Below are 112767 nucleotides of genomic sequence, written 5' to 3'. Positions count from 1 at the left end.
TGCCGAATCCCTGCTACTGGGCATTGCCGCCAGCCAGTCCGCCCTCGGTTCCGCCCTGCATGACCGCCGTGGCCACGGCCTCTACCGGATTGCCGAGCACCGCCACCAGGCCCTTTGGGATCACTATCTGGCACTCGATCCGGAGCGTGCGAGCCTGGTTCGCGGCCTCGCCAGCCAACATGCTTTTTTGAGCGGCCCGCACCTGGAATTGACCGTCAACCTGCGTTACGCCACCGCCATCGCCTGGCTGCTGGTAGAAGAACAACACACCCCCCTCCCCGCCCCGGACGATCTGCTGGGCATGGCGCGAATCTGGCGTCAGACCTTCCAGCCGCAAGGTCGTCTGCGCGACTTCACCTACGCCTGGCAAACCTGTGTTTCACCGGTGAATCAGGTCGCGTGTTGACTGGCGAGTTTCAGAAGATCGCTCAACAGGTCGCGAATCTGGTCGGATTGTCCTACAAAACCGCTCTAACTCAAGCCATACGGACTATAGCGCTGGGACGAAAATGTTGGTAATTTTCGCCCCGGTGATCACCAGGAGTTCTAATAATGAAAAAAGTCATGCTCAAAACCACCCTTAGCCTCGCCGTTACCATGGCATCCACCCAGATCTTCGCAGCTGGCTTTGCCATCAACGAACACAGCATCAGCGGGATGGGCACTGGTTACGCTGGGCGATCCTCTTCTGCCGACGACGCAAGCACTGTTTATGGCAACCCTGCCGGCATGTCGCGCATCACGCGCGAACAAGTCACCGGCGGTGTTGCATTCCTCGATGCCAAGACCGATATCAGCGACGCCAGCTCCAGCCCTAACGGCGGCAGCAACAAAGGCGACATGGTGCCCTTCACCTCCGTACCTATGGGCTTCTACGTCAAACCGATCGACGAGCATTGGGCATTCGGCCTCGGCGTGTACGTGCCGTTCGGTCTGATTACCGACTACGAAAAAGGCTTTGGCGGCCGTTACTTCGGCAGCAAGTCGGAAGTACAAGTCATCACTTTCCAGCCAACTGTCAGCTACAAGTTCAACGACGTGGTGTCGATCGGTTTCGGTCCGACCATCAACCGCATCGACGGCACGCTGGAATCCAACCTGTCGATTACTCAGGCTGCGCCGGACGGCAAGGTCAAGATCAAGGGTGACGACACCGCGCTGGGCTACAACATCGGCGTGCTGGTACAGGCCACCGACACCACTCGTCTGGGTCTGACCTACCACTCGAAAGTCGATTACAAGCTCGAAGGCAACACCAAGGTCAACTACGGCGTATTGGGCGCCGTCGGCCTAAGCGCCCAGCAGAAGTACGACGCTTCGCTGAAGATCACCACCCCTGAATCCGTGGACTTCTCGGTCACTCAGGCGATCAACGATCGCTGGAACGTTTACGCCGGTTCGACCTGGACCCGCTGGAGCCAGTTGAAGAAGATCACCGTTGAAAACTCGGGCGTACAGCCGCTGCTGGCCGGTCAGTTCGGCGAAATCACCGAAGACCAGAACTGGCATGACTCCTGGGCTTACGCCGTGGGTACTTCGTATCAGTTGAACAAGGAATGGGTACTGCGTACCGGTCTGACCTTCGACCAGTCGCCGACCAACAACGTCGACCGTTCGCCACGCATTCCTACTGGCGACCGCACCATTTTCAGCATCGGTGCCGGCTGGAGCCCGACCGAAGACCTGACCATCGACGTCGCTTACTCGTACCTGAAGGAAGAGTCGGTCAAGATCCACAACCAGAACGATCGTGGCCAGACCTACGATGCCAAGTATGAAAACTCGGCAAACGGTTTCGGTGTTGGCGCAACTTACCGCTTCTGATGCTGCACGGCGAGGCTAAACCCTCGCCCACAGAAAAGCCCCGCTCTCTTTACAGAAAGCGGGGCTTTTTTATACCTGTTCAAACACCACAGAGTAAATGTGGGAGCGGGCTTGCTCGCGAATGCGGTCTGACATCCAGAACAAGTGCTGAATGATCCGCAGCCCTCGCGAGCAAGCCCGCCCCCACAAAAAGCGTGTGTTATCAGTTGAGCGGTTTTGAGGCGATGGCCTTTTCAACTGCCGCAATAAACTCCGGATCATCCGGCTTGGTCAGGCTGGAGAAATTGGCAATCACCTTGCCTTGCCGGTCGATCACGTACTTGTAGAAATTCCACTTCGGCGCACTGCTCTGTTCGGCCAGCACCTTGAACAGGTGAGTAGCATCGTCGCCACGGACCTTCTGCGGTTCGGTCATGGTGAACGTCACGCCGTAGTTGGCGTAGCAGACCTTGGCGGTTTCGGCGCTGTCCTTGGACTCCTGCTTGAAGTCATTGGACGGCACGCCGAGCATTTCCAGGCCTTGCGCCTTGTAATGCTGATTGAGCGCTTCGAGCCCTTCGAACTGTGGAGCGAAGCCACAGAAACTGGCGGTGTTGACCACCACCAGCGGCTTGCCGGCGTAACGCTGGCACAGGTCGATGGATTCCTTGGCGCGCAACTTGGGCAACGAACCTTGCAGCGCCTCCGGACAGTCAGCGGCCTGGGCCAGTCCGGTCAACGTCATCAGCAACGCGGGTACAGCACACCAGCGCATGAGCATGTCGGGGCATCCTTTGAGCAGTCATCAGACTCCCGACGTTACTCGCCATCAAAGCCTACAAGCAAGCGCCCAGGCCCAACTGCATCAATGCCAGGCCGCCTTGATGCCAGCCCCACCACACCAGCGCCAGCAACAGCGCGCCGAGTGCGGTGAAGGCGATTTGTGGCCAGGAGCGCTTCATACGGCGCCGACAGCCGGCTGCAGACGCGCCACCGGACGCTCGCGCACCGGCCAGTTCAGCGCGGCGGCCAGCAGGCTCAAAAGAATCGCCACTTGCCAGATCAAGTCATAACTCCCGGTACGGTCATACACCACCCCACCCAGCCAGCCGCCGAGGAACGAACCGAGCTGATGGAACAGGAACACGATACCGCCGAGCATGGACAGATTGCGCACGCCAAACAAGGTCGCCACCGTGCCGTTGGTCAATGGCACCGTTGACAGCCACAGGAAGCCCATGGCCATGCCGAACAGGTACGCCGAGGTCGTCGTCACCGGCAGCCACAGGAACAGCACGATCACCACCGCACGCAGCAGGTACAACGCCGTCAGCAGACGCGGCTTGGACATGCGCCCGCCGAGCCAGCCGGCGGTGTAAGTGCCGAAGATATTGAACAGACCGATCAGCGCCAGCACCGTGGTGCCGACCGTCGCCGGCAGATGCTGATCGACCAGATAAGCCGGCAGATGCACGCCAATGAAAACCACCTGGAAGCCGCAGACGAAAAAGCCGAACGCCAACAGCCAGAACCCCGAGTGCGAACAAGCTTCGCGCAATGCCTCGAACAAGCTCTGCTCGTGGCCCAGCACCGGCAGCGGTTTGTCCTTGAGCATGCTCACCAGCGGCACAATCATCGCCACCAGCAGGCCAAGCACCAGCAGCGCCGCCGACCAGCCGAGCCAGCCGATCAAACCCAGCGTGCCCGGCAACATCGCAAACTGGCCGAACGAACCGGCAGCACTGGCGATGCCCATGCCCATGCTGCGTTTTTCCGGCGGTACGGCACGGCCGACCACACCGAGAATCACCGAGAACGACGTACCGGACAGACCAATACCGATCAACAGGCCCGCACTCAGCGACAGGGTCAGCGCCGAATCGGACAGCCCCATGCACACCAGGCCCGCGGCATACAGCACGCCGCCGACCAGCACCACTTTCGCCGCCCCGAAACGGTCAGCCAGCGCGCCAGTGAACGGCTGCGCCAGACCCCAGATGAGGTTTTGCAAAGCGATGGCGAAGGCAAACACTTCGCGCCCCCAGCCGAACTGCGCACTCATCGGCGACAGGAACAGACCGAAGCCGTGCCGCACGCCCAATGACAACGCCAGAATCAGCGCACTTCCCAGCAACACCCAACCGCACGTACGCCACATCGATGTCATTGTTATTCTCCGTTCGCGGGTATATACCCGCTTAAATCCGGAAAAACCGGCCCTCAGGCCAGTTCATCCAACAGTCGCAGCAAGGTTTCACGCTTCTCGGCACCCAGACGATTGATCAATCGCTGCTGCGCCGCTTCCCAGGCCGGCAGTGCGGCCGCGAGGCGCTGCGCACCGGTTTCGGTGAGCCGGACGATGCGATTGCGCATGTCCTCGCCCTCGGCCAGCGCCACCAGGCCCTCGCCTTCGAGCACCCGCAGGTTGCGCCCCAGGGTGCTGCGATCCAGGCCCATGGCCTCGGCCAGTTCCGAGATGCTCGGTTGATCCAGACGCTGCAGGTTGCACAGCAAAGAATACTGGGCAACGTTGATCCCGAAGCCGTCGAGAGCGCCGTCGTAATGCCTGCTGACGCCACGAGCGGCGCGACGCAGGTTGGTGCACAAACACTGAGAAGGAAGCATGATGCGTGTATATACCCGCGACTGTGTTAAATCAAGTTACACATGAGTTTTACCACTACATTTGTAGCGCCTGACAGGCCGCTTTCGCGAGCAGGCTCGCTCCCACAGGGGAATGCATTCCAAATGTGGGAGCGAGCTTGCTCGCGAAGGGGCCAGCACGGTTACATATGGCTCAGACCAACACCACCCCAACCAACACCACCATCTCCAGCAATTCCAGCAACGCCCCCGCCGTATCGCCGGTGGTTCCGCCCAGCCGCCGCATCATCACCCGCCGCAGCCAGACAAACCCGACCAACGCGACAACCAGCGCAGCAATCGCTTTCATCCCGGCAATCAGCAAACACGCCAGCGCACTCGCCCCAAGCACCCACCAACCGATCCTGCGCGGCAGATGATCAGCCAACGCCTGCCCCAACCCTCCCGCCCGCACATACGGCGTAGTCAGAAACAGCCCCAGCAGCGCCGCCCGCCCCAGCAACGGCACGATGATCAACATCACCGCATCCCCCTGCTCGATCAGCGCCAGCAACGCGCAGAACTTCAGCAGCAACACCAACACCAGCGTCACCACGGCAATCGGCCCGCTGCGCGGATCCTTCATGATCGTCAGCGTGCGCTCGCGATCACCGAAACCACCGAGCCAGGCATCGGCGCTGTCGGCCAGTCCGTCGAGGTGCAGCGCGCCGCTGAGCAGCACCCACACCGTCAGCAACAGCGCCGCATGCAGGAGCAATGGCGCGCCGGTCAATGCCAGGTTCAATACCCAGAGGATCACTCCGAACAGCAGCCCCACCAGCGGATAAAACAACAGCGAACGCCCAAGCTGTTGCGGCTCCGGCATCCCCGGCAGACGAATCGGCAAGCTGCTGAGAAATTGCAGGGCGATCCACAGTGGCAGCATCTCAGTAACCTTCCTTGAGCACGCCATCGGCTTCGACGCTGAGCGCGAACAGCGCAGCATGCGCGACTTCGACATTGAGCAACTGTTCTCGCGGCAAACCTCGCGCCTTCGCCAGCAACAGACGCATCACGCCGCCATGACTGATCAACAAAACGCGTTCACCGGCATAGGCCTGATGCAACCGCGCAACCGCGCCCAGCACACGTTCAGCAAAATCGCTGACCGGCTCACCCTGCGGCGGCGTGAACGAATACGGATCGGCCCAGAACAACCCCAGTGCCTCGGCATCGGTCTCCATCAACACCGCAGCGCTCTGCCCTTCCCAGGCACCGAAGTGCAGTTCCTGCAGATCCGTTTCCAATTGCACCGGCAAATTCAGTTGCTCGCCCAGCTCTGCGGCAAACCGTGCACAACGCTGCAGCGGCGAACTGATCAAGCGATCCCACGGCCCGCCCGCGATCACCGCCGCACGCATCTGCGCCCAACCCTTTTCCGTGAGCGCATCATCGAGGCTACCGCGCAGCCCACCGCCCAGTTCAGTCTCACCGTGGCGCAGCAGGTCCAGACGCAAGGTCATGCCGGACGATCCGCCACCGCGGCTTCGGCGAACGTCGCCATCTGCCCATGCAGGTCACAGGCCAGACGCAACAGCGGCACGGCCAACGCCGCCCCGCTGCCCTCGCCCAGACGCAGGCCGAGCTCCAGCAACGGTTCGGCATTGAGGGTTTCCAGCACATGGCGATGGCCTGGCTCGGCCCCACGATGACCGAACAGCAGCCACTCGCGGCAGGCCGGGTTCAGCCGCACCGCGACCAACGCAGCGACCGTGCAGATAAAGCCGTCGACCAGCACCGCCACGCCTTCCTGTGCACAAGTCAGATAGGCCCCGACCAGTGCGGCAATTTCAAACCCGCCGAGGTTGAACAGGGTTTGCAGCGCATCGCCGCGCTGTGCTGCGTGCAGCGCCAGTGCGCGCTCGATCACCTGTGCTTTATGGCTGACCCCTTCGGCATTCAACCCGGTGCCAGGACCGGTCAGGTGCGCCACCGGGCAATCGAGCAAGGCACAGGCCAGCGCACTGGCGGCAGTGGTGTTGCCGATGCCCATTTCGCCGCCGATGAACAACTGTGTGCCGGCCGCTTTGGCTCGCAGCACGCTGTCACGACCGGCCTGCAACGCGAGTTCGCCCTGCGCCTGGGTCATCGCCGCGCCCTTGGCGAAATTCGCAGTGCCCGAGCCGATGTTCAGATGACGCACGCCCGGCAGATTCAACGTCGGTGTCACGGTGCCCAGATCGACCACTTCCAGCTGCGCATCGAGCTGCCGCGCCAGCACGCTGATTGCCGCACCGCCGCTGACGAAGTTGAGCAACATCTGCCCGGTGACTTCCTGCGGGAACGCGGAAACGCCTTCCGCGACCACCCCGTGATCACCGGCAAAAATCGCGATCCACACCTGTTCAATCGTCGGTTTGATCTGCCCCTGCAATCCGGCCAATTGCACCGCCACGCTTTCGAGGCGACCGAGGGAGCCGGCCGGTTTGGTCAGTTGCTGTTGGCGCGCCGCCGCCTGTTCAACGATCTCGGCATTCACGGATTGGCACGGGTTCAACCACCACGCTTGAGTCATAACGCAGGTCCTTTCAGGGTCAGGGGCAGGCCGGCGACGGTCAGGACGACTCGCTGACAACGCTCGGCCAGAGCTTGATGCAGCCAACCGGCTTCATCGACGTAGCGGCGAGTCAATTCGCCCAGCGGCACGACACCCATTCCGGTCTCGTTGCTGACAGAAATGATTTCCCCCGGCAATGACGCCAGGCAGTCCAGCAGGGCGTCGCGCTCGGCGGCGAGACGCGCGGCGTCATCAAGCATCAGTAGATTGGTCAGCCACAGGGTCAGGCAGTCGACCAGCAAGCAACGCTCGGCACTGGCGTTCTCGCGCAGGACGCGGGCCAGCTCCAGCGGTTCTTCGATCAGCGCCCATTCGGCCGGACGCCGGGCGCGGTGATGGGCGACCCGCTCGTTCATTTCGCCGTCCAGCGGCTGGCTGGTGGCGATGTAAGTGACGGCCAGACGGCTGTCGCTGGCGAGTTTTTCCGCCAGGCGACTTTTGCCGGAGCGGGCGCCGCCGAGGATCAGTTGGAGCATGGTTCATTCCTTCAAATTAGCGGTGTACCGACTTCAGTCATCGCGAGCAGGCTCACTCCTACAGGAGATCGCATTCCCCTGTAGGAGTGAGCCTGCTCGCGATGAATCCACCTCAAATCCCGCAGAGCTGACGCAACAATTCAGTATCCAGATGCTGCTCCACCAGATCCGCCAAGCGCTCGATATCGCGCTCGCGCAAGCCGTGGTAATCCACCTCCTGCACATCGCTCAACCCGGCCCAGCGCAGCAACGCGGCACTGGCTTGCGGTGATTCGAACAAGCCGTGCAGATAAGTGCCGAACACCTGCCCGTCCAGACTCTGCGCGCCATCGCAACGACCGTCATCCAGATGCACCGCCGCGTTCTCCAGCGCCGGCCCTACCGTCACGCCGGCATGGATTTCATAGCCACTGACCTTGGCGTTTTCCAGCGCCAGACACCCGCGTACATTGCGCAACTGCTTCTCGGCTTCAAGCGTGGTTTCGAACGCCAGCAAGCCCAGACCTGCACTGGAACCCCGCGCGCCTTCCAGGCCCAGCGGATCGTGCACCTGCTCTCCGAGCATTTGCAGACCGCCGCAGATCCCCAGCAACTTGCCGCCATAACGCAGGTGCCGATTGATCGCCGTGTCCCAGCCATTAGCACGCAAATACGCGAGGTCGCTGCGCACGCTTTTCGAGCCGGGCAGGATGATCAGGTCGGCGGCAGGGATAGCCTGCCCCGGGCCGATGAATTGCAGATCGACCTGCGGATGCAGACGCAGCGGATCGAAGTCCGTGTGGTTGCTGATGCGCGGCAGCACCGGTACCACCACTTTCAGCACTTGCTCGGCCTTGTCGGTCTGGCGCTGGTCGATGCCGTCCTCGGCCTCCAGATGCAGGTCCATCACGTATGGCAGCACGCCCACCACCGGTTTGCCAGTGCGCTGTTCCAGCCAGTCGAGGCCCGGTTGCAGCAAGGCAATGTCACCGCGAAAACGGTTGATGATGAAGCCCTTGACCCGCGCCTGCTCGCTCGGCGACAGCAGTTCAAGCGTGCCGACCAGATGAGCGAAAACCCCGCCGCGATTGATGTCGGCGATCAGCAGCACCGGGCAATCCACCGCTTCGGCAAAGCCCATGTTGGCGATGTCACCGGCACGCAGGTTGATCTCGGCCGGCGAGCCAGCGCCTTCGACCATCACCAGCGGATACGCTGCGCTGAGTCGCTGGTGCGACGCGAGCACCGCTTGCATGGCGATGGCTTTGTAGTCGTGATACGCCACCGCGTTCATGCTGGTGACCGCGCGGCCATGGATGATCACCTGCGCGCCGGTGTCGCTGTTGGGCTTGAGCAGCACCGGGTTCATGTCGGTGTGCGGTTCGAGATGCGCGGCTTGTGCCTGCACCGCTTGCGCCCGGCCGATCTCGCCGCCGTCGGCGGTCACCGCACTGTTGAGCGCCATGTTCTGCGGTTTGAACGGCACCACCGCCACACCCTGACGGGTGGCCCAGCGGCACAGCGCCGTCACCAGCGTACTTTTACCGGCATCGGACGTGGTGCCCTGAACCATCAAGGTTGTCATTGGGTTTCCTTGGCGAAAGCTTGCAGCGCCTGTTCGAGACGCGCTTCTTCAGCGGCGTTGGCAGGTAGGCCGAAACGCAGGCTGCTGTTGTGGGTGAAGATGCGCAGGAGGATGCCGCGTCGGGCCATGAACTCGTGCAGCGCAGGCGCGTGCTCGGTGATCAGCCACTGAAACAACGCGCAACCGCCCTGAGGTTTGAAGCCATAGCGCTCCAGCAACAACGCGAGGCGTTCACTGGCTTCATCGCTGCGAATGCGTTGCCGGGTGTGCGCTTCGGTGTCTTGCAGGCAAGCCTGACCGAGCACCCGCGTCGGCCCGCTGACCGCCCAGGGTCCGACCTGTTCCGCGAGCAATCTGAGCAACTTGCGCTCGGCCAGCACAAAGCCCAGACGCACACCGGCCAGACCGAAAAACTTGCCGAAGGAACGCAGCACAATCAATCCGATCTGGTTGGCATGCGGCGCCAGACTCAGCTGCGGCGTGTTATCCATGAACGCTTCATCGACCACCAGCCAGCCGCCACGCTGGGCCAGCCGCGCGTGCCAGTCGAGCAGCCGCGCCGGGGTCAGGCTCAGGCCAGTGGGGTTGTTCGGATTGACCACCACCAGCACGTCGAGGCTGTCGAGAAAGAATTCGACTTCCTGCTCCAGCACTTCGCGTACGATGTAACCGCTGCGGCGCCAGGCTTCGGCGTGCTCGGCATAACACGGCGACAATACGCCGACCTTGCCGGCGCGACGCAAACGCGGCAGCAACTGGATCGCCATTTGCGAACCGGCCACCGGCAGCACCTGCGAGGCGCCGTAGTAATCGCACGCGGCCTGCTCCAGTCCGTCATCGGTTTCCGGCAAGCGTGCCCAGGCGCGCAGCGGAATCTCCGGCACCGCAAACGGCCACGGCGCGAGGCCGCTGGAGAGGTCGAGCCAGTCAGCCTCGGCAATCCCGTAATCGAGTGCAGCCTTGCGCAGCCGGCCACCGTGCTCAAGCATAGAATTCAGCCCCCACGCAGAGAATCAGCAGCCATAACCATACCCCGCGCTGGACCAATTGCCAGCCGCGATCAATCGAATCGGCATCGGCCGGCGAACCTTCGCCCAGTTGCGGACGCTCATGCAGTTCGCCGTGATAGATCGCCGGGCCGCCCAGTTCGACATTCAATGCACCGGCACCGGCCGCCATCACCGGACCGGCATTCGGGCTGTCCCATTGCGGGCCCTGGCTGCGCCAGCATTTCCAGGCGAGCCGAGTGTTGCCCAGCAGCGCGTAGGTCAGCGCCACCAGCCGGGCCGGAATGTAGTTGAGCACGTCGTCGATTTTTGCCGCGCACCAGCCGAAGCGTTCGAAGCGTTCGTTGCGATAGCCCCACATAGCGTCGAGCGTATTGCTCAGGCGATAGAGCACCACGCCCGGCGCGCCGGCCACGACAAACCAGAACAGCGCGGCGAACACCGCGTCACTGCCGTTCTCCAGTACCGACTCAGTGGCCGCGCGCGCAACGGCGGTGCTGTCCAGTTCGCTGGTCTGGCGGCTGACCAGATAGCCGACGCGTTTGCGCGCCTCTTCCAGATCATCGGCGCGCAAGGCGGCGGCTACCGGCGCGACATGCTCACCGAGGCTGCGCATGCCGAGGGCGCAATACAGCGCCAGAATCTCGACGATCCAGCCCACGTACGGTGCCCAGGAAAACGCGGTGGCGAGCAAGGTCAGCGGCAGCACGGCGATCACCCACGCGGTGACCCCGTGACTGCGCCAGCCGCGCCCGCCCGCATTGAAACGGCGCTCGATGCGTCCGGCAAAATTGCCGAACGCCACCAGCGGATGCCAGCGTTTCGGTTCACCCAGCAGCGCATCCAGCGCGACCGCGGCGACACTCAACAACGCCACACTCATTGACTCACTCCCCAATAATTTTCGTACAGCAACTCATTGAGCGGCCGCGCCTGCGCCCACCCTTCGAGTACCAGCATCGGCGCCGGATAGAATTCCTTGACCGGCCCCAGACACAACACCGCCAACGGCTTGGCCCCGGCCGGCAACTGCAGCAGATCGGCCAGTGCCTGCGGTTCGAACAGCGACACCCAGCCCATGCCCAGCCCCTCGGCTCGGGACGCCAGCCACAGATTCTGAATCGCGCAGGACAGCGAGGCCATGTCCATTTCCGGCAGCGTACGACGGCCGAAAATATGTTTTTCGCGATCGTCCATCAGCGCCGCGACCAGGACTTCGGCGCAGTCGTTGATGCCTTCGACCTTGAGCTTCATGAACTCGTCACTGCGCTCGCCGAGGGCTTCAGCGGTACGCACGCGCTCTTCTTCGACAAGGTTCTGGATCTGCCCGCGCAAGGCGCGATCGCTGATGCGGATGAAACGCCATGGCTGCATCAGGCCGACGCTGGGCGCCTGATGCGCGGCTTCGAGTAGACGGCGCAGCAGCTCCGGTTCGACCGTGCCGCCGGTGAAGTGGCGCATGTCGCGGCGTTCGGCGATGGCTCGGTAGACGGCTTGACGCTCGGCTTCGGAGAATGTGTGGTCGGTCATGGACTCTTCGCGAGCAGGCTCGCTCCCACATTGGACGGGGTGCTTGCTCAAGAAACGCGATCCCCTGTGGGAGCGAGCCTGCTCGCGAAGGCGGCCTGACATTCTGGCGCAAACAATGCGGCCATCGCCTTCGGATTCGACGGAAAGTAGAAATGCACGTACGACGCCGTCATCCGCCCTTCCCGATAAACCGCCTCGGCCCCGCGCCCGCCATTCGGGCTGATGCCCCGGGCAATCGGCGTCAGTTCGGTGCTGGTCAGGGAATGGTGATAGGTGTGCCCACGCAGCGAGCCCTCCGGCAGATCCACCGCTTGCAGTGCCAGTGCCGCCAGACGTTTTTGCATCACCGCCTCACCGCGCAGCAGCCCCACCAGTTCGGCGCGGGTGCCGTCAACGTCGGTCAACGCGTCGAGCAGATAGAGCATGCCGCCGCACTCGGCGAGCAGTGGTTTGCCGGCGGCGTGGTGCGCACGGATTGCATCAAGCATTGCCACGTTTTGCGATAGCGCGACATGGTGCAATTCCGGATAACCGCCGGGCAGATACAGACTGTCGGCCTCGGGCAGTTGGGTATCGCGGATCGGCGAGAAGAAACTCAACTCGGCGCCCATCGCCCGTAGCAGGTCGAGACTGGCGCCGTAGGTGAAGGCAAAGGCCTCATCGCGAGCGACAGCAATGCGCACGCCGTCGAGCAGCGGTTCAGCGCTGATCATTTCAGGCGCGGCGAATTCCACGGCCGGTGGCAGCGCTACCTCGCAACTGCTGGCCAGTGCTTCAGCCGCCGCGTCGAGACGCAGATCCAGATCATTCAGTTCACTGGCCTGCACCAGACCGAGATGGCGGCTCGGCAACTCGATCCCGGTCTCGCGGGACAATGCGCCGTACCAGCGCAAACCTTCGGTGAGGCTGCCTTCGAGCAATTGCGCATGACGCAAGGTGCCGACACGGTTGGCCAGCACGCCGGCAAACGGCAGGTCCGGCTGGTAACGCGCCAGCCCCAACGCCAATGCGCCGAAGGTCTGGGCCATGGCGGTGCCGTCGATCACGCCGAGTACCGGCACGCCGAAATGCCGCGCCAGATCGGCGCTGGACGGCGTGCCGTCGAACAGGCCCATCACGCCTTCGATCAGGATCAGATCGGCTTCGGCGGCGGCTTCCCACAACAGGCGGCGGCTTTCCTGCTCGCCGACCATCCACATGTCCAGTTGATACACTGGCGCACCGCTGGCGCGCTCGAGAATCATCGGGTCGAGGAAATCCGGGCCGCACTTGAACACGCGCACCTTGCGCCCCTGATTGCGATGCAAGCGAGCGAGCGCGGCAGTGACGGTGGTCTTGCCCTGACCGGAGGCCGGCGCGGCGATGAGTACCGCCGGGCAGTGACGTGGTTGATTCAAAGTTCGACGCCTTTCTGCGCTTTGATACCGGCCTGGAAGGCGTGTTTGAGCATGCCCATTTCGGTGACGGTATCGCCCATCTCGATCATTTCCGGCTTGGCCGCGCGACCGGTGACGATTACGTGTTGCATCGGCGGACGCGCCTGCAGGTCGCTGAGCACTCGATCCAGATCGAGGTAACCGTGCTTGAGGGCGATGTTCAATTCGTCCAGCACCACCAGGCCGATCGACGGATCGCGCAGCAGCTCACGGGACACTTCCCACGCGGCTTCGGCAGCGGCGATGTCACGTTGGCGATCCTGGGTTTCCCAGGTGAAGCCCTCGCCCATCACGTGAAAACGCACTTGCTCGGGGAAGCGGCGGAAGAACAGTTCTTCGCCCGTGCTGTTGCGACCCTTGATGAACTGCACCACGCCGCACTGCATGCCATGGCCCATGGCGCGGGCGAGCATGCCGAACGCCGAGCTGCTTTTGCCTTTGCCATTGCCGGTCAGCACCAGCACCAGGCCGCACTCGTCAGGGGAATTGGCGATGCGTTCGTCGATCACGGCTTTTTTGCGCTGCATACGCGCCAGATGGCGTTCGTCGCGCTCGGGGGAATCGGTCATGAGGGAGCTCTCCGTTGAGGCTGGATAACGGCGGGCAGGCACAAGAATAGACGGCAAAAAGCCTGGCATCGCCCACCGTGATGCCGCTGGATGGATCAGGCCGGTCTCCGGGCTCATGAGCGGCGCATCGCCTGACTGCGCGCCTTCCCGCGTCGTCGACACAGTGGCTCAATGCACAGTTTTCACTCATTTACCGTTGCGGGGGCAGCGCCGGGATCGTGATCGTGCTTCGCCTGAAGACAACCCTCACCGGCTTCCCTGTTTCACTCTGTCGACACGCGTCACAGAGCACCTGAAACAAGCCGCGAAGGTTAGAGGGTTGGGGGTGGAGCGTCAATTAAAGAGGGGGCCGTCGGGCGAATAACTGCCGTCGATCAATTATCTGACGCCAATCTTGTGCCACACTGAGACAAGTGATATCAAAGAGCCATGCTTTTGTTTGAAAAAGCACACCACAACAATAAGGATGATGACGATGCAAGGCATGATCATCAGCAACCCGCGCCTGGAATTCCTGCGCCCGATGCTTGAACGCTGGTTTGACTGTATCGACCGCTACAACGCTGTACGCGGCGACAACGACACCCCTTACTGGCATGACGAGAAAGCCAATCTCGGCTTGCTCTCCGCGGCAGCCTGGATGGCCGAACTGGTGACCCTTTGCGATACCTCGACCCGAAAGCAGAACGAGGATGGCGAACGCAATGCCCGCGCCGATCTGTTCATCGCCGGCGCTGAAGACCGCGCCTACCTTCAGGCCACCCAGCGCTGGCCACGGGTCAACAATCTCAACCTGACCCAGGCCCTGCTGGACATCACCAGCGACGCCAAACGCATTAGTTTTGCCAGCGACCTCAAGCTCGGCTGCCTGTTCGTCGCCCCGCAAAAAGCCCAACACAGCGCCAGCCCCGAAGAGTTGCAGGACATGGTCGACGACCTGCAAAAGGAACACTGCTGCGCAGTGGCCTGGTATTTCCCCTACGCCTACCGCAAGTTGCGCAGCGAAGCGGGTAACTATCACCCAGGCATCGCCGTGCTGTTCAAAGAGGCCCGTGGTTGAGCGGTTGAACCATCGGGTGCGCGCACTCCTCTATGATTAGGCATGCATTCATAGGGAAGATCAGTAATGCGCAAAACCCAACTCGCTCTCGTCATCGCCCTCGCCGGAGGGCTCGCCGCCTGCGGTGAATCCTCCAGCCTGCAAGTTTCTGACGGCACCGGTCCGTCACCGAAGCTGCCTGAACCAAACAAAACCCTGATCCCGACGGTGAACATCGCCCCGGCGGTCGGCTGGCCCGCCGGCGGTAAACCGACCGCCGCAGCCGGCACGCAGGTCGCAGCATTCGCCGAAGGCCTCGATCATCCGCGCTGGCTCTACGTGCTGCCCAACGGTGACGTGCTGGTGGCGGAAACCAACGCTCCGCCCAAGCCTGACGACAGCAGCGGCATTCGTGGCTGGGTGATGAAGAAAGTCATGGGCAAGGCCGGCGCTGGTGTGCCGAGCCCGAACCGCATCACCCTGTTGCGCGACGCCGACCACGACGGCGTGGCCGAGACCCGCACGGTGTTTCTGCAAAACCTCAATTCGCCGTTTGGCATGACCCTGGTCGGTAACGATTTGTACGTCGCTGACACCGATCGCCTGCTGCGCTTCCACTACGAATCCGGCGCGACCGAGATCAAGACCCAGCCGATCAAAGTTACCGATCTGCCGGGCGGTACGCTGAACCATCACTGGACCAAAAACGTCATCGCCAGCAAGGACGGCAGCAAGTTGTACGTCACTGTCGGCTCGAACAGCAACGTCGGCGAGAATGGTCTGGATAAAGAAGAAGGTCGCGCGGCGATCTGGGAAGTTGATCGCGCCACCGGCAACCACCGGATCTTCGCTTCGGGCATCCGCAACCCCAACGGCCTCGCGTGGGAACCGACCACGGGCGCGCTGTGGACAGCGGTCAATGAGCGTGACGAGATCGGCAGCGACTTGGTGCCGGACTACATCACCTCGGTCAAGGACGGTGGCTTCTATGGCTGGCCCTTCAGCTATTACGGTCAGCACGTGGATGTGCGAGTTAAGCCGCAAAATCTGGATCTGGTGGCCAAAGCTATCGCCCCGGACTACGCCGTCGGCCCGCACACTGCTTCGCTGGGCCTGACCTTCGCCGAAGGCAACAGCCTGCCGGCGCAGTTCAAGGAAGGCGCCTTCATTGGTCAGCACGGCTCATGGAACCGCAAACCGCACAGTGGTTATAAAGTGATTTTCGTACCGTTCGCGGTCGGCAAGCCGAACGGAGCACCGGTGGATGTGCTGACCGGTTTCCTCGACAAGGACGAGAACGCTTTGGGTCGCCCGGTAGGCGTGGTGATCGACCAGCAAGGTGGTTTGCTGGTAGCAGATGATGTGGGGAATAAGATTTGGCGAGTGTCGTCCGCCAAATAATCTGACACACCCTAAAACAACTGTGGGAGCGGGCTTGCTCGCGAAAGCGTCAAGTCATTCAACATCGTAGTTGAATGACACAGCGCTTTCGCGAGCAAGCCCGCTCCCACATTTAAATCTTCAGCGGTTACGGGTTATGCGCCAGATGCTCCGGCTGCAACACCCGCTTGGCACTCAGGTACGCCTTCTGCCAGTACGCCTTCGACAGACTGTCCAGCTTCACCGTGCCGCCGGTGGCTGGCGCGTGCACGAAGCGCCCTTCGCCGACGTAGATTCCCGCATGGCTGACCTGCGAGCCGCCATTGGTGGCAAAGAAGATCAGGTCGCCAGTCTGCAAACCCTCTTTGCCGACATTTGGCGCCTGCATCACGATCATCTCGCGGGTGGAGCGCGGCAAGGAGATACCGGCGGCATCGCGGTAGACGAAACCGATCAGACCACTGCAATCAAACCCGGAATCCGGTGTGTTGCCGCCCCAGCGATAAGGCGTGCCAACCAGACCCAGCGCGCGAAACAGCACGTCTTCAGCAGCAGGCGAAAAAGCTTGGGAAGGCCCGAATACCACCGGAGCGCGTACCACTGGCGCAGGCGGCGGAGTGCGGCTGGCGCAGGCGCTGAGCAGCGCTGCGAAGAAAATCACTGTGAGGCGGGCCGACATCGTCATAAGCAGAACATCCTGATCTGGCTGCGGCTTTCTCTGCCGAATGGACAGAAACAAAACCGCCTGCGGAGCACGCAGGCGGTTTGCCATCAATATAGATACAGGATTCTAGCGGCTACGCGGCAAACTTCAAGTAAGACTTTAACTTCACCTTGTAAAGTCTAGGTCTACTCCCTTGCCGGGCACCGTTTTTGTCGCCACGGACGTGGCGACAACGGGGGAATTACTTGCGAGCGGTGACCACGGTCGGAGCCATCGCGAGGGCGCGCTTGGCTTCGATGAAGGTCTTGCTCCAGTAGCTGTCACCCAGGCTGTCGATGCGAACACCGCCGCTGCGACGACTGCTGGAGTGGATGAACTGATTGTCACCCAGGTAGATCCCGGCGTGGCTTACACGACCGCGACGACCATTGGTAGCGAAGAACAGCAGATCGCCCGGCTCAAGGTTGCCGCGCGAGACCAGAGGCGCATCCACGTTGATCATTTCACGGGTGGAGCGCGGCAGATTCATGCCGGCTTCTTCGCGGAACAGATAACCGATGAAACCGCTGCAGTCGAAGCCGGCTTCAGAGGTGCCGCCGAAACGGTAACGGGTACCGATCAGGGACATGCCGCGTTCAAGGATACTGTCGGCCAGAACCGGAAGCTCGTACGGCTTCTTGTTGAAGTCCGAGAGTTCTTTTTCGGTGTCCAGCTCTTCCTGGTAAATAACAGAAGACTGGGCAGTGGCAGAATTTTTAACCTGCTGAGGCTGCTCTTGAACTGGAGAATGAGCAGCGCAACCGAACAACAGGGTGACGAGTGCGAGAGGCACGAGGGGTGCGAAGCGATTTAGCATGGGCACGACCGTGGCTGAAGTTGTAAAGAAGCCGAGACTATGCCCGCTATCGGCCTCATTTGCAAATTCAATCGATCTTTTTGTGACTTCCCGGTTTCTCGTTTACATCTAAGCGCTTAAGCCCATTTGACTCGATACGCGGTCTGCATACGTTGCGGAAACGCGGATTTTCTGGCGCCTGAAATATGTCGAAACGTGCTGAAAGCCTCGTATTTCAAGGGCTGACTACCAACCGAGGGTCTCTTTCAGGAACGGAATCGTCAGCTTGCGTTGCGCCTGCAACGAGGCCTGATCCAGCTGTTCGAGCAGGTCGAACAATGCACTCATGCTGCGGGTGCCGCGAGTCAGAATAAAGTGTCCGACTTCATCGGTCAGATGCAGACCGCGACGCGACGCGCGCAATTGCAGAGCACGCAATTTGTCTTCATCGGAGAGCGGCCGCATCTGGAAGATCAGCGCCAGGGTCAGGCGCGATTTGAGGTCAGCCAGTTTCACCGGCAGCTCGCGCGGCGAGGTTGAAGCGGCAATCAGCAAACGTCGACCGCTGTCACGCAGGCGGTTGAACAGATGAAACATCGCCTCTTCCCAGTCCGGCTTGCCGGCAATCACCTGCAAGTCATCCAGGCAGACCAGTTCGTACTGCTCAAGGTTGTCGAGGATTTCGATACCACGATCCATCAGCTCGGCCAGCGGCAGATACACCGCCGGTTCACCCATCTGCTCGAAACGCAGACACGCCGCCTGCAACAGATGCGTACGCCCTACCCCATGCTTGCCCCACAGGTAGATGAGGCTTTCGGTCCAGCCGGCGTCGGCTTCGCATAGGCGCTCGACATAGCCGAGTGCAGCGGCATTGGCGCCTGGGTAGTAGTTGATGAAGGTGGCGTCGTCACGCAGACGCACACCTAGGGGCAGCTGAATCGGTTTCATGCTGACTGAACAGTTCTCAAGGAACCGTTAGTGGCCTCTGTGTAAAGTTTGCGAAGTTTATACCCGTGAAGCTGAGCGCACAATGCGACAGACCCCAAGCAAAATCAAAGGTTTGCGTTAACACGCTGGTTTTATGACAGTTTCTCTGACGCGGTATCGAACGAACCCGCCGCAAAACCCGGGCCAACCCGGCACAATGCCGGGCCGCCCGTGATCGGATTACAACTCGGGCTCATCTGCCCCGCTGTAAATATCCGAGTCCTTGTACAAATCGTGCACGTGACGCACCAGCACCATGATCACCGCCGCCACCGGCAATGCCAGCAGCACTCCGGTAAAGCCGAACAGCTCGCCGCCGGCCAGGATTGCGAAGATCACCGCCACCGGATGCAGGCCGATCCGGTCGCCGACCAGCAGCGGCGTCAGCACCATGCCTTCCAGCGCCTGCCCGACCATGAACACCGCAACGATGCCGATCATCGGGTACAGGTCGCCACCGAACTGGAACAGCCCGGCAATCAGCGCCGCGCCAATACCGATCACAAAACCCATGTACGGCACGATTGCCGCGAGGCCTGCGATCAGGCCGATCAACAGCCCCAATTCCAGACCAACAATCATCAGACCCGCTGCGTAGATCACGCCCAGCGCCAGCATCACCAGCAACTGTCCGCGCACGAACGCGCCGAGCACTTCGTGGCACTCACCGGCGAGCGAGACGATGGTTTCTTCACGATCACGCGGCAACAGGCTGCGGATCTTGGCCATCATCACGTCCCAGTCGCGCAGCAGATAAAAACTCACCACTGGAATCAGCACCAGATTCGCCAGCCAGCCGATCAGCGCCAGACTCGAGGCCGTCGCCTGACTCAGCACCACACCGACGATGTCAGTGGTCTGCCCCATGTGTTCGCTGATCGCCGCCTTGACCTTGTCGAACTTCCAGAAGCCGTCAGACAGGCCCAGCTTCGATTGCGCCCACGGCAGCGCCGTATGCTGCAGCCAGTCAAGCATTTGCGGCGCCAACTCATACAAACGCACCAACTGCTTGGCAAGCATCGGCACCAGCACCAACAGCAACGTGGTGACGATCAGAGTGAACAAGGCGAACACCGCGATCACACCCCAGGTTCGCGACAAACCGAGTTTCTCCAACCGATCCACCAGCGGATCGAACAGATACGCCAGCAGCAACGCCACCAGAAACGGCGTGAGGATCGGATGCAGCAACCAGACAAATGCGCAAAGCAGGACTACCCCACCGAGCCAGAACCAACGCCGCGTATCGGCCATTTACCACTCCCACTGCTTCTATATAAGGAAAGACTTACCAGCGAAACCGCAACGAAGGTGCTACCGGTGCAGGCGCTGGAGCCGCAACAGGCGCTGCACCTGCCACCGCTGGCTGCGGCGCTGCCACTGGCGTCGGTGCTTCGGCCGGCAACTCCTGCAACTTCGCCAACGACAACTGCGCGCGCAACTGATCGGCACTGCCGTTGACCCGATACACGATGCGATCACCATCGACACTTTGCAGACGCACACCGAACGGTTCGAGTAACCGCAGCAGCGTGGCGTAATGCTCAAGATTCATGCCCTGCACTTCGAGGGTCTGTTGGCTCGAAGCACCAGGCTTGGCGACAAAGCGCGGCGCCAGACGCTCGCCCACCGCCAGCATCACCGCATCCGCCAAGGCAGCCTGATCGGCACCCTGTACGCTGCCGGCCTCTTTCTGATCACCTAGCCACAGATGCCACTTGGCCTGCCACTGCCCGCCCTCTTCGTGCGCATGCACCGCCAGCAACGCATCCGCGCCGTAACGCTCCGAAGCGCCGCGCAATGGCGCGGGATCGGTGCCATCCAGCACTGGCGCGGAAGCCACCAGTTGCTCACTCAGATCCGCCAGCGGCAGACGCAGCGGCAAGCCGCGATGCTGAGCCGCAGAACGCAATGGTGCAGCCGCTGCCTGACCGTCGCCGACCAGGCTCGAACCTTCAGTCGAATCGTTCAGCCACCAGCTCAGAATCGACGGCCGACTCGCCCCCCACAATGACAGCCCGGCCCGGCGCAGCGCCTGCTCGGTGGTGGCCGGATCGAAATCGACCTTGAGCACCTCCGGCGGCCCGGCATCAAAACCGAACTGACTGATGATCTGCTGCGGATCCTTGCGAATCGCCGCCAGCCCGGGATTTTGCGGCGCCTTGGGGTCACCGGTCAGGCGCAACACCAGCGTATCCAGTGCCGCCTGAGTGGCGCGATCACGCTCTTCCGGCGCCTGGCTGCTGACTGGCTGGCGCACTTGATAGAGACCTTTGAGGTTTTCGGCATGACTCGCCAGGCTGACCAACGACAAACAACCCACAACCAACAATTTACAAAAACGCATGGAAAATTCCCGTCGACAGGAGCGGCTGGAACAGGCCGCGTGAACCGGTTAAGCAAGGCTGTGACAATCTGCAATCGCAAAACATTCACACGCTAGCGGTAAGTTTTTGCACAGTGATAACGATAGACGGTTAATCGGCACACCTTATACAGGCAGCCGTCCGGCACAATTGCAAAAAATTTCAGTCGATTATGCCCCTGCCCGTCGGCGCGAGGATGGCCGCTGCCCCTCAAGCCTGATAAAATCGCGCGCCTTCGCAGACCGGCAACAGCCGGGCACCCCGAAATTCGCGTAAGGCCATCGCCCTCTCGATTTCGATGTTCCCGCTGAACTCGGTCGTTACCCCTGAATCCCCTCCCCTAAAGGCCTGGATCATGAGCAAGCAACCCTCCCTGAGCTACAAGGACGCCGGTGTAGACATCGACGCCGGTGAAGCATTGGTCGAACGCATCAAGAGCGTCGCCAAGCGCACTGCGCGCCCGGAAGTCATGGGCGGCCTGGGCGGTTTCGGCGCCCTCTGCGAGATCCCGGCCGGTTACAAACAGCCGGTGCTGGTTTCCGGTACTGATGGCGTCGGCACCAAGCTGCGCCTGGCGCTGAACCTGAACAAGCACGACAGCATCGGCCAGGACCTGGTCGCCATGTGCGTCAACGATCTGGTGGTGTGCGGCGCAGAACCGCTGTTCTTCCTCGACTACTACGCCACGGGCAAGCTGAACGTCGACGTAGCTGCCACCGTGGTCACCGGTATCGGTGCAGGCTGCGAACTGGCTGGCTGCTCCCTGGTCGGCGGCGAAACCGCTGAAATGCCTGGCATGTACGAAGGCGAAGACTACGATCTGGCCGGCTTCTGCGTCGGCGTCGTGGAAAAAGCCGAAATCATCGACGGCTCGAAAGTCGCCACCGGTGACGCACTGATCGCCCTGCCATCGTCCGGCCCGCACTCCAACGGCTACTCGCTGATCCGCAAGATCATCGAAGTGTCGGGTGCCGACATTGAAACCGTTCAGCTCGACGGCAAGCCACTGACCGAACTGCTGATGGCCCCGACCCGCATCTACGTGAAGCCGCTGCTCAAGCTGATCAAAGACACCGGCGCGGTCAAAGCCATGGCCCACATCACCGGTGGCGGCCTGCTGGACAACATTCCGCGCGTTCTGCCAAAAGGCGCTCAGGCCGTGGTTGACGTGGCCAGCTGGACTCGCCCGGCGGTCTTCGACTGGCTGCAAGAGAAAGGCAACGTCGACGAGACCGAAATGCACCGCGTACTGAACTGCGGCGTCGGCATGGTGATCTGCGTGGCTCAGGAGCACGTTGAAGTGGCCCTGAACACCCTGCGTGATGCCGGCGAGCAGCCTTGGGTCATCGGCCAGATCGCTGCCGCTGCCGAAGGCGCTGCCCAGGTTGATCTGCAGAACCTTAAGGCTCATTAATGTCCGCAACCTGTGATGTCGTGGTGCTGTTGTCCGGCACCGGCAGTAACTTGCAGGCTCTGATCGACAGCACGCGGACCGGCGACAGCCCGGTCCGCATCGCTGCGGTGATTTCCAACCGCGCCGACGCCTACGGCCTGCAACGCGCCAGTGACGCGGGTATCGCCACCCGCTCGCTGGATCACAAGGCTTTCGAAGGTCGCGAGGCCTTCGATGCTGCCCTGATCGAACTGATCGACGAATTCAAACCGAAACTCGTGGTACTGGCCGGCTTCATGCGCATTCTCAGCGCTGATTTCGTGCGTCACTACCAGGGTCGCCTGCTCAATATCCACCCGTCGCTGCTGCCCAAATACAAAGGGTTACACACTCATCAGCGCGCGCTCGAGGCCGGCGATGCCGAGCACGGCTGCTCCGTGCACTTCGTCACCGAGGAACTCGATGGTGGACCACTGGTCGTACAGGCAGTAATACCGGTAGAGTTGCACGACACGCCGCAGACACTTGCGCAGCGAGTGCATGTCCAGGAACACCTGATCTACCCGATGGCTGTACGCTGGTTTGCCGAAGGCCGACTGGCACTCGGTGAGCAAGGTGCTTTACTGGATGGCCAGTTACTCGCGGCCAGCGGCCACTTGATTCGACACTAGGAGATTTTATGCGTCGCGCCCTGCTCTTCGCTTGCGCTCTGCTCGCCCTGCCTTTCGCGCAGGCGGCAGACCTTCAACCGTTCTCCGCCAGCTACACCGCCGACTGGAAACAGTTGCCCATGAGCGGCACCGCCGAACGCAGCCTGACCAAGGAAGCCAACGGCGTCTGGAAACTCAGCTTCAAGGCGTCGATGATGATCGCCAGCCTGACCGAAGAAAGCACGCTGACCCTGGACAAGGACACCCTGCTGCCACAGTCCTACCACTTCGAACGTGGTGGTCTGGGCAAAGCAAAAAAGGCTGATCTGGACTTCGACTGGAACAGCAAGATGGTCACCGGCACTGACCGGGGCGACGCGGTGAAGATCCCGCTGAACCGTGGCATGGTCGACAAGTCGACCTATCAACTGGCGCTGCAGCACGACGTCGCCTCCGGCAAAAAGACCATGAGCTATCAGGTGGTCGACGACGGTGAAGTCGACACCTATGACTTCCGTGTATTGGGTGCCGAGAAAGTCGACACCAAGGCCGGCAAGATCGATGCAATCAAGGTCGAGCGCGTGCGTGACCCGACACAAAGCAAGCGCATCACTGTGCTGTGGTTCGCCAAGGATTGGGATTACCTGCTGGTCCGCCTGCAACAGGTTGAAACCGACGGCAAGGAGTACAACATCATGCTCCAGGACGGCACGGTCAACGGCAAAACCGTTAAAGGCAGCTGATCCGCCGCTACAACGAAAAGCCCCGCAGATGCGGGGCTTTTTTGTGCCTGCGATTTCCGCGACGACACATATCCCCTGTGGGAGCGAGCCTGCTCGCGAAGGCGTCAGTTCAGCCGACTTGTATATGGCTGATACACCGCTTTCGCGAGCAGGCTCGCTCCCACAGGGTTCAGCTCGATCTTCGAGGGTCAGATCAGACCGAAAATCTGGCCACCATATTGTTCAAATCCACCGCCAGCCGCGACAGCTCCTGGCTCGCCGCACTGGTCTGATTTGCCCCCGCCGACGTCTGCATCGCCAGATCGCGGATGTTCATCAGGTTGCGGTCCACCTCCCGCGCCACCGCTGCCTGCTCCTCCGAGGCGCTGGCGATCACCAGGTTGCGCTCGTTGATCAAGGTGAACGCCGAGGCAATTTCCTCCAGCGCCAAACCCGCAGCCTTGGCCAGTTCCAGAGTCGAATTGGCGCGGACGCTGCTCTGTTGCATCGAACTGACCGCCGAATCGGTGCCCTGCTGGATGCCACCGATCATCTGCTCGATTTCCTGGGTCGATTGCTGGGTGCGATGGGCCAGCGCCCGCACCTCATCGGCCACCACCGCGAAGCCACGCCCGGCATCCCCGGCCCGCGCCGCCTCAATCGCTGCGTTCAGTGCCAGCAGATTGGTCTGCTCGGCAATTGAGCGGATCACGTCGAGCACTTTGCTGATGCCGTGAACCTTCTGCGCCAGATCCTCGACCTGCGTTGCATTGGACGTGACGTCGTCAGCCAGGGACTGGATCGAAGTCACCGTCTGGTTGACCTGCTCGCGCCCATGCTGGGCAATCCGGTCAGACTCGCGCGACGCCTCGGAAGTCGCCACGGCGTTGCTCGCGACCTCTTCCACGGCAGCGGTCATCTGATTGACCGCCGTGGCGGCCTGCTCGATCTCCAGGCTTTGCTGGTGCAGCCCGCGCGTGGCGTCCTCGGTGACGCAACTCAGTTCCTCCGAGGCGGACGCCAACTGGCTGGACGACTCGGAAATCTGCCGGATGGTGTCGCGCAGATTGTGCTGCATGCTTTTCAGCGCCTGCAGCAGCCGCGCCGGTTCGTCCTTGCCGGAGATACTGATATCGCCCGTCAGGTCACCGCCGGCCACCACTTCCGCCACGCCGAGTGATTGCGCCAGCGGCAGGACGATGCTGCGGGTCAGCAGCAGCGCCAGACCGATGGTGATCAGCGCGGTAATGCCGATCATCACCCCGACCCACACCCGCGAATTGATGAAAACCAGGCGCGCGGCTTCGGTGGCAAGATTGGCGTTGTGCTTGTTCAGCTCGACCAGCTCCTTCAGGGTGACCGCCATGTCGTCGGCCAACGGGCTCATTTCACCGTTGAGAATCGCCGCCGCCTCCTCCACCCGATTCTGTGCGGACAACTGCATGACCTGCGCCTGAAACTCCAGGTACTTGTGCTCGGCGACCTTGAAGCGGTCGAACAACTTGCGCTCTTCGGGCAGCACGATCAACACGTCATAGCGTTGTTGCGCTTCGCTCAAGACACCGCGCAGGTCATTGAGCTTGGCGACATTCTGCGCCAGCGCCTGCGGGTCGCGATTGAGCAGCAGGCGCATGGTCAGCGCACGCAGGCGCAACATGTCCTGACTCATCTCGCCGACCGCCATCACGCTCGGCAGCCAGTTGTTGTCGACCTCATCAGACTGGGCGCGCATGTTCGACATTTGCAGCAGGGCGAACGCCCCCAGGGCAAACACCATCAGCGCCAACACACCAAAACCCAGGCCGGCTCGCGGCGCGATATTGAGACTACGGATGCTCATGACTCTGGTTCCTTCCAAAAGCGCTGCATCAACCCTGCAGCTGGTTGCTTTAGAAGGTATCGGCCCGGCGAAAATTTGCGTAAGACCAAAAGGTGATATCAAAAGGCCTTGATACTTCGAACCCTCGGCATTAACGATTCAGCGCGGTTTCCCGGACTTTGCCGCTGTTCGCGGCAATATCGCCAAGAAGTTATCCCGGGCGACCTTACGCGCAATTTCTTCAGGCAAGGCATCAAGGAACGGCGTGAAGCTGCGCATTTCCTGACCGAGCTTGGTGAAACGGCCTACAACATCCGAGCCGATCATGAACCGATCAGGGTATTTCTCGACCAAGGCCAGCCATTCCGCACGCGGCTTGCCCTGCTCGTCCAACAGATACGGCGTGAGCATGCTCCACGACAGATCAATGAACAGATTCGGATAAGCCTCAAGCATCCGACTCACCGTCGGCAGGAGGAATTTCAGTTGCGTCTGGTGCCGATGAATTTCCGCGCTGGTGCCGGCGTGCGCCCAGATGAACCGGGTGTGCGGGTGATTACGCAGGGGTTCTTCGATTTCCTTCAAGTACAGCGGATTTTTCTCACGCTTGGAGGTGATGTTGGAATGCAGCATCACTGGCAGATCGTTTTCGGCAGCCAGGTGATAAATCCGCTTCATCGCCTCGTTATTGGCCCGTGGCGTGTCGCCGGCGGTCAACGCCGTCAAGTCATCATGGCGGGTGAACACTTCACCAATGCCCTGCCACAGCCCCGGATACAGATCGAGCATGCGCTGGATGTGCGCGGCGGAGTTCTTGTCATTGGGGTTGAAGCCCGACAGGAACGGATGAAAGTGCTGACGCTGCTCCGGAGTCAGCTTTTGCACGGCATCGGCAACGATCACGTCCGTGGCGCTGTACCAGTAGGCATCGGCATCATCGCCGGCGTAATAACGCGGACGCTTGGGTTCGTCCTCATGCCATTTCTTCGCCACGGGAATACCGGAAATCATCACATGGTCGATGGAATTGTCCTGCATGGCCGTGAGCAATTTCGCCATGCCGGCGGTTTCCTGGAAAAAATCCACGTAGTGCAAGTGCGCATCGCTGTAGGTGTAATCGCGGGCGCTGGCGCTACCGGCAAATGCCAGCAGGCAGGCAAGACTCAAACGAAACAAGGACACAAGTAATCTCCGGCAGGTAGGCATAGCCTAGACCCTGAGCCGATGACAAGGGTTCATCCTGCAGGAAAGTGGAACGCGGCTCTGTAGGAATGCTCTATAACTGCAAGGTCCTTTTTTGATCGCACGACTTTTTCCTACTGCCAGTGAGGTTGCCATGACTGTTACCGTCAATACCGTCTCCGCCGAAGGTTTTCGTCACACCGTACAGATCGATGACCACGAATTGTTTGCCGACGTGCCGAAGTCTGCCGGCGGCGAGGGCTCGGCCCCCGAGCCACACGACTACTTCGACGCCGCGCTCGGTGCCTGCAAGGCACTGACCCTGAAGATGTACGCAAAGAAGAAAGACATCCCGCTGACCGGCGTGGGTGTCGAGGTCAAACGCGACAACAGCGAAGAGCAAAAAGGCAAATACGCCCTGCACGTGACGCTTACCCTCAAGGGCGTCCTCACCGATGCCCAGCGTGAAGAACTGCTGCGCGTCGCCGATCGCTGCCCGATCCACAAACTGATGACCACCACCGACGTCAGCATCGAAACCCACGCCCCACAAGGCTTCGACAGCCAGTAATCACCCTCTTGCCAGCGGCGGGTTATGCTTCTGGCATCACCCGCTCAGCCTGGAATGCACCATGGATACGCAACCACTGATCATCCGCCCGCGCGCCGAAGACGTCGAAGGCCAGCCGATCCTGCGCCCGCTGCCGTCAGCCAAATGCCGTAGCGTCGGGCCTTTCGTGTTTTTCGACCACATGCTCGAAACGGTTTATCCGACGGGCAAAGGCATGAACATCCGACAGCATCCGCACATTGGTCTGTCGACCCTGACCTACCTCTTCGAAGGGCAGATCCAGCACAAGGACAGCCTTGGCTCCGATCAAGTGGTCAGCGCCGGCGATGTCAGCTGGATGACCGCCGGCAGTGCGATTGCCCATGTCGAGCGCACGCCCGAGCCGTTGTGGGCGCAAAGCTTCACGATGCACGGTTTGCAGATCTGGCTGGCCTCGCCCAAGGATCACGAGCAAGGTCCGGGACATTACAGCCATCACCCGGCGGCAACCTTGCCGGTCAGCGATAACCTTGGTGTGCAGATTCGGATGATCGCCGGGTCAGGCTTTTGCCTGGAATCGCCGGTGCCGGTGCTTTCTCCTACGCTGTACGCAGAAGTGAAGATGCAGACCGCGACCACTTTGCTGATCCCGACCGAGCACGAAGAACGCGCGATTTATGTGCTGAGTGGCGATGCGCAGTTGAATGGCGAGCCCCTCGAACCCCATGCGCTGGCGGTGTTGCCGGCCGGGGAACAGATGAGCCTGTTCGCCGAGAGTGAAGTGCACGCGGTGGTGTTTGGCGGCGCGCCGCTGGACGGGCCACGGCGGATCAACTGGAACTTCGTCGCGAGCGATCCGGCGGCGATTGATGAGGCGCGGCGCAAGTGGGCGGCCGGGGATTGGCCGACGGTGCCGGGGGAAGTTGAGCGGATCGAACTGCCCTGAGTGTTGTATCGCTAGAGGGTAAGCCTTCGCGAGCAAGCCCGCTCCCACAAGGGGAATTGTGGTGTGTATGAGTTCTGAGTACACATCACAATCCCCCCTGTGGGAGCGGGCTTGCTCGCGAAGAGGCCAGTAAAGGCGCCGAAAAATCAGCCTTTGAACACTTCATCCAGCAAATCATGCATCGACTTGAACGCACGCTTGGCGGTCTTCGCGTCGTACATCATCTTGCCCGGCACATTGGCGTGCGGATCGGTGAACGAATGCACCGCACCGCCGTAGCTGAGCAACTGCCAATCGACCTTCGCTGCGTTCATTTCATCCTCAAACGCTGGCAACTGCTCTTTCGGCACCAACGGGTCTGAAGCACCGTGCAGCACCAGCACCGAGCCTTTGATGTTCTGCGCATCAGCCGGGTTCGGCGAATCCAGCGTGCCGTGGAACGACACCGCCGCCTTCACCGGTGCACCGGTGCGCGCCAGATCCAGTGCGCAGCAACCGCCGAAGCAGAAACCGAACACCGCCAGTTTCGAGGTATCGACCGCTGCCTCGCCCTGCTTCTGCAATTGTTCGAACGCCGCCTGCATACGCTTGCGCAGCAGTGCCCGATCGTTCTTCAGCGGCATCATCGCCGCGCCGGCCTCGTCAGCGTTCTGCGGACGTACTGCCTGGCCATACACGTCAGCAATCAACACCACGTAGCCCTTGGCCGCAACCGACTTGGCGATCTCTTCAGCACCGGCGCTGACGCCCATCCAGTTCGGCGCCATCAGCAGGCCCGGGCGCGCGCCCTTGTGCTCGGCGTCGAACGCCAGACGACCTTCATAGGGCTGGCCATCCAGCTGATAGACCACGGAACGTACAGTAACTTGGCTCATTTCTGACTCCTGATTAGTTAAACACCAGAATGAAAAAACCCGCCGAAGCGGGTTTTTCTACATCGTGATTAGGCTGACAGCTCAACCAGCAGCTTGTTCAGACGGGTCACGTACGCGGCCGGGTCTTTCAAGCTTTCGCCAGCCGCCAGAGCGGCCTGATCGAAGAGGATGTGCGACAGGTCGCCAAAACGCCCTTCGTTCTGCTCGCCGTCGAGTTTCTCGATCAGCGGGTGGCTCGGGTTGAATTCGAAAATCGGCTTCGACTCCGGCACTTTCTGCCCGCTGGCTTCGAGGATCTGGCGCATTTGCAGGCCCAGGTCCTGTTCGCCGATCGCCAGAATGGCCGGCGAGTCGGTCAGACGATGGGAAACCCGGACTTCCGCCACGGAATCGCCCAGCGCGGTTTTCAGACGCTCGACCAGACCTTCTTTGGACTTGGCGACTTCTTCTGCAGCTTTCTTGTCCTCTTCCGAGTCCAGGTTGCCCAGATCAAGGTCACCGCGTGCCACGTCGACAAAGGTCTTGCCGTCGAATTCGCTGAGGTAGCTCATCAGCCACTCGTCGATACGGTCGGTCAGCAGCAGCACTTCGATGCCTTTCTTGCGGAAGACTTCCAGGTGCGGGCTGTTCTTGACCTGCGCGTAGGTTTCGCCGGTGAGGTAGTAGATCTTGTCCTGACCTTCCTTGGCGCGCGCCAGGTAGTCAGCCAGACCGACAACTTGCTCGCCGTCGTCGCCTCGGGTCGATGCGAAACGCAGCAGACCGGCAATTTTCTCTTTGTTGGCGAAATCTTCTGCCGGGCCTTCTTTCATGACCTGACCGAAGTTTTTCCAGAAGCCCTTGTATTGCTCAGGCTCGTTCTTCGCCAGTTTTTCCAGCATGTCCAGCACGCGCTTGGTCAGCGCCGACTTCATCGAGTCGATGATCGGGTCTTTCTGCAGGATTTCCCGCGACACGTTCAGCGACAGGTCGTTGGAATCGACCACGCCCTTGATGAAGCGCAGGTACAGCGGCAGGAACGACTCGGCCTGATCCATCACGAACACGCGCTGCACGTACAGCTTCAAGCCTTTCGGCGCTTCACGCTGGTACAGGTCGAACGGCGCGCGGGCCGGCACGTACAGCAGCGAGCTGTATTCGAGCTTGCCTTCGACCTTGTTGTGGCTCCAGGCCAGCGGGTTTTCGAAGTCGTGAGCGATGTGCTTGTAGAACTCCTGATATTCCTCGTCCTTCACTTCAGTGCGCGGACGGGTCCACAGGGCGCTGGCGCGGTTGACGGTTTCCCATTCAACGGCAGGCTGCTCTTCGCCTTCAGCGGCAGTGACTTCTTTCGGCAGCTCGATCGGCAGCGCGATATGGTCGGAGTATTTCTTGATGATGTTGCGCAGACGCCAGCCGTCGGCGAACTCGTCTTCAGCGGACTTCAGGTGCAGGACGATACGAGTGCCGCGCTCTGGCTTGTCGATGGTGGCGACTTCGAACTCGCCCTCGCCTTTCGACGACCAGTGCACGCCTTCGCTGGCAGGGGTGCCGGCGCGACGGGAATACACATCAACCTGGTCGGCAACGATGAACGCCGAATAGAAGCCGACACCGAATTGGCCGATCAGGTGCGAATCTTTCTTCTGATCGCCCGAGAGATTCTTCATGAAATCGGCGGTGCCCGACTTGGCGATGGTCCCCAGGTGGGTGATCACATCGTCACGGTTCATGCCGATACCGTTGTCTTCGAGGGTGACGGTCTTGGCGTCCTTGTCGAAGCTCACACGGATTTTCAGTTCAGCGCCACCTTCGAGCAACTCAGGCTTGGCCAGGGCTTCGAAGCGCAGCTTGTCGACAGCGTCAGAGGCGTTCGAGATCAATTCGCGAAGGAAGATTTCCTTGTTGGAATACAGCGAATGGATCATGAGGTGCAGCAGCTGCTTTACCTCGGTCTGGAAGCCCAGGGTTTCCTTTTGAGTTTCCACACTCATGGTCATCAAACTCCAATCAGATGGCAGTGGCCGCGATCCAGAGGGGTCGGCGGCGGGTTGTTCACTGAGTTGGGGGCAGCGTTCAGGATTTCAAGGGCTCATCAATTTTGAAATGTGCACGGGCGGTGGCAATCGGTTCGCTCTCGGTGCTTTGCCAGGCCGTGATGGCGACGTTGGCCACGCGCCGCCCCTGGCGACAGACCTGACATTTGGCCCAAGTATCGCGAAACTGCCCGGCGCGCAGATAATCCAGAGAAAAGTCGATGATCTTCGGCACCCCGGGCGAACCGGTGAAGATCAGCAAATGTAACGCGGCTGCCAGCTCCATGAACCCGGCAATCACCCCGCCATGGATCGCCGGCAATAAAGGGTTACCAATGTTGTCCTTGTTCGCCGGCAGCTTGAACAGCAATTCATCGCCGACCCGGGAACATTCGACGCCGATCAGCCCGGCGTAAGGAATTATCCGCAACAACGGCGCGTAATCGCCCTGAGCGTGAGCCTGCAGCAGCTGTTGCTTCCAGTCATCGCTCATCGATTCTCTCCTTTGACCTTGCCGCCAAATCCCTGGGTGCCTTTCAGGTTTTTGCCCATGCGCATGAAAGTGCCGACGACATGGGCGATCGGCTGATTCGGGTCATCCTGATAAGCAAAGCCGCGAGCGAAGATCACATCGGTGGTGACCCGGTAACACTGGGCAAAGCCATAGACGTCCTTGTTCGGCTCGGCGGCGTGCATGTAGTCGATACGCAGGTCCAGGGTCGGGCAGACTTCGAACTCCGCCAGCACGCACAACGTGGACATGCCGCACGCGGTGTCCATCAGCGAGGTAATGGCGCCGCCGTGGATGACCCCGGTCTGTGGATTGCCGACGATTTGCGCGTTGTACGGCAACCTCACCGTCAGCCCTTCGCTGCTGGCGCTGTGTACCGTCAAACCGAGCACCTGACAATGGCGCAGGGCCGAAAGAAATCGTGTCGCGCGCTCAAAAACGGGGTTTTCAGCCATTTGATAATTACTCTCGTTAGAGCCTTTTGCCAGTAGTAGGAAATGCCGCAAAAGTTCCACTAAAAAACAAACTTATATATCTGAACGAAATGAGGAACTTAACCTTTGGGCCAGTGCTCTTAAGGCCAGTAGTTATTTTCCATAAGGAGAAACACCCCATGCGTAAGACTTTAGCTATTGCCTTGATGTTGACCGCTTCCCTCGGTCTCGCTGCCTGCGATAAAAAATCCGAGGACAAAGCTCAAGATGCAAACCAACATGCTGAGCAAGCTCAGCAAGACATGAACAAAGCTCAGGATAAAGTGAACGACGCAGCAAAAGAAAACGCCGAAGCTGCCAAAGCTCAGGCCGAATCGAATCAAGCTGCTCAGGAAGAAGCTGCCAAGAAGCAATAATTGCGACTTGATGCAGAAAAAGAAAACCCGCCAAGTGCGGGTTTTCTTTTGCCTGTGATTTTTTGTCAGTCTTGGCTTAGAGGCTTTCTTAGAGCAATACGGTTCTAAAAGTCGGACTAATCATCAGCAACAAACTGCAGATCAGGCCGACCAGCCACACCAGGCTGCGCAGGGATGGTTTATCCGCCAGGTACAACCACACGTAAAGAATTCGCGCGATCACAAAGATGATTGCCAGGGCATCTATCAACCAGCCTTGGGTTTGCGTGGTGTGCGCCATCAGCACACCCACGGCGAACAGGATGAACGCTTCGATGCAGTTCTGGTGTGCCGCCAGCGCCCGCGCGCCATAGCCAGTGAGTTGCGCCTGCTGTTGGCGCGGTAGATGGTTGTTGTAGCCACCCTGCTCTTTCATGGCCTTGCCCACCGGCATGCGCGCGATGTAAATCAACAGTGCACTGATAAACACACACCAGAACGGAATACTCATCAAGCAGCCTCTTTATTGGTTTCGGGCAATGGTGCCTCTGTAGGGGTATAGACCATCACATCCAGCACGTCGGAATGAAACTCGCGGCGGTACAACACGATGACCACCCCGGCACTCATCAACATGAACAGCCACGGGCTGACAAACCACGCCAGCATGCTCATGCCGAAGTAATAAGAACGCAGACCGAAGTTGAACTGGTTCGCCGCCATCGAAATCACTCGCGCCGCCCGCAGTGCGAACGCCTTGCGCTCCTGCTCCGAGACCTGACGCTCACCGATCATCGGCGCGGAACCGACCAGCACCGCAGCAAAGTTGTACTGACGCATGCACCAGCTGAACGTGAAGAACGCATAGACGAACACCAGCGCCAGACAGAGCAACTTGATCTCCGACATGCCCTGCGATGCCTGCTGCACCATCGGGATATCCGCCAGCAACGACACGGCGCGCTCGGATGCACCGAGCACGGTGAGAATGCCGGCGAGGATGATCAGGGTGCTGGAGGCGAAGAACGAGGCGTTGCGCTCAAGATTGCCGATCACGCTGGCGTCGGCGATACGGTTGTCACGCAGCAGCATGCGGCGCATCCAGTCTTCGCGATACAGGTGCAGCACGCTGGCCAGACACGCGGTGTCGCGGGCCTTCCACGACGCATAACGGGTGTAGCCGCCCCAGCAGATGACAAACCAGAGCGCGGCCAGCAGGTGGATCAGATTGGCTTGGATGAACGACATGCAATTCCCTGTGGAGTATGGATGCTACCTGTGGGAGCGAGCCTGCTCGCTCCCACATTAAGACCTCGGCAGTGCTTCGACGTTAGCTCGCGGAAAAAGACACTGCCAGACGCCCATAAAAAATGCCCCGTATCGATTGATACGGGGCATTTCTGTTTAAGCGCTGAAGACCCGTTTGTGGCGGGTCAGACAACGTCAGGCAACGGCTTCGCTGCGCTTGCCCAGCAGGCGATCACAGACCACGGCGACCACCAGGGTCATCACGCATGGCACCAGCCACGCCAGACCCTGCTCGCTCAGCGGCAGGTGCGACAGCTGCGACGGCATCCAGTCAGCCAGACCGGCGCCCTTGAGCGCGTCGATGGTGCCGAACAGGAAAGATACTAGCATGACCGGGCCGAGGATCCGCCCGTGTTCATGCCAGAAGTCCTTGCAGAAGCTCAGAGCCACCAGAACGATGCACGGCGGGTAGATCGCCGTCAGCACCGGGATCGAGAACGCGATCAGCTTGGTCAGGCCCAGGTTGGACACCAGCAGCGAGAACGCGGCCAGGATGATCACCAGGGTCTTGTAGGACAGTGGCAGCACGCGGCTGAAGTATTCAGCGCAGGCGCAGGTCAGACCGACCGCCGTCACCAGGCACGCCAGCGAGATCAGCACCGCGAGGAAACCGCTGCCCAGCGAACCGAAGGTGTGTTGCACGTAAGCATGCAGCACCGCCGCACCGTTGGTGGCACCGACCGCGACTTCGTGGCTGCCGGAGCCGAGGCGGAACAGGCTGATGTACACCAGCGCCAGACCGACACCGGCGATGAGGCCGGCAATGATCGCGTAACGGGTGATCAGCGCAGGCGACTCGACGCCACGGGAGCGGATCGCGTTGACGATGACGATGCCGAACACCAGCGCGCCGAGGGTATCCATGGTCAGGTAACCATTGATGAAGCCCTGGGAGAACGGTGCCGCGACGTATTCCGGCGTGGCCTGACCGATATCCCCGGCCGGCAGGGCGAACGCGGCGATGCCGAGTACCGCCAGGGCGATGATTTTCAGCGGCGCGAGGAAACGCCCAACGGTATCGAGCAGACGGCCCGGATACAGCGAGATGAAGAACACCAGCAGGAAGTACACCGAGCTGTAGAGGAACAGCGCCAGAGGGCTTTCGCCGGTCAGCGGCGCCAGACCCACTTCGAACGACACGGTCGCGGTCCGCGGGGTGGCGAACAGCGGGCCGACCGCCAGGTAGCATGCCGCGGCGAGCACACCACCGGCGATCTTGCCGATCGGGCTGCTCAGCGCATCCATCGCACCACCGACCTTGGCCAGGGCGACGACGGTGACCACCGGCAGACCGACGGCCGTGATCAGAAAGCCCAGCGCCGCCATCCAGACATTAGGTCCGGACTGCAGGCCGACGATAGGCGGGAAAATGATGTTGCCGGCCCCGACGAACAGGGCAAATGTCATAAAGCCCAGTGCCAGGATGTCCTGACCTTTCAAAACTTTCATTAAGGAAATACCACACTACTGAATCGGAATTTAGAGGGGGATTTCCCTGTGGGGTTAGGGAAATGCTGTCAGTCCGTATAAGACTGACCCGTTTAGCGCGTTGCATGCCTTGTGGGCGGCAGACGCAAAAATGGCTGCTAGCCTAACGAATTTGTCTGACAAACGCACTGTTTGAGGGCGAACTATCCGATACACGACGTGTCTGTGTCGCGTTTACGCATTTAAATTTCATAAAAAAAGCAAAGATCAAAAGATCGCAGCCTTCGGCAGCTCCTACACAGGATCATCTGTAGGAGCTGCCGAAGGCTGCGATCTTTTGATCTTCAGAAACAACAAAGGCCACCCGAAGGTGGCCTTTGTCTGGTGAAGCGTCAGTCAAGCACGAGGCTTACTTGACCGCCCAACCGGTCAGCTCGGCCAGGGCCTTGCCGATGTCTGCCAGCGAACGCACGGTTTTTACGCCTGCGTCTTGCAGCGCAGCGAATTTCTCGTCTGCAGTGCCTTTGCCGCCAGAGATGATTGCGCCAGCATGGCCCATGCGCTTGCCCGGAGGAGCAGTCACACCAGCGATGTAGGAAACAACCGGCTTGGTCACGTGTGCCTTGATGTAGGCAGCCGCTTCTTCTTCAGCCGAACCGCCGATCTCGCCGATCATCACGATCGCTTCGGTCTTCGGGTCTTCCTGGAACAGCTTCAGGATGTCGATGAAGTTCGAACCCGGGATCGGGTCACCACCGATGCCGACGCAAGTCGACTGACCGAAACCGGCGTCAGTAGTCTGCTTCACAGCTTCGTAGGTCAGGGTGCCGGAACGCGAAACGATACCGACCTTGCCTGGCAAGTGAATGTGACCTGGCATGATGCCGATCTTGCATTCGCCTGGGGTGATCACGCCTGGGCAGTTAGGGCCGATCAGGGTAACACCCAGCTCGTCGCACTTAACTTTCGCGTCCAGCATGTCCAGGGTAGGAATGCCTTCGGTGATGCAGACGATCAGCTTGATGCCGCCGAACGCTGCTTCCAGGATCGAGTCCTTGCAGAAAGGAGCCGGAACGTAGATCACGCTGGCGGTAGCGCCAGTGGCAGCAACTGCGTCTTTGACGGTATTGAACACTGGCAGACCCAGGTGCTCGGTGCCGCCTTTGCCCGGAGTTACACCACCAACCATCTTGGTGCCGTATTCGATGGCTTGCTGGGTGTGGAAACTACCTTGCGAGCCGGTAATACCCTGGCAGATAACTTTGGTGTCTTTATTGATCAGGACGCTCATTATTTGCCCTCCGCAGCTTTGACAACTTGTTGAGCAGCGTCGGTCAGGCTGGTAGCAGCGATGATGTTCAAACCGCTTTCTGCCAGTACTTTAGCGCCCAGCTCAGCGTTGTTGCCTTCAAGGCGAACAACAACCGGGATTTTCACGCCGACTTCTTTCACTGCACCGATGATGCCTTCGGCAATCATGTCGCAACGAACGATGCCGCCGAAGATGTTAACCAGTACTGCAGCGACGTTGGTGTCGGACAGAATGATTTTGAATGCTTCGGTCACGCGCTCTTTGGTAGCACCACCACCTACGTCGAGGAAGTTGGCTGGCTTGCCGCCGTGCAGGTTGACGATGTCCATGGTACCCATGGCCAGGCCGGCACCGTTGACCATGCAGCCGATGTTGCCTTCCAGGGCTACGTAGTTCAGTTCGAACTTGGCAGCGTGCGCTTCGCGCGGATCGTCTTGCGACGGATCGTGGAAAGTCTTCAGCTTAGGCTGACGGTACATGGCGTTGGCGTCGATGTTGATCTTGGCGTCCAGGCAGTGCAGATCGCCGTCAGCCTTGATCACCAGCGGGTTCACTTCCAGCAGGGCCAGATCGTGATCCTGGAACAGTTTGGCCAGACCAACGAAGATCTTGGCGAACTGGGCAACTTGCTTGCCTTCCAGACCCAGTTGGAACGCCAGCTCGCGACCCTGGAATGGCTGAGCGCCAACCAGTGGATCGATAGTGGCCTTCAGAATTTTTTCTGGAGTGTCGTGAGCGATTTTCTCGATGTCCACGCCACCTTCGGTGGAAGCCATGAACACGATGCGACGGCTCGAACGGTCAACGACAGCGCCCAGGTACAGCTCTTTAGCGATATCAGTGCACGATTCAACCAGGATCTTGGTGACTGGCTGACCATTGGCGTCAGTCTGGTAAGTCACCAGACGCTTGCCCAGCCACTGCTGTGCGAAGGCCTTGGCGTCTTCTTTGTTGCGAACCAGCTTGACGCCGCCCGCTTTACCGCGACCACCGGCGTGGACCTGGGCTTTGACAACCCACTCGCTGCCGCCGATTTTGTCGCAAGCTTCTGCTGCTGCTTCCGGGGTGTCTACTGCGTAACCAGTGGAAACTGGCAGGCCGTATTCAGCGAACAGCTGCTTACCCTGATACTCGTGAAGATTCATGCTTTTTACCGTCTTCGTTAGGTACTGCGCATTCGGCGCTGCGCTCTTGATGAGTGCCGCGCCACCTGTGACTGCTGCTTGCGTAGCCTTTCCGGATACCCGGTGCAGCTACGCAAGACTGCGTCCAGCGGACATTCCGCGGTGAGACTTGCTCGCAAGGCTCACGACGGGCCGTTACCGCCGTGGTTTCTTATTGTGTGTCTTAACGCTTCTTGCGGTTGGCAATGTGGATGGCGCCGCCATTCACAGCCAGAGCAGCTTCGTGCAAGGCTTCAGACAGGGTCGGATGGGAGAAAACCATCATGCCCAGGTCTTCAGCGCTGGTACCGAATTCCATACCGATCGCGCCCTGCTGAACCAGTTCTGCAGCGCTCGGGCCAATCACGTGCACGCCCAATACGCGGTCAGTCTTGGCATCAGCGATGACCTTGACGAAACCACCGGTATCGTTGGCGGCCATGGCACGGCCGGAAGCGGCGAACGGGAAGGTGCCGACGTTAACTTCAACGCCTTCGGCTTTCAAGGCCTGCTCGGTTTTGCCAACCCACGCGATTTCCGGGTGAGTATAAATAACCGAAGGGATCAGGTCATAGTTCATCTGGGCTTTGTGGCCCTTGATGCGCTCGACAACCATGATGCCCTCTTCCGAGGCCTTGTGCGCCAGCATCATGCCGCGAACCACGTCACCGATGGCGTAAACGCCCGGTACGGTGGTGGCGCAGTGATCGTCAACGTGCACGAAACCGCGCTCGTCCAGGGTCACGCCGCTGTCGGCAGCCAGCAGATCAGTGGTCACCGGACGGCGACCAACGGCTACGATCAGCTTGTCGAAAGTGATGGACTGTTCGCCGTTGGCATCGGTGTAGTTAACCACGACTTCGTCGCCGTTCACTTTCGAACCGGTTACGCGAGCACCCAGCTTGATGTCCAGACCTTGCTTGGTCAGGGTTTTCAGCGCTTCCTTGGAAACAGCGGTGTCCGCTGCCATCAGGAAGGTGTCCAGTGCTTCGAGGACAACCACTTCGGAACCCAGACGCGACCACACCGAACCCAGTTCCAGACCGATCACGCCAGCGCCGATCACGCCCAGACGCTTAGGTACGGATTGGAATTCCAGAGCACCAGTCGAATCGACGATGACTTTCTGATCGACCGGAGCCGGTGGAATGTCGATCGGACGCGAACCTGGTGCCAGGATGACGTTTTCGGCTTCGATGACTTCAACCGAACCGTCCGGCTTGGTGACTTCGACTTTCTTGCCAGCCAGCAGCTTGCCGTGGCCCTGGATCGAGGTAACGCCGTTAGCCTTGAACAGGGTGGCAACGCCGCCAGTCAGGTTCTTGACGATGCCAGCCTTGCGGCCAACCATCGCAGCGACGTCCATTTTGACTTCGCCGGTCGAGATACCGTGAACGTTGAAGCTCTCTTTGGCTTCCTTGTACTTCCAGGAGCTGTCCAGCAGCGCCTTGGACGGAATGCAGCCGACGTTCAGGCAAGTACCGCCGAGGGCCTGTTTGCCTTCAGCGTCGGTGTACTTCTCGATGCAGGCAGTGGTGAGACCCAGCTGCGCGGCCTTGATGGCAGCTACATAGCCGCCAGGGCCGGCACCGATCACTACTACGTCAAATTTCTGCGACATTCAAAAAATCCTCTTTAGCGAAAAGCTTCAAGCCGCGCGCTGCGGGCCGTACCGCCGTTGCCGACGGTACGGCCCGCAGCGCATGGCTGCTTCTATCAGATATCCAGCAACAGACGAGCCGGATCTTCCAGCAGGTTCTTGATGGTCACCAGGAAGGTTACAGCTTCTTTGCCATCGATCAGACGGTGATCGTAGGACAGTGCCAGGTACATCATCGGACGGATCACGACCTGACCGTTGATGGCCATAGGACGCTGGATGATGTTGTGCATGCCCAGAATCGCTGCCTGCGGCGGGTTGACGATCGGGGTCGACATCATCGAACCGAAGGTACCACCGTTGGTGATGGTGAAGGTACCGCCGGTCATCTCTTCCATCGACAGTTTGCCGTCACGGGCTTTCTTGCCGAACGTGGCGATGCCGCCTTCGATTTCAGCCAGGCTCATCAGCTCGGCGTTACGCAGAACCGGAACGACCAGACCACGGTCGCTGGAAACCGCAACACCGATGTCGGCGTAGCCGTGGTAAACGATGTCCGCACCGTCGATCGAAGCGTTGACCGCCGGGAAGCGTTTCAGCGCTTCGGTGGCAGCCTTGACGAAGAACGACATGAAGCCCAGGCGTACGCCGTTGTGGGACTTCTCGAACAGGTCCTTGTACTTCGAACGCAGAGCCATGACTTCGGTCATGTCGACTTCGTTGAAAGTGGTCAGCATTGCCATGTTCGACTGGGCTTCAACCAGACGCTCGGCAACCTTGGCACGCAGACGGGTCATCGGTACGCGCTTCTCAACGCGGTCACCGGCAGCGAATACCGGAGCAGCAGCGGCTGGAGCAGCGGCTTTTGCAGGAGCAGCAGCCGGAGCGGCTTTCTTCGCGGCTACAGCAGCCACCACGTCTTCCTTGGTCACACGACCGCCTTTGCCGGTACCGGCAACGGAAGCGATGTTGATGCCGTTTTCTTCAGCCAGCTTGCGCGCAGCCGGAGCAGCAACAGGATCGTCTTCGCCTTCGGCAGCCGCCGGGGCAGCGGCAGCAGCGGCCGGAGCAGCAGCGGCGGCTGGAGCAGCGGCAGCAGCGCCGCCCGCTTCGATGGAGCCCAGGACTTCGTCGGACAGAACGGTGTCGCCTTCGTTTTTGACGATTGCGCCCAGCACGCCGTCGGCGGTCGCCAGCACTTCCAGTACGACTTTGTCGGTTTCGATGTCGACGATCAGGTCGTCACGCTTGACGGCGTCGCCCGGTTTTTTGTGCCAGGTGGCAACGGTGCCATCGGCAACCGATTCCGGGAAAGTGGGGGCTTTGATCTCGATAGCCATTATCTGTGGTTCCTTAAATTCGGTTTCAGGTGCGCGAAGGCGTTAAACGGTAAACGCGTCTTGCAGCAGTTTTTCCTGCTGCTCGGCGTGCATCGATGCGTAACCACAAGCTGGGGCAGCAGAAGCCTCACGGCCCGCGTACTCGAGTACGAGAGACTTGTCGAGGTTACCGATGCTGCGACGCAGGTGGTGCTGGCTGCAGTACCAGGCGCCCTGGTTCATCGGCTCTTCCTGACACCAGACGGCATGCTTGACGTTGGTGTAAGGCGCCAGGACCTCTTTCAAGTCGTCCTCAGGGAATGGATACAGCTGCTCGATACGCACGATGGCGATATCGTCACGGCCTTCGGCACGACGTTTTTCCAGCAGGTCGTAGTAGACCTTGCCGCTACACAGAACAACGCGCTCGACCTTTTTCGGGTCCAGGGCATCGATTTCCGGGATCACGGTCTGGAACGAACCTTCAGCCAGATCTTCCAGGGTCGAGACGGCCAGCTTGTGGCGCAGCAGCGACTTCGGCGTCAGCACTACCAGAGGTTTGCGCAGCGGGCGAATCACCTGACGACGCAGCAAGTGGTAGATCTGGGCCGGGGTGGTCGGCATGCACACCTGAATGTTGTGCTCGGCGCACAGCTGCAGGTAACGCTCAAGACGAGCCGAGCTGTGCTCAGGGCCCTGACCTTCGTAGCCGTGTGGCAACAGCATGGTCAGACCGCAGAGACGGCCCCACTTGTGTTCGCCGCTGGTGATGAACTGGTCGATAACAACCTGTGCACCGTTGGCGAAGTCGCCGAACTGGGCTTCCCAGATCACCAGCGCGTTTGGCGTGGTGGTCGAGTAACCATATTCGAAGGCCAATACCGCTTCTTCCGAGAGGAACGAGTCGTACAGGTCAAAGCGTGGCTGACCGTCGTACAGGTTCTGCAGCGGAATGTAGGTGCCGGCGTCTTTCTGGTTGTGCAGTACAGCGTGACGGTGCGAGAACGTACCGCGGCCGATGTCCTGACCGGTCATGCGGATCGGGTGACCTTCGAACGCCAGGGTCGCGTACGCCATGGTTTCGGCGTAACCCCAGTTGATCGGCAGGCCGCCGGCTTGCATCTTCTGACGGTCTTCGTAGATCTTCGCGACCTGACGCTGAACCACGAAGCCTTCCGGAATTTCCAGCAGCTTGGCTGACAGTTCCTGCAGGGTCTTCAGATCGAAACGGGTGTCGTGACGCGCAGTCCAGGCGTGGCCCAGATACGGACGCCAGTCCACGAACAACTCTTTGTTCGGCTCTTTGACCAGCGATTTCACTACGTGCAGACCGTTGTCCAGCGCGTTGCGGTACTCGTCGACCTTGGCCTGAACACGTTCAGCGTCCAGTACACCGGCCTGAGTCAGGCGATCAGCGTACAGCTCACGGGTGGTGCGCTGCTTGGTGATCTGCTGGTACATCAGCGGCTGGGTGCCGCTTGGCTCGTCGGCCTCGTTGTGGCCGCGACGACGGTAGCAGACCAGGTCGATCACCACGTCACGCTTGAACTGCATGCGGTAATCAATGGCCAGCTGGGTCACGAACAGCACGGCTTCCGGATCATCACCATTCACATGGAGGATCGGCGCCTGGATCATCTTCGCAACGTCGGTGGCGTACTCGGTGGAACGCGAGTCCAGCGGGTTGCTGATGGTGAAACCGACCTGGTTGTTGATCACGATGTGCACGGTACCGCCGGTCTTGAAACCGCGGGTCTGCGACATCTGGAAGGTTTCCATGACCACGCCCTGACCTGCGAATGCAGCGTCACCGTGGATGGAGATCGGCAGCACCTTCTCACCGGTCGGGTCGTTACGACGATCCTGACGGGCGCGAACCGAACCTTCTACCACCGGGGAAACGATTTCCAGGTGGGACGGGTTGAACGCCATGGCCAGGTGAACTTCACCGCCAGTGGTCATCACGTTGGACGAGAAGCCCTGGTGGTATTTGACGTCACCGGAACCCAGCTCGACCTTCTTCTTGCCTTCGAACTCGTCGAACAGCTCGCGCGGGTTCTTGCCGAAGGTGTTGACCAGCACGTTCAGACGGCCACGGTGGGCCATGCCGATGACGACTTCCTTGGTGCCGTAGGAACCGGAACGCTGGATCAGCTCGTCGAGCATCGGAATCAGGCTTTCGCCGCCTTCCAGACCGAAACGCTTGGTGCCCGGGTATTTGGTGCCCAGGTATTTTTCCAGGCCTTCACCGGCAGTCACGCGCTCAAGCAGGTGGCTCTTGATGTCGGCGGAGTACGTCGGACGACCACGCACGCTTTCCAGACGCTGCTGGAACCACTGGCGCTGCTCGGAATCGGTGATGTGCGTAAATTCAGCGCCGATGGTGCGGCAATATGTCTGCTGCAACGCTTCGTGAATTTCGCGTAGGCTCGCTTCCTCTTTGCCGATGAACAGGTCGCCGGCACGGAAGGTCGTATCAAGATCGGCATTGGTCAAGCCGTAATGATTGATCGACAGGTCTGCAGGTGCAGGACGCTGCCACAGCCCCAGCGGGTCAAGCTGGGCTGCCTGGTGGCCACGCATACGGTAGGCCTGGATCAATCGCAGCACTTCAACTTGCTTCTTCTCGTGCTCACTGCTCACGCTCCCGGCGGAAACCGGTTGGGCGCGGCGCTGGTTCTTTGCCAGCAGCACGAAATGATCGCGAATTGTGGAGTGCGAAACATCAGTGGCAGAGCTGCCGTCGGCAGGCAGCTTCTGAAAGTAGGTGCGCCACTCTTCTGGCACAGCGTTAGGGTCGTGCAGGTAGAGCTCATAAAGCTCTTCCACATAGGCAGCGTTTCCACCTGAAAGGTAGGCGCTGTTCCACATGCGCTGCATCACGCTTTCTTGCATGCTTGGTCACCCTCGGTTAGGGGAACACCATCGGCGTCAATACCGAGCAAACTTGCAGAAGTCCGAATGCAGCGACCAAAACAAGCCACTTAGGATCACGCTGATAGTCCGGGTACCAGCCCGGATGCCCCTGCTTGTCTCATTTCTTCAAAATAAGAGCTGCAGCTTGTGGCTACTGCTCTGGTTATAGCCATGACGCGGGTTGAAGCCCGCGCCACAGCCTCTTCGTTACAGCGGTTCTACGGTTACAGCAGCTGAATCACACGCCGCTCGAAAGCAGCATGTTACGGATGTGACCGATGGCCTTAGTCGGGTTCAGGCCTTTCGGACATACGTTGACGCAGTTCATGATGCCCCGGCAGCGGAAGACGCTGAACGGGTCATCGAGCGAAGCCAGACGCTCGGACGTCTTGGTATCACGGCTGTCTGCCAGGAAGCGGTACGCTTGCAGCAGGGCAGCCGGGCCCAGGAACTTGTCCGGGTTCCACCAGAAGGACGGGCACGAGGTCGAGCAGCAGGCGCACAGGATGCACTCGTACAGACCGTCGAGCTTTTCACGCTCTTCAGGGGACTGCAGACGCTCGATGGCCGGAGCCGGCGTGTCGTTCTGCAGGTAAGGCTTAACCTTCTCGTATTGCTTGTAGAAGATGCTCATATCGACAACCAGGTCACGGATGACCGGCAAACCTGGCAGCGGACGAACGATCAACTTGTTGCCTTTTACAACAGCGGACAGCGGCGTGATGCACGCCAGGCCGTTCTTGCCGTTGATGTTCATGCCGTCGGAGCCGCAGACGCCTTCACGGCAAGAGCGACGATAGGAGAAACCCTCGTCCTGCTCTTTGATCAGGGCCAGCACGTCCAGCACCATCAGGTCTTTACCACCGGTATCGACCTGGAATTCCTGCATGAACGGCGCAGCGTCCTGATCAGGGTTGTAGCGATAAACACTGACTTGCAACATGGCGGTCACCCTTAATAAGTCCGGACTTTAGGTTCGAAAGTCGGAACAGTCTTCGGCGAGAAGTTTACGGCACGCTTGGCGACGCGTTTCTCACCCGGGAAGTACAGGGTGTGGCACAGCCAGTTTTCGTCGTCACGGTCTTCGAAGTCTTCACGGGCGTGAGCGCCGCGGGACTCTTTACGTACTTCGGCCGCGATGGCGGTAGCTTCAGCCACTTCCAGCAGGTTTTGCAGTTCCAGAGCTTCGATACGCGCGGTGTTGAACGCTTGCGACTTATCGTTGATCTTCACGTTGGCGATGCGCTTGCGCAGATCGGCCAGCTGAGCGATACCCTTCTGCATGTATTCGCCAGTGCGGAATACACCGAAGTAGTTCTGCATGCAGCTTTGCAGCTCGCGACGCAGGGTAGCCACGTCTTCGCCATCGGTACGGCCGTTCAGCGCGTTCAGACGCGACAGGGCAGCTTCGATGTCGGCTTCGGTAGCGTCGTCGTATTCGATGCCGTCGGTCAGCGCCTTTTCCAGGTGCAGGCCGGCAGCGCGGCCGAATACCACCAGGTCGAGCAGCGAGTTGCCGCCCAGACGGTTGGCACCGTGTACCGATACGCAAGCCACTTCACCTACGGCGAACAGACCAGGAATGATCTGATCCACGCCATCGGCGTTCTGGGTGATCGCCTGACCATGAATGTTGGTGGCAACGCCGCCCATCATGTAGTGGCAGGTCGGTACAACCGGAACCGGAGCAACCACCGGGTCAACGTGTGCGAAAGTCTTCGACAGTTCGCAGATGCCTGGCAGACGGCTGTGCAGCACTTCCTCGCCCAGGTGGTCGAGTTTGAGCATTACGTGGTCGCCATTCGGACCGCAACCGTTGCCGGCGATGATTTCTTTAACCATCGAGCGGGCAACCACGTCACGACCAGCGAGGTCTTTCGCGTTCGGAGCATAACGCTCCATGAAACGCTCGCCGTGCTTGTTGATCAGGTAACCACCTTCACCGCGGCAACCTTCGGTCACCAGTACACCGGCGCCGGCGATGCCGGTCGGGTGGAATTGCCACATTTCGATGTCTTGTACCGGTACGCCAGCACGCAGCGCCATGCCAACGCCGTCACCGGTGTTGATCAGGGCGTTGGTGGTGGAGGCGTAGATACGGCCAGCACCGCCAGTAGCCAGTACGGTGGCCTTGGCGCGAATGTACGAAGTTTCGCCGGTTTCGATGCAGATCGCGATCACACCGACGAACTCGCCTTCCTGGTTTTTCACCAGGTCGACAGCGTAGTACTCGTTCAGGAACGTGGTACCGGCTTTCAGGTTGCCCTGATAAAGGGTGTGCAGCAACGCGTGACCGGTACGGTCGGACGCTGCGCAGGTACGGGCAGCCTGACCGCCTTTACCGTAGTCCTTGGACTGACCACCGAACGGACGCTGGTAGATACGACCTTGCTCGGTACGCGAGAACGGCAGACCCATATGGTCCAGCTCGAAAACGGCAGCCGGGCCTTCCTGACACATGTATTCGATAGCGTCCTGATCACCGATGTAGTCGGAACCCTTGACGGTATCGTACATGTGCCAGCGCCAGTCATCGTTCGGGTCAGCGGACGCGATCGCGCAGGTGATGCCGCCCTGGGCGGATACAGTGTGCGAACGGGTCGGGAAAACCTTGGTGATCACCGCAGTCTTGTGACCGCCCTGCGCCAGCTGCAGCGCAGCGCGCATGCCGGCACCGCCACCACCAATAATGATGGCGTCGAAAGAAATCGTTGGAATGTTAGCCATGACTCAGATACCCCAGAGAATCTGCACACCCCAGACGAAGTAAGCGAACATCGCAACGCCGCATACTGCCTGGAAAAGGAAACGTATAGCCGTCGCGGACTTGCCGAACGCCATTGGCGTCAGGTAGTCAGTCGCGATGGTCCACATGCCGACCCAGGCGTGAGCGCCGAGAGCAACAAGGGCCAGGAGGCTGAAAATACGCATCCCGTTGTGGGCGAACAGTTCATGCCACTGGGCGTACTCGAGGCCTGGGTGGGCCACGACGTATCCGATCAGAAAAATGAAGTAAGCCGCGAGAACGACCGCCGACACACGTTGCGCCATCCAGTCATAGAGGCCCGAACGCGAGAGATTCGTGACGTTAGTTACCATATCCAGACTCCTGCCAGAACGATTACCACCACGGAAACGGCGATAACGATTTTCGAGCCCAGCTTGCCGCCTTCCAGCGTCTCACCGATGCCCATGTCCATGATCAAATGGCGCACACCGGCAACCAGGTGATACAGCAGAGCGGACAGGATGCCCCAAATCACTAGCTTGGCTAGCGGACTGGTCAGACACGCTTTCACCTGACCGAAGCCTTCCTCGGAGCTCAGCGACTTGTCCAATGCGTAAAGCATGATGGCAAGGCACACGAAGAGGATGACACCGGAGATACGGTGAAGAATGGACGTGTAAGCAGTGACTGGGAGTTTGATGGTCCTTAGGTCTAGGTTTACAGGTCGTTGGCTTTTCACGGCTTTTTTTTCACACTGAAGAGCCCCTAACAATCAGGGCAAAGTTGTTGGGGAGTGCACTGGTCAGGTAACCACCACCCAGGGATGCGACCCCCAATGAAAGCAAGCCCAAAAGCCCTTGGCGGTCGGTGGCCGAGTATAGACAGTTAGGCTACTAATGACAACGCAATCACCTACCCCAAATAGCTGATTGCACAAGTCGTATAAAAGGCGTAAATGGCAGTCAATTTCGAGGAAAAAGTGCGCTTAAAGCCTTCTGGAGCAAGACTTTAGGCAAATTGACATTCGAATTTATCTCACTATAGTGGTGCGGGCCCTGCGTGGGGGGTCTGTCTGATGGTTCAAGCATAAATAGGAGGCCACATGGCTGACAAAAAAGCGCAGTTGATCATCGAGGGCGCAGCCCCCGTCGAGCTGCCCATTTTAACCGGCACCGTTGGTCCCGATGTAATCGATGTTCGGGGCCTGACGGCCACGGGCCGCTTCACTTTCGACCCGGGTTTCATGTCGACCGCCTCGTGCGAATCGAAGATCACCTATATCGACGGCGACAACGGCATTCTGTTGCACCGCGGCTACCCGATCGAACAGCTGGCTGAAAAGTCGGACTACCTGGAAACCTGCTACCTGCTGCTCAACGGCGAATTGCCGACTGCAGAACAGAAGGCCCAGTTCGTCAGCACCGTGAAAAACCACACCATGGTTCACGAGCAGCTGAAAACCTTCTTCAACGGCTTCCGTCGCGACGCCCACCCGATGGCCGTCATGTGCGGCGTAGTCGGCGCCCTCTCGGCCTTCTACCACGATTCCCTGGACATCAATAACCCGCAGCATCGCGAAATCTCCGCGATCCGTCTGGTTGCCAAGATGCCAACCCTGGCAGCGATGGTTTACAAGTACTCCATGGGCCAACCCATGATGTACCCGCGCAACGACCTGACGTACGCGGAAAACTTCCTGCACATGATGTTCAACACCCCGTGCGAGATCAAACCGATCAGCCCGGTACTCGCCAAGGCCATGGACCGGATCTTCATCCTCCACGCCGACCACGAGCAGAACGCATCGACCTCCACCGTGCGTCTGGCGGGCTCTTCGGGTGCCAACCCGTTCGCCTGTATCGCCGCCGGTATCGCCGCACTGTGGGGCCCTGCCCACGGCGGTGCGAACGAAGCCGTTCTGACCATGCTTGACGAGATTGGCGATGTGTCCAACATCGACAAGTTCATCGCCAAGGCCAAGGACAAGAACGATCCGTTCAAACTGATGGGCTTCGGTCACCGCGTTTACAAGAACCGCGATCCGCGCGCGACTGTCATGAAGCAGACCTGCGACGAAGTGCTGAAAGAACTGGGCATCAACAACGATCCGCAACTCGAACTGGCCATGCGCCTGGAAGAGATCGCGCTGACCGACCCGTACTTCATCGAGCGCTCGCTGTACCCGAACGTCGACTTCTACTCGGGGATCATCCTCAAGGCGATCGGCATTCCAACCAGCATGTTCACCGTGATCTTCGCTCTGGCGCGTACTGTGGGCTGGATCTCGCACTGGAAAGAAATGCTCTCCAGCCCGTACAAGATTGGCCGTCCGCGCCAGTTGTACACTGGCTACGAGTCGCGTGATATCACCAAGCTGGAAGATCGCAAATAAGGCTTGTCTTGCGATAACGTCTTTGAGTTGTATCGGGAACGGCCTCTTATATAGAGGCCGTTTTTGTTTGTCTGGTTGCAGCGGCCTGTGGGCCGACTGGTTTTTTGGTTTTTTGGGTGTATATCCGTTGCTTCGGGTGTTGCTGATTACGGTTCCGCCCTTACGGCGGGTCACTTTTTCCAAACGCCGAAAAAGTAACCAAAAAGGCTTCCCCCGGCGTACGGCACTTCGCTGAGGCTCAGTGTTCCCTCGCTACGGTGTCCATCCGGGGGCATCGCCTCCGGTTTGCTTCGCTGCACCTCCTCTCGATGTATGCGGCTTCGCCGCATGGCGCTGCGCGCCCACCCCCTGATGGACACCTTCGCTCGGCCTGCCGAAGGGGCTGAAGGTCAAAAGCCACATCAAGAGCCAAAGCCAAAGCCAAAGCCAAAGCCAAAGCCAAAAGCAGATCAAAAGATCGCAGCCTTCGGCAGCTCCTACATGGGATTGGGTTTATTCAATTAGAGATTGGTCGGCTCGTAGGCCGCCATCGCCAGCAGGCTGGCTCCTACAGTGCAGATTGCATGCTGCCCCCGCGGCGAAGCCGCTCCTCTCCACACGATGAGCGTTAGCTCGAGTACCGCTTTTGATCTGAGGGCCCGTCGGCAGGCTGAGTGGAGGGATTTATCCGGGGGTGGGAGCGCAGCGACCGTTTGGCGCAGCCAAACACAGCGAGAGGAGGTGCAGCGAAGCAAACCGTAGGCGCTGCCCCCGGATGAATCCCGCAGCGAAGGAACCCGAGCCTAAGCGAGGGCCGAACGTCAGGGCACAGACCTTTTGGTTACTTTTGGGGCGTTTGCCAAAAGTGACCCGCCGTAAGGGCGGAACCCTAAGCCGCCGTTACCGCAGCAACGGATATGTACTCAATAAGCACCAACACGAAGGCCCTGGCCCGATAACCGCCCACAAAAAAAATGCCCCGATCTCTCAACCAGGGCATTTCACTCAAACCACGTAACCGGAACTTAGTGCGAAACCGCCCCGCTCGCCCCAAGGCCAGTCTGTGAACGCACAAACTGCGGGAAGAACAGCGCCCGCTCGTTCTCGGCCGCCGCCGACTTGTCAGTGATCGAGAAGAACCAGATCCCGATGAACGCGATCACCATCGAGAACAGCGCCGGGTACTCGTAAGGGAAGATCGCCTTCTCGTGATGCAGAATCTGCACCCAGATGGTCGGGCCAAGGATCATCAGCCCCACCGCACTCACCAGCCCCAGCCAGCCACCGACCATCGCACCGCGGGTGGTCAGCTTCTTCCAGTACATCGAAAGCAACAGCACCGGGAAGTTGCAGCTCGCCGCGATGGAGAACGCCAGGCCGACCATGAACGCGATGTTCTGGCTTTCGAACAGGATGCCCAGACCGATCGCCAGCACGCCCAGGGCGATGGTGGTGATCTTCGACACGCGAATTTCATCCTTGTCGTTGGCCTTGCCCTTCTTGATCACGCTGGCATACAGGTCGTGCGACACCGCCGAAGCACCGGCCAGGGTCAGACCGGCCACCACCGCCAGAATGGTCGCGAACGCCACCGCCGAGATGAAGCCGAGGAAGATGCTGCCACCCACCGCGTCAGCCAGGTGCACCGCCGCCATGTTGTTGCCGCCGAGCAGAGCGCCCGCCGCATCCTTGAAGGCCGGGTTGGTGCTGACCAGCAGGATCGCGCCGAAGCCGATGATGAAGGTCAGGATGTAGAAGTAGCCAATGAAGCCGGTGGCGTACAGCACGCTCTTGCGCGCTTCTTTCGCATCACTCACGGTGAAGAAGCGCATCAGGATGTGTGGCAGGCCGGCAGTACCGAACATCAGGGCCAGACCGAGGGAGAACGCCGAAATCGGATCTTTCACCAAACCGCCCGGACTCATGATCGCCTCACCTTTCGGGTGAACCTTGATCGCCTCGGAGAACAGCATGTTGAAGTCGAAGTTAACGTGCTTCATCACCATCAGCGCCATGAACGAGGCACCGGACAGCAACAGCACCGCCTTGATGATCTGCACCCAGGTGGTCGCCAGCATGCCGCCGAACAGCACGTACATGCACATCAGGATACCGACCAGAATCACCGCGACGTAGTAGTCGAGACCGAACAGCAGCTGGATCAGCTTGCCGGCACCGACCATTTGCGCGATCAGGTAGAACGCCACCACTACCAGCGAACCGCAGGCAGACAGGGTGCGGATCTGGGTTTGCCCGAGGCGGTAGGACGCCACGTCGGCAAAGGTGTATTTACCCAGGTTACGCAGGCGCTCAGCGATCAGGAACAGAATGATCGGCCAGCCCACCAGGAAGCCGATCGAATAGATCAGACCATCGTAGCCGGAGGTGAACACCAGCGCGGAAATCCCCAGGAAGGACGCCGCCGACATGTAGTCGCCGGCAATCGCCAGACCGTTCTGGAACCCGGTGATCTTGCCGCCCGCCGCATAGTAGTCGGCGGCCGACTTGTTGCGCTTGGACGCCCAGTAGGTGATGCACAAGGTGGCGCCGACGAACACCACGAACATGGCGATCGCGGAAACGTTGAGCGGTTGTTTGTGGACTTCGCCGGTCAAGGCGTCAGCGGCCCAGACGGCTGGAGCGAACGCTGCGATGCTCAAAAGAGCCAGTAGACGCCGGATCATTGCTGAGCCTCCTTGAGAATCGCATTGTTCAGGTCGTCAAACTCGCCGTTGGCGCGCCGTACGTAGATCGCGGTCAGGATGAAGGCCGAGACAATCAGACCGACACCAATCGGAATACCCCAGGTAATCGACGAACCGGGACTGAGTTTCGCCCCGAGCACTTGCGGCCCGTATGCGATCAGCAGGATGAATCCGGAGTACAGCCCGAGCATGATCGCCGAGAGTATCCAGGCGAACTTTTCTCTTTTTCGCACCAGCTCCTTGAAGCGCGGGCTGTTTTGAATCGAGAGGTAAATGCTGTCGTTCATTGTTTTTATCCTCGCAGCACAGATTATTGTTGGAACGTATCCACTGTATGCGGCTGCGGAACGGGTTCCAGACGACCTTAGTATTAGAACGACATGACGTTTTCGCCAATTTTCAGCACACAAAAAAAACTGTGGGAGCGAGCCTGCTCGCGAAAGCGTCGGATCAGTCGAAATATGTATCAACTGACAGATCGCATTCGCGAGCAGGCTCGCTCCCACAGTGGGGTACGGCGGTGTTGCTTTTATTTGGTCCAGTCAGCCACGCGGTCCGGGTGCTTGGCGACCCAATCCTTGGCCGCCGCTTCAGGCTTGGCGCCGTCCTGGATGGCCAGCATGACTTCGCCGATCTCATCTTTCGACGCCCACTGGAAGTTTTTCAGGAACTTGGCGACTTCCGGAGCCTTGGTAGCGAGTTCTTTGCTGCCGATGCTGTTCACGGTTTCAGCCGCGCCATACACGCCTTTCGGATCGTCGAGGAAGCGCAGTTTCCACTTGGCGAACATCCAGTGCGGCACCCAACCGGTGACGGCAATCGATTCGTTCTTCTTCTCGGCACGGGTCAGCTCGGCAATCATGCCGGCGCCGGAACTGGCCTTGAGGGTGTATTTGTCCAGGCCGTAATCCTTGATCGCCTGATCGGTTTTGAGCATCACGCCTGAACCGGCGTCGATGCCGACGATGCGGTTCTTGAAGGTGTCGTCGGTCTTGAGGTCTTCGATCGATTTAGCCTTGACGTACTCCGGCACGATCAGGCCGATTTTCGCGTCCTTGAAGTTCGGGCCGTAATCGACGACCAGATCCTTGTTCTTCGTCCAGTACTCGCCGTGGGTCACCGGCAGCCATGCCGAGAGCATCGCGTCGAGTTTGCCGGTGGCCACGCCCTGCCACATGATCCCGGTGGCGACGGCTTGCAGCTTCACGTCGTAGCCGAGTTTCTGCTTGATCACCTCGGCCGCCACGTGGGTGGTCGCGACGCTGTCGGACCAGCCGTCAACGTAACCGATGTTCAGAGTCTGTTTTTCAGCGCTGGCGAATGTGGAACTCATCGCAAGTACCAGAGCGGCACCTGCGCCTAAAAGTCGTCGCATCTTCATCGTTTACTTCCCCGAAATGCTGCGCCCGACGGATGCCGGGCATCGTCAACGTATTGTTATGGTGCACAGCGCCCCCATCACGCCTGACCGCAAACTCGCTCGAATGCCAGTGGAGTACTGACGCTTTCGATCATCGGCCTGACGCCCGTAGCGACCTGCTCTGTCAGCGACCTCAATACACCGAGAAACGACATCAGAAGGCCATTAATCGCCTCTGAATAATTGGCGCCAGACAATCCGCCCGAACTTTGCATGTGCAAATCATGCAGGCCACCAACCCGCGGATAAATGCAGGTAACATGCGTCGCTTTGCAGCCACTCGGCCTGACCATGTCCGCGACTTCCCGCTTCCCGTTTGTTCCTTATCTCTTCGCCTGCCTGCTCGGCCTTTTTGCCCTTGGCGGCTTCTGGTACGGCCTCGGCAAACCGGTAATCCTGCCAGACGCCGCGACCCCGACGCACAAGTTGCAATGCGCCTCCTACACGCCATTCGACAAGGACCAGTCGCCGTTCGACGTGCCGTTCAAGCTGCGCCCGGAGCGCATGGACGCCGACCTCGCCCTGCTGGCGACGCGCTTCGAATGCATCCGCACCTACTCGATGACCGGCCTCGAAGCCCTGCCGCAACTGGCGCGCAAGCACGGTCTGAAGTTGATGATCGGCGCCTGGGTCAACAGCAACCCGGTGGACACCGAGAAGGAAGTCGACCTGCTGATTGCTTCGGCCAACGCCAACCCGGATGTGGTCAGCGCGGTGATCGTCGGCAACGAAGCGTTGCTGCGCAAGGAAGTCACCGGCGCGCAACTGGCGAAGCTGATCAACAAGGTCAAAAGCCAGGTCAAGCAACCGGTCACCTATGCCGATGTCTGGGAATTCTGGCTCAAGCACCCGGAAGTCGCGCCGGCGGTAGATTTCCTGACCATTCACTTGCTGCCGTACTGGGAAGATGATCCGTCGAATATCGACGTCGCCCTGCAACACGTGGCGGATGTGCGTCAGGTGTTCGGCAACAAATTCGCGCCCAAGGACGTGATGATCGGCGAGACCGGCTGGCCCAGCGAAGGTCGCCAGCGTGAGACTGCCCTGCCGAGCCGGGTCAACGAGGCCAAGTTCATTCGCGGTTTTGTCGCGATGGCCGAGAAGGAAGGCTGGCATTACAACCTGATCGAAGCGTTCGACCAGCCATGGAAACGGGGCAGCGAAGGTGCGGTCGGCGGTTACTGGGGCCTGTTCGACGCCGATCGCCAGGACAAGGGCGTGCTCGCCGGGCCAGTGACCAATGTGCCGTACTGGAAGGAATGGCTGGGCGTCGGTGGGCTGATTTTCCTCGGCACGCTGCTACTCGGCGGCCGGGTTCGCACCACGCAATCGGCGTTGGTTCTGCCCCTGCTTGCGGCAGTTGCAGCCTGCTCGATCGGCGCCTGGGGCGATCTGGCGCGAGTGACCACGCGGTTTGCCAGCGAATGGCTGTGGGTCGGCTTGCTGACAGCGTTGAATCTGTTGGTGCTGGCGCATGCCGCGCTGACCTTGAGCAACCGTCAGGGTTGGCGTGAACGGGCGTTCACTCTACTGGAACGCCGCGCTGGATGGCTGGTTGCCGTGGCCGGTTTTGCGGCGGCGGTGATGATGCTGGAGATGGTGTTCGACGCGCGTTATCGCAGTTTCGCCAGCATGGCGTTCATTCTGCCGGCGCTGGTTTTCGTGTGCCGTCCGGTCAGCGTGCCACGCCGGGAAATCGCCCTGCTGACCTTTATCATCGGCGCCGGCATTGCGCCGCAGCTGTATGAAGAAGGATTGTTGAATCAGCAGGCGTGGGGCTGGGCGCTGGTCAGTGGGTTGATGGTGGCGGCGCTGTGGCGCTGCCTGCGGGTTCGCAAAGGCTGATCTCCCGAGGCCAGTCTGGCCCCTTCGCGAGCAAGCCCGCTCCCACATTGGATCTGTGGCGTTCACAAATCCCCTGTGGGAGCGGGCTTGCTCGCGAAGGCTGACTCTTAGGCGCTACGGGATGCCCGAACCAACCGCAATCCGCCAATCACCAGCGCAAACACCGCCAGCGTCGTGTTGTACAACGCCAGCGCCGGCAACCCGAACACCAGCGCCAGCACCGCCAGCCACCACCCTGCCCGCCCCGGCAGCACAAAACCCAGCAGCGCTGCGCCCAATGCCGTCCAGCCCAACACCTTGAAGTGAATCATCAGCCCCAGGTTCGAGCGCACCGTGCATTCCCAACGGCTCGCTTCATCGACGCAGATGCCGACCCACTGCCCATCTTCCATGAAGCCATAACGCGCGCCATAACTGGCGGCCAGCCACAGCGGCAACAGCACGAGCAACAGAATCACGGGCAAGCGGCGGGACATGAAACTCTCCAATCAACGAAATCGGCGGCCAGCTTAATCGCACTTGTACCGTTGGCAAGTACTAACAACTGTTAACTGGTCATCCGCGCCTTGCAAAGTGTATCGTCCAGCTACTATTACTCCGAATTCTGCCTGTTTGGTGCCGAGGCATGGCACTTTGGCGCAAGCCCGGTGGTCATAGCCTGCGAACTTCATTCGGCACCTTCCTTTAAGGGATCCAGTCATGCTCCGTTCCTTGCGCTTCGCCGCGCTGTTCAGCGGCCTTATTTTGAGTGCGTCCGCACTGGCGGTGGATATCGATGCCGCCAGTTATGGCTATCCCCTGACCAACCCGTTCGAGGCGACCATCGCCACCACGCCACCGGACCTGCGCCCGGAGTTGCCGTCGAACGACGAGATCAATCAGTCCGACCACAGCATCACCCTGCGCCCGGAACGGGCCTTCATCCTCCCGGACAATTTCTGGGCGGTGAAAAAACTCACCTACCGCATCGCCGAGCAGGACAAACCGGCGCCGCTGATCTTCCTGATCGCCGGCACCGGTGCGCGCTATGACAGCACGCTCAACGAATACCTGAAGAAGCTCTACTACAAGGCCGGCTACCACGTCGTGCAGTTGTCGTCGCCCACCAGCTTCGACTTCATCAGCGCCGCTTCACGCTTCGCCACCCCGGGCATCACCAAGGAAGACGCCGAAGACATGTACCGGGTGATGCAGGCCGTGCGTGCGCAGCATCCGAAACTGCCGGTCACCGAGTACTACCTCAGCGGCTACAGCCTCGGCGCGCTGGATGCCGCGTTCGTCGCGCATCTGGACGAGACCCGACGCAGCTTCAACTTCAAGAAAGTCCTGCTGCTCAACCCGCCGGTCAACCTCTACACCTCGATCAGCAACCTCGACAAGCTCGTACAGACCGAGGTGAAGGGCATCAACAACAGCACCACCTTCTATGAACTGGTGCTGAACAAGCTGACCCGCTACTTCCAGCAGAAAGGCTACATCGACCTCAATGACGCCCTGCTCTACGACTTCCAACAGTCGAAGCAGCATCTGACCAACGAACAGATGGCGATGCTGATCGGCACTTCGTTCCGTTTCTCGGCGGCCGACATTGCCTTCACCTCCGACCTGATCAACCGTCGTGGCCTGATCACCCCGCCGAAATTCCCGATCACCGAAGGCACCAGCCTCACGCCGTTCCTCAAGCGTGCGCTGCAATGCGACTTCGACTGCTACCTGACCGAACAAGTGATTCCGATGTGGCGCGCGCGCACTGACGGCGGCAGCCTGCTGCAACTGATCGATCAGGTCAGCCTGTACGCACTCAAGGATTACCTGCACGACAGCCCGAAAATCGCCGTCATGCACAATGCTGATGACGTGATCCTCGGCCCGGGCGACCTCGGTTTCCTGCGCAAGACCTTTGGCGATCGCCTGACCGTTTACCCACTGGGCGGCCATTGCGGCAACATTAACTACCGCGTCAACAGCGACGCCATGCTGGAGTTTTTCCGTGGCTAAATATCTCCTGCTGATTGCAGCGCTCCTCAGTGCAGGCGTGGCCCAGGCCGACAACAGCAAAGCCAACGCGCCGGTGGTGGTCGATAGCGACGGCTTCAAGGAGCCGCTGTCCAAACTCAAGTTCAACCCGGGGCTGGACCAGCGTGAGTTCGAGCGCTCGACGCTCAACGCACTCAACGTCTACGACCCGCTGGAGTCGTGGAACCGCCGCGTCTACCACTTCAACTACCGCTTCGACCAATGGGTGTTCCTGCCGGTGGTCGACGGTTATCGCTACGTGACGCCAAGCTTCCTGCGCACCGGGGTGAGCAACTTCTTCAACAACCTTGGCGACGTGCCGAACCTGGTCAACAGCCTGCTGCAGTTCAAGGGCAAGCGCTCGATGGAAACCACCGCGCGCCTGTTGCTCAACACCACTATCGGCATTGCCGGTCTGTGGGATCCGGCCACCGCCATGGGCCTGCCGCGCCAGAGCGAAGACTTCGGTCAGACCCTGGGCTTCTACGGCGTACCGGGCGGTGCCTACTTCGTCTTGCCGATCCTCGGCCCGTCGAACATTCGCGACACCGCCGGCCTCGCCGTGGACTACACCGCCGAATCGGCGATCAACTACCTGAACGTGTCGGAAGTCAGCTCCAACCACCCGGAAATCTGGGCCCTGCGTGCGGTCGACAAGCGCTACCAGACCAACTTCCGCTACGGTCAGATGAACTCGCCGTTCGAGTACGAGAAAGTGCGTTACGTCTACACCGAGTCGCGCAAGTTGCAGATTGCCGAGTAACCTCAGCGACAACAAAAAAGGGCCATTCGATGCGAGTCGAATGGCCCTTTTTCATGGATCACTGAAATCCAATGTGGGAGCGAGCCTGCTCGCGAATGCGGTGTCTCAGACCCGAAGGGGGTGGCTGACTCGACGCCTTCGCGAGCAGGCTCGCTCCCACAGGGTTATTGTGTTCAGCCTTTGATTGCGCGCCAGATTTTGCCGACCACCGAAACCACCGCCAGCACTGCCGCGCCCGCGATGATCCCCGCCACGCCATTGAGCAGCACAGGGACTGCGAACCCGGCGCTACCGGCCGCCACACCGACACTTTCAATCCAGTGATGCACCACGGGAATGCCGTGGGTGAGGATGCCGCCACCGACGAGGAACATTGCCGCCGTGCCGATCACCGACAGGCCTTTCATCATGTACGGGGCGGCGCGCAGGATTGCATTGCCGATGTTTTTTGCTGCCGTACCCGATTTCTGGGTCAGCCACAGGCCCAGATCGTCGAGTTTGACGATGCCGGCCACCAGGCCATAAACACCGACGGTCATGACGATAGCGATGCCGGACATGACGATCACTTGCTGGCTCAGCGATGCGTCGGCCACGGTACCAAGGGTAATGGCGATGATTTCCGCCGAGAGGATGAAGTCAGTGCGGATCGCGCCTTTGATCTTGTCCTTCTCGTAAGCCACCAGATCGGTGGTCGGCTCGGCCACCGCCGCGCTCAATTGCGCGTGGTCGGCATCAACTTCGGCCTTGCTGTGCAGGAACTTGTGCGCGAGTTTCTCGAAACCTTCGAAACACAGGTACGCGCCACCGACCATCAGCAGCGGCGTCACCAGCCACGGCACGAATGCACTGATCGCCAGCGCCGAGGGCACCAGAATCAGCTTGTTGAGGAACGAGCCCTTGGCGACCGCCCAGACCACAGGAATTTCCCGCTCGGCGCGCACCCCGGAGACTTGCTGGGCATTGAGCGCCAGATCGTCGCCGAGTACGCCGGCGGTCTTCTTCGCGGCCATTTTGCTCATCAACGCCACATCATCCAGAACGGTGGCAATATCGTCGATCAGCACCAGCAAACTGCTTCCTGCCATGAATCTTGTTTCCTTATGTGAATAATGTCGCGCAGCATACCGCGACTGCAGGCCACACGGGGCATTCTTGAGCCGTGCGCGAGGCCGGTGCTACCATGCGCAACCGCCAAAACAGGCAAGGAACCACCGGGTTTATGAGCACAATCCGCGAGCGCAACAAAGAACTGATCCTGCGTGCCGCCAGTGAGGAATTTGCCGACAAGGGCTTCGCTGCGACCAAAACCAGCGACATCGCCGCCAAGGCAGGATTGCCCAAGCCCAACGTCTACTACTACTTCAAATCCAAGGAAAACCTCTACCGCGAGGTCCTGGAAAGCATCATCGTGCCGATCCTGCAGGCTTCGACCCCGTTCAACCCGGACGGCGTACCGAGCGAAGTGCTCAGCGGCTACATCCGCTCGAAGATCCGCATCTCCCGCGACCTGCCCTTCGCCTCCAAGGTGTTCGCCAGCGAAATCATGCACGGCGCTCCGCACCTGAGCGCCGACCTGGTCGAGCAGCTCAACAGCCAGGCCAAGCACAACATCGACTGCATCCAGAGCTGGATCGACCGCGGCCAGATCGCCCCGATCGACCCCAACCACCTGATGTTCAGCATCTGGGCCGCGACCCAGACCTACGCCGATTTCGACTGGCAGATCTCTGCGGTCACCGGCAAGGACAAGCTCGACGAGGCGGATTACGAGGCGGCGGCGCAGACGATCATTCGGCTGGTGTTGAAAGGGTGTGAGCCGGACTGATAGACCGCGTTGAACGCTTCGCGAGCAGGCTCGCTCCCACAAGAGATTTATAACCGGCGAATATCCAATGTGGGAGCGAGCCTGCTCGCGAATGGCAGCAACTCGATATCAGCTCAACCCCAAATCGCATCCCACAGCGGATAGTCGCCAAGCTTCTGCACTAGACCAGCCCGCAACGGGTTGGCCACGATATACCGAGCCAACTTCACCAAATCTTCTTCTCTGCGCAATGCACGATCATGAAAGCCAGATTGCCAAAGACTGGTCTTTCGACCCGTCGAGAGATTCACGGCTTTGGTGCTGAGGGATTTTGTACGCTGCATCAACTCGCTGAGCGAACCACGCTTCAATTCAATCAGCCAATGAAAATGATCTGGCATGACGACCCAAGCCAACGAATTGGCAAACCCCATCGCCTCTGCGACGCGAAATTGGCTGGCGACCAATCGACCCAGTTCAATGTCGCTGAAAACAGGCTGCCTTCGCGCCGTATTGGTAGTCAGTAGGTAGATGCGGTTTTGTTCGGAGTAGCGACCAATGCGCAAACGATTTGAAGCAGATAGATCCAGCATTCCTTTGCCTTTTCATGTCCTGATGATGAAAAGGCTAGTTCAGTGAATTTCCGAGCAAGCGTCAGACTTTTAGCAAGATGTGTACGGAAGATCGCCTTCGCGAGCAGGCTCGCTCCCACAGGGGACTCGGGTATTCAGACATTTTGTGTCTAAACACAAATCCAATGTGGGAGTGAGCCTGCTCGCGAAGGCGATTAATCAGGCGCTAGGGATTAAGCCGCCACCCCCGCATCCGCCCTCAAACCCAGCGCCTCCACCGCTTTGATCGCCACCTGCTCATCAATATCCGACAGATCGCCGCTAATCCCGATCGCCCCCAGCACATTCCCCGCCTGATCACGGATCAACACCCCGCCCGGAGCCGGGACGACGCTGCCCTGGCCCATGCTGTTGAGTGCGGCGATGAAGGCCGGGCGTTGTTGGGCGTCCAGCGCCAGCAGGCGTGAGCCCTTGCCCAGGGCGATGGCGCCCCAGGCTTTGCCGATGGCGATGTTCGGGCGCAGCAGGCTGGCGCCATCTTCGCGTTGCAGGGTGATCAGGTGGCCGCCGGTATCGAGTACCGCGATGGTCAGTGGCGCGGCGTTGATCCCGCGCCCGGTGCTGATGGCTTCGTTGACCAGGTTGACTGCGACTTTCAAGGTTAAAGCGCTCATGGTGCCGTCCTCATTTTGTTATTGGGAAAGTCGTGGGGCTGCGCTCAAGTGCCGCAGACCGATGCCACAAATAGAACACAATGAATTATTTTTTTGTATACAATAATTCTCGAAAAGCGCCACATGCGACGAAAAGCCACAGCAGAACCGGGCTTACGACGAATGAAACAGGCGCTTGAGAAAATGGATTGACCTGCGCCGTCCGCCGTGAATACACTCTGCGCAAAGCCACTTGTATACAATTACAAAACGTAAAGAGGCACAAAACCATGAGCAAAATGAGAGCAATCGAAGCCGCCGTTCTGGTGATGCGCCGTGAAGGGGTTGATACCGCTTTTGGCATTCCGGGTGCTGCGATCAACCCGCTGTACTCCGCCCTGCAGAAAGTCGGTGGCATCGATCACGTCCTCGCTCGTCACGTCGAAGGCGCGTCACACATGGCCGAGGGTTACACCCGCACCAAGGCCGGCAACATCGGCGTGTGCATCGGTACGTCCGGCCCTGCCGGTACCGACATGGTCACCGGGCTCTACAGCGCCTCGGCCGACTCGATCCCGATCCTCTGCATCACCGGCCAGGCACCCCGCGCCCGTATGCACAAGGAAGACTTCCAGGCAGTCGACATCACCAGCATCGTCAAGCCCGTCACCAAGTGGGCGACCACGGTTCTGGAGCCGGGCCAGGTGCCTTACGCATTCCAGAAAGCCTTTTACGAAATGCGCTCCGGCCGTCCAGGCCCGGTGCTGATCGACCTGCCGTTCGACGTGCAGATGGCTGAAATCGAATTCGACATCGACGCCTACCAGCCATTGCCGCTGGCCAAGCCAACCGCGACCCGCGTTCAGGTCGAGAAGGCTCTGGCCCTGCTTGATCAGGCCGAGCGTCCATTGCTGGTGGCCGGTGGCGGCATCATCAACGCCGACGCCAGCGATCTGCTGGTGGAGTTCGCCGAGCTGACCGGTATTCCGGTGATCCCGACCCTGATGGGCTGGGGCACCATTCCCGATGATCACCCGCTGATGGTCGGCATGGTCGGTCTGCAGACGTCGCACCGTTACGGCAACGCCACGCTGCTGAAGTCCGACGTGGTACTGGGTATCGGTAACCGTTGGGCCAACCGCCACACCGGTTCGGTGGATGTCTACACCGAAGGGCGCAAGTTCATTCACGTTGACATCGAAGGCACGCAGATCGGCCGCGTTTTCACTCCGGATCTGGGCATCGTCTCCGACGCTGCTGCGGCGCTGACCGTGTTCATCGAAGTCGCCCGTGAATGGCAAGCCGCCGGCAAGCTGAAAAACCGTAGCGCCTGGCTGCAGGATTGCCAGCAACGCAAGGCCAGCCTGCACCGCAAGACTCACTTCGACAACGTGCCGGTCAAGCCGCAGCGCGTATACGAAGAGATGAACCAGGTGTTCGGCAAAGACACCTGCTACGTCAGCACCATTGGTCTGTCGCAGATTGCCGGCGCGCAGTTCCTGCACGTCTACAAGCCGCGTCACTGGATCAACTGCGGTCAGGCCGGCCCGTTGGGCTGGACCATTCCGGCAGCGCTGGGCGTGGTCAAGGCCGATCCGAGCCGGAAAGTCGTGGCCCTGTCGGGGGACTATGACTTCCAGTTCATGATCGAGGAGCTGGCGGTCGGCGCTCAGTTCAAACTGCCTTACATCCACGTCGTGGTGAACAACTCGTACCTGGGGCTGATCCGTCAGGCCCAGCGCGGGTTCGAAATGGACTACTGCGTGCAGCTGTCCTTCGATAACCTGAACGCGCCGGAACTCAACGGTTACGGTGTCGACCACATCGCAGTCGCCGAAGGCCTTGGCTGTAAAGCCCTGCGGGTGTTCGAACCATCGGAAATCGCCCCTGCCCTGCGCAAGGCCGAACAAATGATCGAAGAGTTCAAGGTACCGGTGATTGTCGAGATCATCCTGGAGCGTGTGACCAACATCTCCATGGGGACCGAGATCAACGCCGTCAACGAATTCGAAGACCTGGCACTGGTCGGCAACGACGCGCCAACGGCGATTTCGTTGCTCGACTAACTGCTGACTGCTCTCCCTGTGGGAGCGGGCTTGCTCGCGAAAGCAATTTCACATCCGCCAACGATGTTGACTGACCCACCGCTTTCGCGAGCAAGCCCGCTCCCACAAAGGGGAACCTCACAAGATTTACGGGAGACCACCATGCCGCGTTTCGCAGCCAACCTGTCCATGCTGTTCACCGAACAGGATTTCCTTGCCCGTTTCGACGCCGCCGCCAAGGCCGGTTTCAGTGGCGTGGAATACCTGTTCCCGTACGACTTCAGCTCCGCCGAAATCAAGGCCAGGCTCGATGCCAACGGTCTGACCCAAGTGCTGTTCAACCTGCCGGCCGGTGACTGGGCCAAAGGCGAGCGCGGAATCGCGTGTCTGCCGTATCGCGTTGAAGAGTTCCGCGCCGGGGTCGATCTGGCGATTGCCTACGCGCAAGTGCTGGGCAACACCCAGGTCAACTGCCTGGCCGGTATTCGTCCGCAAGGCGTGGACGATGCCACCGTGGAAAAAACCTTCGTCGCCAACCTCAAATATGCAGCCGACAAGCTGCAGGCGGCGGGTATCAAACTGGTGATGGAAGCGATCAACACCCGCGACATCCCGGGTTTCTACCTGAACAACACGGCGCAAGCCCTGTCGATTCGCGAGCAGGTCGGCAGCGCCAACCTGTTCCTGCAATACGACATCTATCATATGCAAATCATGGAAGGCGATCTGGCCCGCACCCTGCAATCGCACCTGGGCGAGATCAACCACGTGCAGCTCGCGGACAACCCGGGGCGCAACGAACCGGGCACCGGTGAGATCAACTACCGGTTCCTGTTCGAACACCTGGATCGCATTGGTTACCAGGGTTGGGTGGGTTGCGAATACAAGCCGCTGACCACCACTGAAGCAGGCCTCGGCTGGCTGAAAACCCACAACGCAATTTAAGAACACTGCAAAAAACCTGTGGGAGCGGGCTTGCTCGCGAATGCGGTGGTTCAGTCAACACGGATATTGAATGTTCCACCGCATTCGCGAGCAAGCCCGCTCCCACCCAAAGCAACACCCCCTATTTCGCTTGAGCAAGACAAAAACAAGAGGATTTTCTCATGGCTAAAATCGGATTTATCGGCACCGGCATCATGGGCCACCCAATGGCTTCGAACCTGCAGAAAGCCGGTCACAGCCTGTTCCTGTCGGCGCACCACGACGCCGCTCCAGCCGATCTGGTCGCCGCTGGCGCCGTCGCTCTGGCCAACCCGCGCGAAGTGGCGCAGGAAGCTGAATTCATCATCGTCATGGTGCCGGACACCCCGCAGGTCGACGACGTGCTGTTCCGCGCCGACGGCGTTGCTGCCGGCATCGGCAAAGGCAAAGTCGTGATCGACATGAGCTCGATCTCGCCGACCGCCACCAAGGCTTTCGCCAAGAAGATCAACGAAAAAGGCGCGCAATACCTCGACGCCCCGGTATCCGGTGGTGAAGTCGGCGCCAAGGCTGCGACCCTGAGCATCATGGTCGGTGGCGACGCCGATGCCTTCGAACGCGCGCTGCCGCTGTTTCAGGCCATGGGCAAGAACATCACCCTGGTCGGTGGCAGCGGCGACGGTCAGACCGCCAAAGTGGCGAACCAGATCATCGTCGCGCTGAACATTCAGGCCGTGGCTGAAGCCCTGCTGTTCGCTTCGAAAAACGGTGCTGATCCAGCCAAGGTGCGTGAAGCGCTGATGGGCGGTTTCGCTTCGTCGAAGATCCTCGAAGTGCACGGCGAGCGCATGATCAAGGGCACCTTCGATCCGGGCTTCCGTATCAGCCTGCACCAGAAGGACCTGAACCTGGCCCTGCAAGGCGCCAAGGAGCTGAACATCAACCTGCCGAACACCGCCAACGCCCAGCAAGTGTTCAGCACCTGCGCGGCGATCGGTGGCAGCAACTGGGACCACTCGGCGCTGATCAAGGGTCTGGAACACATGGCCAACTTCTCGATTCGCGACAAAAAATAAAGCCTGCACAAAACCCTGTGGGAGCGAGTCTGCTCGCGAAAACGGTTGCACATTCAACATCGATGTTGGCTGACACACCGCCTTCGCGAGCTGGCTCGCTCCCACAAGGGGTCCGAGTTGCCCTTTCGAATAACAAGAATTCCGGGAGCCCGCCATGTCGGTCGATCCGCAACAACTGCTGCGCGAGCTGTTTGCCACAGCCATCGACGCGGCCCATCCGAACCAGGTCCTCGAAGCCCATCTGCCCGCCGATCGCACGGGTCGGGTGATCGTCATCGGCGCCGGCAAGGCCGCAGCCGCCATGGCCCAGGTGGTCGAGCGCTGCTGGCAGGGTGAAGTATCCGGTCTGGTGGTGACCCGTTACGGTCACGGCGCTCCGTGCGAAAAAATCGAAGTGGTCGAAGCCGCGCATCCGGTACCGGACGCTGCCGGTCTGGCCGTGGCCAAACGCGTGCTGGAACTGGTCAGCAATCTGACTGAAGACGACCGCGTGATCTTCCTGCTCTCCGGCGGCGGTTCTGCCCTGCTCGCGCTGCCAGCCGAAGGCATCACCCTGGCCGACAAGCAGTCGATCAACAAAGCCCTGCTTAAATCCGGCGCGACCATCGGCGAGATGAACTGCGTGCGCAAGCACCTCTCGGCGATCAAGGGCGGCCGCCTCGGCAAGGCTTGCTGGCCTGCCACCGTCTACACCTACGCAATTTCCGATGTACCGGGCGACCTCGCCACGGTCATCGCCTCCGGCCCGACCGTGGCCGACCCGAGCACTTCGGCCGAAGCGCTGGCGATCCTCAAGCGCTACAACATTGAAGTCCCGGCGTCGGTGCGCAACTGGCTGCAAAGCCCGGAATCGGAAACGGTCAAACCCGGTGATCCGAGCCTCGCTCGCAGCCATTTCCAGTTGATCGCCCGCCCGCAGCAATCGCTGGATGCAGCGGCGGTGAAATGCCGTCAGGCCGGTTTCAGCACATTGATCCTTGGCGACCTGGAAGGTGAGTCACGTGAAGTGGCGAAGGTCCACGCCGGCATCGCTCGGCAGATCATCAACCATGGTCAGCCGTTGGCGGCGCCGTGCGTGATTCTTTCCGGCGGCGAAACCACGGTCACCGTGCGCGGCAATGGTCGCGGCGGGCGCAACGCCGAATTCCTCTTGAGCCTCACCGACAGCCTCAAGGGCCAGCCCGGCGTTTACGCGCTGGCCGGTGACACCGACGGCATCGACGGTTCGGAAGACAACGCCGGCGCGATCATGACCCCGGACAGCTACGCCCGCGCCGCCGCCCTCGGTTTGAGCGCCAGCGACGAGCTGGATAACAACAACGGTTACGGCTACTTCGAGGCGCTCGATGCGCTGATCGTCACCGAGCCGACCCGCACCAACGTCAACGACTTCCGCGCCATCCTGATCCTTGAGAACTGCAAATCATGACGCCTGATAAAAAGGTCAAAATCCTCGCCACCCTCGGGCCTGCCGTCGATGGCATCGAAGACATCCGTGAACTGGTCGAGGCCGGGGTCAACATCTTCCGCCTGAACTTCAGCCACGGCGATCACGCCGACCACGCCAAGCGCTATCAGTGGATCCGCGAAGTCGAGCGCCAGCTCAACTATCCACTGGGGATTCTGATGGATTTGCAGGGGCCGAAACTGCGCGTCGGTAAGTTCGCCGACGGTAAGGTGCAACTGCATCGCGGTCAGGCGTTCCGCCTCGATCTGGACGCCACACCCGGCGATGAACGCCGGGTGAACCTGCCGCATCCGGAGATCATCGCCGCGCTCGAAGCGGGCATGGATCTGCTGCTGGATGACGGCAAACTGCGCCTGCGCGTGGTCAGCAAATACTCCGACGCGATCGACACCACCGTGCTCAACGGTGGCGAACTGTCGGACCGCAAAGGCGTGAACGTGCCGCAGGCGGTGCTCGATTTGAGCCCGCTGACCGCCAAGGATCGCCGCGACCTGAGCTTCGGTCTGGAGCTGGGCGTGGACTGGGTGGCGCTGTCGTTCGTGCAACGTCCGCAAGACATTCTCGAGGCCCGCGAACTGATCGGCGACAAGGCGTTCCTGATGGCGAAAATCGAGAAGCCGTCAGCAGTTGAACAACTGCGCGAAATCGCCGAACTGAGCGACGCGATCATGGTGGCGCGCGGTGACCTCGGTGTCGAAGTGCCGGCGGAAAGCGTGCCGCAGATCCAGAAGAACATCATCAGCACCTGCCGCGAACTCGGCAAACCGGTGGTGGTGGCGACGCAGATGCTCGAATCGATGCGCTTCTCCCCGGCACCGACCCGTGCTGAAGTCACTGACGTGGCCAACGCTGTGGCTGAAGGCGCGGATGCAGTGATGCTCTCGGCCGAAACCGCGTCCGGCGAATACCCGCTGGAAGCGGTGCAGATGATGAGCAAGATCATTCGCCAAGTGGAAAACGGTCCGGACTATCAGACTCAACTCGACGTCAGTCGACCGAAAGCCGAAGCGACGGTATCCGATGCGATCAGTTGCGCGATCCGCCGCATCAGCAACGTGCTGCCAGTGGCGGTGCTGGTCAACTACAGCGAGTCGGGCGCCTCGACATTGCGTGCCGCGCGGGAGCGGCCGAAAGCGCCGATCCTCAACCTGACGCCGAACCTGCAGACCGCGCGGCGCTTGAGCGTGGCGTGGGGCATTCATTCGGTGGTCAACGATCGCCTGCGTCAGGTCGATGAAGTGTGTTCGACCGCGCTGGAAATCGCCCAGGCGCAAGGCATGGCCGAGCGTGGCGATACGCTGCTGATCACTGCGGGGGTGCCGTTCGGGCAGCCTGGTTCGACTAACTCGCTACGGATTGAAACATTGATTTAGCGCCTGTACCGGCCTCTTCGCGAGCAGGCTCGCTCCCACAGTTGATTTGTGTGCATCACAAACTCAATGACTGAACAAAGATTCAATGTGGGAGCCAGCCTGCTGGCGAAGAAGGCAACTCGGTTTCACTGACTTTCAGAACTGCCCATGCCTGCCAATCATTTCAACACCCACTGCCCCGACTGGGCCGAGGCTTTGCTCAACGGTTTCAGTCAGATATTCCTTCAGCGCCACCCGCTATGCGGCCTGTTGTGCCTGCTGGCGATCCTGCTCACTGCGCCGGTGCTGTTTGCCGGCGCGCTGCTCGGGGCCGTCGCCGGATTGCTCACCGCACAGCGACGTAACTATGCCAAGGCTGATCGTCAGGCCGGTTTGTTCAGCTACAACGGCGTGCTGCTCGGCTTGTTGCTGAGTCTGTATTTCCCCTGGTCACCGCTGCTGCCGCCGCTGATTCTGGCGGCTGGCGGCGTCAGTGCGATGCTCACTCAGCAATGGCTCAAACACGTTTACCGCAGTCGATCGATACCGGCCTACACCTCGCCATTCGTGGCCATCGGCTGGATCCTGCTGCTGTTCGCCGAGCCGTCCGCGCCGACAGCGCACATCGAGATGAACACGCTGAATTTGCTCGCCGCTGAGTTGCGTGGACTGGGTCAGGTGATGTTCCTTGATCATCCACTGGCCGGCGCATTGATCGGCATCGGCTTGTTGATCGCTGATCGCCGCGCCTTTTGCTGGGCATTGTTCGCGTCAGCCATCGGCCTTGCGTCCAGTCTGTTGCACCACGAAACCGGCGCGGCATTGCTGGGACTGGGCAGTTACAACGCGGTACTCGCCGCCCTCGCCTTCAGTGCGCAGCGCCAGCAACCGTGGCTGCCGCTGCTGGGCATCGTCCTTGCGCTGCTGGTCACCCCGCTGTTCGTCGCTCTCGGTCTGGCGACGCTGACCGCGCCGTTCATCCTCGCTTGCTGGCTGATCCGCGCCGGGATCCAGATGCTCGGTAAAGCGGCCGTCGACGCCACGCCTTGCGCACAGGGGGACAATCAACCTAGGCTGCGCTGATCTTCAATTCAGGCGTTATCCATGGACAGCAGCAACAGTTGGCGCGAACGGCTTTACGTGATGATTTTCCAGAGCGACACCCTCGCCGGGCGGCGCTTCGACGGCACCTTGCTGTTGATCATCCTTGCCAGCCTGGTGGTGGTGATGCTCGACAGCATCGACAGCATTCACCAGAACTACGCCGATGTGCTGGCCTACATCGAGTGGGGCTTCACCGTCATTTTTCTCGGTGAATACATCCTGCGCCTGTATTGCTCACCGAAACCGTTGCGCTACGCCTTCAGTTTCTACGGACTGGTGGACCTGCTGGCGATCGTGCCGGGGATCCTCGCGCTGTATTACAGCGATGCGCAGTACCTGCTGATCATCCGCATCATTCGGATGCTGCGGATTTTCCGCGTGCTCAAGCTCAGCCCGTACCTCAAGCAAGCCAACTACCTGATGTCGGCGCTGCGTGGCAGCAAGCAGAAGATCGTGGTGTTTCTGGTCAGCGTCTGCACCCTGGTGACGGTGTTCGGCACCCTGATGTACGTGATCGAAGGCCCGGAACATGGCTTCACCAGCATCCCCAAAGGCATCTATTGGGCTATTGTGACGTTGACCACCGTCGGCTTCGGCGACATCGTGCCGAAGACCCCGCTGGGCCAGGTGATTTCGTCGCTGGTGATGATCACCGGTTACTCGATCATCGCCGTGCCCACCGGGATTTTCACTGCAGAACTGGCCAACGCCATGCGCGGCGAACAGCTGCAACATGACTGCCCGATTTGCAAGAAAAACAGCCATGAACAGAACGCAGCGTTTTGCTCGCGGTGCGGCAGTCAGCTGTTTAAGAAAGTGGAATAAGCACAGAGCTTTTTAATCTTTAAACGACTATGCCAGCCCGGCTATAGTCGCTGGCAAAACGGTATCACCCCCGACCGTTATCACCGACACAACAAGGAATGCGCAGTGAAAAAACTCTTTGGCGCCTCACTTCTCGCCGCCGGTCTTGCCTTTGGCAGCGTGGCTCAAGCCGCACCGACCCTGCTCAACGTCTCCTATGACGTGATGCGCGATTTCTACAAGGATTACAACACTGCGTTCCAGAAACACTGGCAGGCCGAGCACAACGAAAACATCACCGTGCAAATGTCCTTCGGCGGTTCGAGCAAGCAGGCGCGTTCAGTGATCGACGGCCTGCCGGCTGACGTCATCACCATGAACATGGCGACCGACATCAACGCCCTCGCCGACAACGGCAAACTGGTGCCGGAAAACTGGGTCAGCCGCCTGCCGAACAACAGCGCGCCGTTCACCTCGGCCACCGTGTTCATCGTCCGCAAAGGCAACCCGAAAGCCCTGAAAGACTGGCCGGACTTGCTCAAGGACGGCGTGCAAGTGATCGTGCCCAACCCGAAAACTTCGGGCAACGGCCGCTACACCTACCTCTCGGCCTGGGGCTACGTGCTGAAAAATGGCGGTGACGAGAACAAGGCCAAGGACTTCGTCGGCAAACTGTTCAAGCAAGCGCCGGTGCTCGACACCGGTGGCCGCGCCGCGACCACCACGTTCATGACCAACCAGATCGGCGACGTGCTGGTGACCTTCGAGAACGAAGCCGAGATGATCGCTCGCGAGTTCGGTCGCGATCAGTTCGAGGTGATCTACCCAAGCGTCTCCGCCGAGGCCGAACCACCGGTGTCGGTGGTCGACAAAGTGGTCGACAAGAAAGGCACCCGCGCTGCCGCCGATGAATACCTGAAATACCTGTGGTCGCCGGAAGGTCAGGAAATCGCCGCCGCCAACTACCTGCGCCCACGGGATCCGGCGGTGCTGGCGAAGTACACCGACCGCTTCCCGAAAGTCGACTTCCTGTCGGTGGAGAAGACCTTCGGTGACTGGCGTTCGGTGCAGAAGACCCACTTCAATGATGGCGGGATTTTTGATCAGATCTACAGCCAGTAAGATTTTTCGGACATGAAAAAGGCGACCTCAACAGGTCGCCTTTTTTGTGGCGAACCCCTGCAGGAGCTGCCGCAGGCTGCGATCTTTTGACTGTGATTTTAAAAACCAAGATCAAAAGATCGCAGCCTGCGGCAGCTCCTACAGGGGTCATGTGCTGACAGTTACATTGGTGGAGTGACGCCATCCTTGCCGGCGGAAATCGATTGCGCCGTTAATGTGCCATCGGCGTCCTGGGTGACGAAGCTGACAATTTTCACCCCCACCTTCAGCAAACTCCGATCCCCCGGCGTCAGGTTGACGATCGGCACGTCCTCCGGTACCAGAATCTTCTGCTGCCCGCCCTTATAGTTGACGGTCAGCACCCGGCCATTGCTGACCACCAGATCACCGACGCTGCCATTGGTCATGCTGCTGCCCTTGGCCAGATCAAAGGGCCGATGGCCGTCACCGCTGCCGGCCAGTTCCGGCGGGAATACGTGCACTTCCAGCGCCTTGAGCGTGCCGTCTTCCTGTGGCATGGCAGCCGAGCCGATGTAACTGCCGGGTTTGATGTCTTCGATATTCGCCAGCGTGACGGCGCGGACCTTGGTGTCCGGGTTCAACCGGATCAGCACGTTCTCGCCGCTGTTGACGTGGACTTTCAGCGAATCGGCGCTGACCCCGGTGATCTCGCCGCGCACGCCGAGACGCATGCCCGGGGCATCGGCAGCCTGCACCGCAGTGGCACTGAGCAGACCAATCAAGGCAATCGTGGTGGTGTGACACAGCAGCTGACGCAACATGGCAATCCTCCGGTGATGAACAGTAAAAGCGCAGCGGTAAACATAAGCACGCTATCGAAGAAGATGTAAGTGAATGTATCATCAGCCCTCCCCGGCCGGACGCAAGGTTCGCCGACGGACGACACCGCCGTTGAAGCCAATCATTCCGCAATGGAATAACTGCTATCGATACAAGGCTTCTACCGCCGCTTCGGTGCGTCCCTTAGCCTCACCGCATTCCCTTTCGCTGGATCGAGAAACCTTATGAACGCCACAACTCACGCAATGACCCGAGGCATGGTGCTGCTGTTCGCCTTCTGCTGCGGCGCGATCGTCGCCAACATTTACTACGCGCAACCGATCATCGGGCTGATCGCGCCGGACATTGGTCTTTCCGACACCATGGCCAGCTTCATCGTCTCGCTGACGCAGATCGGTTATGCGCTGGGCCTGTTCTTCCTGGTGCCGCTGGGCGACCTGCTGGAAAACCGCCGACTGATGATCATCACCACTGTAGTGGCGATTGCCAGCCTGCTTGGTGCAGCGTTCACCAGCCAGCCGAATGTGTTTTTGCTGATCTCGTTGCTGGTGGGCTTCAGTTCGGTGTCGGTGCAAATCCTGATTCCGCTGGCCGCGCATCTGGCGCCGGAAGAATCCCGGGGCCGGGTGGTCGGCGGGATCATGGGCGGCCTGCTGCTGGGCATCCTGCTGGCGCGGCCGGTGTCGAGCGTAGTGGCTGACCATTTCGGCTGGCGCGCGATGTTCATGATTGCCGCGGCGTTGATGGCCGCGATCAGCGTGGTGCTGGCGTTGACCGTGCCCAAGCGTCAACCGGATCACAGCGCTTCCTACGGCCAGTTGCTCGGCTCGCTGTGGACGCTGCTGCGCCAGCAACCGGTGCTGCGTCAGCGGGCGTTTTATCAGGGCTGCATGTTCGCCACCTTCAGCCTGTTCTGGACAGCGGTGCCGCTGGAACTGGCGCGCAACCATGGCCTGTCGCAAAGCGAGATTGCGATCTTCGCGCTGGTCGGTGCCATCGGTGCCATCGCCGCGCCGATCAGCGGACGCCTGGCTGACGCCGGCCACACCCGCATCGCTTCGCTGCTGGCCATGCTGTTCGCCAGCCTGAGCTTCCTGCCGGCCTTCATTCACCCGGCCTACAGCGTCATCGGCCTCGCGGTGACCGGCGTGGTACTGGACTTCTGCGTGCAGATGAACATGGTTCTCGGCCAGCGCGCGGTCTACTCGCTGGACGCCAAAAGCCGTGGTCGCCTGAATGCGCTATACATGACCAGCATCTTCATCGGCGGCGCCTTCGGCTCGTCGGTTGCCAGTGCGGTGTATGAGCATGGCGGCTGGTTGTGGATCGTGATTGTCGGTAGCGCGTTCCCGCTGCTGGCGTTGTTGCGGTTCCTGAGTGCGTCGCAGCGTGGTGCTTTGGCAACGGCGTAAGATGTCGAGCAAGCTCGCTCCCACAGGTTGCTCACTGGGCCTGTGAGAGCGATGACGCTTAATACCGAACCAGCTTCTCCATCGCCGCATCTGCCAGAAACGAAGAGCGGCTTTTGACATTGTGTTCACGCACATAGCGATCGATGCGCTGGATCACATAGCCTGGCAACGTCACGTTGACCTTCTCGGTCTTGCCCATGTACGGCGAGATATCCAGCTCGAGCATCCCCCAGCCCATGTCGGCAAACTCCGGATTATTGCGATGCGCCGCTGCCGACGTCGGCATCGGAATCGATTCCCCGTCCGCCGCTATCTCCTGCAACATGAGATGGGCGACTTCAACGGCTGCGTTATAGGCGTCCTCGAAAGTGTCCCCGGCCGTGACGGCGCCGGGAATGTCAGGTATCTGAATACCGATGGCGGTGTTGTCGTCACCCCATTCGATGCAGATCGGATATTGCATTATGGACCTCCCTTGTAGCTGGCTGGCGGGTGGTACAACCCGGCACGCCTCCTGATGCTTTTGACCGTCCCCAGCGGCAAATCCTTTTTAGGGTGAGGAACGGGAATGGTGTACGGGTTGTAACGATGCGTGAAGATGTGATGACTGCCGGTGACTCGATCCAGCGTCCAGCCTGCCTCCTCCAGCTCCTTGATCAATAGCCTGCTTTGCACCTGGCGCCTCCTTGCTCCGGCCGAATAAAAGTAACTCTAGAGTTATCTTTACTCAAGCACATAAATCTGCAGGACGACGTTTGGTTGTTTTACCGCATGTGATTGAATGGACGCGGATTACACTCAGCACCCTATTCCCTGTGGGAGCGGGCTTGCTCGCGAAGGCGTCGGATCAGCCAATACATGTGCTGAATGTCAGACCGCTTTCGCGAGCAAGCCCGCTCCCACAAGGGGACTACGACAACTTTCAGATTTGCAGGAAGACTGATGGACCGCCTCGCCGCCATGGAAACCTTCGAATACGTGGTCGAAACCGGCTCCTTTTCCGCCGCCGCCCGACGCTTGAATATTGGCCAGCCCGCCGTGTCGAAAACCATCGCTCAGCTGGAAAAACGCCTGGCGGTAAGCCTGTTGCTGCGCTCGACTCGCGGCCTGACCCCGACCGAAGCCGGACTCGCGTTTTTCGAACGGGCCAGACGCGCCATCGACGAAGCCAACGAAGCCGATAACGCCGCCCGTGGCAGCGCCAGCGGTTTAAGCGGCAACCTGCGCATCAGCGCTGCGGTGACTTTCGGTCGCCTGCACGTCGTGCCGCAGCTGGGGCCGTTTCTCGAGCAGCACCCGCAATTGAACATCGACCTGATGCTCGATGACCGCAATATCAATCTGGTCGAAGAAGGTATCGACGTCGCCCTGCGCATGGGCCCGCTCAGCGACTCCAGCCTCACCGTGCGTAAAATCGCCGACTGTCGCCGCGTAGTGCTCGGCACCCCGGCCTACTTCGCCCGCCACGGCGAGCCGAGCTGCCCTGCCGATTTGGATAAGCACCAAGGCATCGTCTACAACCTCAGCGGCGGCGCCACCTGGACCTTCACTCAGGGCAGCGAACAACAGACGCAAACCCTCACCGGCCGCCTGCGGGTCAGCGCCGCCGAGGGTTTGCGTGCAGCCGTGCTGGCCGATCAGGGCCTGACCATCGCCTCGCAATGGATGTTCGCCCCGGAGCTGGCAAGCGGCGCGGTCAGGGCGGTGATGAGTGACTGGCGTTTGCCGGATCAGGACTTGTGGGCGGTGTTTCCCACGGGGCGGATGGTCAGTACGAAGGCGCGGGCGTTTGTGGAGTACATGGAAAATTTGCTGAAACACCTGACCTGACAGGCCGCGTTTCGTTTATTGCGATTTTCGTTTAATTCGAATAACGTTTCAGCATCCTCTATTCAGAATGCTGGAATCCATTATGTCGATCGTCCTTCACCCCTCTATCAACCTCCCGGTGGAGCGCGAAGTCAAAGCCGCAATTGAAGGCAAACGCGCGCTTGCCGCCTACCTCGCGACCCAATTCGAAACCCAGCACATCCAGATTTTCGACGAACAGAACCAGGCGCATCAGGTCGAGCTGCCGACCTCGGCATTACAACTGCTGATGGATATTCTGGCGGCGCTGGCCGAGGGTAACGCGGTCAAAGTCGTACCGGTGCACGCCGAACTGACCACTCAGGAAGCCGCCGACCTGCTCAACGTCTCACGCCCGCACCTGATAAAACTGCTGGAAAGTGGCGAGTTGTCCTACCACAAAACCGGCAAGCACCGACGTGTGCGTTTCGCCGATTTGATGGACTATAAAACCCGGCGCGACACTGCCAGCGAGCAGGCAATGGCGCTTCTCGCGGAGCAGGCACAGGCGTTAAGGACAGGATACGAGTGAGGCATTCACCAGTTCGGGCGCTAAGCGCCTATCGTGCGATTCTCTGAATAATCATTTTGTGAACACCAGACAAAAAAACGGCGATCCAGAGATCGCCGTTTTTCATTACTGCCCGAACTGTTTGCCCAATCCCGGCGGTACGCCGTGGATATCGGTGTCTTCCCAAGGGCCGTTGGGGCTGACGGAGCGAGTCCAGCCGTTGTTCCAGCGGAAGTAGGTGCGCTGGCGGTAGAAGGTGTTGGGCTGGTCGTCGAGGACGTAGACGCCGAGCTTCTGGTCCCAGTGGCTGTTGCCGCCCGGTGGTGGGGCGAAGCTGGCTGAGGTGCGTGGGACTGGCTTGGACGGTTTGGCCGGGATGCTTTTGCCCGGTGTCGGCGAGGTCGACGGGGTCGGGCTCGGTTGTGACGGCGGGATCGGCGGTAGGTTGGTGGTCGGTTCCGGCCGGTGCACCGCACATGCGCTCATGCTCAAGGCCAATGTGATGACGGAGATGCGGGCGAGGCTGTGCATGGCGGTGCTTTCCTGTGGGTTCCGGGGTTATTTGTCCGGGCTGTCGATGGTCAGTGTTTGCGGCGCGGTGGTGCTGCTGGCCAGCGGGCCGCTGCGACCTACCCACTCCCCGGCGGTTGGCTGACCGGCGCGAGAGATGCGTGCAACCAGTTGGACTTCAGGAAAGTTCGACAGTTTCAACTGCGGCATCATCGCGTCGGCATCGCCCAGTTCGACAGTGACCGGCAGATCGGCCACGGTCAGACGCTTGGCCGCCAGCGGTGCCGGTGGGCCGGAAACGGCGCGGGCGAAGATGAACACGCTGTCGCCCGGTTGCACCTTGCCTTTGAGTTCGCTGGCCAGATCGACGCGCACCTTGAGCAGAGCGGCAACCTTGGCTGCTGGCGCGGCCGCGTCCTTGCCGCCACTGGCTTGCAGGCGCTCGGTGGCTCGCTCGATCCCGCCCTGCAAGGCGGCGCGGGAGTTGTCGCCCTCTGGCAACTGCGCCAGCAACCGGTTCCAATAGTCGATTGCCTGCTGATAACGCTCACCCTCGAACGCGGCGATGCCGAGCAGGCCGAGGCTGGTGACTTCTTTCGGATCGGCTTTCAGCGCTTCATCGGTCAGGGCCTGGATCTTGTCCGACCACTTTTTACCGTCGGCGAAATACTGCGCCTGCGCCCACTGGCCGAGCAGCTCCGGCTGGCGACCGGCCAGGTTGGCGGCGCGTTCGAACATCTTGGCCGCATCTGCCGGACGATCCTGGGCCATGTAGGTGCGCCCGAGGAAGTACAGGCCTTCCGCCGAATCCGGTTGCGCGGCGACGGCACGCTCCAGACGCCGGGTCATCTCTTCCATCGACTGCGGCGCCTGGGCGAATTCGCGGGTCAGTTCGACTTTATCGGCAGCACCGAAATGCAGGTACAGACCCAAGCCCAACACTGGCACCAGCACCGCTGCCAACAACGGCAACGGCTTGCCCAGTTTCGACACACGCGGTGCGGCAACGCCTTCGGTATCGGCGAGCAGCTCACGCGCCGCTTCCGCGCGCCCGCTGTCCATTTGCGCCACATCGAGTACACCTTCAGCCTGCTGCGCTTGCAGCTCGGCCACGCGCTCCTGATACAGCGCCACGTTCAGGGCAGTTCGATCCTCTTCACGCTGGGCGCGACGGCCACGCAAAACCGGGATCAGCAGAAAACTCAGGGCGACCAGAAGCAACAGCCCTGCGGCAAGCCAGAAATCAATCATTCTTGGTTTTTATCCAACAGTTGGTCGAGGCGCTGACGCTCTTCGGTGGACAGCGATGGCGGGGTCTCGGTGCGCTGTGCGCGACGCCGGCGAACGATCACTGCGATCACCACCAGACCGCCGAACAACAGGCCGGCCGGGCCGAACCACAGCAGTGCAGTCTTGGCATTGAGCGCCGGTTTGTAGCGGACGAAATCACCGTAGCGATCGACCATGAAATCGATGATCTGCTGATTTTCCTTGCCCTCGCCGAGCATGCGAAAAATCTCTTTGCGCAGGTCAGCGGCGATCGGTGCGTTGGAGTCGGCGATGTCCTGGTTCTGGCACTTGGGGCAGCGCAGTTCCTTGGTCAACTCGCGGAAACGCTCGCGATCGCCTTCCTTGGCGAACTCGTAAGTGTCGATCGCGGCATGCGCCACGCCGGCCAGACTCAGGCCCAAGACCACGGCAGCAAGAAAACGCTTCATGGCTTGGCCTCATCGACCAACGCCTGATACTTGGCTGCGAGTTTTTCGCGCCAGACCTGCTCGTCGATCACCCCGACGTACTTGTCACGGATGATGCCCTTGGCGTCGATGAAAAAGGTTTCCGGTGCGCCGTACACGCCGAGGTTGAGGCCCAGCGAACCTTCGTCGTCACGGATATCCAGCGAGTACGGGTTGTGGAATTCGGCCAGCCACTTCAACGCATCGGCGTTGGTGTCCTTGTAGTTGATGCCGTAGATCACCACACCGCGCTCGGCCAGTTTGTTCAGCACCGGGTGCTCGACCCGGCAGGAAATGCACCAGGTGCCCCAGACGTTGACCAGTGCCGGTTTGCCGAGAATGTCAGCCTTGGTCAGGTTCTTGTCGCCCTGCACGTTCGGCAGGCTGAACTCCGGGAATGGCTTGTTGATCATCGCCGACGGCAGCTCCGCCGGATCGAGGTACAGACCGCGATACAGAAACACCGCCACCAGCAGGAAAATCGCCAGGGGTACCAGCATCAACCAACGTCTCATGCAGCCGCTCCTTGCAGGCCGAGGGCTTCACGCACCCGGGCTTTGACCTTGACTCGATAACGCCGATCCAGCGCCGCCAGCAATCCGCCCAGACCGGTCAGCAAACCGCCGAACCAGATCCAGCGCACGAACGGTTTGACGTGAACCCGCACCGCCCACGCGCCGTTTTCCAGCGGCTCGCCCAGTGCGACGTAGAGATCGCGGGTGAAACCGGCGTCGATCCCGGCCTCGGTCATCATCGAACTCTGCACGGTGTACAGGCGTTTTTCCGGGTGCAGCACGCTGACTTCCTTGCCGTCGCGGATCACCCGAACGGTGCCCTTGTCGGAGGTGAAGTTCGGCCCTTCGAAGTGCTTGGCACCTTCGAACACAAACTGATAACCGGCCAGGGACATCGACTCGCCCGGCGCCAGACGCAGGTCGCGCTCGGCACTGTTCTGACTCGACAGCACCACGCCGAGGGCGCACACGGCGATGCCCAGGTGAGCGATCTGCATACCCCAGTAGCTGCGGGTCAGGGTTGGCAGGCCTTTGATCAGGCCCTTGTGGCGAGTCTTGTCGAAGATGTCGCGCACACCGGCGAGCAACACCCACGCGGCGAGCAGGAACGTCGCAATCACCGCCCAGTTGAAATCGCCGTAGGCGACACCGGCGACCACCGCCAATACGACACTGCCGAGCAGCACCGGGGTCAGCATGTTCGCCAGCCATTTTACCGGGGTGTCTTTCCAGCGGACGATCACGCCGACCGCCATCACCAGCATCAGCAACGCCATCAGCGGGATGAACAGCGCGTTGAAGTACGGCGGGCCGACCGACAGCTTGGCGCCACTCAAGGCATCCAGAATCAGCGGATACAGGGTGCCGAGCAGAATCATCGACGCCGCCACCACCAGCACCAGGTTGTTGCCCAGCAGCAGGGTTTCCCGCGACCACAGATTGAAGCCGACCTGGCTCTTGACCACCGGAGCGCGCAACGCAAACAGCGTCAGCGAACCGCCGACTACGAACAGCAGGAAGATCAGGATGAACACACCGCGTTCAGGATCGGAGGCAAACGCGTGCACCGAAGTCAGCACGCCGGAACGCACGAGGAATGTACCGAGCAGGCTCAACGAAAATGCGGCAATCGCCAGCAACACCGTCCAGCTCTTGAACACGCCACGCTTTTCCGTGACGGCCAGCGAGTGGATCAGCGCGGTGCCGACCAGCCATGGCATGAACGAGGCGTTTTCCACCGGGTCCCAGAACCACCAGCCGCCCCAGCCAAGTTCGTAGTAGGCCCACCACGAACCGAGGGTGATGCCGATACCGAGGAAGGCCCAGGCGACAATCGTCCACGGCCGCGACCAGCGTGCCCACGCGGCGTCGAGACGACCACCCAGCAAAGCGGCGATGGCGAAGGCGAAGGCCACCGAGAAGCCGACATAACCCATATAGAGCATCGGCGGATGGACGATCAGGCCGATGTCTTGCAGCAGCGGATTGAGGTCACGCCCGTCGGCCGGAATCTGCGGCAGGATCCGCGAGAACGGGTTGGAGGTAAGGATCAGAAACAACAGGAAACCGGTGCTGATCATGCCCATCACCGCCAGTACGCGAGCGAGCATGACTTGCGGCAACTGCCGGGAGAACACCGACACGGCGAAGGTCCAGCCACCGAGGATCAACGCCCACAGCAGCAGCGAACCTTCGTGGGCGCCCCACACCGCGCTGAACTTGTAGTACCACGGCAAGGCGCTGTTGGAGTTCATCGCCACATAACCGACCGAGAAATCGTCGGTCATGAACGCGTAGGTCAGGCAACCGAAGGCAAACAGCAGGAACGCAAACTGACCCCACGCTGCCGGCTGGGCCAGCCCCATCCACAGACGGTCGCCGCGCCAGGCGCCGAGCAACGGCACCACGGCCTGCACCAGCGCAAAACACAGCGCCAGAATCATCGCCAGATGGCCGAGCTCGGGAATAAACAGTGCAGAAGTCATTGATCAACCCTCCTTCGCTGGGGTCGGTGCCGATTGACCACTGTCTTTCAGCGCTTTGGTCACTTCCGGCGGCATGTACTTCTCGTCGTGCTTGGCCAGCACTTCGTCGGCCACCACTACGCCGTCAGCGTTGAGTTTGCCCAGGGCGACGATGCCCTGCCCTTCGCGGAACAGATCCGGGAGGATCCCGCGGTAGGTGATGGTCACGGCTTTGTTGAAATCGGTGACGACGAATTTGACGTCCAGTGAGTCCGGCGAGCGCTGCAGCGAGCCCTTCTCGACCATGCCGCCGGCGCGGATCCGCGTGTCGTGCGGCGCTTCGCCGTTGGCGATCTGGGTCGGCGTGTAAAACAGGTTGATGTTTTCCTGCAGGGCACTGAGGGCCAGGCCGACGGCGGCGCCGACCCCGACCAGGATCGCCAGAATGAGGGTCAGACGTTTTTTGCGCAGCGGATTCACTTGCCGTTCTCCCGGCGCAGACGACGCGCCTCTTGTTGCAGATAGCGCTTGCGGGCCGCGATCGGTGCGACCACGTTGAGGATCAGCACCGCCAGACAGATGCCGTAGGCCGACCACACATACAGGCCGTGATGGCCCATGGCGAGAAAGTCGCCAAATGAAGCGAAACTCATCGCGCGGCCTCCAGACTGTTCTGCACTTCTTCCTTGACCCAACTGGCGCGGGCTTCGCGCTTGAGCACTTCAAGGCGCATGCGCAACAACAGCACGGCGCCGAAGAAACAGTAGAAACCCAGCACCGTCAGCAGCAGCGGCAGCCACATTTCGGCCGGCATCGCCGGTTTTTCCGTGAGGGTGAAAGTCGCGCCCTGATGCAGGGTGTTCCACCACTCCACCGAGTATTTGATGATCGGGATGTTGATCACCCCGACGATCGCCAGCACGGCGCAGGCCTTGGCCGCGCTGTCGCGATTGCTGATGGCGTTGCCCAGCGCAATCACCCCGAAGTACAGAAACAGCAGAATCAGCATCGACGTCAGCCGCGCATCCCAGACCCACCACGAGCCCCAGGTCGGCTTGCCCCAGATCGCCCCGGTGACCAGCGCCACGGCGGTCATCCACGCACCGATCGGTGCCGCGCATTGCAGAGCGACGTCGGCCAGTTTCATTTTCCACACCAGCCCGACCACGCCGCACACCGCCAGCATCACGTAGATCGACTGCGCCAGCATCGCCGCCGGCACGTGGATGTAGATGATGCGGAAGCTGTTGCCCTGCTGATAATCCGGCGGCGCGAAGGCCAGGCCCCAGACGACGCCAACGCTGATCAGCAGCAACGCGGCAATGCTCAGCCACGGCAGAAACCTGCTGCTGATGCCGTAGAACCACTTGGGCGAGCCGAGCTTGTGAAACCAGGTCCAGTTCATACTGTTTCCATCACGGGTGCCGCTCATCGGTGTGAGCAGTCTCAGGGTCTTTGCTGGTTAAATTTTAACCAGACCTCATTATTCGCCGACGCTGATCTTCAGGCCAGCAGCTATTGCAAAAGGTGTCAGGGTGATCGCCAGGGCGGTCAGGCTACCCAGCCACAGCAGATACCCGGTCGCCGGCATGCCTTGCAAGGCGGCCTGCAAGGCGCCACTGCCCAGGATCAACACCGGGATGTACAACGGCAGAATCAGCAACGCCAGCAACAGGCCGCCGCGTTTCAAACCAACCGTCAGCGCCGCGCCTACCGCACCGAGCAGGCTCAGCACCGGTGTACCCAGCAGCAACGACAACAGCAACACCGGCAGGCAGGCGACCGGCAAACCGAGCATCAACGCCAGCAACGGCGAGAGCAGAACCAGTGCCAGTCCCGAGAACAGCCAGTGTGCCAGCACCTTGGCCAGCACCAGTAGGGGCAGCGGGTGCGGCGAAAGGACCCACTGTTCCAGGGAGCCATCTTCGAAATCACTGCGAAACAGTCCGTCCAGCGAAAGCAGGACCGACAACAACGCGGCCACCCAGACTAACCCCGGGGACAGGTTTTGCAAGACTTGAGTTTCCGGGCCGACGGCCAGCGGGAACAAGGCGATGACGATGGCGAAGAAAATCAGCGGATTGGCCAGTTCCGCCGGGCGACGAAACAGCAAACGGGACTCACGGGCAACCAGCAGGCCGAACACACTCATACTGCCCAGTTCCCCAGATCGATATCGCGATAACCGGCCGGCATCCGGCTCAGCGTGTGGTGCGTGGTCAGCACCACCAGACCGCCGCGCTCGCAGTGCCCGGCCAAATGTTCTTCAAGCTGCGCCACGCCCTGTTTGTCGAGCGCGGTGAACGGCTCGTCGAGAATCCACAGCGGCGGGCTATCCAGATACAGCCGCGCCAGCGCCACGCGGCGTTGCTGACCGGCGGACAGGGTGTGGCAGGGAACGTCTTCGAATCCGCGCAATCCTACGGCTGCCAGTGCCTGCCAGATCGCCTCGCGCTCGGCCGGCCGATGCAGGGCGCAGAGCCAGGACAGGTTCTCTTTCGGGGTCAGCAGGTCCTTGATCCCGGCAGCGTGGCCGATCCACAGCAGGTTGCGCGCCAGCTCGCTCGGCTGGGCGGCCAAGGGCTGGCCGTTGAGCAGCACCTGACCGCTGGTCGGCTGCATCAACCCGGACAACAGACGCAGCAGACTGGTCTTGCCGCTGCCGTTGGGGCCGCTGATCTGCACCATATCGCCACTGGCCAGTCTTAATTCGAGATTTTCGAAGAGCAGCCGCAGGTCTCGCTCACAGGCAAGGGCAACGGTTTGCAGGACAGGACTGGTCAAGGGATCACGGGCCTTATACGGTTCAAGTCGGCTCTGGCGCGGCCGTTAAAGAGATGCAGGATAAATGCAATGACGGTGCGAACCAGAGAGCTGGATCAAACAATTGCTATGTTTTCTGAACGAAGCGCAAGACGCGCGGCATTATACATGCCGTGCCTTACTCCCAAGAGCGCAATTTCCTCAGGTTGTGTCCGCGTATGACAGGCGAAATGAACATCCTCCCGCTCCCGCCCACCACCCCGGCGAACGCGCGTCCGCTGGTGATGAGCGGTGAGTTGCTCAAGCTGCTGACCCCGGTCGAAGGCTTGATCGGCGCCGGGCAAAGCGCCCAGGCCGAGGTGTTGTCACTCAAGCAGGCGGATCAGACCTTTCAACTGCTGCTCAAGGTGACCGTCGACGGCGGTCGGCAGACCACCGTGCAAGCCAGCAGCAACCTGCCGTTGCCGACCGGCACCAACCTGGCCGTCACTCAGCCGTCGGCGGGCAATCTGGCGATCACCGTGCAACAGGCGATTGCCAGCAGCGTCGCCGCCCTCACCCGCATCGATACCGCGCAGTTGCCGGTCGGCACGCTGCTGCAAGGCAAGGTGCTGACCTCGCAGACACTGCCGCAAGTGCCGGGACAGCCGACGGTGTACCGCTCGCTGGTGAGCCTGCTCAACACCGCGCAAAGTGGCGCCACACTGAACATCGACAGCCCGACGCCACTGCGCATCGGCACCCTGCTCTCGGCACTGGTCGAAGACTCGCAAACCCTCAAGTTCGTGCCGCTGAGCAGCCGTCAGGAGCAATTGGCGGTGAGCCAGCAACTGCTCGGCCAGCAGACTCGCCAAGGTTCGCTGGACGGTTTGCTCAATGCTCTGCAAAACCTGTCGAGCGACGACGATCAGACCTCGCAGGATCTGCGCGCTGCCGTCACGCGCCTGCTCGCCAACCTGCCCGATGTGCAGCAAATGAGCACCGCCAAAGGCGTGGCGCTGGCCCTGGCCAACAGCGGCGCCTTCCTCGAAGCCAAATTGCTGACCGGACAGAATCCGGCGCTGGCCCCGGACATGAAAGCCGATCTGCTCAAACTGATCGCGCAGCTGTCGCCGGGTGCGCCGGGCAATGCCAGTTTCAACGCGATCATCGCTGCCAACACGCTGGCGCAAGCACTGCCGAGCTTCGTGCGCAACGCCCTCGGCACCCTCGGTCAGGTCAGCGCCAAACCGCTGCCCAGCAGTTTCCCGCTGCCCGACCGCCTGCTGCAAAGCCTCGAAGGTGAAGGCGATCTGGAACATCTGCTACGCCTCGCTGCAGCCGCCGTGTCGCGCCTGCAAAGCCATCAGCTGTCGAGCCTGGAACAGACCGGTGTCACCGATGACGGCCGTCTGCTCAGCACCTGGCAGCTGGAAATCCCCATGCGCAACCTGCAGGACATCGTGCCGTTGCAGGTCAAGTTTCAGCGCGAAGAAGCGCCGGAAAGAGAACCGCAACCCAACGAACGCCGTGACGAACGCGAACCCAGACAACAGCTGTGGCGCGTCGATCTGGCGTTCGACATGGAGCCGTTGGGGCCGATGCAGATTCAGGCGCAGTTGATTGCCGGCAGCCTGTCGAGCCAGCTCTGGGCCGAGCGCCCATACACCGCCGACCTGATCGGCAACAATCTGTTCGCCCTGCGCCAGCGCCTGCTCGATCGCGGCCTGAATGTCGGCGATCTCGACTGCCACCTCGGCACCCCGCCGCAAGGCAACCAAACCCGCCTCGAACATCGCTGGGTCGACGAAACCGCATGAACGATTCCACTGCTCCACGCCAGGCCATCGCCCTCAAATACGACGGCAACAACGCCCCGACCCTCACCGCCAAGGGCGACGAGGAACTGGCCGAAGAAATCCTGCGCATCGCCCGCGACTGCGAAGTGCCGATCTATGAAAACGCCGAGCTGGTGCGGCTGTTGGCGCGGATGGAACTGGGCGACAGCATTCCCGAGGAGCTGTACCGCACGATCGCCGAGATCATCGCGTTCGCGTGGAATCTGAAGGGGAAATTCCCCGAGGGGCAGGATCCGGATGCGCCGATGGTCGAGAAGGACGTTACCGAACGCGGGGCTGATTACTAGGCCGCGCCGGATACAAGCTCAAGTGCACGCGTCCCCGCTCGACATTCAGTTCAAGCGCGCTCGCCAATGCAGGTTCGCCCATTCAAACCGTGGTGAACGTCCATAATCCTTGATCTCGAGGGGCCTACCTTGCTCGGACAGATTCAGTGCCTTGAAGCCGACTTTCCCGATTCGCCAGTAATACTCATGCACAGGATCGTTGACGCGATAGGGAAGCAGGATCTGCCTGCCCGTCCCCAGCCCGTAAGGCCGCACGTCGGCCCAATTAAGCACGCTCGTCTCGAAAGCCGGAGACGAAGGCTCTTCGAACTCTCCGCCGCCAGGATTTGCGACTTTCCAGAAATTGATATCACTACCGTCTGATCGAGCGTGCAGCACCCATACATCGGTCAGTTTGGTAATCGGCGAATCCAGCACTGCGGTCTTTGAACGCGCAGAATAGAAGCCCGGCAATTCCAAGACTTTTTCAAAATCCAGAGAACGGCCACTGCTCCTGTAGGTGAGCAGCTTCAAGAACTGCTCACTTGAATCAACAGCGAGCACATCATCCTTGCCATCGTTGTCCAGTCTGGCGCTGTAGAAATGGACCGGCAATGGGTTTTTTCGAGCATCTCCCCAGTGAGCAGGAACGCCCAGACTCGCCCCTTTATTCTCCATCAGCCAAAAATCGGACACTGTGTTATTCAGGGTTTGCACAATCAACACATCTTGCTTGCCGACGCCTCTGAAGTCGCCAGCCAGATATTGCTGAGCTTGCCGGTAGGCATGCCCTTGCGGAACCGAACGCCAGATAACCGGATCAGCAAAATGCCCGCCTTCATTCTTCAATAGCCTGAAAATGGTTTCGTCAGCGTTTCCGGGCGATATCGCCATCAGATCAGCCTTGCCGTCACCTGTGAAATCCGCCAGCAGATAGCGCGTAGTGTCGTAGCAAAGGGCTGTAGCACACCCGGAATCAAAAGAGTCTGGATCAAATAGAAGTCTGTCCTCATACCATTTCTCGGATGCAATCGCGTCTGCGTCCAGCGACGTGACCCAAATATCGACACCTGGACCATCCTGCCGGCGCTGCACTTGTACCGTCCGGTTCGTCCCGTCACCGATGACATCCCCCGTCAGCGCCACTTCCATCGAATCATTGCTGTCGATGTTATCGATGCTGCGCACCCACAACGTAGAACCCGCAAACTCCCTGCAATCCGCTATCAAGCTCGGCTGTACTCCGTCCAGGCATTGCCCCTGCGCTCCGGGAACATAGATTTTCCCGAAATCCCACGGAGTCCAGTGTTGAGAGGGCTCATTGCTTTCACATGCGCGTTCGACCAATTGGCCATTCTGACGCGCTATGCAATGGCCAGAGGCTGTTTTCAGCAGTGCAACTCCCCTGCTCGCGCCGACTGCAATGTCGGAGGGCACAAACGCCCAGCGCTGGTCAGCGTCTGGCTCACATCCATCCAGTGTCACCTGCTGCCCCAATCCATTGGCAACCAGGCACTGTTGCGTCTGGAAATTGACTAGCGGTCTGAAAGGGATATTGACCAGTGGCCCGGCAGCGTGAGCATGGCTGAGCGTGAAATTGAGTCGCGCCACCCAATTGCCATTCCAGGTGGCTTCACTGTACGCACTGCTGACTGGCTCAGCCCCTTCAAAATGAAAGTAACTGGCGACAACATGCCGTTTCGCCTGCACCGCTGCCGGGTCCACGTTAGGAGCGACGGCCGCCGAGGGATAGGTCTCGTGATAAACCACCGGGATATCTGCACTGATCCCGCGCAAGGCCAGGCGCGTCAAACGTGCCGAATAAATATGGTCAGGATGCTCCGTGTACGGGACGGTGTCCGGATTGAGTGCATACACCCGGGTGGCTCCTTCATTGACGATCAGCTCAGTCAAGAGCTGCACAAAAGATGTTCGACTGTAGAGGTTTACCGGACCTGAAGCCGAGTCCAGATAGGGCCAACTCCGAACAGTTTTATCGAGGTCGAGCAAATCGGCCAGCGGCACATCTCCACCACGAACGTCCCCTCCCGGCACACGCAAAAATATGAGCTTCAATCCAGGTCGCTCATTGGCCTTGACGCTCATCACAATGGCTGAATCAGTGAATATCAGATAAGGCGTCCACCCGATCGCAAAACCCAGCATTTTTTCATAGGCTTTTGTCGACGCGCTTTCGCGCTTCAACACATAGTCGAAGCCGGCGCCAGAACTGCCACCGTTCATGAAGATACTGGTCACACAGCCGCCGGCAGCCAGAACTTGCGAAATCCGCGGATCAATAAACAGCAGATCGTCGTCCATATGCGCAACGACATTGACCAGGTGGACACCGTGACAATTTTGCCGGTCGGCAATATCGGCTTCTGGAGCAAGCCTGCTGACCTGAGCCTGACAAGCCGTCAGGAGCAGCACGACTGCCAGCCACAGGGCGGCAACACCGAGAGACTGCACTTTTCTTGCGCGCTCGATTCTGGCTGGCAAATGCATACCCACTCCACGATTGGCTGGATCGGTGAATTGGCGATCAGACGCGTCTGCCTGAAAAGCCGACGGGACTATCGCGAGTCACGAGCAGTGTGAGGAGCGATGAGCGAAATTCTCTACTGTCAGAAATAACAGTTCAGACAGACGGCCATGGGCGAATCAGGCAACAAATCGAGCGCAAAAAAAATCGCCGGCATGACCGGCGATTCTTATTCAAATGACATGCCTCAACGCATATCAACTTCTGTGCAGCTTGCGCATCAACTCCGCCTCAGCCTGGGTCAAGCCGCAGGACTGGGTCAGCTCATCGACGCTCGCGCCCATGCCCACCAGTTTCGCCGCCTGGGCGAACGACAGGCTCGACGGATCGCGTTGCTCCAGCGCGACAATCTTGTCCGGCAACGGACCGACTACCGAGCGCAGCTCGTGCAGGGCTTCGCCCATGCGCACGTTGCCGTTCTGATAGTCGTCGACACGCTTGGCCAGGTCCTTGATGCGCTGATCACGCAGCGCGTCGCCCTGAGCCTGTTGCGCAGCGATTACCCGCTGCGCCTTGATGTACGCCAGAAACATTGCCAGCGTGCCTGCCCAGAAGAGGAACAGGACAATGACCGCAACCTCGAGAATCAATCAGATGCTCTCCAGTTCCGACCATTCTTCTTCGCTCATCATCTTGTCCAGCTCGACCAGGATCAGCAACTCGTTGTTCTTGTTGCACACGCCCTGGATGAACTTGGCCGACTCTTCGTTGCCGACGTTTGGCGCGGTCTCGATTTCCGACTGACGCAGGTAAACCACTTCAGCCACGCTGTCGACCATGATCCCGACCACTTGCTTGTCGGCTTCGATGATGACGATACGGGTGTTGTCGCTGATCTCGCCGCTGTCCAGGCCGAAGCGCTGACGGGTGTCGATCACGGTGACCACGTTACCGCGCAGGTTGATGATGCCCAGCACGTAGCTTGGCGCACCCGGTACCGGAGCGATTTCGGTGTAACGCAGGACTTCCTGAACGCGCATCACGTTGATGCCGTAGGTTTCGTTGTCCAGCTTGAAGGTCACCCATTGCAGGATCGGATCTTCAGAACCTTTTGCATTCGTCGCCTGACTACTCATACCCTGACCCCTCGAAAAAACCGCACTGGGCGGTGTGTGTTCTGTGTGGAGGCATTGAAAAATGCCTTCGCCTGACTGTTATGTCGGCTGCTATGTCGATTTATGTAGCGGCTTGTGGCCGCCCAAGTGCTTTGCCCCGCCGCTAGCGATCAACTCGGCCAGCGCGGCTACATCAAGTAATGCACACATGTGCTCGATCACCGTGCCGGCAAGCCATGGCCGCTGACCCCGGTGACTTCTCCATTTGATTTCATTCGGATCCAGACGCAACGAACGGCTGACCTGATGCACCGCCAGGCCCCATTCGTAACCTTGTACCGAAATCACGTACTGCAGGCCCTGACGGAAGTCATCGCGATAGCGATCCGGCATGACCCAACGCGCCGTGTCCAACACTTTCAGATTGCCGGCCTGGCTCGGCAGAATCCCGAGGAACCATTCCGGCTGCCCGAACAGCGGCGTCAATTCGTGGCCAGCCAGCGAATAGATCGAACCGAGGCACACCAGCGGCACCGCCAGCGTCAGCCCGGCAACATCGAACAACAGGCATTCGAAGGCTTCCGAAGCCCAGGCCGGACGGCCATCGGTTTCCACCGGTGGCGGCGTGTTGCTCGGTGGCAGGTGCACTTCCACCACTGGCGGCACCAGCGTCTGTTCGACGGGTGCCGGCGCCACCGACGCCGGTTCGGCCACAACCGGTTCCGGCGCGGTTTTCAGCAATTGGGTTTGCAGCAGCGGTGCGAGTGTCGATACCGGCGCGCGTGGCGGCTGGGCTTCTTCGATCAACGCCACTGGCGCCTTGGCGATCGGTGCGGCGGCAGGCGCGGCAACCGGGGCGGCAGGTTTGGTGGTTTTCTGCGCATCACGCGCCTGCTCTTCAAGCACCGCCGCCTGGAATTCATCCAGCGCCGCAGCGCTTTCGACCACCTCGACTGGCGCCTCGACCGGCACTTCCACTGGCGGCAACTCGTCAGGGATTTCCTGCAGCAGGCTGTCCAGATAGGACTGCAACGCCAGTTGCGGACGCGATGTCAGCTTGATTGGGCGGTTCATCGGTCAACAGCGCCTGACAGGGAAACCGCGTCGCCAGCTTCGCGAGCAGGCTCGCTCCCACAGGATTTGTGCAATTCAGGCATGCGTGATCGGAACACGGTCATCTCAGGCCACCTGCGGAACAAGTTGTTGCGCCAGCAGATGCTTGAGCAGCGCGCGGTAAGCCAGCACGCCACGACTCTTGCCATCGAACTGCGAAGGCGTGACCCCGGCCCGGCTGGCGTCGCGCAGACGGGTATCGACCGGGATGTAACCCTGCCAGATCTCTTCGGGGAATTTGTCACGCAGCACGCGCAAGGTGCCCAGCGACGCCTGGGTGCGGCGGTCAAACAGGGTCGGCACGATGCTGAACGGCAGCGCCTGTTTGCGCGAGCGGTTGATCATCGCCAAGGTGTTGACCATGCGCTCCAGACCTTTGACGGCCAGGTGCTCGGTCTGCACCGGGATCACCAGTTGCTGGCTCGCGGCCAGAGCGTTGACCATCAGCACGCCGAGCAACGGCGGGCTGTCGATGATCGCGTAATCGAAATCCTGCCACAGCTGCGCCAGACTCTTGGCGATCACCAGGCCCAGGCCACTCTGCCCCGGCGACTGACGCTCAAGGGTGGCGAGTGCGGTACTCGACGGCAACAGGGAGATGCGTTCGTCGCTGGTCGACAGCAGCAACTGTCCGGGCAAGCCTTGCGGCACGCTGCCCTTGTGCAGAAACAGGTCGTAGTTGCTGTGTTCCAGGCTGTCGGGGTCGTAGCCGAAATAGCTGGTCATCGAGCCGTGCGGGTCGAGATCGACCACAACCACGCGCTTGCCCGCCTCCGCCAGCAATCCGGCTAAAGCGATGGAAGATGTGGTTTTACCGACACCACCTTTTTGATTGGCGACTGCCCAGACTCTCATTCGGTTCGTTCCTCCCGGTCGAGATGCTCGACCGAGACATAGCTCAGCGTATTAATGCGGGCGACGGAGAATTGACGGCACTCTCGCGTCCCGGCGTCTTGACCGGGGACGGTGCAGTTTGTGTGCCAGCGCGCTTCAATGCCGCGTCCGGTTGCGCATTGGCGGTACCGGTACCGGTCAGACTGCGGCGCACATCGAGGTTGCGCGACACCACCAGCACCACACGACGGTTTTTCGCCCGACCTTCGGCGGTGGCGTTGTTGGCCACCGGCTGAAACTCACCGTAACCCACCGACGCCAGACGTCCGGGGTTGACGCCCTGCATCGCCAGCATCCGCACGATACTCGCCGAACGCGCCGAGGACAGTTCCCAGTTGGTCGGGTACTGCGCGGTGCGGATCGGCTGATCGTCGGTGAAGCCTTCGACGTGAATCGGGTTGTCGAACGGTTTGAGGATCGCCGCCACCTTGTCGATGATGTTGAACGCGATATCACTCGGCATTGCGTCGCCACTGCCGAACAACAAGCTGGAATTCAGTTCGATCTCGACCCACAACTCGTTGCCGCGCACGGTCATCTGGTTGGAAGCGATCAAGTCGCCGAACGCGGCACTGATGTCATCGGCAATGCTTTTCAGCGGGTCGCTGGCCCCGGCGATACCGGCATCGACCTGCTCGCTATCCTTGACCAGCGGCTTGGCCGGGGTCACGGTCTTCGGCCGTTCCTCGCCGATCGGGATCGGCTTGAGCGAGCGATCGGAGTCGGTGAAAACCCCGATCAGCGCTTCGGAAATGACTTTGTATTTGCCTTCGTTGATCGAAGAAATCGAGTACATCACCACGAAGAACGCGAACAGCAGCGTGATGAAATCCGCGTAGGACACGAGCCAGCGCTCGTGATTAACGTGTTCTTCCTGATGCCTGCGGCGAGCCATAGTCCATTACCCCCATCAATCCATGAAGCCCTGAAGCTTCAGCTCGATAGAGCGAGGGTTTTCACCTTCGGCGATCGACAAAATACCTTCCAACAACATTTCGCGATAACGCGACTGCCGCAACGCGATTGACTTGAGCTTGGCCGCCACCGGCAGCAACACCAGGTTGGCACTGGCCACGCCGTAGATGGTCGCGACGAATGCCACGGCAATACCGCTGCCCAATTGGGTCGGATCAGCGAGGTTGCCCATCACATGAATCAGGCCCATCACCGCACCGATGATGCCGATGGTCGGCGCATAGCCGCCCATGCTTTCGAAAACTTTGGCAGCCTCGATGTCGCGGGCTTCCTGAGTGTAGAAATCCACTTCGAGGATGCTGCGGATCGCTTCCGGCTCGGCGCCATCGACCAGCAGTTGCAGGCCCTTGCGCGAGTAGTTGTCCGGTTCGGCATCGGCCACGCCTTCCAGCCCGAGCAAGCCTTCCTTGCGTGCGGTGAGGCTCCAGTTGACCACGCGGTCGATGCCACCGGCCAGATCCACCCGTGGCGGAAACAGGATCCAGGCGAGAATCTGCATGGCGCGCTTGAAGGCGCTCATCGGCGATTGCAACAGCGCGGCACCGATGGTGCCCCCGAGAACGATCAGCGCCGCCGGACCGTTGGCCAGCGCGCCGAGGTGACCGCCTTCAAGGAAGTTGCCGCCGATGATGGCGACGAACGCCAGGATAATCCCGATAAGGCTTAAAACATCCATCAGATACACGCCTCGACGATGTGCTTGCCGATGTCGTCCAGGCCGTAGACCGCGTCAGCCAGATCGGCTTTGACGATGGCCATCGGCATGCCGTAGATCACGCAGCTTGCTTCGTCTTGTGCCCATACCGAGCTGCCGCCCTGCTTGAGCAGACGCGCGCCTTCGCGGCCGTCGGCGCCCATGCCGGTGAGCACCACCGCCAGAACTTTGTCACCGTAGGACTTGGCTGCGGAACCGAAGGTGATGTCCACGCACGGCTTGTAGTTCAGACGCTCGTCGCCCGGCAGGATTTTCACCGCGCCACGGCCGTCGATCATCATCTGCTTGCCACCCGGAGCCAGCAGCGCCAGGCCCGGACGCAGGATGTCGCCATCCTCGGCTTCCTTGACGCTGATGCGGCACAGCTTGTCCAGACGCTCGGCAAACGCCTTGGTGAACGCCGCGGGCATGTGCTGGATCAGCACGATCGGCGCCGGGAAGTTCGCCGGCAATTGAGTCAGCACCCGTTGCAGGGCAACCGGGCCGCCGGTCGAGGTACCGATGGCAACCAGTTTGTAGGCTTTGCGCTTTGGTGCCGGCGACGACGCGCTGGCGGCTGGCGCACGAGCAGGTGCCGGAGCAGGCGCCGGACGCGTTGGAGCAGCAGCGCTGTGGCTGCTGAAGCTCGAAGCCGCCGGGGCTGGCGCAGGCGTCGGTGCAGCGGCCGGAGCCGGCGCACTGTAGGCACTGAAACGACGATTACTGCGCGAGATGCTGTGGACCTTCTCGCACAGCAGTTGCTTGACCTTCTCGGGATTGCGCGAGATGTCTTCGAAATTCTTCGGCAGGAAATCCACCGCGCCGGCGTCCAGCGCATCCAGGGTGACCCGGGCGCCTTCGTGCGTCAGCGAGGAGAACATCAACACCGGGGTCGGGCAGCGCTGCATGATGTGCCGCACCGCCGTGATGCCATCCATCATCGGCATCTCGTAGTCCATGGTGATCACGTCCGGCTTGAGGGCCAGGGCCTGATCGATCGCCTCTTTACCGTTGGTGGCCGTACCGACCACCTGGATGCTCGGATCCGCTGAAAGAATTTCCGAGACGCGGCGGCGGAAAAAACCCGAATCGTCCACCACCAGGACTTTGACTGCCATAAACACTCCATTAGGTGCAGCGGGACGTCGTCGCCCCGCTGCCCCGGATTCAAATACGCTTCGTCGCGTAACGCTTGAGCATGCTTGGAACATCGAGAATCAGCGCGATGCGGCCGTCACCGGTGATGGTGGCGCCGGACATGCCCGGAGTGCCCTGCAGCATTTTGCCCAATGGCTTGATGACCACTTCTTCCTGGCCGACCAGTTGATCGACGACGAAGCCGATCCGCTGGGTGCCCACCGAAAGGATCACCACATGGCCTTCGCGCTGCTCTTCGTGAGCGGCGGAGCTGACCAGCCAGCGCTTGAGGTAGAACAATGGCAGCGCCTTGTCCCGCACGATCACCACTTCCTGGCCATCCACCACGTTGGTGGTCGACAGGTCGAGGTGGAAGATTTCGTTGACGTTGACCAACGGGAACGCAAACGCCTGATTGCCGAGCATCACCATCAGGGTCGGCATGATCGCAAGCGTCAGCGGCACCTTGATGACGATCTTCGAGCCCTGGCCCTTGGTCGAGTAGATGTTGATCGAACCGTTGAGCTGGGAAATCTTGGTCTTCACCACGTCCATGCCGACACCGCGGCCGGATACGTCGGAGATCTCGGTCTTGGTCGAGAAACCCGGGGCGAAAATCAGGTTGTAGCACTCGGTATCGCTCAGGCGATCGGCCGCGTCCTTGTCCATCACACCGCGTTTTACCGCGATCGAACGCAGGACGTTCGGGTCCATACCCTTGCCGTCGTCGGAGATCGACAACAGGATGTGATCGCCTTCCTGCTCGGCGGCCAGTACCACGCGACCGCCACGGGCCTTGCCCGAAGCTTCGCGTTCTTCCGGCGATTCGATGCCGTGGTCGACCGCGTTACGCACCAAGTGGACCAACGGGTCGGCCAGGGCCTCGACCAGGTTTTTGTCGAGGTCGGTTTCTTCACCCACCAGTTCCAGATTGATCTCTTTCTTGAGCTGACGCGCGAGGTCGCGAACCAGACGCGGGAAGCGCCCGAAGACCTTCTTGATCGGCTGCATCCGGGTCTTCATCACCGCGGTCTGCAAGTCAGCCGTGACCACGTCGAGGTTCGACACAGCCTTGGACATGGCTTCGTCGCCGCTGTTGAGACCCAGGCGCACCAGGCGGTTACGCACCAGCACCAGCTCGCCGACCATGTTCATGATTTCGTCGAGACGCGCGGTATCGACCCGCACGGTGGTCTCGGCTTCGCTCGCCGGTTTTTCCGGCGGCGGAGCAGCGGCAGCACGGGCCGGCGCCGGTGCAGCAGCGGCAGCAGGTTTTGGCGCTTCGGCTTTCGGCTCAGGCTTGGGCGCAGCCTTCGGCGCAGCGGCCGGAGCGGCAGCAGCCTTGGCGGCAGGCGCGGCCACAGTCGACGCGGTGCCCGCAGCAGCGGCGCCAACGTCGGTGAACTTGCCTTTGCCGTGCAACTCGTCGAGCAGCGATTCGAATTCGTGATCGCTGATCAGATCGCTGCCGGCAGCGGCGGCCGCCGGTGCGGCAGGCGCAACCGGTGCCGAGGCGATCGCCGACTCCAGCGCTTCAACGGCAAAGTTGCCCTTGCCGTGCAACTGATCGAGCAGTGCTTCGAATTCGTCGTCGGTGATGTCCGAGCTGTCGCCCGCCGCCGGTGCCGCTGGAGCGGCCGCTGCCGGTGCGACGGCGTCTGGCGCGAACTGGCCTTTGCCGTGCAGCTGATCGAGCAACGACTCGAATTCAGCGTCGGTGATTTCATCGCTGGCGGCCGCATCGGCAGCCGGCGCAGGTGCAACAGCAACCGGGGCTTCGGCCTCGGCCTTGACGGCGTTCAGCGAATCCAGCAGCTGTTCAAATTCGTTATCGGTGATGTCGCCCGAATCGCTCGAATCGCCTTCGACGACCAGTTCTTCGATCATCTCGGCCACTGGCGAAGCCGGTGCTTCGTCGGCCGTTTGCGGTTCGGCCAGACGCGCCAGCGCGGCCAGCAGTTCCGGGGTTGCAGCAGTGATCGGTGCACGTTCACGGACTTCGCTGAACATGCTGTTCACCGCGTCCAGTGCTTCAAGCACCACGTCCATCAGTTCTGCATCAACGCGACGCTCACCCTTGCGCAGGATGTCGAACACGTTTTCGGCGATGTGACAGCACTCCACCAGCTCGTTGAGCTGAAGGAAGCCGGCGCCCCCTTTTACAGTGTGGAAACCGCGAAAAATTGCGTTGAGCAGATCTGCGTCATCCGGGCGGCTTTCCAGCTCGACCAATTGCTCGGACAGTTGCTCAAGAATCTCGCCGGCCTCAACCAGGAAATCCTGAAGGATCTCTTCATCGGCGCCGAAGCTCATTAATGGGGTGCTCCTACAGGTCTAAAAACCCAAAAAACCTAAAATTCCAAAACTCTAGAATCCGAGGCTGGATAACAAATCGTCCACATCGTCCTGACCGGACACAACGTCTTCTCGTTTATCGGCATGAATCTGCGGACCTTCACCCTGCGAGAGATGTTTTTGTGGATCTTTTTCTGCAAGCATCGCGGCACGGTCGTGTTCGATGCCCGCAAAGCGGTCAACCTGACTGGCCATGAGGACGAGTTTGAGCAAATTGCTTTCGACTTCGGTGACCAGTTGGGTCACACGCTTGATCACCTGACCTGTGAGGTCCTGGTAATCCTGAGCCAGCAGGATGTCGTTGAGGTTGCTCGACACCGCACGGTTGTCCGTGCTGCTGCGTGACAGAAAACCGTCGACCCGGCGCGCCAGTTCGCGGAACTCTTCAGCTCCGACTTCACGACGCATGAAGCGGCCCCAATCGGTGCTCAGCGCCTGGGCTTCTTCAGCCAGGCCATTGACCACCGGGGTGGCGCTTTCCACCAGATCCATGGTGCGGTTGGCCGCGGCTTCGGTCAGCTTGACCACATAGCCCAGGCGTTCGGTGGCGTCGGTGATTTGCGACACTTCCTCGGCCTGCGGCATGTGCGGATCGATCTGGAAATTGACGATCGCACTGTGCAGTTCGCGTGTGAGCTTGCCCACTTCCTGATACAGGCCGCGGTCACGGGTCTGATTGAGCTCATGGATCAGTTGCACAGCGTCGCCGAACCTGCCTTTTTCAAGGCTCTCGACCAGTTCGACCGCGTGTTTTTTCAGGGTCGACTCGAAATCGCCCTGTGAAGATTCGTTATGCTCCATAGCTCCCCCGCGCGTCATCAGCCGATGCGTTCGAAAATCTTCTCGATTTTGTCTTTCAACGCCTGAGCCGTGAAAGGTTTGACCACGTAGCCGTTCACACCGGCCTGAGCGGCCTCGATGATTTGCTCGCGCTTGGCTTCAGCGGTCACCATCAGCACCGGCAGATGCTTGAGTTTTTCATCGGCACGCACGTGGCGCAGCAAGTCGATACCGGTCATGCCCGGCATGTTCCAGTCCGTTACCAGAAAGTCGATGCTGCCGCTGTTGAGTACCGGAATGGCGGTAGTGCCATCGTCGGCCTCGACGGTGTTGGTGAACCCGAGATCGCGCAGCAGGTTCTTGATGATCCGCCGCATCGTTGAGAAGTCATCAACGATGAGGATTTTCATGTCTTTGTTCAATTCGACCTCCAAGCAGTCTTAAACGCGCCCAGCACCTGGACGCGCCACTTCAATCAATCGGCGCAGCACTCGAAGACTGTCTGGAGCACAACAGAGCAAGACCGGTGCCGTTCTCACCGCACCAGCCTCGTTCGCAGTGTCCCCACACTGCCTTCAGCGCGCTCGCCACTCCCCCAAACGCCCCCGCAAACGGGCCGCGCACTGGCTGTGTAACTGGCTGACCCGCGATTCACTGACGCCAAGGACTTCACCGATCTCCTTGAGGTTCAGCTCTTCGTCGTAGTACAGCGCCAACACCAGTCGCTCACGCTCCGGCAAATTGGCAATCGCGTCCGCCAGCGCCGCCTGGAAGCGTTCATCTTCCAGATCGCGTGACGGCTCAAGATGAGCACTGGCGCCATCCTCGTGCAGCCCTTCGTGTTCGCCGTCCTGCAACAGGTCGTCGAAACTGAACAGCCGGCTGCCCAGGGTGTCATTCAAAATCCCGTAGTAATCGTCGAGACTCAATTGGAGTTCGGCCGCAACCTCGTGATCTTTAGCGTCACGGCCGGTTTTAGCTTCAATTGAGCGAATGGCATCGCTGACCATACGGGTATTGCGGTGAACCGAGCGCGGTGCCCAATCCCCTTTGCGCACTTCATCGAGCATCGCGCCGCGGATCCGGATGCCCGCGTACGTTTCGAAACTGGCGCCTTTGCTGGCGTCATATTTGGTCGAGACTTCGAGCAGGCCGATCATCCCGGCCTGAATCAGGTCTTCAACCTGCACACTCGCCGGCAAGCGCGCCAGCAAGTGATAGGCAATGCGCTTGACCAGTGGCGCGTAACGCTCGATCAACTCGTACTGCGCGTCACGTGCCGACTTCTTGTAGTAGTTCATACCGCTCGCGGTCATAACACAGGCCCTGCTGTTTGCTGCACGAGGCGCTCGACGAAAAACTCAAGGTGGCCGCGCGGGTTGGCAGGCAGCGGCCAGGTATCGACCTTCTGCGCGATCGCCTTGAACGCCAGCGCGCACTTGGAACGCGGAAAGGCTTCATAGACCGCTCGCTGCTTCTGCACTGCCTTGCGCACGCTTTCGTCGTACGGCACGGCGCCGACGTATTGTAAGGCGACGTCGAGGAAGCGATCCGTGACCTTGGTCAACTTGGCGAACAGGTTGCGCCCTTCCTGCGGGCTCTGCGCCATGTTGGCCAGCACCCGGAAGCGGTTCATGCCGTAGTCGCGGTTGAGCAGTTTGATCAGCGCGTAGGCGTCGGTGATCGAGGTCGGCTCGTCGCAGACCACCAGCAACACTTCCTGCGCGGCGCGGACAAAACTGACTACCGAGTCACCGATACCCGCAGCGGTGTCGATCACCAGCACATCGAGATTGTCGCCGATGTCGCTGAAGGCCTGAATCAGACCGGCATGTTGCGCCGGGCTCAGGTGCACCATGCTTTGGGTGCCGGAAGCGGCCGGCACGATGCGGATCCCGCCGGGTCCCTGCAACAGCACGTCGCGCAGCTCACAGCGGCCTTCGATCACATCGGCCAGAGTACGTTTGGGGGTCAGTCCCAGCAGAACGTCGACGTTCGCCAGCCCCAGATCGGCGTCCAGCAGCATGACCCGACGGCCAAGCTCTGCCAGCGCCAGAGACAAGTTCACTGACACGTTAGTCTTGCCGACGCCACCTTTGCCGCCGGTCACCGCGATCACCTGTACGGGATGCATGCTGCCCATGTTATTTCTTTACCTTGTCTTGCATAGACGGAGGCCACATTACTGGCTGCGCGTTCTCAACCGGAACAATGCATGGCAGACCATCGATGTAGGTACAAAAACGGTTCATTACCTCAGCCAACCTGCTTGGTCGGGCTGTGGTAGATATCAGCGAACATGTCAGCCATGGCTTCTTCGCTGGGTTCTTCCTGCATTTGCACGCTGACGGCGCGGCTGACCAGTTGATGACGGCGCGGCAGATGCAAATCATCCGGAATCCGTGGGCCATCGGTCAGGTACGCGACCGGCAGTTCATGACTGATCGCCAGGCTCAACACTTCGCCAAGGCTGGCCGTCTCATCCAGTTTAGTCAGGATGCAGCCGGCTAGCCCGCAACGCTTGTAACTGTGGTACGCGGCGGTTAGAACCTGTTTCTGGCTGGTGGTTGCCAGCACCAGATAATTTTTTGAACGGATGCCACGCCCGGCCAGACTTTCCAGTTGCATGCGCAGGGCCGGATCGCTGGCCTGCAAGCCGGCGGTATCGATCAGCACCACGCGCTTGCGCAGCAGCGGGTCGAGCGCCTGCACCAGCGACTGGCCCGGATCGAAGTGGGTCACCGGCACATTGAGAATGCGGCCCAGGGTCTTCAGTTGTTCCTGGGCACCGATACGGAAACTGTCCATGCTGACCAGCGCCACGTTCTGCGCGCCGTACTTGAGCACGTAGCGCGCCGCGAGTTTGGCCAGGGTGGTGGTCTTGCCCATGCCGGCCGGGCCGACCATGGCAATCACCCCGCCCTCTTCCAGCGGCTCGACTTCCGGGACGGCAATCATCCGCGCCAGATGCGCAAGCAGCATGCGCCAGGCCTGACGTGGTTCTTCAATATCGGTGATCATCGCCAGCAGATCGCGCGACAACGGCCCGGACAGACCGATTCGCTGCAGACGGCGATACAGATTGGCTTGTGCCGGACGGCTGCCTTGCAGCTGATTCCAGGCCAGCGTGCCGAGCTGCACTTCCATCAGCTCACGCAAACTGTTCAATTCGAAACGCATCGAATCCAGCGCACGCGGATCGATGCCCGCGGACGACTGGGCAGGCGCGGGCGCCGGACGCGCCGGGGCGGCGTAAGTCGGTTCGCTCAACGGCTCGGCAGCGGTCAGCGGCAGGCCGGCCGTCAACGGCAGCCCGGCGAACAACTGGCGATTGGTGTTGCCGTCGGCTTCGCCACGCAGGCTCAGTTCGGCCTGGGCGGTCACGATGCGCGACTGGGTCTTGCGCAGCTCGTCCTCGAGTTCCATGTTCGGAACCCGTGGCGCCAGCGCCGACAATTTGTAATCCAGCGCCGCCGTCAGCTCGACGCCGCCGGCAATGCGGCGGTTGCCAATGATGGCGGCATCAGCGCCCAGCTCATCACGAACCAGCTTCATGGCCTGACGCATATCGGCGGCGAAAAAACGCTTAACTTGCATAAACCACTACCTCAGCCGTTGGGCCCTACTGTCGCAACGATGGTCACTTGCTTGTTGTCCGGAATTTCCTGGTAGGCCAGCACGTGCAGCCCTGGAACTGCGAGGCGGCCGAAACGCGAAAGCATCGCGCGGATCGGGCCTGCTACCAACAGGATCACCGGCTGACCTTGCATTTCCTGGCGCTGCGCCGCTTCGATAAGCGAACGTTGCAGCTTCTCGGCCATGCTTGGCTCCAGCAGAACGCCCTCTTCCGAGCCTTGTCCTGCCTTCTGCAGACTATTGAGCAATATTTGTTCCAACCTTGGTTCCAGAGTGATCACAGGCAGCTCGGAGTCAGTGCCTACAATGCTTTGGACGATGGCGCGGGATACGCCGACGCGTACTGCGGCCACCAAGGCGGCGGTATCTTGACTCTTGGCGGCGTTGTTGGCGATAGCCTCGGCAATGCTGCGGATATCGCGCACAGGCACGTGTTCGGCGAGCAACGCCTGCAGCACTTTGAGCAACTGCGACAGCGAAACCACACCCGGCACCAGCTCTTCAGCCAGTTTCGGCGAGCTTTTGGCCAGCAATTGCATGAGTTGCTGCACTTCCTCGTGGCCGATCAGCTCGCTGGAGTGCTTGTACAGAATCTGGTTCAAGTGGGTCGCGACCACGGTACTGGCGTCGACCACGGTGTAACCGAGCGATTGCGCCTGGGCGCGCTGGCTGACTTCGATCCACACCGCCTCCAGGCCGAAAGCCGGATCTTTGGCGGTAATGCCGTTGAGCGTGCCGTAGACCTGCCCCGGGTTGATCGCCAGTTCGCGATCCGGGTAGATCTCGGCTTCGGCCAGAATCACCCCCATCAGGGTCAGGCGATAGGCGCTCGGCGCCAGATCGAGGTTGTCGCGAATGTGCACGGTCGGCATCAGGAAGCCCAGATCCTGCGAGAGCTTCTTGCGCACGCCCTTGATCCGCGCCAGCAACTGCCCGCCCTGATTGCGATCCACCAGCGGGATCAGGCGATAGCCGACTTCCAGGCCGATCATGTCGATCGGCGTCACGTCGTCCCAGCCCAGCTCCTTGGTTTCCATGGCGCGGGCCGGCGACGGCAGCAGCTCCTGCTGACGCTGAACCTCTTGCAGCGCCTGCATCTTGGCGACGTTCTGTTTTTTCCAGAACAGGTACGCGCCACCGGCCGCCAGCGCGGCCATGCTCAGGAACGAGAAGTGCGGCATGCCCGGCACCAAGCCCATGACCGCCATCAGACCGGCCGCCACCGCCAAGGCTTTGGGCGAAGCGAACATCTGCCGATTGATCTGTTTGCCCATGTCTTCCGAACCGGAAGCACGGGTCACCATGATCGCTGCCGCTGTCGATAACAACAGTGATGGCAATTGCGCCACCAAACCGTCACCGATGGTCAGCAAGGCGTACACCTTGCCCGCGTCGGCGAAGGTCATGTTGTGCTGGAAGATACCGACAGCCATACCGCCGATGAGGTTGATGAACAGAATCAGCAGACCGGCGATGGCGTCACCACGGACGAACTTGCTGGCACCGTCCATCGAACCGTAGAACTCGGCCTCTTGGGCCACTTCCTGACGGCGCGCCTTGGCCTGGTTCTGGTCGATCAGACCGGCGTTGAGGTCGGCGTCGATCGCCATTTGTTTGCCGGGCATCGCGTCGAGGGTGAAGCGTGCGCTCACCTCGGAAATCCGCCCGGCACCCTTGGTCACCACGACGAAGTTGATGATCATCAGGATCGCGAACACCACGATACCGACCACGTAGTTACCGCCGATCACCACCTCACCGAAGGCCTGAATCACCTTACCGGCAGCGGCGTGGCCGTCCTGACCGTGGAGCATCACCACCCGCGTCGAGGCCACGTTCAACGCCAACCGCAGCAGCGTCGCCACCAGCAGAATGGTCGGGAACACCGCGAAATCCAGCGGCCGCAGCGCATACACGCAGACCAGCAGGACGACGATCGACAGGGCGATGTTGAAGGTGAAAAACACGTCCAGCAGGAACGGCGGCACCGGCAACATCATCATCGCCAGCATGACCAGCAGCAACAACGGCACGCCCAGATTGCCTCGACTGAGGTCGGCAACATTCGAGCGAGCAGTGTTGAATAACTGAGAGCGATCCACCGGTTTTCCCCGTTCCTTTAAAGCAAACTTTTGACGCCCAAAGCAGGCGCACGGCGGCTACTGCAAGAAGCCTTCCAACTTTTGCCGGGGATTGAAATTGAGGTTTGCTTCAGGGAATTGTCTTGCCAGAAGCTGGGCGCCATGGAGCCGACCGCAAAACAGACGCAGACGGCTATCACCCTTAGCCCAGGTGAAAAAAATCAGAAAACCCGCGCACTCACGGATACCCGGCAGTCAAAATTTGCTCTGGATTAATCTCACCAAGGCGCAAATCGCGGCCCACCAGGTAGCGCGTACCCTTACGGATCTGCTTCCCTCCCACGTCGACAAGCGCCTCCTCAGAATCGCCCAAAGTCACGATTTCCTCAGGCTGATGAAAAGGATCTTCGGGGTATGCCTTCAACACAATCAGTGCCCAGACAAAGTAAATGTCCGGCACATCCTGCGGCTCGATCTTCCGCTCGACCTGCGGCTCGACCTCCCATCGAAAGTCCTGCCCACCCGTGACCTGTAACTGATCACCGACCATGTGAAATTGTGGTTTGTGATAACGCATCAGTAGGCCGGTGCCATTGCTCCCCCATGTATCGGAGTAGTTATTGGGCGAAGAGAAAACCCTGACCAACTCTTCAACAGTGCGAATGTTGCCAGCGGCACTATTGAATCGGTTGTAGAGGCTATGGTGGGCTACCCCGTCCAACCTTGGCGTGATCGCATTGATATACGAATCGAGATAGCCCGGCACATACGCATCGCTCATGTGCACGAAATGCGTGAAGTCCAACACCGCATTAAAAGTGAACGTGCAAGCGATATGATCGGACTCTTTCGCCACCGACCCGGAAACGAAATCAAACCTCATTCCTTCAAGCTTTCTGTAATTCTCTGGCATGACCTTCTCCTTGGCGAATGTTAAAGACAGGTCAGAAGGCGACTTGCCCGTGAAACCTGCCAAGGAACATGGAATAGCTGAATGCCCTGTGTGTCCACTGTCAGAACTAACAGGTAGAGGTCTTTTTCAGATAAACGGAAGGTCGCGGTCTTCTGAATTATCAGGAATCGCGCCGCAATGAACACAGATTGGCGGTATCACACAGATCCTCTGTGGGAGCGGGCTTGCTCGCGAAGAGGCCATCTACGACACCACAGAATCATGCGCAGCACCTTTAAACGCTGGCGTTTAAAAGACACCTCCAGACACGCCTTGCGGGCTACATATTCTTGCGCCATTGCCTACAGCTACGCCAGAATCCGCCGGCTTGTGCGCCTTGGGGTCGGGTTCTATTGTGGATCGGTCGCTGACGAATCAGCGATCGGGTCTCGCAGCCCGCTGATTTCTAGACGCACAACTTCCGTCCTCGTTTTATGGCGGCTGTACGTGGGAGACCTTTGGGTCTGCCGGTTCTAGAGTCCCGGTCTGCGACCCGCGTATGGCTGCCACCTCCCTTTCGTATCGCAGCGAAATGTGGCAGCTCCGTCGACTCTAGGAGCTTCACCATGATCAAACCAACACCCAACCCACCCGAAACCGACGCCACCTCCCCCTACGAATCCCTCGATTCAAAAAAGCTCCACGAAGCGGCTGACCGCGCCCTCGACCACTACCTCTGCTCGCCCGGCGCCACGCCCATTCAACGTAAAACCCGCTCGATGTACGCCGTGACCGCAGACTTCAGAAACGAAGAACTGCTGGCCGATGCCTGCGAAACACTCGCCTCGGCCAGAACCATCGCCAATGACTTCGCCCATCTGATACCGGCGTCGCAGCGCAGGACGCTGCTGGGCATCGCGCAACTGATCATGCTCGGCGAGCTGGCGGTGAACCGGGTGATGGATAATCTGCAGTTGCCGCAGTAGCAGGGATCTGTGACAAGCCCTGAGTGAGGCGTTGTGGCTGCTGACGTCTTCGCGGGCAAGCCCGCTCCCACAGGTTCGGCGTGTAGGCACAGGTTTGTGATCGACCCCAATCCCTGTGGGAGCGGGCTTGCTCGCGAAAGCGGCCTCACAGCCGACACATGTCTTCAGGCATAAAAAAACCGCCACCTCATTTAACCGGGCTGCGGTTTGTCGGCTCTTTTCTTCAGCCCACATGACCACTTGTCGGAAACCCGCCAGCACCTGTTAGATCTGACAGGTGCCTAATTCCTCCAACGCGCGCTCAATAACTCCGTCACCCAGCCCCCCGACCGGAGTTCGCCAAATGTCCAGCCAGCAACCCCCTCGAGCCCTCAGACCTCCGTATTTTCCGGCGCTGGTCAGCCTCAGCCCTGCCGAACACTATAACGGCGGCATACCCATCAGAGCCGTGGAAGGCGATCTGCAAGGCATCATTCCCGCCTGGCTGACCATGTCCGTTGGCGATCTGGCCGAGGTGTTCTGGGGCAATGACAGCGCGGCGGTCTGGAGCAAGACCCTAGAGCACGATGCCGAGCTCAACCAGGACCTGGTTTTCACCATTGCCAAGGGCCAGGTACTTGAGGGGGATGCCACGCCAGTGTTCTACCGGATCACGCGCAAGAACCAGGGCGCCCCGGAGGACTCGAAACCGGTCATGACCCTGCTGGTCAAACTCACGCGTCCCGGCGAGTACGATGACATTCCCGGCGATGACGGCCACTCCGATCTCAAGTTCTCCCTCTCTCATGACGAGGTCGATGAAAACCTGCCGCCCAGCGGGGTGACGATGCACATCGTGCCCTACCGCAACCTCACCCGATACGACCGCATTCTCGCCCGCTGGGGCAGCCAGCAAGAGGTGCATGTCGTTACGCCGGAACAGGCCCAGGACCCGATCAGAAACCCGATCGAGGTTGTCTTCAGCCGCGCCGTTATCGACGACGCCGGGGACGGTTATCGTGTCGCGGTGGTTTATCAAGTCATCGATCGCTGCGGTAACTTCCCGGACGAACGCGCGCCGTGGTCGGCGACGCGTCATATGCTGGTGGACCTGGGGGGCAATCGGCTGGACGAACCGCAGGTGCTGGTCAACGGCATTCCAACCGACAGCATCGACCTCGATCAGCTCGGGGATGAAGATGTGATCGCCCGCGTTTACATCACCAAGGACGATTTTGCGGTGGGCGACAAGGTGCTCCTGACCTGGATCGGCACCCCGGCGCAAGGCTCGCAGATCATCGTCGGGCCGCTGGAGAAAGAGGTGTCGTACGTACCCTTCCAACTCGATTTCCCCATCCCCAATGCCGCCGTCAAAGCCATCGCCAAAGGCGCCGCCTCGGTCGGCTATGTGCGCCGTCGCAGCGATGAAAGCGACCGCCGCTCAAAAAATGCCAGCGTCACCGTGATTGGCGACATCAGCCAGTTAGTCGCCCCCACCGTTGACGAGGCACCGGGCGGAACGTTGCCACCCGAAACGCTCTGGGCAACCGTGCAGATCCCTTGGTACCCCGGTCGCAACAGCAGCGACCTGCTCAACCTGATCTGGTGGGCCCAGGCGCCCGGTAACGACACCGTCTATTACGAAGATCCCCGCCCGGTCGGCAACGTAGCGGACAATCAGCCCGTCCTGCGCAGCGTGAGCAATGCCGAAATCCAGCGTTTCAACGGCCTGAACGTCAAGGTCTATTACGTCGTCACCAACAGCGAAACCGGGCTGTTGAGCGTTCGCGAGTCGCTGCCGTTCATGATGCAGGTCGGCGTGGCACTGCCGACGTTCGACCGGCCTGAAGTCGAGGGCGCAGATGCCAACGACGTGCTCGATCCGGACAACGTGCCACCCACCGGTGCCACGCTGGTGGTGCCGTACCTCGGCACCCGCGACAAAGATCGCGTGAGCTACCGTTGGCGCGGCTCCGCCAGCGGCGGCAGCATCAATAGTCATGTCGACCTGATCCCTGCCACCGCTGGCCGGCCTGTGCGAATTACCGTTGAGAAAAAATACGTGACCACCAACCTGAACGGTACGGTGGTTGCCGATTACAGCATTCAGCGGGCGGGCGAGACACTGGGGCATTCTCATGAGTTGACGTTGCGCATCGGGACGGCGCTGGGGGAGCTGCCGCCACCGTTCCTTGTAGCACCGGCCACCGATCCGATTGACGTATTGGCCTACCCGAACGGCGTGACGGTGCGTATCGAATTCCTTGAAGCATTGAGCGGCGACCAGGCACGCCTGGAGGAGGTCGATCCCCCAGCAGGCACGCCACCGTTTCCTTTGGTGGAGTTCAACAACAAGCGGGTGGATACAGTATTGAGCCCGGCGTTTCTGGCGGCGCGACATGGCAAGGTGATCGAATTGCGCTGGGATTTGAATCGCGATGGTGAACAAGCGGGTGAATCAGATGCGACCAAGGTCACTTTGCTGAAGATAGCGGATGAAGACCCGCGGTTACCCTCGCCGAAAATTCCACAGGCACCGGACGATAAAGTGCTGGATTTGAATTCTTTTGAAGGAAACGCTGAGGTGACCGTACGGCCATGGACAGGCATCAGCACTGATAACATTGTGCAACTAAAAATTTCGGGAAAAGACGACAACAATGACGACTGCACAATTCAGATATTGACCAACCACAAAATAACCGATACGGAAATAACCTCTGGAATAAAAGAAACACTGACTAGAGAAAAACTCACAACCCTTAAACATGACACCGAATTGAAATTACCCTTTGACGTATTGCCAGACACCACCAACAATTTGACGCCCATTATGTTTCCGACTTTGAGTTTAAAATTATTGAAAAACCCTTTAGTAACTTTAGAGGATTTCGAGACAGGCTCGGCTGGTGATAAACCTGTTGGTACAGTCATGGATTTCCCCAGCATGACGGTAACGGTAGTTGTGGGACATGTAAAAATCGAAACTCACGGCGATACTCATACCCCTCAGATAACATCCAAGCATTTATACCTTGCCCCCCGCACAACTATAAGACTCACACTAAAACATCCAGCAAAAAGCATACGATTCGGAATTGCCGACAATTTAAGAACCCCATCATCTTACAAATGCTATGAAGAAAACTTACAACTAGTCAAAGCCGAGTCCACACCACCATATGATGGACAAAATCAAATATGGGTTGACATCACTGAAACACCAAATAGAAAAATTAAATACATAGATATAACCGATGGAGGTGGCGACTCAATCCTAGACAACTTCTCAATGATCTATTGAGAAACTTCTCTCTTCCGGCATAAATCGCTGAGCACAACACATTTCGCCGTGCTCGGTGTGACGGCGAATCCGAAAGGTCCGATGGGATAGCTCCCGGAAACAGTCACGCGATCTTTTACTTCTTAAACTCAGGTGTTTAAAAGACACCTCCAGACACGCCTTGCGGGCTACACGTCCTTGCGTCATTGCCTACAGCTACGCCAGAATCCGCCGGCTTGTGCGCCTTGGGGTCGGGTTCTATTGTGGATCGGTCGCTGACGAATCAGCGATCGGGTTTAGCGATCCGATACCTTACAGACGCTCAATCCCCAGTCTCAATTGCAGGTTTGTCTATCTGCACTTGGCGTCATGGTGGCTGTGCGCGGGAGACCTTCGGGTCTACCCGGGGTTTCTGTGACCCGGATCGCTAACCTGCGTACAGCCGCCACCTTTACTTGTTTAGCGATGAGCCGTGGCGGCCAAATCAACCACGGAGCTTCACCATGATCAAACCAACACCCAACCCACCCGAAACCGACGCCACCTCCCCCTACGAATCCCTCGATTCAAAAAAGCTCCACGAAGCGGCTGACCGCGCCCTCGACCACTACCTCTGCTCGCCCGGCGCCACGCCCATTCAACGCAAAACCCGCTCGATGTATGCCGTGACCGCAGACTTCAAAAACGAAGAACTGCTGGCCGATGCCTGCGAAACACTCGCTTCAGCCAGAACCATCGCCAATGACTTCGCCCACCTCATACCGGCGTCGCAGCGCAGGACTCTGTTGGGCATCGCGCAACTGATCATACTTGGCGAGCTGGCGGTGAATCGGGCGCTGGATAATCTGCAGTTGCCGGGCTAAGAAGGCAGGCAAGAACCTGTGGCGAGGGGATTCATCCCCGATCGGTTGCGCAGCAGCCGTAAACCCTGAACTCGCGGTATTTCTGAAAATTTGCAGTGACAGGATTTGGGTCTGCTGCGCAGCCCAGCGGGAGCAAGCTCCCTCGCCACAGTGACTGCGGCAGGAGCCGACGTTTCATTGGGTCAGGCGGGGGAGCTGGCGGTGAATCGGGCGCTGGATAATCTGGAATTACCGGGCTAAGAAGGCAGGCAAGAACCTGTGGCGAGGGAGCTTGCTCCCGCTCGGCTGCGCAGCAGTCGTAAAACCTGAACTCGCGGTATTTCTGAAAGATTGAAGTCTGGGGCCGCTGTGCAGCCCATCGGGGATAAATCCCCTCACCACAATGACCGCGGCAGGAGCCGAAATATCTTTGGGTCAGGCATAAAAAACCGCCACCCCGTTCAATCGGGATGGCGGTTTTTATTGCGTTACCGTCCAGTCAGGAATCGCGGCGCAGATCCGGCGGGATCGGCAGATCGTCTTTCAGTGGATCCGGGCGTTTGCCCTTGCCGGCGCGGTACTGGCGGATCTGGTAGACGTAGGCCAATACTTGGGCGACCGCCAGGTACAGGCCGCCGGGGATTTCCTGCTCGAGTTCGGTGGAGTAGTAGATCGAGCGCGCCAGCCCCGGCGATTCGAGGAGCATGACGTTGTTGGCGACGGCGATTTCGCGGATCTTCAGCGCGAGGAAGTCGCTGCCCTTGGCCAGCAGCACCGGCGCGCCGCCCTTCTCCGAGTCGTACTTGAGCGCGACGGCGTAGTGAGTTGGGTTGGTGATGACCACGTCGGCGTCGGGAATCGCCGCCATCATCCGCCGCTGCGACATCTCGCGCTGGGTCTGACGAATGCGCTGCTTGACCTCCGGCCGGCCTTCCTGATCCTTGTGCTCGTCGCGCACTTCCTGCTTGGTCATCAGCAGTTTCTTGTGCGCTTCCCAGAGCTGCACCGGCACATCGACGGCGGCGATGATGATCAGGCCGCAGGCCAGCCACAACGTACTCCAGCCGACCAGCGTGACACTGTGAATGATCGCCATTTCGAGCGGCTCGTGGGCGATCCGCAAGAAATCATCGACATCCGCCGACAACACCACCAACGCCACCCCCAGGGTGATCAGAAATTTGGCCAGCGCCTTGAGCAGCTCGACCACAGCCTTGAACGAGAACATCCGCTTCAGGCCCGCGGCCGGGTTCATCCGGCTGAATTTGGGCGCCATGGAGCCGGCCGCAAACAGCCAGCCACCGAGGGAGATCGGCCCGATCAACGCCGCCAGCAACAGGGTGATCATGATCGGCTGGATCGCCAACAGCGCCATCTGGCCTGACTGCAACAGGAACCTGCCCATAGCGCCCTGATCCATGATCACCTCGCGCGAGAGAGTGAAGTTCAGGCGCATCAGCTCCATCAGGTCTTCGGCCAGCATGCCGCCGAACACCAGCAGCGCACCGGCACCGGCCATCATCACGGCGAGGGTGTTGAGCTCTTTGGAACGGGCAATCTCACCCTTCTCACGGGAGTCTTTTTTGCGTTTGTCCGTGGGGTCTTCTGTTTTGTCCTGACCGCTTTCGCTCTCTGCCATGGCTCAGCGCGCCCGTGCCAGTTCGCGTAACAACTGCAAGGCCTCGGAGGCCAGCGGTTGATACTGATTGAGGATGTCCGCCAGACCGACCCAGACGATGAACAGGCCCAGCACCAGAGTCAGCGGGAAACCGATGGAGAAAATGTTCAACTGCGGCGCGGCGCGGGTCATCACGCCGAAGGCGATGTTGACCACCAGCAGCGCGGTGACCGCCGGCAGCACCAGCAACAACGCCGCCCCGAGAACCCAGCCAAGCTTGCCGGCCAGCTCCCAGTATTGCGCCGTCATCAATCCGCCGCCGACCGGCAGCGTGGTGAAGCTTTCGGTGAGCACTTCGAAGACCACCAAGTGGCCGTTCATCGACAGGAACAGCAAGGTCACCAGCATGGTGAAGAACTGCCCGATCACCGCCACCGAGACACCGTTGGCCGGGTCGACCATCGAGGCGAAGCCCATGCCCATCTGGATCGCGACAATCTGCCCGGCCACGGCAAATGCCTGGAAAAACAGTTGCAGGGAAAATCCCAGCACCGCACCGACCAGAATCTGCTCGGCAATCAGCAACCAGCCGCTGAGAGCAAGCGGACTGACGTCCGGCATCGGCGGCAGCCCCGGGGCAATGCACACGGTGATGGCCACGGCGAAATACAGGCGTATTCGCCGCGACACCAACGTGGTGCCGAACACCGGCATGACCATCAGCATCGAGGCGACGCGAAACAGTGGCAACATGAACGACGCCACCCAGGTACTGATCTGGGTGTCGGTCAGCTGAAGCAGCGATTGCATGGCTTAGCCGATGACCATCGGAATGTTTTTGTACAACTGAATGATGTATTCCATGAACGTCTGCACGATCCACGGGCCGGCGACGATCAGCGTCACCAGCATCACCAGCAGACGTGGCAGGAAGCTCAGGGTCTGTTCGTTGATCTGCGTCGCCGCCTGAAACATCGCCACCAGCAAGCCAACCAACAGGCTCGGCACCACCAGAATCGCGACCATCAGAGTGGTCAGCCACAGCGCTTCACGAAAGATATCGACCGCAACTTCCGGCGTCATGGCGAGACACCTCCGAAACTGCTGGCCAGGGTGCCGATAATCAGCGCCCAGCCATCCACCAGCACGAACAGCATGATCTTGAACGGCAGTGAAATGATCAGCGGCGAGAGCATCATCATACCCATCGCCATCAGCACACTGGCCACGACCAGGTCGATGATCAGGAACGGGATGAAGATCATGAAGCCGATCTGGAAGGCGGTTTTAAGCTCGGAGGTGACAAACGCCGGCACCAGAATGGTCAGCGGCGCCTGATCCGGGGTGGCAATGTCAGTGCGCTTGGACAGACGCATGAACAGCTCCAGATCGCTGGTGCGGGTCTGGGCGAGCATGAAGTCCTTGATCGGTACCTGAGCCTTTTCCACCGCTTGCTGGGCGGTGAGTTTTTCCGCCAGATACGGCTGCAGCGCATCGTTGTTCACCCGGTCGAACACCGGGGCCATGATGAACATGGTGAGGAACAGCGCCATGCCGGTGAGAATCTGGTTCGATGGCGTCTGCTGCAGGCCGAGGGCCTGACGCAGGATCGAGAAGACGATGATGATCCGGGTGAAACTGGTCATCAGAATCACGGCCGCCGGAATGAAGCTCAGGGCGGTCATGATCAGCAGGATCTGCAGGCTGACCGAATACTCCTGCGCGCCGTCGGCGTTGGTGCCCAGCGTGATCGCCGGAATCGACAACGGGTCGGCGGCGAACGCCAGCGGCGCGGCCAGCATCAAGGCCAGCGTCAAGACGATGCGTAGCGCACCCATTACTTCTTATCCTTCTGATCCTTGCCGAGAATCTTCAGCAGATGCTGGGCAAATTCCGGGGTCGCTTTTTCGCTGCTGCTCGGCACTTGCACCGGCTCCTTGAGCACGTGCAGCGCAGTGATGGTGCCGGGGCTGAGGCCGAGCAGAATCTGCTCGTTGCCGACCTGCACCAGCATCAACCGGTCACGCGGACCGAGCGCACGGGAGCCGATCAGCTCGATCACCTGGCCCTTGCCCGCCGGCCCTGCCTGCTGCACCCGGCGCAGCAGCCAGGCGAGGAAGAAGATCAAGCCCAGCACCAGTAAGAGACCGAACACCAGTTGCGTCAGTTGCCCGGCCACGCCGCTGCTGACCATCGGCGCGGTGGCAGCAGGCACGGTCGTCGCCGTCGACGGCTCGGCGGCCAGCACGCTCAATGGCAGTGCCAGCAAAGCCCAGAGAAAGCGTTTCACTCAGCGCAGCTTCTTGATGCGTTCGCTTGGGCTGATCACGTCGGTCAGGCGGATGCCGAACTTCTCGTTGACCACCACCACTTCACCGTGCGCGATCAGCGTGCCGTTGACCAGCACGTCCAGCGGCTCGCCGGCCAGACGATCGAGCTCGATCACCGAACCCTGGTTCAGTTGCAGCAGGTTGCGGATATTGATGTCGGTGCTGCCCACTTCCATCGAGATCGACACCGGGATGTCGAGGATCACGTCCAGGTTCGGACCGTCCAGCGTCACCGGATCGTTGTTCTTCGGCACGCTGCCGAACTCTTCCATCGGCAGACGGTTGGAGCTTGCGGCGCCAGCGTCGGCGGCCAGCAGCGCGTCGATGTCAGCCTGGCTGCCATCACCGGTCTCTTCCAGGGCCGCAGCCCATTCGTCGGCCAGTGCCTGATCGTCCTGGGCGTTCATTTCGTCGTTCATCATGTGTCCTCGGCGGGCAACAATTCAGTTAAATGCGTGGGGGAAAAGCGCCGCTTCAGCGGCGCTCGATCGGCTCAATCACCTGCAACGCGAGGTTGCCTTTGTGCGAGCCCATCTTGACCTTGAAGGCCGGTACGCCGTTGGCGCGCATGATCATGTCTTCCGGCATCTCGACCGGGATCACATCCCCCGGCTGCATGTGCAGGATGTCGCGCAGCTTCAACTGGCGGCGGGCCACGGTGGCGCCGATCGGCACGTCGACATCGAGCACGTCCTGACGCAGGGCATTGACCCAGCGCTCGTCCTGATCGTCGAGGTCCGACTGGAAACCGGCATCGAGCATTTCGCGTACCGGCTCGATCATCGAGTACGGCATGGTCACGTGCAGGTCACCGCCACCACCATCGAGTTCGATGTGGAAGGTGGAGACCACGATCGCTTCGCTCGGGCCGACGATGTTGGCCATCGCCGGGTTCACTTCCGAGTTGATGTACTCGAAATTGACTTCCATGATCGCCTGCCAGGCTTCCTTCAGATCGACGAACGCCTGCTCCAGCACCATGCGCACCACACGCAGTTCGGTCGGGGTGAACTCACGCCCTTCGATCTTGGCGTGACGGCCGTCGCCGCCGAAGAAGTTGTCCACCAGTTTGAACACCAGTTTGGCGTCGAGGATGAACAGCGCGGTGCCGCGCAACGGTTTGATCTTGACCAGGTTGAGGCTGGTCGGCACGTACAGCGAGTGCACGTATTCGCCGAACTTCATCACCTGGACGCCACCGACGGCAACGTCCGCCGAGCGGCGCAGCATGTTGAA

111 protein-coding genes and 1 riboswitch (2 of these 112 cut by a window edge) are annotated in these 112767 nt (G+C 60.2%); of the genes, 31 read left to right on the top strand and 80 right to left on the bottom strand.

Annotation, left to right across the window (positions count from 1 at the left end; translation table 11 throughout):
• Positions 1-406, top strand: partial view of a hypothetical protein gene (locus HDC30_RS07680; RefSeq protein WP_007962906.1) — the 3' portion only. The gene continues 77 nt to the left of window position 1, outside the view; the window shows 406 of its 483 coding nt (coding positions 78-483); the start codon falls outside the window, past its left edge; it ends in the stop codon at positions 404-406.
• A gap of 146 nt (positions 407-552) precedes the next feature.
• The gene (locus HDC30_RS07675; protein ID WP_150368052.1) at positions 553-1824 is read left to right on the top strand and encodes an OmpP1/FadL family transporter; all 1272 of its coding nucleotides are present in this window, start codon (positions 553-555) and stop codon (positions 1822-1824) included.
• Positions 1825-2026: 202 nt separating this feature from the next.
• On the opposite strand, the gene HDC30_RS07670 is transcribed toward HDC30_RS07675, so the two are convergent.
• From HDC30_RS07670 to cobO, 14 genes are all read right to left on the bottom strand, one after another.
• Positions 2027-2584, bottom strand: a complete 558-nt coding sequence (locus tag HDC30_RS07670; protein WP_183782050.1) for a glutathione peroxidase — start codon at positions 2582-2584, stop codon at positions 2027-2029.
• Between the two features lie 55 nt (positions 2585-2639).
• Positions 2640-2765, bottom strand: coding sequence for a hypothetical protein (locus tag HDC30_RS29090; RefSeq protein ID WP_256214479.1), 126 nt, complete (start codon positions 2763-2765; stop codon positions 2640-2642).
• Positions 2762-3970, bottom strand: a complete 1209-nt coding sequence (locus HDC30_RS07665; protein ID WP_183782048.1) for an MFS transporter — start codon at positions 3968-3970, stop codon at positions 2762-2764. The genes HDC30_RS29090 and HDC30_RS07665 overlap by 4 nt, the downstream gene beginning before the upstream one ends.
• 53 nt (positions 3971-4023) lie before the next feature.
• Positions 4024-4428, bottom strand: coding sequence for a MarR family winged helix-turn-helix transcriptional regulator (locus tag HDC30_RS07660; protein ID WP_183782045.1), 405 nt, complete (start codon positions 4426-4428; stop codon positions 4024-4026).
• Positions 4429-4600: 172 nt separating this feature from the next.
• Complete coding sequence (locus tag HDC30_RS07655) at positions 4601-5332, bottom strand: adenosylcobinamide-GDP ribazoletransferase (RefSeq protein WP_183782042.1); 732 nt, start codon at positions 5330-5332, stop codon at positions 4601-4603.
• 1 nt (position 5333) lies between these two features.
• Complete coding sequence (gene cobC, locus HDC30_RS07650; RefSeq protein WP_183782039.1) at positions 5334-5909, bottom strand: alpha-ribazole phosphatase family protein; 576 nt, start codon at positions 5907-5909, stop codon at positions 5334-5336.
• Positions 5906-6961, bottom strand: a complete 1056-nt coding sequence (cobT, locus tag HDC30_RS07645; RefSeq protein WP_183782036.1) for a nicotinate-nucleotide--dimethylbenzimidazole phosphoribosyltransferase — start codon at positions 6959-6961, stop codon at positions 5906-5908. Before cobT ends, cobC begins: the two co-directional genes overlap by 4 nt.
• Complete coding sequence (cobU, locus tag HDC30_RS07640; protein ID WP_183782033.1) at positions 6958-7479, bottom strand: bifunctional adenosylcobinamide kinase/adenosylcobinamide-phosphate guanylyltransferase; 522 nt, start codon at positions 7477-7479, stop codon at positions 6958-6960. The genes cobT and cobU overlap by 4 nt, the downstream gene beginning before the upstream one ends.
• A 112-nt stretch (positions 7480-7591) precedes the next feature.
• Positions 7592-9043: a cobyric acid synthase gene (locus tag HDC30_RS07635; protein WP_183782029.1), complete on the bottom strand. Its 1452-nt coding sequence runs from the start codon at positions 9041-9043 to the stop codon at positions 7592-7594.
• The gene (gene cobD / locus HDC30_RS07630) at positions 9040-10032 is read right to left on the bottom strand and encodes a threonine-phosphate decarboxylase CobD (RefSeq protein WP_183782027.1); all 993 of its coding nucleotides are present in this window, start codon (positions 10030-10032) and stop codon (positions 9040-9042) included. The genes HDC30_RS07635 and cobD overlap by 4 nt, the downstream gene beginning before the upstream one ends.
• The gene (cbiB, locus tag HDC30_RS07625; RefSeq protein ID WP_097087506.1) at positions 10025-10933 is read right to left on the bottom strand and encodes an adenosylcobinamide-phosphate synthase CbiB; all 909 of its coding nucleotides are present in this window, start codon (positions 10931-10933) and stop codon (positions 10025-10027) included. The genes cobD and cbiB overlap by 8 nt, the downstream gene beginning before the upstream one ends.
• Positions 10930-11580, bottom strand: a complete 651-nt coding sequence (bluB, locus tag HDC30_RS07620; protein WP_183782024.1) for a 5,6-dimethylbenzimidazole synthase — start codon at positions 11578-11580, stop codon at positions 10930-10932. The genes cbiB and bluB overlap by 4 nt, the downstream gene beginning before the upstream one ends.
• A 47-nt stretch (positions 11581-11627) precedes the next feature.
• A complete protein-coding gene (locus HDC30_RS07615; RefSeq protein ID WP_097087505.1) occupies positions 11628-12977 on the bottom strand; it encodes a cobyrinate a,c-diamide synthase in 1350 nt (449 codons plus the stop codon).
• Positions 12974-13585, bottom strand: a complete 612-nt coding sequence (gene cobO, locus HDC30_RS07610; protein WP_027614057.1) for a cob(I)yrinic acid a,c-diamide adenosyltransferase — start codon at positions 13583-13585, stop codon at positions 12974-12976. The genes HDC30_RS07615 and cobO overlap by 4 nt, the downstream gene beginning before the upstream one ends.
• A gap of 80 nt (positions 13586-13665) precedes the next feature.
• A riboswitch (cobalamin riboswitch) is annotated at positions 13666-13896 on the bottom strand.
• Positions 13897-14060: 164 nt separating this feature from the next.
• Here cobO and HDC30_RS07605 point away from each other — a divergent pair.
• Both HDC30_RS07605 and HDC30_RS07600 read left to right on the top strand, forming a co-directional pair.
• Positions 14061-14645, top strand: coding sequence for a hypothetical protein (locus tag HDC30_RS07605; RefSeq protein WP_097087503.1), 585 nt, complete (start codon positions 14061-14063; stop codon positions 14643-14645).
• A 66-nt stretch (positions 14646-14711) separates the two neighbouring features.
• A complete protein-coding gene (locus HDC30_RS07600; protein ID WP_183782010.1) occupies positions 14712-16025 on the top strand; it encodes a sorbosone dehydrogenase family protein in 1314 nt (437 codons plus the stop codon).
• A 127-nt stretch (positions 16026-16152) separates the two neighbouring features.
• Here the strand turns inward: HDC30_RS07600 and HDC30_RS07595 are convergent, their stop codons facing one another.
• From HDC30_RS07595 to HDC30_RS07575, 5 genes are all read right to left on the bottom strand, one after another.
• Positions 16153-16689, bottom strand: coding sequence for a C40 family peptidase (locus HDC30_RS07595; RefSeq protein ID WP_027614054.1), 537 nt, complete (start codon positions 16687-16689; stop codon positions 16153-16155).
• Positions 16690-16909: 220 nt separating this feature from the next.
• A complete protein-coding gene (locus HDC30_RS07590) occupies positions 16910-17524 on the bottom strand; it encodes a C40 family peptidase (RefSeq protein ID WP_007962885.1) in 615 nt (204 codons plus the stop codon).
• Between the two features lie 225 nt (positions 17525-17749).
• The gene (gene hda / locus HDC30_RS07585; protein WP_025111852.1) at positions 17750-18454 is read right to left on the bottom strand and encodes a DnaA regulatory inactivator Hda; all 705 of its coding nucleotides are present in this window, start codon (positions 18452-18454) and stop codon (positions 17750-17752) included.
• Between the two features lie 219 nt (positions 18455-18673).
• Entirely contained in the window at positions 18674-19747 is a 1074-nt protein-coding gene (locus tag HDC30_RS07580) for an AI-2E family transporter (protein WP_027614053.1), read from the bottom strand.
• A gap of 34 nt (positions 19748-19781) precedes the next feature.
• Positions 19782-20840, bottom strand: a complete 1059-nt coding sequence (locus HDC30_RS07575; RefSeq protein WP_183782007.1) for a DUF2066 domain-containing protein — start codon at positions 20838-20840, stop codon at positions 19782-19784.
• A gap of 374 nt (positions 20841-21214) precedes the next feature.
• Here HDC30_RS07575 and purM point away from each other — a divergent pair, with 374 nt between their 5' ends.
• Genes purM through HDC30_RS07560 form a run of 3 tightly spaced genes read left to right on the top strand, consistent with a single transcriptional unit; the run spans position 21215 to position 23645 of the window.
• Complete coding sequence (purM, locus tag HDC30_RS07570; protein WP_027614051.1) at positions 21215-22273, top strand: phosphoribosylformylglycinamidine cyclo-ligase; 1059 nt, start codon at positions 21215-21217, stop codon at positions 22271-22273.
• Positions 22273-22923 (top strand): phosphoribosylglycinamide formyltransferase, encoded by a 651-nt coding sequence (purN, locus tag HDC30_RS07565; RefSeq protein WP_047600250.1) that lies wholly within the window; start codon positions 22273-22275, stop codon positions 22921-22923. Before purM ends, purN begins: the two co-directional genes overlap by 1 nt.
• An 8-nt stretch (positions 22924-22931) precedes the next feature.
• Positions 22932-23645 carry a DUF3108 domain-containing protein gene (locus HDC30_RS07560; RefSeq protein WP_027614049.1) on the top strand — a complete coding sequence of 238 codons (714 nt, stop codon included), beginning with the start codon at positions 22932-22934 and terminating at the stop codon, positions 23643-23645.
• Between the two features lie 193 nt (positions 23646-23838).
• Here HDC30_RS07560 and HDC30_RS07555 read toward each other — a convergent pair whose 3' ends face one another.
• Positions 23839-25464 (bottom strand): methyl-accepting chemotaxis protein, encoded by a 1626-nt coding sequence (locus HDC30_RS07555; RefSeq protein WP_183782004.1) that lies wholly within the window; start codon positions 25462-25464, stop codon positions 23839-23841.
• Between the two features lie 138 nt (positions 25465-25602).
• Entirely contained in the window at positions 25603-26649 is a 1047-nt protein-coding gene (locus HDC30_RS07550; RefSeq protein WP_221303353.1) for an amidohydrolase family protein, read from the bottom strand.
• A 130-nt stretch (positions 26650-26779) separates the two neighbouring features.
• Here HDC30_RS07550 and HDC30_RS07545 point away from each other — a divergent pair, with 130 nt between their 5' ends.
• Both HDC30_RS07545 and HDC30_RS07540 read left to right on the top strand, forming a co-directional pair.
• On the top strand, positions 26780-27196 hold the full coding sequence (locus HDC30_RS07545) for an OsmC family protein (protein ID WP_027614046.1): 417 nt from the start codon (positions 26780-26782) through the stop codon (positions 27194-27196).
• A 61-nt stretch (positions 27197-27257) separates the two neighbouring features.
• Positions 27258-28121 carry a pirin family protein gene (locus tag HDC30_RS07540; protein ID WP_183781998.1) on the top strand — a complete coding sequence of 288 codons (864 nt, stop codon included), beginning with the start codon at positions 27258-27260 and terminating at the stop codon, positions 28119-28121.
• Positions 28122-28267: 146 nt separating this feature from the next.
• Here the strand turns inward: HDC30_RS07540 and HDC30_RS07535 are convergent, their stop codons facing one another.
• The 4 genes from HDC30_RS07535 to HDC30_RS07520 all read right to left on the bottom strand — a co-directional run bounded on the left by HDC30_RS07535 (position 28268) and on the right by HDC30_RS07520 (position 31977).
• The gene (locus HDC30_RS07535) at positions 28268-28996 is read right to left on the bottom strand and encodes a dienelactone hydrolase family protein (protein ID WP_183781995.1); all 729 of its coding nucleotides are present in this window, start codon (positions 28994-28996) and stop codon (positions 28268-28270) included.
• A 68-nt stretch (positions 28997-29064) separates the two neighbouring features.
• Positions 29065-30969: a molecular chaperone HtpG gene (gene htpG / locus HDC30_RS07530; protein ID WP_183781992.1), complete on the bottom strand. Its 1905-nt coding sequence runs from the start codon at positions 30967-30969 to the stop codon at positions 29065-29067.
• Between the two features lie 82 nt (positions 30970-31051).
• Entirely contained in the window at positions 31052-31504 is a 453-nt protein-coding gene (locus HDC30_RS07525) for a PaaI family thioesterase (protein ID WP_027614042.1), read from the bottom strand.
• Positions 31501-31977: a PaaI family thioesterase gene (locus HDC30_RS07520; RefSeq protein WP_027614041.1), complete on the bottom strand. Its 477-nt coding sequence runs from the start codon at positions 31975-31977 to the stop codon at positions 31501-31503. The genes HDC30_RS07525 and HDC30_RS07520 overlap by 4 nt, the downstream gene beginning before the upstream one ends.
• 158 nt (positions 31978-32135) lie before the next feature.
• Here HDC30_RS07520 and HDC30_RS07515 point away from each other — a divergent pair, with 158 nt between their 5' ends.
• Positions 32136-32372 (top strand): hypothetical protein, encoded by a 237-nt coding sequence (locus tag HDC30_RS07515; RefSeq protein ID WP_007962865.1) that lies wholly within the window; start codon positions 32136-32138, stop codon positions 32370-32372.
• An 88-nt stretch (positions 32373-32460) separates the two neighbouring features.
• Here HDC30_RS07515 and HDC30_RS07510 read toward each other — a convergent pair whose 3' ends face one another.
• From HDC30_RS07510 to sdhC, 12 genes are all read right to left on the bottom strand, one after another.
• On the bottom strand, positions 32461-32862 hold the full coding sequence (locus tag HDC30_RS07510; protein WP_007962864.1) for an MAPEG family protein: 402 nt from the start codon (positions 32860-32862) through the stop codon (positions 32461-32463).
• On the bottom strand, positions 32862-33599 hold the full coding sequence (locus HDC30_RS07505; protein ID WP_027614039.1) for a DUF599 domain-containing protein: 738 nt from the start codon (positions 33597-33599) through the stop codon (positions 32862-32864). Before HDC30_RS07505 ends, HDC30_RS07510 begins: the two co-directional genes overlap by 1 nt.
• A gap of 195 nt (positions 33600-33794) precedes the next feature.
• Positions 33795-35108, bottom strand: a complete 1314-nt coding sequence (gene brnQ / locus HDC30_RS07500) for a branched-chain amino acid transport system II carrier protein (protein WP_027614038.1) — start codon at positions 35106-35108, stop codon at positions 33795-33797.
• Positions 35109-35496: 388 nt separating this feature from the next.
• Positions 35497-36378, bottom strand: a complete 882-nt coding sequence (gene sucD / locus HDC30_RS07495; RefSeq protein ID WP_003223019.1) for a succinate--CoA ligase subunit alpha — start codon at positions 36376-36378, stop codon at positions 35497-35499.
• On the bottom strand, positions 36378-37544 hold the full coding sequence (gene sucC / locus HDC30_RS07490) for an ADP-forming succinate--CoA ligase subunit beta (RefSeq protein WP_003223015.1): 1167 nt from the start codon (positions 37542-37544) through the stop codon (positions 36378-36380). The genes sucD and sucC overlap by 1 nt, the downstream gene beginning before the upstream one ends.
• A 202-nt stretch (positions 37545-37746) precedes the next feature.
• Positions 37747-39183, bottom strand: coding sequence for a dihydrolipoyl dehydrogenase (gene lpdA / locus HDC30_RS07485; protein WP_007962860.1), 1437 nt, complete (start codon positions 39181-39183; stop codon positions 37747-37749).
• Between the two features lie 95 nt (positions 39184-39278).
• Positions 39279-40502, bottom strand: a complete 1224-nt coding sequence (odhB, locus tag HDC30_RS07480) for a 2-oxoglutarate dehydrogenase complex dihydrolipoyllysine-residue succinyltransferase (protein ID WP_003223011.1) — start codon at positions 40500-40502, stop codon at positions 39279-39281.
• Between the two features lie 42 nt (positions 40503-40544).
• Positions 40545-43376, bottom strand: a complete 2832-nt coding sequence (locus tag HDC30_RS07475; RefSeq protein ID WP_027614036.1) for a 2-oxoglutarate dehydrogenase E1 component — start codon at positions 43374-43376, stop codon at positions 40545-40547.
• A 259-nt stretch (positions 43377-43635) separates the two neighbouring features.
• A complete protein-coding gene (locus HDC30_RS07470; protein ID WP_003223007.1) occupies positions 43636-44340 on the bottom strand; it encodes a succinate dehydrogenase iron-sulfur subunit in 705 nt (234 codons plus the stop codon).
• Between the two features lie 11 nt (positions 44341-44351).
• Positions 44352-46124, bottom strand: coding sequence for a succinate dehydrogenase flavoprotein subunit (gene sdhA / locus HDC30_RS07465; protein WP_150368038.1), 1773 nt, complete (start codon positions 46122-46124; stop codon positions 44352-44354).
• Between the two features lie 3 nt (positions 46125-46127).
• The gene (gene sdhD, locus HDC30_RS07460) at positions 46128-46496 is read right to left on the bottom strand and encodes a succinate dehydrogenase, hydrophobic membrane anchor protein (protein ID WP_003222999.1); all 369 of its coding nucleotides are present in this window, start codon (positions 46494-46496) and stop codon (positions 46128-46130) included.
• A complete protein-coding gene (gene sdhC / locus HDC30_RS07455; RefSeq protein WP_016773673.1) occupies positions 46490-46864 on the bottom strand; it encodes a succinate dehydrogenase, cytochrome b556 subunit in 375 nt (124 codons plus the stop codon). The genes sdhD and sdhC overlap by 7 nt, the downstream gene beginning before the upstream one ends.
• Before the next feature lie 363 nt (positions 46865-47227).
• Between sdhC and gltA the strand changes: the two genes are divergently transcribed.
• Positions 47228-48517, top strand: coding sequence for a citrate synthase (gltA, locus tag HDC30_RS07450; protein ID WP_003222994.1), 1290 nt, complete (start codon positions 47228-47230; stop codon positions 48515-48517).
• A 1004-nt stretch (positions 48518-49521) separates the two neighbouring features.
• Here the strand turns inward: gltA and HDC30_RS07445 are convergent.
• From HDC30_RS07445 to HDC30_RS07435, 3 genes are all read right to left on the bottom strand, one after another.
• Positions 49522-51180, bottom strand: a complete 1659-nt coding sequence (locus HDC30_RS07445; protein WP_027613951.1) for a cation acetate symporter — start codon at positions 51178-51180, stop codon at positions 49522-49524.
• A complete protein-coding gene (locus HDC30_RS07440; protein WP_027613950.1) occupies positions 51177-51488 on the bottom strand; it encodes a DUF485 domain-containing protein in 312 nt (103 codons plus the stop codon). Before HDC30_RS07440 ends, HDC30_RS07445 begins: the two co-directional genes overlap by 4 nt.
• Positions 51489-51730: 242 nt before the next feature.
• On the bottom strand, positions 51731-52582 hold the full coding sequence (locus HDC30_RS07435) for a glycine betaine ABC transporter substrate-binding protein (protein WP_098967873.1): 852 nt from the start codon (positions 52580-52582) through the stop codon (positions 51731-51733).
• A gap of 288 nt (positions 52583-52870) precedes the next feature.
• Here HDC30_RS07435 and HDC30_RS07430 point away from each other — a divergent pair, with 288 nt between their 5' ends.
• Positions 52871-54466, top strand: a complete 1596-nt coding sequence (locus tag HDC30_RS07430) for a beta (1-6) glucans synthase (RefSeq protein WP_183781989.1) — start codon at positions 52871-52873, stop codon at positions 54464-54466.
• Between the two features lie 107 nt (positions 54467-54573).
• Here the strand turns inward: HDC30_RS07430 and HDC30_RS07425 are convergent, their stop codons facing one another.
• Complete coding sequence (locus HDC30_RS07425; protein WP_096796230.1) at positions 54574-54942, bottom strand: hypothetical protein; 369 nt, start codon at positions 54940-54942, stop codon at positions 54574-54576.
• Positions 54943-55165: 223 nt separating this feature from the next.
• On the opposite strand from HDC30_RS07425, the gene HDC30_RS07420 reads away from it, so the two are divergent.
• Both HDC30_RS07420 and HDC30_RS07415 read left to right on the top strand, forming a co-directional pair.
• Entirely contained in the window at positions 55166-56464 is a 1299-nt protein-coding gene (locus tag HDC30_RS07420; protein ID WP_183781986.1) for a serine/threonine protein kinase, read from the top strand.
• Positions 56457-57245, top strand: coding sequence for a VacJ family lipoprotein (locus HDC30_RS07415; RefSeq protein ID WP_007969640.1), 789 nt, complete (start codon positions 56457-56459; stop codon positions 57243-57245). The genes HDC30_RS07420 and HDC30_RS07415 overlap by 8 nt, the downstream gene beginning before the upstream one ends.
• A 173-nt stretch (positions 57246-57418) precedes the next feature.
• On the opposite strand, the gene HDC30_RS07410 is transcribed toward HDC30_RS07415, so the two are convergent.
• Entirely contained in the window at positions 57419-58333 is a 915-nt protein-coding gene (locus tag HDC30_RS07410; RefSeq protein WP_027613945.1) for a DUF808 domain-containing protein, read from the bottom strand.
• Positions 58334-58467: 134 nt separating this feature from the next.
• Here HDC30_RS07410 and HDC30_RS07405 point away from each other — a divergent pair, with 134 nt between their 5' ends.
• Positions 58468-59073 carry a TetR/AcrR family transcriptional regulator gene (locus HDC30_RS07405; RefSeq protein WP_007969638.1) on the top strand — a complete coding sequence of 202 codons (606 nt, stop codon included), beginning with the start codon at positions 58468-58470 and terminating at the stop codon, positions 59071-59073.
• 113 nt (positions 59074-59186) lie between these two features.
• On the opposite strand, the gene HDC30_RS07400 is transcribed toward HDC30_RS07405, so the two are convergent.
• Positions 59187-59645 (bottom strand): REP-associated tyrosine transposase, encoded by a 459-nt coding sequence (locus tag HDC30_RS07400; RefSeq protein WP_027613944.1) that lies wholly within the window; start codon positions 59643-59645, stop codon positions 59187-59189.
• 212 nt (positions 59646-59857) lie between these two features.
• Positions 59858-60298: a heme-binding protein gene (locus HDC30_RS07395; protein WP_096796233.1), complete on the bottom strand. Its 441-nt coding sequence runs from the start codon at positions 60296-60298 to the stop codon at positions 59858-59860.
• A 269-nt stretch (positions 60299-60567) separates the two neighbouring features.
• Here HDC30_RS07395 and gcl point away from each other — a divergent pair, with 269 nt between their 5' ends.
• From gcl to HDC30_RS07355, 8 genes are all read left to right on the top strand, one after another.
• On the top strand, positions 60568-62343 hold the full coding sequence (gene gcl, locus HDC30_RS07390; protein ID WP_096796234.1) for a glyoxylate carboligase: 1776 nt from the start codon (positions 60568-60570) through the stop codon (positions 62341-62343).
• A 141-nt stretch (positions 62344-62484) separates the two neighbouring features.
• Complete coding sequence (hyi, locus tag HDC30_RS07385) at positions 62485-63267, top strand: hydroxypyruvate isomerase (protein ID WP_183781983.1); 783 nt, start codon at positions 62485-62487, stop codon at positions 63265-63267.
• A gap of 161 nt (positions 63268-63428) precedes the next feature.
• Positions 63429-64322 (top strand): 2-hydroxy-3-oxopropionate reductase, encoded by an 894-nt coding sequence (locus HDC30_RS07380; protein ID WP_183781980.1) that lies wholly within the window; start codon positions 63429-63431, stop codon positions 64320-64322.
• Between the two features lie 154 nt (positions 64323-64476).
• On the top strand, positions 64477-65751 hold the full coding sequence (locus HDC30_RS07375) for a glycerate kinase (RefSeq protein WP_183781977.1): 1275 nt from the start codon (positions 64477-64479) through the stop codon (positions 65749-65751).
• Positions 65748-67163, top strand: coding sequence for a pyruvate kinase (pyk, locus tag HDC30_RS07370; protein WP_007961656.1), 1416 nt, complete (start codon positions 65748-65750; stop codon positions 67161-67163). Before HDC30_RS07375 ends, pyk begins: the two co-directional genes overlap by 4 nt.
• Positions 67164-67310: 147 nt before the next feature.
• Positions 67311-68225, top strand: a complete 915-nt coding sequence (locus HDC30_RS07365; RefSeq protein WP_183781974.1) for an urea transporter — start codon at positions 67311-67313, stop codon at positions 68223-68225.
• 21 nt (positions 68226-68246) lie between these two features.
• Positions 68247-69071, top strand: a complete 825-nt coding sequence (locus HDC30_RS07360; RefSeq protein WP_096796239.1) for an ion transporter — start codon at positions 68247-68249, stop codon at positions 69069-69071.
• A gap of 105 nt (positions 69072-69176) precedes the next feature.
• Positions 69177-70172, top strand: a complete 996-nt coding sequence (locus tag HDC30_RS07355) for a sulfate ABC transporter substrate-binding protein (RefSeq protein WP_096796240.1) — start codon at positions 69177-69179, stop codon at positions 70170-70172.
• 161 nt (positions 70173-70333) lie between these two features.
• On the opposite strand, the gene HDC30_RS07350 is transcribed toward HDC30_RS07355, so the two are convergent.
• Positions 70334-70954, bottom strand: coding sequence for a DUF5666 domain-containing protein (locus tag HDC30_RS07350; RefSeq protein ID WP_183781971.1), 621 nt, complete (start codon positions 70952-70954; stop codon positions 70334-70336).
• A gap of 243 nt (positions 70955-71197) precedes the next feature.
• Between HDC30_RS07350 and HDC30_RS07345 the strand changes: the two genes are divergently transcribed.
• Positions 71198-72385, top strand: a complete 1188-nt coding sequence (locus HDC30_RS07345; protein ID WP_096796242.1) for an MFS transporter — start codon at positions 71198-71200, stop codon at positions 72383-72385.
• A 58-nt stretch (positions 72386-72443) separates the two neighbouring features.
• Here the strand turns inward: HDC30_RS07345 and HDC30_RS07340 are convergent, their stop codons facing one another.
• Positions 72444-72848, bottom strand: a complete 405-nt coding sequence (locus HDC30_RS07340; protein ID WP_115987135.1) for a type II toxin-antitoxin system HicB family antitoxin — start codon at positions 72846-72848, stop codon at positions 72444-72446.
• Complete coding sequence (locus HDC30_RS07335) at positions 72848-73060, bottom strand: type II toxin-antitoxin system HicA family toxin (protein ID WP_183781968.1); 213 nt, start codon at positions 73058-73060, stop codon at positions 72848-72850. The genes HDC30_RS07340 and HDC30_RS07335 overlap by 1 nt, the downstream gene beginning before the upstream one ends.
• A 267-nt stretch (positions 73061-73327) precedes the next feature.
• On the opposite strand from HDC30_RS07335, the gene HDC30_RS07330 reads away from it, so the two are divergent.
• Positions 73328-74215, top strand: coding sequence for a LysR family transcriptional regulator (locus tag HDC30_RS07330; RefSeq protein ID WP_183781965.1), 888 nt, complete (start codon positions 73328-73330; stop codon positions 74213-74215).
• An 82-nt stretch (positions 74216-74297) separates the two neighbouring features.
• Positions 74298-74765, top strand: a complete 468-nt coding sequence (locus HDC30_RS07325) for a helix-turn-helix domain-containing protein (RefSeq protein ID WP_183781962.1) — start codon at positions 74298-74300, stop codon at positions 74763-74765.
• Between the two features lie 105 nt (positions 74766-74870).
• Here HDC30_RS07325 and HDC30_RS07320 read toward each other — a convergent pair whose 3' ends face one another.
• The 10 genes from HDC30_RS07320 to ccmA all read right to left on the bottom strand — a co-directional run bounded on the left by HDC30_RS07320 (position 74871) and on the right by ccmA (position 82253).
• Positions 74871-75275: a hypothetical protein gene (locus HDC30_RS07320; RefSeq protein WP_134785764.1), complete on the bottom strand. Its 405-nt coding sequence runs from the start codon at positions 75273-75275 to the stop codon at positions 74871-74873.
• Positions 75276-75302: 27 nt separating this feature from the next.
• Positions 75303-76505: a c-type cytochrome biogenesis protein CcmI gene (ccmI, locus tag HDC30_RS07315; RefSeq protein WP_183781958.1), complete on the bottom strand. Its 1203-nt coding sequence runs from the start codon at positions 76503-76505 to the stop codon at positions 75303-75305.
• The gene (locus HDC30_RS07310; protein WP_183781943.1) at positions 76502-76972 is read right to left on the bottom strand and encodes a cytochrome c-type biogenesis protein; all 471 of its coding nucleotides are present in this window, start codon (positions 76970-76972) and stop codon (positions 76502-76504) included. Before HDC30_RS07310 ends, ccmI begins: the two co-directional genes overlap by 4 nt.
• Positions 76969-77505, bottom strand: coding sequence for a DsbE family thiol:disulfide interchange protein (locus HDC30_RS07305; protein WP_115990409.1), 537 nt, complete (start codon positions 77503-77505; stop codon positions 76969-76971). Before HDC30_RS07305 ends, HDC30_RS07310 begins: the two co-directional genes overlap by 4 nt.
• Positions 77502-79490, bottom strand: coding sequence for a heme lyase CcmF/NrfE family subunit (locus HDC30_RS07300; RefSeq protein WP_183781940.1), 1989 nt, complete (start codon positions 79488-79490; stop codon positions 77502-77504). The genes HDC30_RS07305 and HDC30_RS07300 overlap by 4 nt, the downstream gene beginning before the upstream one ends.
• Before the next feature lie 3 nt (positions 79491-79493).
• Complete coding sequence (ccmE, locus tag HDC30_RS07295) at positions 79494-79949, bottom strand: cytochrome c maturation protein CcmE (protein ID WP_041072935.1); 456 nt, start codon at positions 79947-79949, stop codon at positions 79494-79496.
• Positions 79946-80122: a heme exporter protein CcmD gene (gene ccmD, locus HDC30_RS07290; protein ID WP_003222944.1), complete on the bottom strand. Its 177-nt coding sequence runs from the start codon at positions 80120-80122 to the stop codon at positions 79946-79948. Before ccmD ends, ccmE begins: the two co-directional genes overlap by 4 nt.
• On the bottom strand, positions 80119-80874 hold the full coding sequence (locus HDC30_RS07285; RefSeq protein WP_003222943.1) for a heme ABC transporter permease: 756 nt from the start codon (positions 80872-80874) through the stop codon (positions 80119-80121). Before HDC30_RS07285 ends, ccmD begins: the two co-directional genes overlap by 4 nt.
• Before the next feature lie 78 nt (positions 80875-80952).
• Entirely contained in the window at positions 80953-81621 is a 669-nt protein-coding gene (gene ccmB / locus HDC30_RS07280) for a heme exporter protein CcmB (RefSeq protein WP_003222942.1), read from the bottom strand.
• Positions 81618-82253, bottom strand: coding sequence for a cytochrome c biogenesis heme-transporting ATPase CcmA (gene ccmA, locus HDC30_RS07275; RefSeq protein ID WP_183781935.1), 636 nt, complete (start codon positions 82251-82253; stop codon positions 81618-81620). Before ccmA ends, ccmB begins: the two co-directional genes overlap by 4 nt.
• A gap of 197 nt (positions 82254-82450) precedes the next feature.
• Here ccmA and HDC30_RS07270 point away from each other — a divergent pair, with 197 nt between their 5' ends.
• On the top strand, positions 82451-84031 hold the full coding sequence (locus HDC30_RS07270; RefSeq protein ID WP_183781932.1) for a flagellar hook-length control protein FliK: 1581 nt from the start codon (positions 82451-82453) through the stop codon (positions 84029-84031).
• Positions 84028-84357: an EscU/YscU/HrcU family type III secretion system export apparatus switch protein gene (locus HDC30_RS07265; protein ID WP_183781929.1), complete on the top strand. Its 330-nt coding sequence runs from the start codon at positions 84028-84030 to the stop codon at positions 84355-84357. Before HDC30_RS07270 ends, HDC30_RS07265 begins: the two co-directional genes overlap by 4 nt.
• 45 nt (positions 84358-84402) lie before the next feature.
• Here the strand turns inward: HDC30_RS07265 and HDC30_RS07260 are convergent, their stop codons facing one another.
• The 16 genes from HDC30_RS07260 to HDC30_RS07185 all read right to left on the bottom strand — a co-directional run bounded on the left by HDC30_RS07260 (position 84403) and on the right by HDC30_RS07185 (position 102514).
• Positions 84403-86844, bottom strand: a complete 2442-nt coding sequence (locus HDC30_RS07260; RefSeq protein WP_183781926.1) for an RICIN domain-containing protein — start codon at positions 86842-86844, stop codon at positions 84403-84405.
• 234 nt (positions 86845-87078) lie between these two features.
• Positions 87079-87471 (bottom strand): DUF2802 domain-containing protein, encoded by a 393-nt coding sequence (locus tag HDC30_RS07255; RefSeq protein WP_007961680.1) that lies wholly within the window; start codon positions 87469-87471, stop codon positions 87079-87081.
• A complete protein-coding gene (locus tag HDC30_RS07250) occupies positions 87472-87957 on the bottom strand; it encodes a chemotaxis protein CheW (protein WP_183781923.1) in 486 nt (161 codons plus the stop codon). It abuts the gene before it with no gap.
• A gap of 90 nt (positions 87958-88047) precedes the next feature.
• Positions 88048-89010 (bottom strand): CheW domain-containing protein, encoded by a 963-nt coding sequence (locus HDC30_RS07245; protein WP_183781920.1) that lies wholly within the window; start codon positions 89008-89010, stop codon positions 88048-88050.
• A 105-nt stretch (positions 89011-89115) separates the two neighbouring features.
• Positions 89116-89904 carry a ParA family protein gene (locus HDC30_RS07240; protein ID WP_003222933.1) on the bottom strand — a complete coding sequence of 263 codons (789 nt, stop codon included), beginning with the start codon at positions 89902-89904 and terminating at the stop codon, positions 89116-89118.
• 43 nt (positions 89905-89947) lie between these two features.
• Positions 89948-90838, bottom strand: a complete 891-nt coding sequence (gene motD / locus HDC30_RS07235; RefSeq protein ID WP_027613922.1) for a flagellar motor protein MotD — start codon at positions 90836-90838, stop codon at positions 89948-89950.
• Between the two features lie 15 nt (positions 90839-90853).
• Positions 90854-91594 (bottom strand): flagellar motor protein, encoded by a 741-nt coding sequence (locus HDC30_RS07230; protein ID WP_007967839.1) that lies wholly within the window; start codon positions 91592-91594, stop codon positions 90854-90856.
• Complete coding sequence (locus HDC30_RS07225; protein ID WP_095139385.1) at positions 91594-92730, bottom strand: chemotaxis response regulator protein-glutamate methylesterase; 1137 nt, start codon at positions 92728-92730, stop codon at positions 91594-91596. Before HDC30_RS07225 ends, HDC30_RS07230 begins: the two co-directional genes overlap by 1 nt.
• Before the next feature lie 49 nt (positions 92731-92779).
• The gene (locus tag HDC30_RS07220; protein WP_183781917.1) at positions 92780-95062 is read right to left on the bottom strand and encodes a chemotaxis protein CheA; all 2283 of its coding nucleotides are present in this window, start codon (positions 95060-95062) and stop codon (positions 92780-92782) included.
• A gap of 54 nt (positions 95063-95116) precedes the next feature.
• Positions 95117-95905: a protein phosphatase CheZ gene (locus HDC30_RS07215; protein WP_027613919.1), complete on the bottom strand. Its 789-nt coding sequence runs from the start codon at positions 95903-95905 to the stop codon at positions 95117-95119.
• A gap of 17 nt (positions 95906-95922) precedes the next feature.
• Positions 95923-96294, bottom strand: a complete 372-nt coding sequence (locus HDC30_RS07210; RefSeq protein WP_024012118.1) for a chemotaxis response regulator CheY — start codon at positions 96292-96294, stop codon at positions 95923-95925.
• Positions 96295-96459: 165 nt separating this feature from the next.
• Positions 96460-97200, bottom strand: a complete 741-nt coding sequence (fliA, locus tag HDC30_RS07205) for an RNA polymerase sigma factor FliA (protein WP_007920004.1) — start codon at positions 97198-97200, stop codon at positions 96460-96462.
• A complete protein-coding gene (gene fleN, locus HDC30_RS07200; protein ID WP_003222917.1) occupies positions 97197-98027 on the bottom strand; it encodes a flagellar synthesis regulator FleN in 831 nt (276 codons plus the stop codon). The genes fliA and fleN overlap by 4 nt, the downstream gene beginning before the upstream one ends.
• Positions 98028-98140: 113 nt before the next feature.
• The gene (gene flhF / locus HDC30_RS07195; protein WP_183781914.1) at positions 98141-99481 is read right to left on the bottom strand and encodes a flagellar biosynthesis protein FlhF; all 1341 of its coding nucleotides are present in this window, start codon (positions 99479-99481) and stop codon (positions 98141-98143) included.
• A gap of 11 nt (positions 99482-99492) precedes the next feature.
• Positions 99493-101622: a flagellar biosynthesis protein FlhA gene (gene flhA, locus HDC30_RS07190; protein ID WP_183781911.1), complete on the bottom strand. Its 2130-nt coding sequence runs from the start codon at positions 101620-101622 to the stop codon at positions 99493-99495.
• A gap of 217 nt (positions 101623-101839) precedes the next feature.
• Positions 101840-102514, bottom strand: coding sequence for a hypothetical protein (locus tag HDC30_RS07185; RefSeq protein WP_183781907.1), 675 nt, complete (start codon positions 102512-102514; stop codon positions 101840-101842).
• A gap of 605 nt (positions 102515-103119) precedes the next feature.
• On the opposite strand from HDC30_RS07185, the gene HDC30_RS07180 reads away from it, so the two are divergent.
• The 3 genes from HDC30_RS07180 to HDC30_RS07165 all read left to right on the top strand — a co-directional run bounded on the left by HDC30_RS07180 (position 103120) and on the right by HDC30_RS07165 (position 107604).
• Positions 103120-103479 carry a DUF6124 family protein gene (locus HDC30_RS07180; RefSeq protein WP_183781904.1) on the top strand — a complete coding sequence of 120 codons (360 nt, stop codon included), beginning with the start codon at positions 103120-103122 and terminating at the stop codon, positions 103477-103479.
• A 343-nt stretch (positions 103480-103822) separates the two neighbouring features.
• Positions 103823-106762, top strand: a complete 2940-nt coding sequence (locus tag HDC30_RS07175) for a hypothetical protein (protein ID WP_183781901.1) — start codon at positions 103823-103825, stop codon at positions 106760-106762.
• Positions 106763-107244: 482 nt separating this feature from the next.
• Positions 107245-107604, top strand: coding sequence for a DUF6124 family protein (locus HDC30_RS07165; RefSeq protein WP_183781898.1), 360 nt, complete (start codon positions 107245-107247; stop codon positions 107602-107604).
• Between the two features lie 478 nt (positions 107605-108082).
• Here HDC30_RS07165 and flhB read toward each other — a convergent pair whose 3' ends face one another.
• The 7 genes in view from flhB to fliM are tightly spaced (at most 55 nt apart) and all read right to left on the bottom strand, a layout consistent with a single transcriptional unit that may run on beyond the window.
• Positions 108083-109222 carry a flagellar biosynthesis protein FlhB gene (gene flhB / locus HDC30_RS07160; protein WP_027613915.1) on the bottom strand — a complete coding sequence of 380 codons (1140 nt, stop codon included), beginning with the start codon at positions 109220-109222 and terminating at the stop codon, positions 108083-108085.
• Positions 109223-109225: 3 nt separating this feature from the next.
• Positions 109226-110011: a flagellar biosynthetic protein FliR gene (gene fliR / locus HDC30_RS07155; protein ID WP_027613914.1), complete on the bottom strand. Its 786-nt coding sequence runs from the start codon at positions 110009-110011 to the stop codon at positions 109226-109228.
• Positions 110012-110014: 3 nt separating this feature from the next.
• On the bottom strand, positions 110015-110284 hold the full coding sequence (gene fliQ / locus HDC30_RS07150; RefSeq protein WP_007920026.1) for a flagellar biosynthesis protein FliQ: 270 nt from the start codon (positions 110282-110284) through the stop codon (positions 110015-110017).
• The gene (gene fliP, locus HDC30_RS07145) at positions 110281-111039 is read right to left on the bottom strand and encodes a flagellar type III secretion system pore protein FliP (RefSeq protein ID WP_003222895.1); all 759 of its coding nucleotides are present in this window, start codon (positions 111037-111039) and stop codon (positions 110281-110283) included. The genes fliQ and fliP overlap by 4 nt, the downstream gene beginning before the upstream one ends.
• Complete coding sequence (gene fliO / locus HDC30_RS07140; RefSeq protein WP_041072979.1) at positions 111039-111491, bottom strand: flagellar biosynthetic protein FliO; 453 nt, start codon at positions 111489-111491, stop codon at positions 111039-111041. Before fliO ends, fliP begins: the two co-directional genes overlap by 1 nt.
• Complete coding sequence (gene fliN, locus HDC30_RS07135) at positions 111492-111950, bottom strand: flagellar motor switch protein FliN (RefSeq protein ID WP_003222891.1); 459 nt, start codon at positions 111948-111950, stop codon at positions 111492-111494.
• 55 nt (positions 111951-112005) lie between these two features.
• Positions 112006-112767: the 3' portion of a flagellar motor switch protein FliM gene (fliM, locus tag HDC30_RS07130; protein ID WP_003222890.1), read on the bottom strand. Its footprint extends 207 nt past the window's final position; 762 of the gene's 969 nt are visible here — the last part of the coding sequence; its start codon lies off the right edge, out of view; its stop codon occupies positions 112006-112008.

It is taken from the genome of Pseudomonas sp. JAI115 (assembly GCF_014200835.1).
Lineage (GTDB): Bacteria > Pseudomonadota > Gammaproteobacteria > Pseudomonadales > Pseudomonadaceae > Aquipseudomonas > Aquipseudomonas putida_A.
Note: the sequence above shows the minus strand (reverse complement) of the source record. Positions and strands in the feature narration are given on the sequence as shown.

Excerpts from the sequence above, each read along its gene's own strand:
- HDC30_RS07600 (WP_183782010.1), top strand. The coding sequence starts at position 14,712 with ATGCGCAAAACCCAACTCGCTCTCGTCATCGCCCTCGCCGGAGGGCTC.
- hyi (WP_183781983.1), top strand. The coding sequence starts at position 62,485 with ATGCCGCGTTTCGCAGCCAACCTGTCCATGCTGTTCACCGAACAGGAT.
- pyk (WP_007961656.1), top strand. The coding sequence starts at position 65,748 with ATGACGCCTGATAAAAAGGTCAAAATCCTCGCCACCCTCGGGCCTGCC.
- HDC30_RS07445 (WP_027613951.1), bottom strand. The coding sequence starts at position 51,180 with ATGATCCGGCGTCTACTGGCTCTTTTGAGCATCGCAGCGTTCGCTCCA.
- fleN (WP_003222917.1), bottom strand. The coding sequence starts at position 98,027 with ATGGGCAGCATGCATCCCGTACAGGTGATCGCGGTGACCGGCGGCAAA.
- HDC30_RS07405 (WP_007969638.1), top strand. The coding sequence starts at position 58,468 with ATGAGCACAATCCGCGAGCGCAACAAAGAACTGATCCTGCGTGCCGCC.
- HDC30_RS07555 (WP_183782004.1), bottom strand. The coding sequence starts at position 25,464 with ATGAGCATCCGTAGTCTCAATATCGCGCCGCGAGCCGGCCTGGGTTTT.
- brnQ (WP_027614038.1), bottom strand. The coding sequence starts at position 35,108 with ATGAAAGTTTTGAAAGGTCAGGACATCCTGGCACTGGGCTTTATGACA.
- HDC30_RS07535 (WP_183781995.1), bottom strand. The coding sequence starts at position 28,996 with ATGAGCCAAGTTACTGTACGTTCCGTGGTCTATCAGCTGGATGGCCAG.
- HDC30_RS07375 (WP_183781977.1), top strand. The coding sequence starts at position 64,477 with ATGTCGGTCGATCCGCAACAACTGCTGCGCGAGCTGTTTGCCACAGCC.
- HDC30_RS07210 (WP_024012118.1), bottom strand. The coding sequence starts at position 96,294 with ATGAAAATCCTCATCGTTGATGACTTCTCAACGATGCGGCGGATCATC.
- fliP (WP_003222895.1), bottom strand. The coding sequence starts at position 111,039 with ATGGGTGCGCTACGCATCGTCTTGACGCTGGCCTTGATGCTGGCCGCG.
- HDC30_RS07560 (WP_027614049.1), top strand. The coding sequence starts at position 22,932 with ATGCGTCGCGCCCTGCTCTTCGCTTGCGCTCTGCTCGCCCTGCCTTTC.
- purN (WP_047600250.1), top strand. The coding sequence starts at position 22,273 with ATGTCCGCAACCTGTGATGTCGTGGTGCTGTTGTCCGGCACCGGCAGT.
- hda (WP_025111852.1), bottom strand. The coding sequence starts at position 18,454 with ATGAAACCGATTCAGCTGCCCCTAGGTGTGCGTCTGCGTGACGACGCC.
- bluB (WP_183782024.1), bottom strand. The coding sequence starts at position 11,580 with ATGACCGACCACACATTCTCCGAAGCCGAGCGTCAAGCCGTCTACCGA.
- purM (WP_027614051.1), top strand. The coding sequence starts at position 21,215 with ATGAGCAAGCAACCCTCCCTGAGCTACAAGGACGCCGGTGTAGACATC.
- HDC30_RS07180 (WP_183781904.1), top strand. The coding sequence starts at position 103,120 with ATGATCAAACCAACACCCAACCCACCCGAAACCGACGCCACCTCCCCC.
- HDC30_RS07420 (WP_183781986.1), top strand. The coding sequence starts at position 55,166 with ATGCTCCGTTCCTTGCGCTTCGCCGCGCTGTTCAGCGGCCTTATTTTG.
- HDC30_RS07245 (WP_183781920.1), bottom strand. The coding sequence starts at position 89,010 with ATGAACCGCCCAATCAAGCTGACATCGCGTCCGCAACTGGCGTTGCAG.
- motD (WP_027613922.1), bottom strand. The coding sequence starts at position 90,838 with ATGGCTCGCCGCAGGCATCAGGAAGAACACGTTAATCACGAGCGCTGG.
- HDC30_RS07670 (WP_183782050.1), bottom strand. The coding sequence starts at position 2,584 with ATGCTCATGCGCTGGTGTGCTGTACCCGCGTTGCTGATGACGTTGACC.
- HDC30_RS07165 (WP_183781898.1), top strand. The coding sequence starts at position 107,245 with ATGATCAAACCAACACCCAACCCACCCGAAACCGACGCCACCTCCCCC.
- HDC30_RS07350 (WP_183781971.1), bottom strand. The coding sequence starts at position 70,954 with ATGTTGCGTCAGCTGCTGTGTCACACCACCACGATTGCCTTGATTGGT.
- HDC30_RS07270 (WP_183781932.1), top strand. The coding sequence starts at position 82,451 with ATGACAGGCGAAATGAACATCCTCCCGCTCCCGCCCACCACCCCGGCG.
- HDC30_RS07525 (WP_027614042.1), bottom strand. The coding sequence starts at position 31,504 with ATGAGCGATGACTGGAAGCAACAGCTGCTGCAGGCTCACGCTCAGGGC.
- ccmI (WP_183781958.1), bottom strand. The coding sequence starts at position 76,505 with ATGATTGATTTCTGGCTTGCCGCAGGGCTGTTGCTTCTGGTCGCCCTG.
- fliA (WP_007920004.1), bottom strand. The coding sequence starts at position 97,200 with ATGACCGCGAGCGGTATGAACTACTACAAGAAGTCGGCACGTGACGCG.
- sucC (WP_003223015.1), bottom strand. The coding sequence starts at position 37,544 with ATGAATCTTCACGAGTATCAGGGTAAGCAGCTGTTCGCTGAATACGGC.
- HDC30_RS07475 (WP_027614036.1), bottom strand. The coding sequence starts at position 43,376 with ATGCAAGAAAGCGTGATGCAGCGCATGTGGAACAGCGCCTACCTTTCA.
- cobO (WP_027614057.1), bottom strand. The coding sequence starts at position 13,585 with ATGACCGATTCCCCCGAGCGCGACGAACGCCATCTGGCGCGTATGCAG.
- HDC30_RS07175 (WP_183781901.1), top strand. The coding sequence starts at position 103,823 with ATGTCCAGCCAGCAACCCCCTCGAGCCCTCAGACCTCCGTATTTTCCG.
- HDC30_RS07550 (WP_221303353.1), bottom strand. The coding sequence starts at position 26,649 with ATGCCTACCTGCCGGAGATTACTTGTGTCCTTGTTTCGTTTGAGTCTT.
- flhF (WP_183781914.1), bottom strand. The coding sequence starts at position 99,481 with ATGCAAGTTAAGCGTTTTTTCGCCGCCGATATGCGTCAGGCCATGAAG.
- HDC30_RS07655 (WP_183782042.1), bottom strand. The coding sequence starts at position 5,332 with ATGCTGCCACTGTGGATCGCCCTGCAATTTCTCAGCAGCTTGCCGATT.
- sucD (WP_003223019.1), bottom strand. The coding sequence starts at position 36,378 with ATGAGCGTCCTGATCAATAAAGACACCAAAGTTATCTGCCAGGGTATT.
- HDC30_RS07220 (WP_183781917.1), bottom strand. The coding sequence starts at position 95,062 with ATGAGCTTCGGCGCCGATGAAGAGATCCTTCAGGATTTCCTGGTTGAG.
- ccmD (WP_003222944.1), bottom strand. The coding sequence starts at position 80,122 with ATGAGTTTCGCTTCATTTGGCGACTTTCTCGCCATGGGCCATCACGGC.
- HDC30_RS07505 (WP_027614039.1), bottom strand. The coding sequence starts at position 33,599 with ATGTCGTTCATCCAAGCCAATCTGATCCACCTGCTGGCCGCGCTCTGG.
- htpG (WP_183781992.1), bottom strand. The coding sequence starts at position 30,969 with ATGAGTGTGGAAACTCAAAAGGAAACCCTGGGCTTCCAGACCGAGGTA.
- HDC30_RS07545 (WP_027614046.1), top strand. The coding sequence starts at position 26,780 with ATGACTGTTACCGTCAATACCGTCTCCGCCGAAGGTTTTCGTCACACC.
- lpdA (WP_007962860.1), bottom strand. The coding sequence starts at position 39,183 with ATGTCGCAGAAATTTGACGTAGTAGTGATCGGTGCCGGCCCTGGCGGC.
- HDC30_RS07540 (WP_183781998.1), top strand. The coding sequence starts at position 27,258 with ATGGATACGCAACCACTGATCATCCGCCCGCGCGCCGAAGACGTCGAA.
- HDC30_RS07265 (WP_183781929.1), top strand. The coding sequence starts at position 84,028 with ATGAACGATTCCACTGCTCCACGCCAGGCCATCGCCCTCAAATACGAC.
- cbiB (WP_097087506.1), bottom strand. The coding sequence starts at position 10,933 with ATGAGTGTGGCGTTGTTGAGTGTCGCCGCGGTCGCGCTGGATGCGCTG.
- fliN (WP_003222891.1), bottom strand. The coding sequence starts at position 111,950 with ATGAACGACGAAATGAACGCCCAGGACGATCAGGCACTGGCCGACGAA.
- HDC30_RS29090 (WP_256214479.1), bottom strand. The coding sequence starts at position 2,765 with ATGAAGCGCTCCTGGCCACAAATCGCCTTCACCGCACTCGGCGCGCTG.
- HDC30_RS07340 (WP_115987135.1), bottom strand. The coding sequence starts at position 72,848 with ATGCAATATCCGATCTGCATCGAATGGGGTGACGACAACACCGCCATC.
- HDC30_RS07310 (WP_183781943.1), bottom strand. The coding sequence starts at position 76,972 with ATGAAGCGTTTTCTTGCTGCCGTGGTCTTGGGCCTGAGTCTGGCCGGC.
- HDC30_RS07300 (WP_183781940.1), bottom strand. The coding sequence starts at position 79,490 with ATGACTTCTGCACTGTTTATTCCCGAGCTCGGCCATCTGGCGATGATT.
- HDC30_RS07575 (WP_183782007.1), bottom strand. The coding sequence starts at position 20,840 with ATGCGTTTTTGTAAATTGTTGGTTGTGGGTTGTTTGTCGTTGGTCAGC.
- odhB (WP_003223011.1), bottom strand. The coding sequence starts at position 40,502 with ATGGCTATCGAGATCAAAGCCCCCACTTTCCCGGAATCGGTTGCCGAT.
- HDC30_RS07230 (WP_007967839.1), bottom strand. The coding sequence starts at position 91,594 with ATGGATGTTTTAAGCCTTATCGGGATTATCCTGGCGTTCGTCGCCATC.
- HDC30_RS07345 (WP_096796242.1), top strand. The coding sequence starts at position 71,198 with ATGAACGCCACAACTCACGCAATGACCCGAGGCATGGTGCTGCTGTTC.
- HDC30_RS07665 (WP_183782048.1), bottom strand. The coding sequence starts at position 3,970 with ATGACATCGATGTGGCGTACGTGCGGTTGGGTGTTGCTGGGAAGTGCG.
- HDC30_RS07590 (WP_007962885.1), bottom strand. The coding sequence starts at position 17,524 with ATGCTAAATCGCTTCGCACCCCTCGTGCCTCTCGCACTCGTCACCCTG.
- HDC30_RS07400 (WP_027613944.1), bottom strand. The coding sequence starts at position 59,645 with ATGCTGGATCTATCTGCTTCAAATCGTTTGCGCATTGGTCGCTACTCC.
- gltA (WP_003222994.1), top strand. The coding sequence starts at position 47,228 with ATGGCTGACAAAAAAGCGCAGTTGATCATCGAGGGCGCAGCCCCCGTC.
- sdhD (WP_003222999.1), bottom strand. The coding sequence starts at position 46,496 with ATGGTAACTAACGTCACGAATCTCTCGCGTTCGGGCCTCTATGACTGG.
- HDC30_RS07580 (WP_027614053.1), bottom strand. The coding sequence starts at position 19,747 with ATGGCCGATACGCGGCGTTGGTTCTGGCTCGGTGGGGTAGTCCTGCTT.
- HDC30_RS07325 (WP_183781962.1), top strand. The coding sequence starts at position 74,298 with ATGTCGATCGTCCTTCACCCCTCTATCAACCTCCCGGTGGAGCGCGAA.
- HDC30_RS07605 (WP_097087503.1), top strand. The coding sequence starts at position 14,061 with ATGCAAGGCATGATCATCAGCAACCCGCGCCTGGAATTCCTGCGCCCG.
- HDC30_RS07515 (WP_007962865.1), top strand. The coding sequence starts at position 32,136 with ATGCGTAAGACTTTAGCTATTGCCTTGATGTTGACCGCTTCCCTCGGT.
- HDC30_RS07470 (WP_003223007.1), bottom strand. The coding sequence starts at position 44,340 with ATGTTGCAAGTCAGTGTTTATCGCTACAACCCTGATCAGGACGCTGCG.
- HDC30_RS07510 (WP_007962864.1), bottom strand. The coding sequence starts at position 32,862 with ATGAGTATTCCGTTCTGGTGTGTGTTTATCAGTGCACTGTTGATTTAC.
- HDC30_RS07260 (WP_183781926.1), bottom strand. The coding sequence starts at position 86,844 with ATGCATTTGCCAGCCAGAATCGAGCGCGCAAGAAAAGTGCAGTCTCTC.
- HDC30_RS07285 (WP_003222943.1), bottom strand. The coding sequence starts at position 80,874 with ATGAACTGGACCTGGTTTCACAAGCTCGGCTCGCCCAAGTGGTTCTAC.
- HDC30_RS07440 (WP_027613950.1), bottom strand. The coding sequence starts at position 51,488 with ATGAACGACAGCATTTACCTCTCGATTCAAAACAGCCCGCGCTTCAAG.
- HDC30_RS07595 (WP_027614054.1), bottom strand. The coding sequence starts at position 16,689 with ATGACGATGTCGGCCCGCCTCACAGTGATTTTCTTCGCAGCGCTGCTC.
- HDC30_RS07305 (WP_115990409.1), bottom strand. The coding sequence starts at position 77,505 with ATGAGACGTTGGTTGATGCTGGTACCCCTGGCGATTTTCCTGCTGGTG.
- sdhA (WP_150368038.1), bottom strand. The coding sequence starts at position 46,124 with ATGGCTAACATTCCAACGATTTCTTTCGACGCCATCATTATTGGTGGT.
- cobT (WP_183782036.1), bottom strand. The coding sequence starts at position 6,961 with ATGACTCAAGCGTGGTGGTTGAACCCGTGCCAATCCGTGAATGCCGAG.
- HDC30_RS07185 (WP_183781907.1), bottom strand. The coding sequence starts at position 102,514 with ATGCCAGAGAATTACAGAAAGCTTGAAGGAATGAGGTTTGATTTCGTT.
- HDC30_RS07360 (WP_096796239.1), top strand. The coding sequence starts at position 68,247 with ATGGACAGCAGCAACAGTTGGCGCGAACGGCTTTACGTGATGATTTTC.
- HDC30_RS07240 (WP_003222933.1), bottom strand. The coding sequence starts at position 89,904 with ATGAGAGTCTGGGCAGTCGCCAATCAAAAAGGTGGTGTCGGTAAAACC.
- HDC30_RS07660 (WP_183782045.1), bottom strand. The coding sequence starts at position 4,428 with ATGCTTCCTTCTCAGTGTTTGTGCACCAACCTGCGTCGCGCCGCTCGT.
- gcl (WP_096796234.1), top strand. The coding sequence starts at position 60,568 with ATGAGCAAAATGAGAGCAATCGAAGCCGCCGTTCTGGTGATGCGCCGT.
- HDC30_RS07365 (WP_183781974.1), top strand. The coding sequence starts at position 67,311 with ATGCCTGCCAATCATTTCAACACCCACTGCCCCGACTGGGCCGAGGCT.
- HDC30_RS07215 (WP_027613919.1), bottom strand. The coding sequence starts at position 95,905 with ATGGAGCATAACGAATCTTCACAGGGCGATTTCGAGTCGACCCTGAAA.
- cobU (WP_183782033.1), bottom strand. The coding sequence starts at position 7,479 with ATGCTCCAACTGATCCTCGGCGGCGCCCGCTCCGGCAAAAGTCGCCTG.
- cobD (WP_183782027.1), bottom strand. The coding sequence starts at position 10,032 with ATGCTTGAGCACGGTGGCCGGCTGCGCAAGGCTGCACTCGATTACGGG.
- HDC30_RS07250 (WP_183781923.1), bottom strand. The coding sequence starts at position 87,957 with ATGAGTAGTCAGGCGACGAATGCAAAAGGTTCTGAAGATCCGATCCTG.
- fliR (WP_027613914.1), bottom strand. The coding sequence starts at position 110,011 with ATGCAATCGCTGCTTCAGCTGACCGACACCCAGATCAGTACCTGGGTG.
- HDC30_RS07320 (WP_134785764.1), bottom strand. The coding sequence starts at position 75,275 with ATGCACAGCCTCGCCCGCATCTCCGTCATCACATTGGCCTTGAGCATG.
- HDC30_RS07425 (WP_096796230.1), bottom strand. The coding sequence starts at position 54,942 with ATGTCCCGCCGCTTGCCCGTGATTCTGTTGCTCGTGCTGTTGCCGCTG.
- cobC (WP_183782039.1), bottom strand. The coding sequence starts at position 5,909 with ATGACCTTGCGTCTGGACCTGCTGCGCCACGGTGAGACTGAACTGGGC.
- HDC30_RS07380 (WP_183781980.1), top strand. The coding sequence starts at position 63,429 with ATGGCTAAAATCGGATTTATCGGCACCGGCATCATGGGCCACCCAATG.
- HDC30_RS07675 (WP_150368052.1), top strand. The coding sequence starts at position 553 with ATGAAAAAAGTCATGCTCAAAACCACCCTTAGCCTCGCCGTTACCATG.
- HDC30_RS07435 (WP_098967873.1), bottom strand. The coding sequence starts at position 52,582 with ATGAAGATGCGACGACTTTTAGGCGCAGGTGCCGCTCTGGTACTTGCG.
- HDC30_RS07410 (WP_027613945.1), bottom strand. The coding sequence starts at position 58,333 with ATGGCAGGAAGCAGTTTGCTGGTGCTGATCGACGATATTGCCACCGTT.
- HDC30_RS07430 (WP_183781989.1), top strand. The coding sequence starts at position 52,871 with ATGCAGGTAACATGCGTCGCTTTGCAGCCACTCGGCCTGACCATGTCC.
- HDC30_RS07635 (WP_183782029.1), bottom strand. The coding sequence starts at position 9,043 with ATGACAACCTTGATGGTTCAGGGCACCACGTCCGATGCCGGTAAAAGT.
- ccmB (WP_003222942.1), bottom strand. The coding sequence starts at position 81,621 with ATGAGTGTGTTCGGCCTGCTGGTTGCCCGTGAGTCCCGTTTGCTGTTT.
- HDC30_RS07225 (WP_095139385.1), bottom strand. The coding sequence starts at position 92,730 with ATGGCAGTCAAAGTCCTGGTGGTGGACGATTCGGGTTTTTTCCGCCGC.
- HDC30_RS07520 (WP_027614041.1), bottom strand. The coding sequence starts at position 31,977 with ATGGCTGAAAACCCCGTTTTTGAGCGCGCGACACGATTTCTTTCGGCC.
- HDC30_RS07330 (WP_183781965.1), top strand. The coding sequence starts at position 73,328 with ATGGACCGCCTCGCCGCCATGGAAACCTTCGAATACGTGGTCGAAACC.
- fliQ (WP_007920026.1), bottom strand. The coding sequence starts at position 110,284 with ATGACGCCGGAAGTTGCGGTCGATATCTTTCGTGAAGCGCTGTGGCTG.
- flhB (WP_027613915.1), bottom strand. The coding sequence starts at position 109,222 with ATGGCAGAGAGCGAAAGCGGTCAGGACAAAACAGAAGACCCCACGGAC.
- HDC30_RS07395 (WP_096796233.1), bottom strand. The coding sequence starts at position 60,298 with ATGAGCGCTTTAACCTTGAAAGTCGCAGTCAACCTGGTCAACGAAGCC.